Below are 103811 nucleotides of genomic sequence, written 5' to 3'. Positions count from 1 at the left end.
CTGTCCTTAGTACGAGAGGACCGGGATGGACACACCGCTGGTGTACCAGTTGTTCCGCCAGGAGCACAGCTGGGTAGCTACGTGTGGCAAGGATAAGTGCTGAAAGCATCTAAGCATGAAGCCCCCCTCAAGATGAAACTTCCCATCACGTTAAGTGAGTAAGATCCCTCAGAGACGATGAGGTTGATAGGTCCGAGGTGGAAGCGTGGCGACACGTGGAGCTGACGGATACTAATCGATCGAGGACTTAACTAACCCACAACCACGTTGAATGTCGACTAACGCTCTTATTTAGTTTTCAGGGTGCAAACTCTAAAAAATTCACAAGGAAGTTCGGTTAAAATCGTTCACATCCTGTGAACAACACCGAACGACCTAAGTTGTGCAAGTCTGGTAGCGATAGCGGAGAGGTCACACCTGTTCCCATGCCGAACACAGTAGTTAAGCTCTCCAGCGCCGATGGTAGTTGGGGTCTGACCCCTGCAAGAGTAGGACGCCGCCAGGCATTTTACTATATTTTTTGCTTTTAAGCTTAATAACAGCACGTCTATCTGAATCAAGAAGGCTTGCAACACGCTGATGATAACTGGTATAGTGATAATACCTTACATATTTTAACCTATTCCACAGTAGCTCAGTGGTAGAGCGGTCGGCTGTTAACCGATTAGTCGCAGGTTCGAATCCTGCCTGTGGAGCCATTTTTATGCTTCCATAGCTCAGTCGGTAGAGCGCTTCCATGGTAAGGAAGAGGTCGCCGGTTCGAGTCCGGCTGGAAGCTCTTCTCGCAAAAGGCTTTTGCCAAATTTAGGGCAAGAGCTTTTTTAAATTCTTCTAAACAAACTTCTAACATGCGTTTACACGCACACCAAGACGCTTAACTTGTCTGCTTTTTCATTCGTTGTCGGCGTTTTTCTTCCTTTATAATAGGTCGCCCAATCGGCTCAAAACCCGTTTCTCAATACTTCCTGTAATTCCTTATCCATTCATAAAAGTTATCTCGATTACGAATACCGATATGTTCATTTGAGGTATGACAATAAAACTCAAGACATAAATAGATTACGATCATAATAAACGTATGAAGAAAAAATTAACTGGCAAAAGTCCGGTCCAATACCGTAACCTCACCAGTCAATTAGCTGCATAATATATACTCTAACTTTTGTAGCACCTCGGACTCCAAGGGGGACAGTCCCCCGACCGGGGACTGTCCCCCCAAACCATTAATCTTCACTCTCTGTTTCTTCGTCCTTTTCTAGATGATTTTCCGGTATGTCGTCTTCCATATGCATATCCTCATCGAGTTCCTTACCAAAGTCATCATTCATTTCATTTTCAGTGGGTTCAATGTCTATACCGTTATACTCTTCCTGATTTATTGGTGTTTCATTCTCGACCGGGGTTTGTTCTTCGGCTGTACCGCCACAAGCCGTAACAAGTGATAATGCTAAAATAGGGGCACCTAATTTGGATAGAATTTTCGTCGTCATCTACAATCCTCCTCGTCTTGTCATAGCTAACTTCTTCAAGATAGCCTAACCATTTTTTATGAAGTCATACGAAAAGAATCGCTTTTAAGATGTTTTTTCACTTATGTATTGGTAAAATAATCTATACGTAAGCATTTTTCTTTTAAAAAGAAAAAGCGCTCTACCACGCACTTTTCGAACCAAAAGCACATTCCTCTTTGAAAGGTCAATGTGCTTTTATTGGATGGTCATAAAAAGGCTAAAGCCGAACAAGACAGCTCCCTAATTCTGCTCTCTCATACAAGCGATCCGCCATTTTTACTGTAGTCGATGATTCCTTCTGATGCTCGATAAGCAAGTGCTCCTAACGTTTCAGTCGCATTGTAACCACTTTGATGGGGGTATGCTGAGCCACCGACGACAAACACATTATCCGCTTCCCACATTTGTAGATAAGAATTGACAGCTGACGTTTCAGGATCTGCTCCCATGATGACACCGCCTGTATTATGTGTCGCTTTGTATTCTGTTATGTCATAATGTTCCATTGATTCATTCTCAGAGACATGCGTTGCTCCCATTTCCTGCATGATTTTCTTCGTTTGTTCATTCAGGAAGTGACCTCGTTTTCGATCAGAATCCGAATAATCGAACGTCATCCGAATAAGTGGATAACCGTGTATATCTTTGTATGTCGGATCTAAATCCAAATAATTATTCACATGCGGCAAACATGCGCCATACGTATAAACATTGATTGACCGGTTAAAGTATTTAATCGACTGTTCTTTAAATTCTTTTCCCCATTTTGGTGTGCCAGGTGGAACTTGATTGTTAGCAATTGGTCTTTTTGCATATTGTCCCATGAGTATGTTACCACCGTGCAGGAAGTCAAGATCTGTATGATCAAAGTTATCTGCATTAAAATTATCTATTGTCGCAGCCAGCCCGCCCGAGCCCATGGCAAGGTTAAACTTCTTATCATCGAAAAACCCGTCCGTACCTACGATCACTTGGTAACAGTAATTCTTTCCGACCGTCCCCCGTTGTGTTTCGGGATTATATGGCGTGCCAAGTTCTGAAGCGAGCAACAAGCGTGTATTATTAAACGTATAACTTGTTAGTGCAACAACTTCTGCCGGTTGTTCAAATCGCTCACCTGTACGCCTGTCCACATACAGAACGCCTGTTGCTTTTTCCCCGTCATGCAACACTTCGATTACTTCAGAATTAGGGCGAAGTTCAAAGTTCCCGGTAGCTTCCGCGGTTGGAATAACCGTTACGTTTGGACTCGCTTTTGCCCCGTACTCACAGCCGAACCGTTCGCAAAACCCATTATATTGACAAGCGGCTAACTGCTGGCCATCTGGATTTTCATAAGGCTGAGAGTTATTAGCTGCAGGCATGACAAACGGATCCAGTCCCATATTTGACGTTGTTTCTATAAATAGATCCATCGCTGGCGTGCTTTTCATTGCCGGATTTGGAAAGGGCTCCGAGCGTTCTCCACGAAGCGGGGTCTCGTCAGCCGAAATACCAGCCATCTTCTCAAATTTTACATAGTATGGCTCGATTTCGTCATAGGTGATTCCCCAATCCTGGATAGTTAATCCATCAGGTATTTTGTTCTCCCCGTATTTTTCAATTGTGTTTGATCTGATTTCAAAATCATAGGGTGAATAGCGATCTGTCAGCCCATTCCAATGCGTGCCGGCACCCCCAACACCCTCACCTAACAGAAAAGACCCGAATTGACGCATTGGTAGCGCCCGTTGATTGCGATTATTTCTGAATGTTAGTGTTTGTCTGGATAAATCCTGCCCATTTTCATATCGCAGTGCATAACGGAGCTCATCATGTTTCATCGAAAAATCTTCAGTTCTGCGATTTCTGCCACGCTCTAATCCGACAACTTTTAATCCTGCTTTACTGCACTCAGCAGCTATAATACCACCTGTCCAACCTACACCTACTGTTACAACATCTGTTTTAGGAAGTTTCGTAACCATAACCATTATACACTCCTTTTTCAACTATTCACGTCTTGCAGCCCCGATGGCACGGTCCTATTTATTCCGCAGTTCAAACACGTCCGTTTAATTATGTGTTAAATGTATCATGCAAGCTTGCTGGTTCAATCTCAATAAAGTCTTCGGATTTAATTTGATCTGTATAACTCAACTGCACACCTGGATATTCTTTCATTCGCCAGCCTTGCATATCTTTATTTCCACCATAAAGCGGATCTGCATAAGCTCCCTCAAAAGTCAACGTACGTAAAAGCTCAAAGAAGAGGCTGGAGGAAATAACAGACATATTCACTTCATTATCATCAAAAGCCATTAGCACCTCATCTTGCTGTTCGGCTTCTAATTCTGTAAATCTTTGATTAAAGGTCGATTGACTATACTTTTCCAGTGCTTCAATTCCTAAATCGAAAACTTCATGATACTTTAATTGCGATTGATAACCTTGATTCGGCTCCCCTTTATAGAAAGGTCCTTGCCTGTACTCTCTCGCGTTGATTCCCCACAATCCTGCCAGTTGATGGTCAATATAGTAAGGCACGCCTAACCCAATCGCACCCGGTCCATTCTCATCTTCGGGAAAAATTCGCTCCGTTGCTTGCGACAATATATCGAAATTCGCTCGATTCTTGAAGTATTGTAATGCCTGATCATGCTGTTGTGTTCCCTCGGTTGCAACGTCAGAATCCGTTTCTTTGTTCCAAAGTTCACTCCCGATGACGCCGCCTAAAACACTGCCACCAATCAAACCACCCGTTACATAACCGGATTTTTTAAGAAAATCCCTCCGCGTAGTTGCTTTATTTTTTTCCTTTTTTTCAGCCATCTTTTAACCCTCCTGTAAAGTAAAATAGTTATCGTAACGAAAATGAATATTACCATCGTTAACCATTTAAAAAAAATTAAACATCACTTGTCGAATTATGTTGAGCAGGCGACACACGACTAGGTCTACATTTATAGTCTGACAGGGATGCTTCGAAATTGAGTGAATACAATCGAGCGCTGTGGGGGAGACTAATATACCAGAATGACACTTTCGGGTTGAAAAATCAGCGATTGGCAGGCAGGTTAAAAGATTAACAAGAAAAGGACACATAACTTTCGGAATCGGAGGTGGGAGCATGGGGCTTTCAACAATTGGTATTCCCGGTTTAATTCTAATTCTCCTATTAGCACTAATCATTTTCGGGCCAAGAAAGTTACCCGAGATTGGCAGTGCATTTGGACAGACCCTTCGCGAATTTAAAAAATCAACAAACGCCATCATGGACGACGAAGAAGTACCAACAGAAACCAGGGACAAAGGGACAGATTCCTCATACCGGAAAAAGTAGTTAAAGGGACGGCAGAGAGGACGGTAAACGCTTGATCCAATTAGGGTGGAGCGTTTTTTGTGTTGAAATACTATATTTCGGTTTTCCTAACCAAATAAAAACAGAGACATAAGTATGCTTATGTCCCTGTCATACCTTTCTATTAAGTCCGGTTCCAGAAACGTTGCTGAGCAATGGCTTTTACGAAATCATCGGCAAAGTTTTGGTTATTGGCGGCAAAGATAACGCCTGCCAGATTATTCGCATTTGAGGATTGAATGTATTCGCTGCCGGTTGTTGCTACGCCGATGGGTTTATAGCGTTTATAAGCATCATTGACGAAATCGAGCATGTTTTGAGTGAATTTAGCTTTATTCTCAGCTCTTCCGCCTACCACATACAATGAGTCATACAGAACAGGATAGGTTGTTTTAAATGTTTCATTCACTTCAATTTTCATGCCGTCTGATCCGGTAATGGTTCCGAGTTTTTCGCTGACAATTTCCATAAATACTCCGCAATGATGCAGGTGATCGAGCGTTCGTTTGACTTCTTCACTGTTGAAACCGTCATCGATGAGCACGCCGACCTTCTGAGTCGCGGCATAATGCGGTGTGTTTGCCTGGCTGATCGATGGTGAGCTCTTTGTCACATCTACATTTGTGCCTTTTGGCGGTTCGACGCCGATATTATCGGCAATGGTGCACGCCATTTCACGATCGACGTTTGCCCACATCTCCACATTTTGCTGTCGGACGGACTTACTTTTGACATAACCGAGATGAAAAATGAATGTATCAGTCAGGTCCTGCTTTTCGACTTGGGATAAGCTGTTCCAGAAAAGCCGGGCTTGTGTGAAGAAATCAAAGAATGACGCGCCAGGTCGGTCCCGTGTAATATGCCCTTCGACGTCACCGGGATAGGCCGTGTAGCCGCCTTCTTCAGGCGAGGCTTCTGCCGGTGTGTTGCCTGCTAAAGAATTTTCATGGTAATGGACCGAATCAACATCAATCCGGTGTCTCAGATAGCTTTGCCGCAGATTATAGTTTTTCTCGACAATTGGCTTGTTAACCGGAAGATTTTCAAAGTTGGCCGAGTGGTGGCGGTGCAGTTCAGTGTCCCGGTATGCCATGGCCCTTGGCTGCAAAACAGGATCATTGGTGAAATCGATGCCGGGGACGACGTTTGCTGGGTCAAAAGCTGACTGTTCCTCTTCGGCAAAAAAGTTGTCAACGAGCCGATTCAACGTCATTTTACCAATCACTTGAACAGGGACTTCTTCCTCGGGCCATAATTTTGTATCATCGAGCACATCAATGTGAAACTTATGTTCATCTTCCTCGCTGACCATCTGTACGCCCAGTTCATATTCCGGATAAAAGCCTTTCTCAATCGCTTCAATAATATCCCGCCGGTGGAAATCCGGATCGACACCCCCGATAATATTTGCTTCATCAAGCAGCAGTGAATGCACACCAAGTTTAGGAATCCATTTAAACCGTACAAACGTTGATTTGCCGTTTTCATTTATAAAACGGAATGTATTGATTGGCCAGCCTGCCATCATGCGCCAGCTTCTCGGACGTCCCCGCATGGACATCAGCCACATCACCATATGCGCCGACTCCTGATTATTGGCAACATAGTCCCAGAAATTATCATGCGCAACGGTCGCTTGCGGCACATGGGTGACCGGGTTTGGTTTGGCAGCATGGGTGACGTCCATAAATTTCATGCCGTCTGCGAGGATAAACACAGGAAATTGAAGCGCCAGCATATCGTAGTTCCCTTCCTGCGTGTAAAACTTAACGGCGAATCCGCGAATATCAACCGCCGTATCCTTCGACCCCCGATTGCCGATGAAGTTGGAAAACCGGCAAAATACCGGCGTTTTGCGACCGGGCTCCTGCAAAAAATGCATGCGCGTCACGTGCCGCATTGACTTGTAAGCTTCAAAATCACCATACACACCAAACCCTCGGGCATGCACAACTTTTTCCGGAATGCGCTCCCGGTTGAAATGCGTCTGTTTTTTATAAAAGTGGAAATCCTGCAACAAACCGGGCCCGCGCCTTCCAGCCCTTAAACTCCACCGATCGTTGGAAACTCTCGTGCCTGCATCCGTCGTCATTTTCTTGCCCGGACCGGTATTTTGTTCACGGTATTGATCAAGCTGCTCCTGTTTAGGATTGTGGCCGCGTTCATTTTGCTCGTTTGCGGATTTATTCTCATCTTTGTGTTCGTTCTCGTCCATGGAATCACCCATCCTTATCGATAGAAATTTTGCTCCACTGCTATCTATATTTTCGAGAGGGCAAAATTATTCAATATTTTCAAGCGGGCGAAGAAAATCTTTGCGAAAAAACTTAAACAATCGATGAAGCTGCCGATATAAAGGTTAAGATCATCATGGAAGATGATCATACACTAGCATTTCACAAGGACAGGTCTTGCTAGTAAAACAAAAAACACGGAGGTAGATCGATTATGCAAATTAATCACAACATTGCGGCGCTGAATACGCAAAATCAGCTGGCGCAGAACAACAAGGCGACACAAGGAAACCTGGAAAAGCTTTCCTCAGGGCTTCGCATCAACAAAGCAGGCGACGACGCAGCAGGCCTGGCAATTTCCGAAAAAATGCGCGGACAGATTCGCGGGTTGGAAATGGCCGAGAAGAACGCGCAGGACGCCATCTCAATGACCCAGACGGCAGAAGGGGCTTTGAATGAATCACACGCTATCCTGCAGCGTATGAATGAACTGGCCGTTCAAAGCGCGAACGATTCAAATACGCAGCAAGAACGCGACGCACTACAAAATGAAATTGACCAATTAACTGAGGAGTTAAGTCGCATATCTGAAGAGACACAGTTTAACGGAAAAAACTTGATAAATGGCGATTTAAGTGGCGAAGGTGAATTAACTTTTCATATTGGTGCTAATGAAGGGCAAAATATATCAGTTGGAATTGATGATATGAGTGCCGAGGCACTGGGCGTGAGTGGCTTAACAGAACTTGAATCTGCTCAAGAAGATATCGAAATTGATGGTGAGTCTTTTACTGAAGAAACTGTCTATAAAAATGGTGACGATATAGTGGCCGTGGAGGTTGACGATGGTGGTAACACTGCCGTATATAACATAAATGATGTTACAGCTCAAAGTAATGGTGACACTCCTGAAACTTTCACTATCAAAGCTAAAGAGGGCGCTGAAGCTTTGGAAGCAAAAGAAGATGGTACCTATGAGGTTGGAATCAACATTTCCACTCAAGAAACAGCTGACTCAGCAATTGAAACAATCCAAACAGCAATTGATAATGTTTCTGCCCAGCGCTCAGAAATCGGCGCGGTCCAAAATCGTCTTGATCACACAATTAACAACCTTAGCACATCTGCAGAAAACTTAACTGCTGCAGAATCACGTATCCGTGACGTTGACATGGCGTCAGAAATGATGGAGTTCACAAAGAACAATATCCTTTCACAAGCGGCACAAAGCATGTTGGCTCAAGCCCAGCAAAGACCTCAAGGAGTTTTACAGCTTCTTCAGTAATTTGATGGGAAAGGGCGTCTGATCTGGTAACAGATTAGAGCATAACTGGGTGAATTGCTGGAACTTCCTAAAGTGTTTTGTACCACAACGCAGCTGGAAACAGCAGACGTGACGGTCCAAAAAACAAAACAATGAAGACAATGGATAATCAGCAGCCAAGCGCCTGTGGTGAAAACCTGGCGAAGGTTCAACGACTAGAATGCACTGCCTAACAGTTAAACTTAAGGCAATGAGATTCGTAGGGTGGCAATAGCCATTCGAAGTGCCCAGCCCCTTTTGGAAGTGCCTGTCACTTCCCGGTTTTTGTCGAATGACAAACCGAAAACAAAGGGTGAAGATATAGTCTATTCTATGATCGAAAGACATAGCGGCGAAGCAAGCCAACCAACAACCACAAGGCGTATTGCAGTTGTTGCAATAGTTATAACGTAAAAAGACCCAATCTTACTTTGGGTCTTTTTACGTTAATTTTAAATTTAAAATTGGCAGTGACACATAGTAAGGTAGAAAGCAAAGTAATTGAGAGAAATCTAAAGAAATTCGCTATTACTTAGCAGGGGTTGCCCTCATCTCAGAGAGAAGGTTTCCACAGTCTCTTTCCCGCTATGCCTGGCTCTATGACTTATTAGACAAAGTAGTTTATTATAGAGGCAGAATAAAAACAGTTAGAGGTGATGATATGCCAAATAATTTTGATATTCACATAATAAAGGATGCAAACATTTTCGAACTAGAAATTTTTAGCCATAATAAGCCTTTAGATTTTCCTTCAGTTAATACTGGATATACTTCTGTAGTAGAAATTAATAAAAAAATAAGAGATTATTTTAGTTCATCCAGTTGTGGAGAGCTGTGTTATAATTTACGTATTAATGGTTATAGGGAATTATTTTTTGAAATTAAAAATTTAATGGATAGAGTAAGTAATTTTTTCTCATGCTAGGGAGTTTTTTGTAAGCAAAATATAAAAGAATGAAAAACTGGAAAATGGGGAGTAGCCTTGGGTAAATTGAAACTTATGTATAACGGAATTAACGTTTTAACAATAAAAATGAAGCAACCTTCTGTGCGTTATCAAGATGCAAATGGAGAATTAGATATTATGATCGATGCAGCAAAGAATAGTCTATTTGATGACGTATATTTGCAAACAGAATGTGGAAAAATGCCATTTCCCTTAAAAATGAACGCAGTATCTTGGCATGGTTTTTATTTTAGAAAAAATGGAGAAATTAAAGCACCTTTACTCAACTTCAAAAGGGAAGGAATTGGTAAACAAAAAAGGATTGCTATACCAGTACGTCATAACGGTACTATTAATCAAAATGATCTATTTGCTTTCCCTATTCTAAGCCTTTATATTCCAAACAATCTTGGTTATAGAATTAACAAAGATCTATCATTTAACAACAATGAAGATGAAATGATAAAAATCGACAAAGGACTCAGAAATGCTAGAGTCGATTTATTTGTATTGCCAAAAGGTATAACTGCAGAGGATTTTATGTCAAAATATGTTATCTCGTTAAATTATCTATTGTTTGATATTACGATGTTTGACCGTTCTAAAAATGGAGAATTCATACCCCTTCAGGCTAAGCCAAAAATACTTTTTGCCTCGTTGGAGGATCATCAAGTGTTAATTAGAATAATATACAATGATTATTTTCGGGAATATGAATTAAATAATAAGTATGGGTTATTAATACACGATCCAAATAATACTATTGATATGTTGTTAAATAGATTATTTGGTTATGAGGAAAACGAAAAAATTAAGATGGAACTATTTAGGGAAATGCATAATAATAACGTTGAAGAAGTCAGAAAGAAACAGTTGAAATGAGGTTCCTTACAGCCTTCTGCTAGACTAAAAACGAAGATAAAAGGTGGGGATATACATGACCCATAAAAAATATCCCGATAAAGCCAAAGAGCCACCAATGACTTATGATCAGTATGCCGATCTTCCGGATGATGGTATGCGTTATGAGCTGGCTGACGGTGTGTTGCAGGCTATATCTCCTTCTCCGCATCCGGTGCATCAATTGCTGAGTCAGTATTTATCTAAGCTGCTGATTCAAAGCTGCCAAAACGATTATATAACATTGATTGCGCCGATTGATGTGATACTGTCTGAGCATGAAGTCAGGCAGCCTGATCTCGTTATGATTCATAAAACAAGGCTTAAGATTGTAACTGGTAAAGGGGTTGAAGGCAGCCCTGATTTAGCCGTCGAGGTACTGTCGCCATCGTCTGTTAAGCGTGACCGCATGGAAAAAATGGAAACGTATGCTAAATATGGTATAGCTGAATATTGGCTGGTCGACCCGGTGCAGAAGGCGCTTGAGCAGTATACATTAAATGGGAAGCACTATGACTTAAAAGAAATTTACCAGGAAGATGAAACAGTCACATCTCCTCGCGTTCAATGCGTTTCCTTTTCAATGAACGATATATTGTCTGACATTCCCGATTTGCCAAATGCCTGAGTAACCTGTGAAACTAAACAAAGAGAAAGGTCTAATAACGGAAACAAGTCTGTAACGAGAGGAAGAATCGACATTGCAAGCTTTCTCAATCCTTATCATACTCGCCATTGTTGTTACGATTATGGAAGTGTTTGTGGCGATATTTCTAGTCAAAAAACATGGCATGAGCGTATGGCGCACACTTTACACTTCGTTACCGGTGGTTGTGATCGTCTGGGTAGTCGCTTTTATATACACTTAGCGCTTAGGTGATTTGCGCGTGAAAAAACGATAGGCCAAGAATTGCACCGCAAAGACGACAAATGCAAGCACACATAAATTGATATAATACCAGACGCCGCTACCGAGCAGGTCAAGCGGTGTATTCGCCGTTGGTGTATGCGCTAAATATAAATAGTTGGATCCCAACAGCGGGTTAACCAGAAAGCCGATAACCGCAGCATAAACTAACAACAAACCATATGTTTTCAGGAACGATTTAAATGAGATCGTTACGCCGCTTGTAACGACTAAAAATAGACTCGTCCACGAAATCACAGTATGATGAATGAAAAATTTTATATAACGGTAGTGCGGCAGGTCATATGGCAACTCAGGGGTGAGCAATGCCAGAAACGCGGGGACAAGCCCGATGAAAAACGTTATCTGGATCAGCATTTTATTATGCGTGATGAGAGCAATAGCGCCGGTTATTCCGGCTATGCCGCAAAGGTGGAGAAAGATATGATCTGCCAAACTCCAGATGCCGTTAAGTGCGGTATAGGTCTGATAACTAACTTCGGATAATATCAGCAGGCTAAACAAACTCCAGCGGATGATGCTGTAAGCCAACGTGTTACCTGTGATCTTTTTGGAAAATATGAGAAACACGACTATTCCGGCAAAATAAATGAATAACGCAGCTAAATGACTTGCACCGAACGCCGTAAACGGTTCGCCATGCTCTTCAAGGAAAATACGCTCCATTGTTTTATCCCCCCGTTGATTGAAGGTTAACTTCAGTATAAAATGAAAAAACGAAATTGGGAATAAAAATTTTCCTTTACCTCTTTACAAAGAGGGGTAAGCTGTATATAATAAAATTTGTCGGTTTTCGCTATGTTTTTTCGAAACATGGTACACGCCCTTTATGGCCCGTTGGTCAAGCGGTTAAGACACCGCCCTTTCACGGCGGTAACACGGGTTCGAGTCCCGTACGGGTCACCATTGGAGGATTAGCTCAGTTGGGAGAGCACCTGCCTTACAAGCAGGGGGTCGCTGGTTCGAGCCCAGCATCCTCCACCATTTCAACGGAATAACTTCCACACATCGAAAATGAACATGCCACTAAAACAATAATTTATATTTTTGCCGGTCTAGCTCAATTGGTAGAGCAACTGACTTGTAATCAGTAGGTTGGGGGTTCAAGTCCTCTGGCCGGCACCATTTATTTTCCATGTATAAAACAAATCATTAATACGAACACTATTTACGGAGGGGTAGCGAAGTGGCTAAACGCGGCGGACTGTAAATCCGCTCCCTCAGGGTTCGGGAGTTCGAATCTCTCCCCCTCCACCATACTTTCTATTGGGCTATAGCCAAGCGGTAAGGCATCGGGTTTTGATCCCGTGATTCGCTGGTTCGAATCCAGCTAGCCCAGCTTTTTTTATTTCCGGCAGTTTTTTTAAATAAAAATATTTTATCAATAATATACGTGAGCCATTAGCTCAGCTGGCAGAGCATCTGACTTTTAATCAGAGGGTCGGAGGTTCGAATCCTCCATGGCTCATCTGACTAAAAAACGTTAGCAAATTACATAACCGACGATTAGGCAAATAAACAAGGTTGTTATGATGTTAACAGCCTTGTTTATTTGCATTTTATGCTGTTTTTTTACATAATAGAAACAGTAATTTGTTTCAAAAACTTTGGCATTCACATATAATACGGTGGTTATAAAAAAGGATGAATTGGTATGGAAACGTCCAGAATTCCCGGCTTTTATAATATGACAGTTGAAGAACGCCGAAAATTGCTTGCTTCAATGGATATGTTTACCGAAGAGGATGCGGCTTATTTATTTTCCAAAGAGCCGCTGCCGATCGATACAGCCAATAACATGATCGAAAATGTAATTGGCACGTTTCCGCTTCCATTGGGGATGGGATTGAATTTCCTTATAAACGGGAAAGAATATTGTATCCCAATGGCAATAGAGGAGCCATCAGTTGTGGCATCAGCAAGCCATATTGCGAAAATTGTCAGGAATAATGGTGGGTTTACCGCCGAAGCAACCGATCGCGTCATGACCGGTCAGATTCAAGTTGTCGGCTGTGCTGATTTTAATGAAGCAAAAGCGGCCATACTAAACGAAAAAGCCATGCTGCTTGAAGCTGCCAACAATGCGTACCCAAGCCTGCAGGAACGCGGCGGGGGTGCCGAGGATCTGGAAGTTCGTCTGATAAATGAAGAATCCGATTCACAATACGGCAAGATGCTTGTCCTTCATCTTTACGTCAACACATGCGATGCGATGGGAGCCAACATGATTAATACGATGGCTGAGTCGCTTGCGCCGGTTGTTGAGGAATTGACCGGGGGAAAGGTTTACTTGCGAATTTTGTCTAATTATCCTGAACGTTGTCTGGCAAGCGCCCGATGTGTTATACCGCCGGAGTTGCTTGAAACCGGTGATTTTTCCGGGGAAGAAGTGCGTGATGGGGTGATTCATGCGTATGAATTTGCCGCGTCTGATCCGTATCGGGCTGTCACCCATAACAAAGGTATTATGAACGGGATAGACCCGGTTGTTATTGCGACCGGCAATGACTGGCGGGCGGTTGAAGCAGGTGCGCATGCGCATGCTGCACGCGACGGCATGTATACATCGATGACAACGTGGTATAAAGATGAACAGGGAAATTTAGTCGGTGAATTGGAATTGCCGATGTCGGTTGGGACTGTCGGCGGCTCAATTCGAGTGCACCCGATTGCCAAACTTGCCCATAAACTGTTGAATGTTGATTCAGCCCGCGAACTTTCGCAAGTCATTGTGGCTGTAGGACTTGCCCAAAATCTGGGAGCGCTGAAAGCATTGGCGACAGATGGCATCCAGAAGGGGCATATGGCACTACATTCTCGCTCTGTTGCCATTGCAGCAGGAGCCACAGGGGAGATGATAGATATGATCTCACAACGGTTAATTGATGAGAAAGAAATCCGTGTCGGAAAAGCTAAAGAATTGGTGGAAGAATATAAAAAATGAGCATCGAAAAAGCGACAACTTCAGTACAAACAGCTATTGGTGTAGCTCATAGCAAGTTGATTTTAATTGGTGAACATGCAGTTGTGCACGGACAACCTGCCATTTCCCTTCCATTTCCGCACGTCGGCGTTGAATCGATTGTTGATTATGTGCCTGGTTCAGTGAAAATTGACAGCACATTTTATCATGGTCCAATTGATTCAGCTCCTGATGCGCTGAACGGTTTGACCGCGTGTATCAGAGAAACGCTGGATTATCTTGAGATACCTTGTGAAAACCTGCTTATCCGGATAAAATCCTCAATACCGCCTGGAAAGGGGCTTGGTTCAAGCGCCTCGGTATCGGTTGCAGTTATCCGCTCACTTTTTGCCTACGCGGAGCAAGGTTATGAAATGGCGGATATTCTGCGTCTCGCTGATATTTCAGAACGGCATGCGCACGGGGAGCCGAGCGGGATTGATACGCTGACGATCACCTCTGAGATGCCTGTCTGGTATGAAAAAGATGAGCCGTTTGACATGATTGAGCCGCAGGGCGACTTCCATTTCATTGTTGCCGATTCCGGCAGAATGGGGGATACGCGTCTTGCGGTGGAATCGGTCACGAATTTGCTGAAATCAGCACCACGACGGATTCACCGAAAGCTCGAGCGGCTGGGAGAACTGACGCATCGTGCCCGAACAGCGCTCGAGACGGCGAGCAAACATGTTCTCGGCAATATGCTGAATGAAGCGCAAAAAGAACTGGAAGCATTGGGTGTGAGCGATGCAGGATTGAACCGTCTGATCTATATCGCACGCCAGGAAGGTGCTCTGGGTGCTAAATTAACAGGCGGCGGCAATGGCGGCTGTGTCATTGCACTCGCTAAAAATGAAGTGCACTCAAAACAGCTGTGTGAAAAACTGAAAAAATTTGGTGCACATGCTGTATGGTCCTTCTCATTAGGCAGCAAACAAGCAGATTAAAAATTACCTGTTCAACTTAAAGGTAAAATGACCGTGAAGCGACTTAAGTCATTTTACCTCGTTTTTTGAACAGGCCCACGAATACTAAAGGGGTTATATCATGAAAGCAACAGCAAAAGCCCATACAAATATTGCCCTTATCAAATATTGGGGAAAACGTGACGAGTCACTGATTTTGCCAATGAATAACAGCCTGTCACTGACATTGGATGGTTTCTATACGACGACAACCGTTGATTTTCAGGATAGTTTAACGGCTGATCAGTTTTATTTAAATGACCGACTGGTTGAAGGTGCAGAACACCACCGGGTAAGCGCATTTCTCGACCGGATACGCAAAGCAGCGGGCCGACCTGATGCGTTTGCTTATGTGCATTCAACCAACCATGTACCGACTGCAGCGGGATTTGCTTCATCTGCTTCAGGTTTCGCAGCGCTGGCTGCTGCCGCTTCACGGGCAATTGGCTTGCCTGATAATGCGCAGGCGCTCTCCATTTTGACACGGCAAGGATCCGGTTCCGCCTGCCGCTCGGTCTATGGCGGTTTTGTTGAGTGGGAAAAAGGTGCGGAGGCTGACGGATCGGATTCATATGCGATCCAAATCGCACCAGCTGACCATTGGGACCTCAGGGTTGCTGCTGTGGTGCTCTCCTCGGATGAAAAGAAAGTTTTGAGCAGGGAAGGGATGAAGCGAACGGTTGAAACGTCCACGTTCTATTCTGCCTGGGTGGAGAGCATTCCGGATGATCTTGAAGCGATTAAAGCAGGTATTGCTGAAAAGGACTTTGAAAAAGTGGGCGAAATAGCTGAAGCGAATTGTCTGCGGATGCACGCGACCACTTTGGCCGCCAATCCGCCGTTTTCGTACTGGCAAAGCACCACGTTGGCCATTATGGAGACTGTTCGCAAGCTACGTTCAGAAGGTGTTCCGGCATTTTTCACAATTGATGCGGGACCGAATGTTAAAGTGCTTTATACACCGGAACACGAAGAGACCATCCGAAACACACTTCAAGACGTGCCTGGCGTTCATGACATTAAAGTAAGCAGACCCGGTCAGGGCGTATCCTACGTATAGGGGTTGAACATGTTGCCTGAGTCACCTTTAACAATTAAAGTCCCCGGAAAGTTGATGGTTGCCGGGGAATTTGCCGTGCTGGAAAAGTATCAAAAATTAGTTGTAACAGCAGTCGATCGCTTTGTATACGCGACATTAAAGGATACGAGCGAAAACCGGCTGACGCTTGAGTCGTTTGATTTAGATGCCATGCCCTGGGTCTACGAATCCGGTGCTGTCCAGGTCAAAACAGATGACAGGCGTGTTCGATTTGTCGAAGAAGCAATGAATATCGTCTATACATATTTAAGCGAGAATAACGTTGAACTGGCGCCATTTCATCTTTTCGTCCGCAGCGAGCTCGATGATGCATCAGGAAGAAAATATGGTCTCGGTTCGAGTGCGGCCGTTGTCACCTCTGTGGTGGCAGCGATTTTAAAGCGATTTTGGCCCGAAAAACCATCCAAAAAGCTGATTTTTAAATTAGCGGCCATTTCGCATGTGAAAACACAAGGGAGCGGCTCAGGGGCAGACGTTGCGGCATCATCTTTCGGCGGTGTTCTGCAGTATGCTTCGTTTCAGGCAGACTGGCTGCGCGAGGCGTACAATGCGTCGTCCAGTGTAACGGAACTCGTTAATAAGGACTGGCCGTATTTCCGTGTTAACCCGATACAATTGCCCGATAACATCCATATGTGTATCGGATGGACTGGCTCGCCTGCATCGACACATCAATTGGTCCAGGGTATTTTGCAGCTTAAGACGGACAACCGGAAGTTGTATGAGCAATTCATGGCAGACAGCAGAACGGCGGTCAGCACGTTTTTAGACGGCATGGCAGCGAATGAGCCCAGTGCGATTATTGACGGAACAAAACAAAACCGGCGTGCGCTTGCTGCCGTTGGAAGAGATGCGAATGTTGATATCGAAACACCATTGTTAAAAACATTGTGCGATCTCGCCGAAGACTTTGGCGGTGCCGGTAAGCCTTCAGGTGCCGGTGGCGGAGATTGCGGCATTGCTTTTATGCCAACGCGTGAAAAAGCAGAGGAACTCATGAGCGCATGGAAAGCAGCAGGCATCAAACCGCTCGATATCACAGTTTCCACAAATGGTGCTGTTAAAATATAACAAGCAGGATTGGCTTAAGAAAGCCAATTCTGCTTTTTTAGTTTGGTGAATGTATATATATGCATTTTCTTGCCGGGTTGAGTCATTGTTCTTTTTTTGGCTAAAATAGACGGCAGAGGAGGGTGCGTTATGCAAACGAATATGTCGATTATTGGTGTGCCGATGGATCTGGGGCAAAGCCGGCGCGGAGTTGATATGGGACCAAGTGCCATCCGCTACGCAGGTGTCATCGAAACGCTTGAAAACTTAAACTATAATATAGCGGATTTGGGGGATGTAGCCGTCTCGCGTCCTGACAGCAAAGAACAGATCCAGGAAGGCAATTTGCGAAATCTCCAGCAAGTACACGAATGCAACAAAAAGCTTGCAGAAATGGTCGATGAAGAAATTGGCAAGAACCGTTTTCCGCTGGTGCTGGGAGGCGATCACAGCATAGCGATCGGCAGTTTGGCAGGAACCGCTAAACATTACGATAATCTAGGTGTTATCTGGTATGACGCCCATGGCGATTTAAATTCAGGTGAAACGTCACCGTCCGGCAATATCCATGGGATGCCACTCGCAGTAAGCCTCGGCATCGGCCATGAAAAACTGACGAATATCCATGAGTATGCACCAAAAGTCAAGCCTGAGAATATCGTTATCGTCGGCGCACGATCCCTCGACCCGGGCGAAAAAGAATTGATCCGTGAAAAAGGGATAACCGTCTATTCGATGCATGAAGTCGATCGGATGGGCATGCCGCAAGTAATGGCTGAAACAATCGATTACTTGAAAGCGCGGACTGACGGCGTGCATTTGAGCCTCGATTTGGATGGACTTGATCCTGAGGAAGCACCAGGTGTCGGCACCCCGGTGATAGGCGGTCTTTCCTACCGCGAAAGCCATTTGGCCATGGAGATGTTATCAGAAGCAGACATCCTCACATCAGCTGAATTTGTTGAAGTGAACCCGATTCTTGATGATAAAAATAAAACCGCCGCAATGGCAGTTGGTCTGATGGGTTCATTATTCGGAGAGAAACTTAAATAGAAAAATCTGTTTGCACGAAAGACATCCTGAAGCGGGTGTCTTTTCATTTGATACCAATCTATTTTGGACTATTTTTTTCGGTTTAATCCTATACCTTAAGTGTCCATTTACTTATGCATTCTCGTATTGGTTCAACAAATCATCCAGCCGCTTGCTTGATTGAACAACGGGCGTGGACGTTAAGCCATATTGTTTGCTCAGTTCCAACATTTCAAGGCGGCATTTCTCTATTTTTTCTAACAATATTGACTGATGAGCCACAAAAACGCCTCCTAATTTAGTATAATTAGTAATAGATTACCCGGAAAAAAGACCCACTAAACTATCTTTTAAGTTTTTAACTGATAATTTATTGTCGTTATGATGGCTTGGGTCAAAAAAAAATAAATAGCACACAAAAATTTTGAAACCTTTTTCGGTATTAGGCCGTACATATAATACCGCATGGTGCGCGGAGGTACAAAAGATGGAGCGGAAGATTAAGGAAAAAATAAAACAGGTGAAACGGGGCGATCAATCGGCATACGAAGAGATTGTTTCCTTTTACCAGCATAAGATTTTTCAGCATTGTTATCGTATGCTCGGCAACAGGCACGAAGCAGAAGATATAGGTCAGGAGACGTTCATTCGTGCATACGTCAATATCCACTCGTTTGATGACAATCGTAAATTCTCAACATGGCTTTATCGGATTGCTACCAATTTGACGATCGACCGAATACGAAAACGGAAACCGGACTATTACCTGGATGCTGATATTAAAGGTACAGAAGGGCTGAATATGTATTCGCAGCTTGCTGCCGATAACCGGCTTCCGGAAGAGGAAGTTCAGGGCAGGGAGCTTCAGGATTATATCACCCGGGAGATTTACGGGCTTCCACCAAAATATCGGAGCGTCATTGTATTGAGATATTTGGAAGAACTGTCATTGCAGGAAATTAGTGATATTCTCGACCTTCCGCTTGGCACGGTAAAAACCCGGATTCATCGAGGACGCGAAGCTCTACGGAAAAAGCTTCGTCATGTGTAAAGGAGTGTGATCGCATGAGCTGCAGCCAGGAATATATTAAGCTGATGCATCATTATTTGGATGGCGGCTTAGCAAAACAGGAAGAAGATACATTACGCGCTCATCTGGAAGATTGTGAATCCTGCCAAAAACACTTCCATGAACTGAAACGCACGATTACACTCGTTAAAAGTGCCGGGCAACATACAGCGCCGGATAATTTTACTGAAAATGTTATGCAAAAGCTCCCTCGTGAAAAGAAGCGAGTTAAGTATACGCGCTGGTTCAAAATGCATCCTGTTTTGACGTCAGCTGCTATTTTCTTTATTTTTATGTTTACCGGCATTTTATCAAGCTGGAATACGGATAATGAACTGGTTGTTTCCAAGCAGGAGAACCTGGAAATTGTCGGGGATACAGTCATTGTGCCCGAGGATGTAACGGTTTCGGGTGATTTAGTGGTTAAAAATGGCGATTTGCGAGTTGATGGGACGGTGGATGGTGACGTTCATTTAGTTAATGGAAACTTGATTGAAGAGGACCCAACGGAAGGATCGGAGCTGATGGCTTCAACCGGTGAGATAAACGGCGAACTGCACCATGTTGATCAAATGTTTGAATGGCTCTGGTTCCGATTCAAAGATTTGACGGAAAGTATCTTTTCGCTGGGGCAAATCAGTCACCTATACGGGGTCTGTCCCCTACCACTTTAATGCTTTAAAGCGGCGGGGGACAGACCCTCTTTTTTTTAGGTGATACCATGCAGAATATGCTATAATAGGAGAGGTATTATTTTCGATAGGGAAGCACACCAAGGACGGAAGGAAGTGTAAACATGCTTGATGGGGGATTCGACCTTCTTGTATTACTGCGAATCGGCGTAGACATTGCTCTCGTCTGGTATGTTTTATATAAAATTATCATGCTGATCAGAGGCACCAAGGCAATACAGCTCTTAAAGGGCATTGTGGTTGTCCTGCTCGTCTGGGGTATCAGCATTCTATTCGAGTTACATACGATTCAATATCTGACAAACCAGGTCATTAACTGGGGTTTTGTTGTCATTATCATATTATTCCAGCCTGAACTTAGGAGGGCACTCGAGCAGCTTGGGCGTGGCAATTTGTTTACGAGAGGGTCGCGGTCCGAAGAGGAAATACTGGAGCAAAAAATTAATGCACTCGTTCAATCATGTCAATATATGGCCAAGCGTCGTATTGGTGCGCTCATTACCATTGAAAGGGAGACCGGGATGGGCGACTATGCCGAGACAGGGATTCCAATTCACGGAACGCTGACACATCAGTTGCTGACAAACATATTTACACCAAACACGCCATTGCATGATGGGGCGGTCATAATAAAGGATGAAGAGATTTTTGCAGCAGCCTGCTATCTTCCATTATCAGAAAGCCCGTTTATTTCAAAAGAGCTCGGGACAAGGCACCGGGCGGCAATGGGCGTCAGTGAAGTCACTGATTCGATCACGATTGTCGTTTCTGAGGAAACAGGCAATATCTCGGTAACGAAAAATGGCGAATTGAAGCGTGACCTCGATCAGGATGGACTGCGAACTTATTTGCGTGAGGCGCTTGCGCCATCCTTGAGAGCCTCTGAACCCAAGTCACGACATCAGAGGGGGAATAATGATGGATAATTGGTTTAAGAGTCGATGGTTTGTCCGTGCTATTTCCTTAGCTTTTGCTGTGGCGTTATATGTTTTCGTTCAAGTTGAGATTGATCAGTATCAGAATGACTCGCGTGTTTTTCCAAGTTCCGGCTCTGATGTACAGACTGTCGATAACGTTCCTGTGAATATCCGTATCGACGAAGAAAATTATGTTGTAAGTGGTGTACCTGAAGTTGCGAGTGTAACACTCGAAGGCACTACGGGATCAGTGACGCCTGCAGCCCGCCAGCAGAACTTTGACATATTTGTAGACCTGGAAGATCTTGAAGCGGGAACGCATACTGTTACATTGGAACACACCGGTGTCTCCGATGAACTGAATGTCTATATCGAGCCGAAAACAATTGAAGTCACGATTGAAGAGCGGTCATCTGAGGATTTTGATATTGCTGTGGATTATATTAATATGGATCAAATGCCTGATGGTTACGAGGTTGGAAATACAGAGACAAGTCCCGGACAAGTTACGATTACGAGTTCAAAGGACGTGATTGACCAAATTGCAATTGTTAAAGTATTTGTTGACATGGCTGGAATTACCGAACCAATCGATAATCGCGAAGTCCCTGTAAAGGTTTATGATGCCGGCGGTAACGAGCTGAATGTGCGCATTGAACCGGAAACGGTGGATGCTTCGGTCGATATCGATAACCCGAGTAAATCAGTCCCTGTAAGCGTAGCAACAACAGGCGAGCTGGCGGAAGCGTATTCGTTGTCTTCCATGGAGCCCGGGACTGAAGAAGCCGAAATCTTTGCCACAAATGACGTTCTGCAAGGTATTGAAGAAGTATCGACTGAAGAAATTGATTTATCGGATGTGACCGAATCAGGTGCTGTAGAAGCCGGGCTGAATTTGCCGGAGGGTGTCAGTATTGCGGACCCTGAATCGGTGGAAGTGATGATTGAATTGGAACAAACACGAACATTCGAGAGCGTTCCAATCGAAGTGGAAAACCTTGGTGACGGGCAGGAAATATCATTTGTCGAGCCTGAAAATGAAGAAATGGCGATCACCGTAACAGGCAATCAGGAAGATGTCAGCTCACTTTCGGCGGAGGATTTCCGGGCTGTCATTGACGCAGAGGGGTTATCAGAAGGACAGCATGATATTCCGCTTACAATCGAGTCCCCGGATAGCGTTGAGGCTGAAGGGGAATTTGAACAAGTGACAGCAGAGATTTCATCCGGGTAGAGTGGCGGTTTCACTGTCAGTTACATGAAATTAACGTACTCAATCATTTAAACTCTAAAGAATCGCACTAAATTTTTAACGACCTCCAGTTAAACGGTTGTAAAGGAGAGGTAAACCAAGATGGGAAAATATTTTGGAACAGACGGTGTCAGAGGCGTTGCAAACACAGAATTAACATCGGAGTTGGCATATAAATTAGGCCGGTTTGGCGGTTATGCATTAACAAAGGGCACTGAAAAACCCAAAATACTGGTTGGCAGAGATCCCAGGGTATCCGGGAATATGCTAGAAGGGGCTCTCGTTGCCGGTCTGCTTTCGATTGGCGCTGAAGTCATGCGGCTTGGTGTTATTTCCACACCTGGTGTGGCATTTCTCACGAAAGCTACAAAAGCTGAAGCAGGGGTGATGATTTCTGCCTCGCACAACCCCGTAGAGGATAATGGCATAAAGTTTTTCGGTCCGGATGGTTTTAAACTGACCGATGAAGAAGAAAACCAAATCGAAACGCTTATGGAGGGTGAAGATGACTTGCCGCGTCCCGTTGGGGGCGATGTTGGCATTATGAATGACTATTTTGAAGGGGGTCAAAAGTACCTTTCCTACCTTAAAGATACAATCGATAACGAATTTGAAGATATGCGAATTGCCCTTGATTGTGCACACGGTGCGACTTCCAGCCTTGCAACGCATTTGTTCGCTGATCTGGAAGCAGATATTGTTTCGATCGGCTCATCGCCGGACGGCTTGAATATTAACGACGGTGTCGGTTCAACACAGCCGGAAGCATTGCAGGCATTTGTAAAAGAAAAGGAAGCCGAATTAGGCCTTGCATTTGACGGCGATGGTGATCGCCTGATAGCGGTTGATGAAAAAGGTAACATTGTCGATGGAGACCAGATTATGTATATATGCGGCAAATATATGAACCAGAAAGGGCTTCTGCGCCATAACACTGTCGTCTCAACCGTTATGAGTAATCTCGGGTTTTATAAAGCGCTGGAAGAAAATGGAATGCGCAGTGATAAAACATCGGTTGGCGACCGCTATGTGATGGAAGAAATGCGCAAGGGCGGTTATAACCTTGGCGGTGAACAATCGGGACATATTATTTTTCTTGATTACAATACAACCGGTGATGGTATGCTGACCGCTCTGCAGCTTGTCAATGTCATCAAAGAAACAGGCAAACCGCTTTCCGAGCTTGCAAACGAAATGGAAATTTATCCGCAAGTGCTTAAAAACGTCAGAGTCGTTGATAAGCATGATGCCATCACTAATCCGAAGATCCAGGAAGAAATTGAGCGTGTCGAACGTGAACTCGATGGCGAAGGCCGTGTGCTTGTCCGTCCGTCAGGCACCGAACCGCTTGTCAGAGTGATGGTGGAAGCACCAACCAAAGAGGATTGTGAAAAATATGCCGATCAGGTCGCCAATGTGATCGATGAACTGCTTGGCATGAAAGAATAATACATTGGATTAAAGCTGCTCTCCCTGGACGGAGGGCAGTTTTTTTGTGGATAATTATAGATATTGCTTGGTGATACACCATCTTAGGGTATTTATTGTCATGGAATTAAGTTATAATTATTTTGGTAACTTATCTTGCAATTCTATATTTAGGGGGAAGACGATGATTGAATTTCCGAAGCCGACGGTCGAGCAATTTTTTCGTACGTACGCAATTAATACATTTGATGTCAGTGCAGATGAAGAGCGGCTTGTTTTCAGTACGAATCTGGACGGCAAGATGAATCTATGGGCAATGGACTTACCGGATACATATCCATATTTGTTCGCCCATCAGAATGAATCGTGCAGCTTTATAAAATTTGACCCGAAAGGCCGTTATGTCCTGGCCGGATTTGATAAAGACGGCGATGAAAACCATCATATTTATGCCATTCCTTATGCGGGCGGCATCCCGCAAAAGGTCATAACCGGCGAGGAAGAGGACAAATTTTTCTTCACGGATTTGAGCGATGATGGGGAACGCATTTATTACATTACATCAGCAGATAACCCGTCATTTATGAACACCCGCTTGCGCAATTTAAAAAATGACACCGATACGCTGCTTAACATAGGTGAAGAGTCGGCGACCGAACTGGCGGCTGTGTCGAAAAGTGAGGATGCCTTTGTTTATATCAGGTCGTTCGCAAATACATATGTCATCGGGTTTCTCAAAACGGGAGATAAGGTCTATAATCTGACACCAGACCCGGAGACAGTGCATGTGACATCTGAACCGGTTTTTATTGATGATAAAACAGTCTATTTCCTCACAAACTTTAACAGCGAATACAGTTATATTGCAAAATTTGATATCGAGGAGCAGGCGTTTTCCGAAGTGCTTTCAGTTGAGAATGAAAGTATTGAACAACTGAAATTTAATAAACAACAAAACGCATTGTATTTCATCACAAAAAACGGCGTAAGCGAAGGGCTTTATCGCTATGACTTAAAAGGTGAAAACCTTGAGAAACTTCCGGCCCCGGTGGATATTATATTTCAGCTTAAGGTTACGCAAGCCGGCAATCTCTATGTGCTTGGTACGAGTGATAAACTGCCGGGGAACATATTTCAATCTGAAGACGGTTTGAATTGGAAGCAACTGACGAATAATCGTGTGCTCGGGGTGGCCAGTGATGATATGGTTGAGCCGGACGTCGTGTCCTATCAATCATTCGATGGTATGGAAATTGAAGCTCTGCTGTATAAAGCTAAACCGGAGAATGATAACGGTTATACGATTTTCTGGCCGCACGGGGGACCGCAAGCTGCTCAGCGAAAAGCGTTTTTTTCTATGTTTCAATGTTTTCTGAACCGCGGCTATACGATCTTTGCCCCGAATTTCAGAGGAAGCACAGGGTATGGCGCTTCGTTTGCCAGAATGGTCGAGCAAGATTGGGGAGAAGGGCCGCGCCTGGATTGTACGGCGGGGATTGAATGGCTGTTTGAAAATGGCATAACCGACCGTGATAAATTGTTCCTCGTCGGCGGCAGTTACGGTGGTTACATGGCTTTGCTTCTGCATGGGCGTCATTCGGATTATTTCAAGGCCTGTGTCGACATATTCGGGCCATCCGATCTGTTTACATTTGTCAATTCGGTTCCTGATCATTGGAAGCCAATTATGGAACGCTGGCTTGGCAACCCGGATCGTGACAGGGAGCGGTTTATTAAGGACTCACCGGTTACTTACCTCGATGGCATGACTAAGCCGATGCTGGTTATCCAGGGAGCGCATGATCCGCGTGTTGTTAAAGAAGAATCCGATAATATCGTTGCCAAGCTTCAGGAAAAAGGCCGGGATGTCGAGTATCTTGTTCTGGAAGATGAAGGCCACGGCTTTTCGAAAAAGGAAAACGAAATAAAGGTTTACAAACGCATGCTGGACTTTCTGGAAAAACATCAGTGAACTGGCGATTGAACGTACTATCAAAAAAGGCGTTTCGGGGACTCCCCGTAACGCCTTTTTGATGGTTATTTGTTCAGCTTTTTCTCACATGTTTCAATCGCCGTTTCAGTCGATTCGATCAGTTCCTTGTTGCGGTTGCCTTGCTGGAGCTCAAGCGCTTTACGGAAATAGTGCAGTGCTTCTTCATACTTTTCCTGATCAAATAAGTTTTTGCCCTGATGCTGGTAGACAAAATCTTTAAACTCGCTGTAATCGCCGTCGTTTTCAGCAGTTTCGATTAATTCAGCGAACATTCTATTGGATGTGTCAAAGTCGTTGTGCCATTGGTATGTATTGGCGAGCCGCATCTGGTTGATGAACACACTCTGCTTTCGATCGAGGGAGCGGAAGATATCAATTGCCTGATTTAACTGCCGTTTGCTTTCATTCAATTCTCCAACGATGCGGAGATATGTTCCGAGCATGCCGTGCAGTTTTCCTTTCTCGGCTTCCTCGAGTGATTCATCATTAAGCTGTTTTTGAAGATACATCATGCCATAAAGCATGTCCATTTTATTCATCGGCACTTCCCGCAGGTTCGGTCCGAATTTAAACCGCATATCGTGCGGAATGTCTGCTGCGTTCATAATAAGACTCCTTACTTTTTGAGTTCAGTATACTAGATAAGATCCTTACGCGGCACACATTATGCTTCATTCAGGCATATTTATAAACCATACACCGTAAAAAAGCTCTTTTCGTAAATTTTGTTGCGCTTTAACCTGTAGAGTTGATGTAAACTGCGAACCAGTGAAAATTCTTCCCTTCTTAATTACGGTAAGCATTAAAAGTCGCTCGGGCAATATACTTCGCTTTCCATGGGCACGGCCTCAGCCTCCTCAGAAAGCAAAGGCCGCTTTCTTGCGGGGTCTTCGGACACGTGCTGTTCCCATAGGAGTCTCCGTACATTGCCTGCGCTAAAAAGTGCTTACTGTAGTTTTGTCTGTTTAATGAGTAGCGCAACGTTATTTCAACACTCACGTAAGCAGCTGGAATATGCGAGACTCCTGTGGGACAGCGAGCCTAAGAGACCCCGCAGTGAGCGGTTTTTGCTCACGAGGAGGCTCGTGGGGAGCCCACGGAAAGCGAGTATATTCCAGCTGCGTCTCTAGAAAGTTATCCCAAACTATCCAACTAAACTTTACGTCGCAGTTTATGGATATGGTGTCAAAATTACCATTTGGATAACGGTCTTTTTAAAAAATAATTGACCTGCAAGTTCTCTCTCGGGTAGAATGTAGAAAGCCTCAGTTGCTTATGAGGTGTTGATTCAAAAATAGAAAGGAGCGTAGACGGAAAACGAAAGAATATAGCGCCTGAACTATTTTCTGACCGGTCATGAAAATAGTTGACGAGGAGGAGGTTATCGAGCGCAATCGGCGGGTGCCTCCCGGCTGCACATCTCAGTCGTAATGCTTTTTCCAAAAACAGTGAGGCGACTTACTGCACAAAGGATAAAGCCAGATGAACGGACGACAATCACGAGAAGGGGCAACAAAACGCCCCGGAATTGAAAATAAAGGTCGTTTGTTGCCCCTTGATTTCAAGGAGGAAACAACGATGTGCGGAATTGTAGGTTATATCGGCTATAACGATACGAAAGATATTTTATTAAATGGACTTGAAAAATTGGAATATCGCGGCTATGACTCAGCTGGAATTGCAATGCTTGATAACGATGAGATAGATCTGTTTAAGGTGAAAGGAAGAATTGCTGCATTGCGCCAGCGTGTTGATGATTCGGCTCAAGCGACGATAGGAATCGGTCATACGCGCTGGGCGACGCATGGAGGCCCGAGTGCTGAAAATGCGCACCCGCATCAAAGCGCTTCCGGTCGTTTTGCGCTCGTTCATAATGGTGTCATTGAAAATTATCAGGAACTGAAAAGAGCGTACCTTGACGAGGTTGATTTCGGCAGTGAAACGGATACGGAAATTATTGTGCAGCTTGTCGAAAAATATGCTGAAAAATATCAGGACACAGCTGAAGCGTTCCGTCAGACGGTCAGTGTCTTAAAAGGATCTTATGCGCTCGCGTTAATTGATAAAGCGGATAACGAAGCGATTTATGTCGCTAAAAACAAAAGCCCGCTGCTGGTGGGCCTCGGCGATGAATTTAACGTTGTAGCCAGTGATGCCATGGCTACATTGAAAGAGACTGACCAGTATCTTGAGTTGGATGATCAGGAAATTGTCATTGTGAAGCGGCATTCAGTGGACGTGCAACAGCTCGACGGGACTCCCGTGACGCGTGAACCTTTCACTGCAGAAATTGATGCGAGCGAAATCGAAAAGGGGACATATCCGCATTTTATGCTTAAAGAAATTGATGAGCAGCCGTTGGTTTTGCGCCGTATTATCCAAGAATATCAGGACAAAAACGGTAACCTGAAGTTGGATAAAAATGTCCGTGCGGCAATGAAAACGTGCGATCGTATTTATATTATTGCAGCGGGAACCAGCTATCATGCGGGTCTTGTCGGAAAACAATTCGTTGAGAACATGGCCGGCATCCCCACAGAAGTGCATGTGGCAAGTGAATTTTCCTATAATATGCCGCTTTTATCCGACAAACCGTTGTTTGTGTTCATTTCACAAAGCGGCGAAACAGCTGACAGCCGTTCGGTATTAGTTAAAATTAAAGAAATGGGACACCCGGCGCTGACGATTACGAATGTCGCCGGATCCACCCTTTCTCGTGAAGCAGACTATACGATGCATCTGCATGCAGGCCCGGAAATCGCCGTTGCTTCGACAAAAGCATATACGGCGCAAGTTGCCGTTCTGGCAATTCTCGCCGTCGATTCAGCCCAGGCAAAAGGGCTTAATCTCGATTTTGATCCCATGCAGGAACTCAGCATCACAGCCAACGCGATGGAAGTGTTGACTGATCAGAAAAAAACGATTGAAGAGCTTGTCCGGGATAACCTTGGCACGACCCGCAATGCGTTTTTTATTGGGCGGTCGACAGATTATTTCGTCTGCTTGGAAGGCGCCCTGAAGCTGAAAGAAATCTCTTATATTCAGGCAGAAGGTTTTGCCGGTGGTGAGCTGAAACACGGCACCATCGCCCTGATTGAAGAAGGCACACCGGTTATCGCGCTGGCAACACAGGAAGCAGTCAATTATGCCATCCGCAGCAATGTCCACGAAGTTGTTGCGCGCGGTGCTAATGACATGATCTTCAGCATGAAAGGTCTTGAGCAGGATACCGACGCTTTTGTCCTCCCGCAAGTGCATGAACTATTGACACCGCTTGTCAGTGTCGTGCCAATGCAGCTGCTCGCTTATTACGCAGCCTTGCACCGCGATTGTGATGTTGATAAACCAAGGAATTTAGCAAAATCAGTTACAGTCGAGTAAAGGAAATTTATAACGGTGAACAAAAAATGCCCCTTTAGATTATTATTTTGTCTAAAGGGGTGTTTTGTGTCAGTTATATTTAGATTCAAACCAACCTAAAAATTGAACATAAATCGTTTAAAAGCCGCAGCTTCTATACTTTGGCTTTTTGAAATATTTGTTAAAGCTATCCTGATACATAAGTAGTCCGTTCATTTCTGGTTTTCGGCTTTGTCGATCGGTACCAGTGCCAACAAAGAATGATAACAATCACAACGTCAACTGCATCTCCACCGTAATACATTAGCATCCCGCCGGTTTCTGCTTCATCTCTCGGAACACCTGCCGGCGGATAGGCATACAAGTATTTTGACAGAATACCATGAGCGGCAAGGGCTGCAATTAGAATAATACTGCGGTACACATAGCTTCTGCGGTGGGGGATCGGGTCGATATAGATCATGGAGACCGTAAAAAGATAGCCGGCAAGGAATATATGCAGATGGATAAGTATGTGCAAAAGCATGCTTTCGTGCATCAGCCGAAATAAGTCAGTTGTATAAAGAACCCAAAGTCCTCCGAGGTTGAGTCCGGCCGTGACAGCCGGGTTACTGAGAACAGCAAGTGTTCCACTGCGTAGAATTCCCGTGAGCGTTTTTGCCTTGGCTGCCGGCAAGGCGCGCAGCAGCAGTTTAACCGGGGCTCCCAGCACCATTAAAAGCGGCCCCAACATACCTAATAAAAGATGGCCGGTCATGTGATACCGGAAATCCATGTGGGCGAGTTGTGCCAATGGTCCGGCTACAGGAATAAGACACAGCAGAATACCGGCAGACCAGAATAAGGTACGATAGACCGGCCAGTCCCTGTCTTTTTTCATTGAGACAGCGAGGGCAGTTATATAAATAATAAATGCCGCCATAAAAGGAAAAGCAAGCAGCAATTCAGTGGCCAAAGGTATAGGTTGATGCGTCATGTCACAAGCTGCTTTCTATCAATCGTTTTCGCGTCTGATGAACAATCCAAATACCTGCAAGCAAAAACACGACGGCGATCACATTCCATGCGATATCGTACATCAGCAGGTTATTCGTATCATAGCGGATTTGGTGAATGCGCATTAATTTATGTTGGACAAGACCATCATAAAGATTAAAGAACCCGAGCCCAATCAGTACAGCGCCGGTCCATCTTTTTTTCCACCAGGCATCTCTTCGCCGGAGATCGGCGACCATAAAGAGCGAACCTACCGTGGCGAACCAGCTGAAGGCATGGAAAAGACCGTCCGATAACAGTCCAATTTCTGTAGTCGATTTATCGTAAAAATGATGCCAGCCCAAAAGCTGATGAAAAACCATTTCGTCAAGGAAGGCTACAAGACCCAGACCAAAAAGAATGCCTGACCAGAAATTGCGCCGGGCATATGTGAACTGCTGTTTTGAGTTAATGGGAGTCACTTTAGGTCACCTCATACATTGCTGTTTGTCATTAGTGTACCCTTGTACATCAGCCCATAAACGAGACCTTCCCGTTTCCTCCTTCCAAAGAACCGTGTTTTACTGCCCGTCATATGGCACGCGTCCAAACCATTTATAACGGCGGGTTGACACGAAACGGTATGCCGGGTCTCCAACATAATCTACAAACGGCATGTAAAGAAAACGCCCGATAAGTTTGGTTGCCGGAAGCACGGAAAGAATCTTGCGCACCGTATAAAACCCGGTCAGGACTTCCTTGTTTTTGGTATACATATAAATCTCGTCATACATATTCTTATAGATGTTTATTTCCAGCTGATGGTCTTCTCTTACTTTCTGGACCGGATGCCAAAGAATAGCATCGTTCTTGTCCAGCTTCATCAGTACTGCTTTTACTGTCCGGCATAACGGGCACTCAGCATCATAAAAAACAATATGTTTAGTCATGGGACTTTACTCCTTTCTTTGTTACAAAATAACTGGTTTAAAATTCATTATAACGGGAATTAATAATTCCGTGTTAAATTAATGTAAATTAGGTCTTAACAAAATGACGTTCTAGGTGTAAAATATATCTTCAGCCCGTAATTTTAAAAAGCTTTTTTAGCTTCTGGTTACCGGCATGATAGTACAACTGAACTTAACTTTAAAGTCAGTTTGAAAAATATGGAGTGAAAAAATATGAAAAAGTTAGCAAGTTTAAAATCAACTAAAATGGGATTTTTTCTGCTGGCGTTAGTCTTGTTTTGGATGAAAACGTATATTATATATATTTCAGAGTTTAATTTAGGTGTCAATAACCTGCTGCAGCATTTTCTGCTGTTTATAAACCCTTTGAGTACGGGGCTTATTTTGCTTGGTCTGGCGCTATTCTTTAAAGGCAAACGATTCGGTATTGCTTTGTTAATTATAGATTCATTGCTCACATTATTTATGTACGCCAACATTGTGTTCTATCGCGAGTTTAATAACTTTATCACAGTACAAACGCTTATGCAGACGGACAATGCCGGCAGTATCGGCAAAAGTTTTTTCGGGTTGGCAGAATGGCATGATTTGTTGTATGCACTCGACCTGATTATTCTGGCTGTTCTGTTTGTTAAACGGAAATCTGTTTGGTCCCCGGCACGCTTCAGTTTCAGGAAGCCTTTCGCCGTGCTGGCTTCGGGAGTCCTTGTATTTGCTGCCAATCTGGGTCTGGCGGAGATAGACCGTCCACAGCTTTTGGAGCGGGTGTTTGATAATAATTATATTGTAAAATATCTTGGTGCCCCTAACTTTGCCGTATTCAACACCGTTCAATCGGTTAAAGCGAATGCTAAACGGCAGATGGCCTCAAGTGAGGACTTAAATGAGGTGGAAAATTACACCGATAAGAAATATGCAGAACCGAACGCGGAATATTTCGGAAAAGCAGAAGGAAAGAATATTATTAAGATTCACCTTGAGTCATTTCAGTCATTCTTGATTGATTATGAGTTGCACGGGGAAGAAGTAACACCATTTCTTAACTCGCTTGTTCATGATGAAAGCAAGAATTTCACGTACTTTGATAACTTCTTCCACCAGACTGAACAGGGTAAAACCGCAGATGCGGAACTATTATTGGATACGTCATTATATGGTACACCGCAAGGTTCTGCATTTGTGACAAAAGGCTCGAACACGTACCAGGCACTGCCGGCGATTCTTGATCAGAAACAAAATTATACAAGTGCTGTATTCCATGGTGACGAGGGGTCATTCTGGAACCGGGATAAAGTATATAAACAGCTCGGCATTGATAAGTTTTATGAAGAGAGTTATTACAACATGAGCGAGGAAAAAGTCATTAATTATGGCTTGAAAGATAAGCCATTCTTCAAGCAATCCATGCCATTATTGGAAGAACTTAATCAAAAAGACGGACCATTTTATGCCCATATGATGACATTGACTCACCATTACCCATTTATCCTGGATGAGGGTGAAGAATCGATTGAACCGGCTGAAACCGGTGATGGCACAGTGGACCGTTATTTCCAGACAGCACGTTACCTGGATGAAGCACTGAAACAGTTCTTCGATGACCTGAAGGAGAAAGGGTTGTATGAAGACTCTGTCATTATGATTTATGGCGACCATAACGGTATTTCGGAAAACCACGACAAGGCCATGAGTGAAATAACAGGTGAAGAAATCACACCGTTGAAAAATGCCGACTTGCAGCGTGTGCCTTATATGATTCGTGTCCCGGGCATGGAAGGACAGGGAACGAACCATGAATATTCAGGCATGACGGATGTTGTACCGACAATGTTGCATTTATTGGGTATCGACTCAAAAGACTATATTCAGTTTGGGACTGACATGTTCTCAGACGAGCATAAAGACTTTGTTCCGTTCCGCAATGGAAGTTTTATGACGGAAGACTACAGTTACGTGCAAGAGGTCTTTTATGATAATGACACCGGTGAACCGATAGAGGAACCGACTGAAGAAATGAAAGAAAAACGTGATCAGGTTCATTACGAATTGAGCTTGAACGATGAAGTGTTGAATGGTGATCTGCTGCGATTCTATGAACCTAGTGAAGACTGGGAGCCTGTTGATCCGAGCGAATACCAGTACGGTAAAGCTAATGAGGAAAGCTCAGGAGAGGAAAATACCGAGAAAGATAATACCGATGAGGAAAAAGAGGCAGAGGACGCAGAAGACACTGAAAATAACGATGAGAATAATTCATAAGAAAAACCCCCGCATTTTGATTTGAAATGCGGGGGTTTTATATGGGTAATATCAGCGGGTGAATGTCACAATTACTTCACCAATTCCTGTATACACAGCCTTATAGGTTCCTTCTTTAGCACGTATTGGTGGAATAAAGGTGCCGGATGCGATGATCGCCCCTTTTTTCAGTGTCTTTCCGTGACCGGCCATCTTCTTAGAAAGCCAGGCAACCGCTGAAGCAGGGTTTTCAAGGACATTTGAAGAGTCGCCTTCACCAACTTTCTCCTCATCATGGAACAATTCCATACTAATACTGCCAAGCTGCTCAAAGGATGGTGTTTTAACAGTACCCGAAATGACCGCAAGTCCGGCAGCACCATTGTCACTGAGGAGGTCTTCCAATGTGAAATTCGGAAACCAGGCTTTATAACGGGAATCGGGGATTTCAAGTCCGGCTGCAAGATTGCTCTTTGAGATAATTTCTGATTCGGATGCTCCGGCAGTTAAATCGTCCGTAAGCACAAATATAAGCTCCGGCTCAATAAGCGGCTCAAACAAAGAAGTCAGTGAGACGGACGCGCCTGACTGAATAAGGTTGCTTTCAGTGAATGTGCCATATGCCGGCTCGTCAGTGTTAGCGTATGCCTGTGTGTCGGGGCTTGTCATGCTGATTTTATAACCTGCAATTTTCTCGCCTGTTCGTTTGCATTTTTCCTTCACAAATTGATCTTGGATTCGGTAAGCTTCGGGTTCATCCAATTGATATTGCTCGCGGATAAAGTCAATTGGCTCTCGCGTTTCGTGCGCTGTCTTTAGTTTTTGAACGATCTCATTGTTTTTATCAGTCATTGTATGTACAGCCCCCAGTACGATTTTATAAATATATTATAATCCTTTATTAGAGCAATTGTTAAGTGGATGCTTATGTTTTTAAATAATTCATATCAAAATTAGATTAAACCAATCGAAAGTATATATTGTTTCGATTCGTTGGAGAACTTATAATTAGTAATATAAATTAAAGACGGAATTGAATGCCAATTTTTATATGTAATCGATACAGCTTACTTTAGACTGGACGTGAAAAAAACAAATAATTAGATGGAAGCAGGTGGTTTATTAGAGAATTTATTAAAACTAAAGGAGATGATTTTAATGAAGTATGAAGTATTCCCAAGACGGTGGGGCAAAGGCCATATTGTAACAACCCCGGTTAAAGGAAATGTGGAAAGCGTCGAAATTAAATCAGGCGGGAAGATTCAGGAGAAGCAAGTGCTCGTTATGATTCGCCCGGATCAAGGAAAAGTGAAGCAAATTTTGAGCGGTTCAGGAGGAACGGTTGAGATGTTAAAGGTAAAAGCCGGCGACAAAGTCGTGCATGGCGATGTGTTGTTTTTTATAAAGGAAGATTTATAAGCTATGATGCCATTTGACACAGTACCGTATTATAACATTAGATAAATAACCACTTATCCGCTTTCCGGGCATAAGTGGTTATTTTTTAATGGTTACATCGATTTGTTTGTTAAGCAAATAATCTCAAGATATTTCTTGGTTTCCTGCTAACACTTTTACAAAAAAAGAACTGGCAGCTGACATATTAGAATGATGTCGTACCAGTTCCTCTTAGGATAGCTTATTGAAAATCTTCTTCCTGTAAAATGGAAATTTTTTATTTCGGTGCAACTTCCGCTTTTGGACAAGATCCTCGAATTGCTTGTCCCGCTTGGCATTATCCTTATAATCTTCACCGGTTGCATACGTCATTAAATCATTACCGGTCAAATCTTTTCCGCTCTTTTTTTCACCTTCTTCGGGAACAAAACCGGCATTTTTCAGAATCTTGTAGGCCTGGTTCAATTCCGGTGACAGACCCGGCAGCTCATCACGCACATTAAGCTTTTTTCCTTTTCCCGGCAGGTTGTCAAAGTCTCCATTTTCGATTGACTCTTTGATTTTATCTTCTACAATGATGTACATTTGTACACCTCCTAAAATACCTGTCTTCATTATATCAAATAGTTGCAAGGTGTGTCGTGAGTGTTCCTTCATATTATTACCCTTGTATTACGATGTACCTCGTAATACAATAGCAAAAGAGGTGAAGTTTAAGTGGATCGTGAAATTATGAAAGGCAGTATTGATATTTTATTGCTTAATTTGCTAAACGGAACTGATATGTACGGCTATGAGATGGTAAAAGTGCTGAAGGAAAAAAGCGAGCAGCTTTATAACATGGGTGAGGGGACACTTTACCCGGCATTAAAACGCATGGAGAAAAAGCAGTGGCTGAGCTCATATTGGTATGAAACACCTCATGGGCGGCGAAAGTATTACCGGATAACTGATGACGGCAAAATAGAGTTGGAGCGGAAATTGGACGAATGGAACAGTGTCCATAGCCTGATAACAAAAACATCGGGAGATCCGTCATGACAAACATTGAAAAGCACGTCGAGAAGATTCTGGAGCACATGCAAAGCCCACATGATGAACGAGAGGACATACGGGAAGAGCTTATCAGTCATTTGGAGGAAGCGAAACAGCGATATATGAGCGGGGGATTTGATGAAAAACAGGCCGAAAAGCAAGCGTTGTCTGACTTTGGGGAATCGGATATGATTGGGCATCAGCTGCAGGAGTCGATGTATCCATATCAGCGCGGCTTTTTCCATTTGATAGGAATCGGAACCATTTTATTTGGGGTTATTTTTTATGTGAATTTGGTATTTTTTCTTAACGAACCGATTCCTGTCTGGTGGCTTGCTGTACAGCTTTTGTCTGGAAGTGCGGTGACGTTGGCTGCAATCAATATTTCATATGTCGGCAAGTACTTTTATATTACTAATTTGCTGCTGCTCGTTAATATCATTTGGAACGGGATAAATTTCGCAGTGGCGTGGAGCATGTCAACTTGGCAGGCGATTTTTTTCGGGATTTATCTTGTAACATTGATTCTCTTGGGGGCTGTTGCAGTCATACGGAATTCTTATTATTCAAGTGAACCGACTGAAAACCTGCAACAAAAACGCGGACTTGTGCTGTTCAGTTATGTGGTGAATTTATTGTTTGGAGCGGCGGTTGCCGGTATTAGTCTTTTCTTTTTATGGGCGTTCCTTGCTTTTTCCGGCCTTGGCGTATATGCCTTTATAACAGTTGCGCCTATTATTCTTTGGATTATTGCTTATAAATACCAGATGGGTGCTATCGCCAAAAAACCGCTCGTTTCTCTTCTGACCGGCCTTGGCTTTTCCTTGCTGGCAATTGCATTTCCTTTTGCCGTTTTTCTTATGTTTTCCGGGAGGTTTTAGCGCATGACGCTTAAAATGAAAAATATCAGCTTTATAACGGGAATGGTCTTTCTGTTTTTAATTCTGTGGGGCGCTGGTTCTTTAGCTGCGGGTCCGGATGGTTTTTCCGGTTTCGGTCAATCAACAGATATCTCTCCGGATGACAGTGAACTCGTTTTTTCCTATTTTCATGGTGATGACGCGGCATTGTATGCTGTTCCTGTCAGCGGAGGGAAAGCTGAACTTTTGGCAAAACCGGAAGAAGGGAAGTCGTATCATAATCCAAAGTTCTCTCCCGATGGCGAAAGTATTGCTTTCATCGAGCAATGGGAAAGCGAAGAGCGGCAATACAGCCAGCTGCGTATTTTTGACCGAAACAGTCAAACGGTAAAACAACGGATAAACACAAGCGGTTATGTAACGGAGGGAGCTTTTTCACCTGATGGGAAGTCCTTATATTTCCTGAAAGCTGATGTTTATAAAAATTATTCGCCGATTGCTTCTGAGCGGCCTCATGATTTTGATATTTTCCGAATGGATCTTGAATCTGGAAAAACGGAGCGGATAACTGACCAAAAGGCCTACGATATGTCATCGCTTGAGGTGACATCCAGCGGTGATAAGCTTATGTATAAAACTTATCAGAGCAATGATCAGCTGGTGTTCCTTTCTCTTAAGGATAACAGCAAAGAAAGAATGGTTCCTGTTGGTGATTTTGCTTCCGGGACACCTGTTATTTCATCACCGACATTATCCCCGGATGGAAAATCAATTGTTTTTTCGGATGTTGCGGCGAAAGATGAGAATGGTACTTTCGTGTATGAAGCTTTCCGGATGGATTTGGAAACGAAACAGGCCGAACAGCTGACAAACTTCCATGAACACGTGACAAGCCCGGTCTACTTTCATAACGCGGATAAACTAATTGTTACCATTAATAAAAATTTTGCAGGCGCTGACCCGGAATACAGTTATTGGGCAATCAGTGCTGATGGGGAAAGGCAAGACCGCTTGGAGATTAAGATGCCGGAAGCAGACAGGTCTTAGTTTATCCCTTTATATTCAAACACAAGTAAAAACCGCATTTCCGATAACGGGAATGCGGTCTATTAATTAAAATTACAAAACCCTTCAGTTCAATTTGCTGTATTAAGATGGCTTTTTGTGTAAAATAGCACTAAAGAGAATTGCAAATTTGATGGTGCTGCTTGCTTGTGGCAGTTTTGAGGAGGCGTTATGTTGAAAGTTATTGGGATAGCCGGTTCTGTTGTCGGATCGAAAACGCGAATTGCCGTCGAACAGATTTTAAATAATATTGAAAAACAGCATGCAGATATAGAAACGGAATTGATTAATCTTGGCGAGTTTGATCTTGTTTTCAGTGATGGCCGTGATTACCGTGATTACAGCGGCGATACGAAGGCGGTACTGGAGAAAATTATGACGGCAGACGCTTATGTGATCGGAACACCAATTTTTCAGGCTTCGATTCCTGGGGCATTGAAAAACTTGTTTGATTTACTTCCAAATGAAGCTTTCAGAGAAAAAGTTGTGGGCGTTGTTGCGACAGCGGGTTCCGCCAAACATTATTTGGTGCCGGAACATCAGCTGAAACCAATTCTTTCGTATATGAAGGCAGTTATTATACCCAAATATGTATTTGTGGAAGAAAAGAGCTATTATCAGAAAGAGATTGTAGACGATGATGCCATATTCAGGCTGAACCGGCTGGCAGATGATCTTGTGCATGGTGCTAACGTCTTCAGCGAGATACAAAAAGAAAAAGATTCAGCATTTCCGTTTTAATAACACGGTTGGTGCCATTTAATATGCGGGCAGCCCCTGCATATTATTTTTGTTACTTTTAATAACCTCATGATAAAACATAAGCAAAAAGATTGAAAGTCAATTTGAATGGTGATAGGATACACATGTTAACAAAATAATGAATTCATTTAACCTGAATTCAAAAAAATGCAGGGAATGCGGGAGGAAACAATATGTTAAACATAGGCATTATTTTAGGCAGCGTCCGGGAAGGGCGTAATGCAGAAGCTGTAACAAACTGGATTCATGATTTTGCGGTTAAGCGTGGAGATGCTTCGTATGAAATCGTGGATCTTGCTGACTACCAGCTGCCATTGCTTGGCGCATCAGTACCTGAAGCACAAAAATCTGAAGCTGAAGCGACGATCAACGCTTGGTCAGAGAAAATGGCTTCATTTGATGGCTACATCATCGTGGCGCCGGAATACAATCATTCCGTGGGAGGCGCGCTTAAAAACGCGTTGGATTACCTGAAGCCGGAAGTTGCTGATAAAGCAGCAGGACTCGTCGGTTATGGGAGCCTCGGCGGAACACGTGCCCACGAAAACCTGCGTTTGATCTTTGGCGAACTGCAGATTGCAGACGTTCAGACAGCCGTAACATTCTCGCTGATGACCGACTTTGAAAACTTCAGCATCTTTAAACCGGCTGATTATCACGCAGACAATGCCAACAAAATGCTGGATCAGCTGCTGGCATGGAGCGGTGCATTGAAGCAAGTCCGTGAAAATAAAGAAGCGGTAACAAACTAGTATAGGTACTGCAAGGAGATGTGCTAATCGTGCATCTCTTTTTTTATCCCGCGTGGCACAAGGTGTCAGACCTCTTGCCCGATCACTGAGAAAACTGCGGTGGATATGTTATGCTGTAATTATCATCAGTGAAGGAGATGTGGAGCGGGTGGGCTTTTCAATTTTATATGAAGATAATCATGTGCTTGTGGTTGAGAAACCGGTCAATATACCAGTGCAGGAAGACAAAACGAAGGACGACGATTTACTGTCAATGCTAAAAAATGATATCAAAGTCCGCCACCAGAAGCCCGGCAATGTTTATTTGGCACTCGTCCACCGGCTCGATCGGCCTGTCGGCGGAGTGATGGTGTTTGCCAAAACGTCAAAAGCCGCTTCACGCTTGTCGGACGCGATACGCAGAGGGGCGTTTGAGAAGCAATACTTGGCGGTCGTCCGGGGAAACCCGCCACGGACGCAGGACACACTTGAGCATTTTTTACTGAAAGACCATAAGGAAAATAAAGTGAAGGTTGTTTCAGCAAATACGAACAAGGCCAAAAAAGCGCTACTGGATTACAAAATCGTTGGAAAGCACAACGGTTTAAGCTTGCTAAGCGTTAATCTCCACACCGGCCGGCCGCATCAAATACGCGTCCAATTGGCAAATATCGGCTGTCCGATTTACGGCGACCAGAAATACGGTCAAAATGTAAATAAGCCGGGGCAGCAGATTGCTTTATGGTCGCACAAATTGGCTTTTGAGCATCCGACAAAGAAAGATATGCGGGAAAATGAATCGCTGCCACCTGAGGATTATCCGTGGCATCTTTGGCCGGAATTTTGCAAAAGGAGCTGATAGCGATGGCAAAAACGTTGCATACATTTAAAATCTCAACCAATGAAAAGCAGTCATTCATCAATTTGGATAGCTATTTGGATGAAGTTTTATCCGAGAGCGGTGTGCGTGACGGAATTATGGTCGTTTATTGTCCGCATACAACCGGAGCAATTACCATCAATGAAAATGCTGATCCCGATGTGAAGACCGATTTAAAATTAGGATTGGATGAGACATTTCCGAATAAGCCGGAATATGTGCATATGGAAGGCAACTCTGATGGTCATATGAAATCATCTGTGGTCGGGGCGAGTGAAACATTGATCATTTCAGACGGCCAATTAATCCTGGGGACGTGGCAGAGTGTCTATTTTACGGAGTTTGATGGCCCGAGAACACGGAAGGTCCATGTGAAAATTATTGAAGGCTAAATTTAAGGAGGAATACCAATGGCAGAACTGCAAAATTTGGAATCAACAGAGGATTTAAAAAAGGCTTGGGACCGTTCGAAAGACAAGCCGGTTCTATTGTTTAAGCATAGTACAACGTGCCCGATCAGCGCCGGAGCGTTTGAACAGTATCAGAGATATTTGGAAGAAGCCGGGGACGAGATTGATGCTTATATGGTGAAAGTTATTGAAGACCGGGCCGTTTCTAATCAGATTGCAGAAGAGACCGGTGTGAAACATGAATCACCGCAAATTTTTCTCATTCAGGATAAAAAAGTAACCTGGCACACATCGCATTCCAAGATCACAGCAGATTCAATAAGTGACGCCATAAAGCAATCATAATGGAGCGACTGCTGCAAAGTTAAATTTGCAGCAGTTTTTTATGGAGCAATGCGGGACAGGGATTAGAATATGTTCCGGAGGCGGTAAATATGTTCCGGAGAGGGCAAATATGTTCCGGAGACGGTGAATATGTGCCGGAAAGGGCAAATATGTTCCGGAAAGGCAAAATATGTTCCGGAAACCGCCAATGGGACGCACCATGATCAGAGAAAGCACCCGACCAAGGCATTACAATCGAATACCCTGCAAGCTACACCACTGAATGTATAAAGCCATCTTTTCCTGCCACACTATAAGTGCTACGAAAACAGGAAAGGGTGGCTTTATCATGATTCATTTGAAAGCATTGGGAATTAAAGCGATCGCAATTGGCATAACGGTTTTTTCGCTATTTGGTATTTTTTATGATGCGAATTTGACGAATTTGTTTTGGGTCAGTTTGCTGACGACAGGTCTCTCGTTTCTCATTGGCGATTTATTTCTTCTTCGCAGATTGGGAAATTTGACCGCTTCCATTATTGACTTCCCACTCGCTTTTGTGACGCTATGGGTTTTGTGCGGAATGTTCATTGAAGCAAGTTTTCCCATTATATCAGTATCGTTGATCGCTGCATTCTTTATAACATGCTGTGAGCCGTTTATTCATACGTATTTGAATGAAAACCTTGAAGCTGAGCGATTTGAAGAACGAAAAAGAGGATCGGGAACCGGACGTCTGCAGACAGAGTTCTCTGAGGAGTTGGACGCAGGGAAAGATGAAACGGAAGGCCGAAATAAATAAATTGAAACCTCCCCTCTTAATTAATCGTATGATTAAATAACTATCATTTTCTTTTCAGACGTGAGTCGTGTATGATTGTAAGTGACAACATACGTGGAATAACGTTGATTTGATAGTCTGTTATTTTTTCGATGGATTGAGGGGGAGGTTTTAAATTGGACGTTTTTGACGGAGGTTCAAATGGTTCCAAACGGCCTAACATAACGTGGAATAAAAAGTTTAATTGGATTGGCTATATTGTGCTTGGGATCATTTTGGCAGTGATTATAGGCTTGTTTGCGCTCCAGCTTATCACTGATTACATATGGATGGATACATTGAACTTCGGAAATGTATTTACGACAATCCTGACAAGCAAAGTACTGCTTGGAGTGGCAGGCTTTATTTTGTTTGCCGTGACGACATTCTTTACGGTTTTCTGGATTCGCCGCTCGTATTTAAAGCATTTCACATCGAGTCAGTTACCGCCATTACTTGAAAAGCGGAAAACGATGTTTGGGATTATGCTTGCGATTTCCGCCGTTGTAGGACTGTTCGGAAGCAGTATCATCCAGGGAGTCGGCTGGGAGAGCGCGCTTAAACTGCTTAACCATGCTTCCTTTGGACAGACCGATCCGTATTTTAACATGGACATTTCGTTTTATGTTTATGTGCTGCCGATGCTTAATTTGGTTGTATCTGTTCTCATGGGGCTTGCTATCTTTTTCCTGCTGGTGGAAATAGGTGCTTATTCAGTATTTCATATGTATCGCATGAGCCGGTCAGCCCAGCTGCATCTTGGCTTAACACTAGGGTTTATTGGTCTGATGATAGCAAGTTATCATCTGCTGCAGCCTTTTGGGACATTGGCTTCAAACCAGGTCAGTATATTCCAGGAAAGTGTCGTCGAAGGACTTAGTTACACGGATGATGTTGTTAACATTCCAAAAGCTTATATACTGGCAGCTGTAGCGTTACTGATGACAATCTGGATGATTATAAAACTCATCAGAGGCAATATTCAAACGATGCTGACACCTATCGTTGTTTATATAGGACTTCTTGTAGTCGGTCAAGGTGTCTCAGTAGCGGTTCAAAACTTTGTAGTTTCCCCAAATGAATTTGCTGTGGAAGAACCTTATCTTGAGGAAAATTTGAATTACACAAGAGCCGCCTATGATCTTGATAACATTAACGAACAGCAGCACCCGGCTGATGGGGAATTGAGTGCGGAAATGGTTGAACGAAATCAAGGAACAATTGATAATGTCCGGATGAATGATGTGCGGCCATTGCTTGATGTTTATAATCAGGTGCAGACGTTCCGTACTTATTATGAATTTAACGATGTTGATATCGACCGTTATCAGGTCGATGGCGAATATGAACAAGTCTTTTTGGGTGCAAGAGAACTTGATACCTCGAGTCTGCCGGATCAGGCTCAAACATGGGTTAACCAAAACTTGCGGTATACCCATGGTTACGGTGCAGCGATGAGCCACGTCAACGAAGTAACGGCACAGGGCCAGCCGGAGTATATGCTTCAGGATGTGCCGCCTGAAGGTGTTATGGACGTTGAGAGGCCTCAAATTTACTTTGGTGAAAATGATGCACCTAATGTTATCACAAACAGTGAAGTCGACGAATTTGACTACCCTGATGGTGATACGAATGCCAGTAACAGGTACCAGGCTGAAACCGGTATTCCGCTTACAGGCATTAACCGGTTATTATTTACAATTGATGAAGGAAACTTCCGAATGCTTCTGTCCGATCAGCTGAATGAGGATAGTCAACTCTTGGCAACACGGAACATCATGGATCGTATTAACCGGATTGCACCATTTTTCCAGTATGATCAGGATCCTTATTTAGTAGTACGGGACGATGGCAGTCTTGTTTGGATGATCGATGCTTATTTGACAGCAGAAAATTATCCATATTCTGAAGCATTTCAGGGTGACACAAATTATATCCGGAACTCAATCAAAGTCATGGTTGATGCGTACACTGGTGAAGTGAACTTCTATGCAGCCGATCTTGAAGAGCCATTGTTGCAGACATTCCAGAATATATTCCCTGATTTAATCACCGAAGAAGTGCCTGAGGATATCCGTGCACACTTCCGGTATCCGACAGATTTGTTTTCGATTCAGGCTTCAATGTATGGCACGTACCATATGTCAAATCTCGAAGTCTTCTATAACCGTGAAGATGCTTGGCAGTCCCCGACTGAACGCTACTTCGATGAAGATATCGAAATGGAGCCATACTATATCACGATGAAGCTGCCAGGTGAAGACGAAGAGGAATTTATTCAGATGCTCCCGTATACGCCGAAAAACAGGCAGAATATGATTGCATGGATCGGTGTCAGAAATGACGGCGAGAATTACGGTGAGATGCTCGTCTATGAATTTCCTAAACAGCGGAACATTTATGGACCGCAGCAAATTGAAAACCGGATTAACCAGGACAGTGAAATTTCACAGGAATTGAACTTATGGGCACAGGGTGGATCAGATGTTATCCGCGGCAACCTTCTGGCGATACCGATTGAAGATACGGTGATTTATGTTGAACCGATCTATATTGAATCGAACAACGAGACATCGTTGCCTGAAGTGAAACGTGTTGTCGTTGCCTATGAAGATGAAATCGTGATGGAAGCTGATTTTGACACTGCTCTGCAGGAAATGCTGAGTATCGTTGATTCAGACAGCCAGGATGCTGAGCAGGAAGGTGAGGAAGGACAGGAGCCTGAGCAGGAAGAACCGCAACCGCCTGAAGATGATCCAATGCTGGGAGCTGAAGATCAATTGCAGGAATTCTCTGATCTGTTCGAGTCCTATCAGCAGGAATTATCTGAAGGCAATTGGGAAGAGGCTGCATCAATCATGAGCGAACTTGAAAGTTTGCTTGATGAGATGGAGTCATCAGATGGACCTGAGGCAGAGAATGGTGCGGCAAATTCTGACGAGGCCCAGGGCAACAACTCTGAGCCGCCCGAAAATAACACCGACACACCGGATAATCCGGAAGAATAGTTATAAAAAAATCGGGACGCTTATAATCGAGCGCTCCCGATTTTTTTATGCGCTTAGTACATAAAATACCGAAAAGAAAAGATAGCCAACAACAATTGTTATTGACGGAATCATATATGTGAAGGTGTTCCGGGTATCATCACGCTTGATAATTAAAAGCACGAGCGATGTCAGTATGAAACCAGCTGCCGCAGTTGCGATATGCTGGTTGGAAGCTTCTGCCCAAATGCTTCCACCCCGGTAAAAAGCATCAGCAACTGGCACCACAAAAATGTTGAAAATGTTGCTTCCAAGTATTGTGCCGATAGCCAAATTAATGTTAGCAGCCCGCAACGCGACCCAAACACTTACGGCATCAGGCAAAGAGCTCGTTGCAGCGATTAGCAGGCTCCCGACTGCACTCGCACTGATAGCACTGTTTTGTGCAATGAGATCACCTGTTACTGAAAGGGCACTTCCTGATATAAAAATAACGATAACAAGAAGCATAAACTTTATAATCACTTTACGAATAGAGTGTCGCTCGGTATTATCCTCGGCGGTGTACTGCTGTTCTTGATGATCCTGCTGATGTTTAGCTGAGATTAACGATAAACCACCGATATAAACAGCGATCATCAGCATGCTTGTGACACTGAATTTCATGACGTGCCAATCTGCATCAACATAAAGGGAAAATGCAGCAATGACACATAATAGCATACCAAGCAATCCGGTAAGAATATGATTATCTGACACATTTAGGAATAATCGTTTTCTGCGGAAATACATATCGAATAAAAATAATACGAAAAAGTTGAAAGTAATACTCCCCAGCCCGTTCCCGACAGCGATATCAGGACTGTTGATGACTGCCGCTGATATGGTAGAAGTTAATTCAGGCAGGGAGGTGCCTGTCGCTAAAAGAGCGGTTCCGACCACCAGGCCGCCTGCTTTGGTTTCCTTGCTGATGATATCTGCATAGGAAGCGAGCTTAATGGCTATGAATACAGATACCACAGCAGCAGCCACAAATGAAATACTATAAAATAGAAGCAACTGAGGTCTCCTTTCTTATTGCATTCCAGATAATACCCCTAAGTTTCTCAATTTAATCATGGTTAATTTTTCTAATATTTTTTCATACTATTGACCATAATGGTCTAAATGAATTATAATTAAGTCGACCAATATGGTCTAAAAGATGCTGATTATACTTTAAATGGGGTGAGAGACAATTACAGAAAAGTTTCAGAGCCTTGATGAAAGAAAGCAGCAGCGGATCATTGATGCTGCTCTTCAGGAATTTGCCCAAAATAGCTACGAGCGGGCATCCACCAATCAAATTGTTAAAAATGCCGGGATTGGTAAAGGCATGCTATTTTACTATTTTCAAAGCAAAAAAGATTTGTATCACTATCTTGTCGATTACGCTTTGGACATCGTTCGTGAACAATATATCAGTTTAATTGATATGCGCAATAGGGATTTCATCGAACGGATGAGACAGGCAACTCAAATCAAAATGCGTTGTTTTGCAGAAAATCCCAGTGTGTTTAATTTTCTTGGCACATTCTTTTTGGAGACCAAACCAGACCTTCCGTCATACCTTTCAGAGCAATATGAACAGCTGTTGGCGGAGGGGCAAGCGATTATGTACGACAATATTGACACCTCTCTTTTCAGGAGGGATGTCGATGTTGATAAAGTGTTTAAATTGATTCAATGGGCGATGGATGGATATCAGAATGAAATTATCAGCAGTTTGAAAGATAAACAATTGTCAGAGGTTGACTTTCAGCCCTATTGGCAGGAATTTTACGAGTATCTGACTATCTTGAAGAAAAGCTTTTATCACGCATAAACAGGGGGTTGTACAAATGGCGCTTCTTAAAACGGAAAATCTTACGAAGAAGTTCGGAAGTTTTAAAGCCGTGAATAACATTAACATCGACGTTCAAAAGGGCGAAGTGTATGGCTTTATCGGCCCGAATGGGGCTGGTAAATCTACCACGATCCGAGTTCTGCTCGGCATGCTGAAGGCTACAAGCGGTACAGCTTCCATTTTTGGGAAGGATGTTTGGAAAAATGCTGTGGAAATCCATAAGCATATTGCTTACGTTCCTGGAGATGTGAACTTGTGGCCGAATTTGACCGGAGGCGAAGTTATCGATTTGTTTATGAAACTCCGCGGCAGAGACGTAAATAAAAACCGCCGTGAAGAATTGATCGAGAGGTTTAAATTCGATCCTTCAAAAAAATGCAGAACCTATTCGAAAGGGAACCGGCAAAAGGTTTCGCTTATTGCGGCTTTTGCGTCCGATGCCGATCTGTATATTCTTGATGAGCCGACTTCAGGACTGGATCCCCTGATGGAACGGACATTTCAGGAATGTGTAATGGAAGCAAGAGATCAAGGGAAAAGTATCTTGCTGTCCAGCCACATTTTGTCAGAAGTGGAACGGCTTTGTGACCGGGTGGGCATTATCCGTGAGGGCCGGATTATTGAATCGGGTTCCTTGGATGAATTACGCCATTTAACACGGACGCATATGATCGTTGAAACGAAACAACAGGTAACTGGTCTGGAGGACTTACAAGGGGTTCACGATATTGATATAAAAGGTGAATCGATCTCGTTGCAAGTTAATACAGAAGAATTGGATAAAGTTGTACGGCATATCAGCCAGTTTGGTGTCGTAAAACTGGAAAGTGCGCCGCCGACGTTGGAAGATTTATTTATGCGCCATTACGAAGGGAATTCGGGAGGTGAAGCTTGATGCCCCGTCAGTCGTTAGCTAAGACCGGTGAATTGATGAAAATTTTGCTGCGGCTGGATCGATTCCGAATTGTTATTTGGCTTGTGGCACTAATCTTTTTTACTTTAGTGGTACCGCTTGCTTTTAGTGAGTTGTATCCCGATCAGGAAGACCGCAACGCCATGGCCCAAACGATGGAAAATCCTGCGATGACTGCAATGGTTGGTCCGGGTGATCTGGAGCATTACACAATAGGCGCGATGACAGCGCACCAGATGCTGCTTTTAACGGCAGTCGTTGTCGGCTTAATGAATATTCTGCTGATGAATCGGCATACACGCGTGGTTGAAGAGGACGGCCGAATGGAGCTGGTCAGTGCTTTTCCGGTTGGAAAACTTGCCAATTTGAATGCATCGTTTATGATGCTTATAGTCATAAATGGTTTGCTTGCGCTGATTTCAGGGATTGGTTTGTATGTTTTAGGAATTGAGAGCATGGGACTGTCAGGATCATTATTGTATGGTTTGATTTTAGGTGCGACTGGCATATTTTTCGCAGGATTGACCGGATTGATGGCTCAACTTACCGAAAATGCAAGAACAGCGTTTGGCCTATCATTGACGCTGTTGTTAATGGTTTACTTTGTGCGTGCAATAGGCGACGTCAGCAACGAATCGCTATCGTGGATTTCACCGCTGGGATGGGTTACGGAAGCTGACGTTTACGGCTCGAATAACTGGTGGGTGTTGCTTTTGCTGACAGGCGGGGCGTTTGTTCTAATGGCAATTGCAATATATTTGAACGCTATTCGTGATTTAGATGCTGGTTTCTTGCCATCCAGGGCAGGCAGAAAACATGCATCACAGAAGCTGCTAAGCCCAATCGGTTTGGCTCTCAGGCTGCAGCGCACGGGGGTTATCTCGTGGGCGGTTGGCATGATATTTATCGGTCTTTCTTATGGGTCGATCATGGGTGATTTGGAGTCTTTTTTTGAAAGCAATGAAGCCTTAAGACAAGTATTGGCCGGTGAACAAGAAACGTCGTTTACGATGCAATTTGTTTCGGTATTAATGTTTGTGATGGCTCTGATTGCAACGCTGCCGGCTGTGATGGCAGTTATGAAGTTGAATGGAGAAGAAAAGAAGAACCGAATCGAGCATCTCCTGGGAAGAGCGGTCTCGCGTACCCGTCTTATCTCAGCGTATATAACAATCGCTGTTGTGAATGGTGTAATGATGCTTTTCTTGTCCGTAACAGGACTTTGGGTAGCGGGTGCCAGTGTAACCGAAGAGCCGTTTGACTTTGGAAAAATAATTGGTGCCGGACTCGCTTATTACCCGGCATTGCTTGTCATGATCGGGCTGGCTGTCTTTTTGATCGGGTTTGCACCAAAATTAAGCAGCGTTGTCTGGCTATATCTATTTTACTCGTTTGTCGTTTTGTATTTTGGAAATATGTTTCAATTTCCAGATTGGGTCAGCAATTTATCGCCATTCGGCTATATACCGGAAATGCCAATTGAAGAGATGGCATGGATGCCTGTTATCATTTTGACTGTTATTGCCCTGGTACTTGCTGTTGCCGGTATGCTTGGCTATCGTAAACGGGATATACAGGGGCAATAATCTAAAAACGGATGAAGCAACTGGATGTGAAGTGAGAACCAGTGAAAGTTTCATAAGCCTCTCTAGTGACGCAGCTGGAATATACTCGCTTTCCGTGGGCTCCCCACGAGCCTCCTCGTGAGCAAAAGCCGCTCACTGCGGGGTCTCTTAGGCTCGCTGTCCCACAGGAGTCTCGCATATTCCAGCTGCTTACGTGAGTGTGTAAACCATGTTACGCATTCATCGAACGAACTCCAGTTAGCAATTTTCAGCGCAGGAAATACGCGCCGACTCCTGCGGGAGCAAAGGCATAGGTGAGACACCGAAGCGCTTCAGCGCGAGGGGGCTCACCAGCCGCCCGCGGAAAGCGGCGTGTATTTCCGGAGCGGTAGCCGATGCACCAACTCAAATTTAAAGGCAGTTCACAGTTTATGGAAACTGCGATGGTTAAAAAGTAACAAATTTTACGAAAAGAACCAAAGTAAAGACGGACTATTATTTTTAAGAAAAGCGATATCCCGCCTAGGAATTATACTCCGCTTACTCTTTTTATAGTCCGTCTTCTACATTTAAAAAAGCCCAACCTTTTGCATCATCAATATGGTTCGCTGTCTCTACCTTTCCTTTCTGCCTTCTCGGGTGCTTTTTCCGCATCTTTGTTGCCGAGCGGATTTTTGCTTGAACTGCCGTTATCCTTCATCATTTTAGCAGCTTCTTCGAGACCTTCACGCAAGCGCCTTCCGTATTCTTCATCCGCCTCTTCAGCCAAGGCGATCATCTTATCCTGAATTTCCGGGACGCATTCTGAAAGATCGCCGACAAGGTTTGAAATCAATTCGTCTTTTTCCCAGTCATCAAACCAGCGAAACGTCTCGCCGGCCTGCTTGGTATTGTCGTTTCGGTCGATGGATTCGCGTACCAAATTGCCTTGTACTTTTGGTGAGTGTTCTTTACCGACCTGTTCAGCCTCTTTGTAATTTCCCAATGATGAGGGTTCATAATTAATGTGCGGGTTCTTTTTTGCTGAACGTTCAGGCTCATACCGCATCATTCCGCCTTCCTGATTTGTTGCCACGCGTTTTTGAGCCGCGTTAATAGGGACTTGCAAGTAGTTGGCCCCTACCCGGTAACGCTGGGTATCCGAATAAGAAAACGTCCGGCCCTGCAGCATTTTGTCATCAGAAAAATCGAGTCCGTCAACAAGCACACCCGTCCCGAATGCAGATTGTTCAACCTCTGTAAAATAGTCTTCCGGATTTTTGTCCAACACCATCCGGCCGACCGGCAGCCATGGAAATTGATCCTCCGGCCAGATTTTTGTATCATCCAGCGGATCAAAATCGAGCTCGGGATGCTCATCATCACTCATGATCTGAACAAATAACTCCCATTCGGGGTACTCCCCGCGTTCAATGGCGTCGTACAAATCCTGGGTGGCATGGTTGAAATTGTCGCTCTGAATTTCATTTGCTTCTTTGACTGTCAGATTTTTAACGCCTTGTTTCGGTTCCCAATGGTATTTGACAAGCACGGCTTCACCGTCATTGTTTACCCACTTATATGTGTTCACACCCGAGCCCTGCATCATACGATAATTGGCGGGGATGCCCCACGGCGAGTATATAAACGTTACCATATGGAACGACTCGGGCGAATTGGAGCAAAAGTCAAAGAAACGCTGACTGTCCTGGATGTTCGTTACGGGATCAGGCCTGAAAGCATGGATCATATCCGGAAATTTCATTGCATCTCGAATAAAAAAGATCTTAATATTGTTTCCGACTAAATCCCAATTTCCGTCTTCTGTATAAAATTTAACCGCGAACCCCCGCGGATCTCTGAGTGTCTCAGGTGAATGCGTTCCATGGACAACGGTTGAAAACCTGACAAACACCGGTGTTTGCTTTCCTTTTTCCTGAAAAACTTTTGCCCGTGTATACTTGCTGACAGGCTCATTTCCTGCAGTCCCATAGGCTTCAAAATAACCGTGTGCGCCGGCGCCGCGGGCATGAACAATTCGCTCAGGCACTTTTTCCCGGTCGAAGTGGCTGATTTTTTCAATGAAATCATAGTTCTCAAGTGTAGCAGGACCACGGTTTCCGACTGTCCGGATGTTTTGGTTGTTTGTGACAGGATGCCCCTGTCTGTTTGTCAGTGTATCGTTGTTTTCAATATTTGTCTGGTGCTCTTTATTTTCCTTTCCGGCCATCTTTATCAACCTCCATCTAGTTTATTTTCCACCTTATTTATTTTGTCCAAATGAAGGGAGATTCATCCGTTTTGTGAGCAGGGAGCAGGAAAGAAGTGAAAGGTCTCGAAGTAAGTTATAATAAAGATAGTGAATAATTTAATTAAGAGGGAGGATGAAAGCGTGAGTGCTGAAAGCTTGAAGAACAATGAAAAAGCCAAAAAACTGTGTGTCTCGTTAGTCCCGATTTTTAACCATCTTGATTATGACGAACAGCTGGAAGTGGCCCGCACTAGCCGAAGCAAGACGTACGGCAAAAAAGACGTCATTTTTCAAGCGGGGGACCCCTCAGAATACTTGTATATTGTGCACACAGGCAAGGTTAAAATTTATAACTTATCAGAATCAGGAAAAGAACAGCTGATCCGGATTCTTGAGCCCGGGGAGTTTATGGGGGAATTGGCCGTGTTTACAGATGAGTGGCTCACAAGTTTTGCTGAAGCAGTTGAGCCAACCGAAATATGTGCTATCCATAAATCGGATTTACAGGAATTTTTGAAAGAAAAACCGGCTATATCTTTTAAACTCCTTGCTGAAAGCAGTAAGCGGCTGAAAGATGCGGAAAAGACGATTGAGCGTTTGAGCTCGCAGGATGTTGAGAAGAGGCTCTCGTCCTATTTGCTTGAGCAATTAGAAAAAACGGACTCCTCAAAGATTAAACTGCCGATGAGCAAAAAGGATTTAGCTTCTTATCTGGGCACAACACAAGAGACCTTGAGCCGGCGTCTGGCAAGTTTTGAGGAAAAAAGTTTGCTTGCGCAGACAGGCCAGCGGAAAATCGACATTTTGGACGCTGAAGGGTTAGAAGCTATAGCCGAATGAGGTAAGAATATAGATTACACGCCGGTTCCATGGTGTAAGGAAGCATACAAGTTTATCAGAGCAATCGAAAAGAGACTGATTCGTATTCAGCCTGCTGATAGCTTTGAATAAGGCCGTGTGCAGCAACCGCACGTTTCGGGACTGTTTTTTGCTGTATGGTGAGATCCACAGAGCTGCTGAATGGAAAGACACCCATTTCGATTGCTTGGTTATCTTTCCAATGAATATCAATTTTCTTTGTATGGAAAAAAGTAAGCGATTCTGAAACAGGGAGGCCATCTTTGAAAAATGGATGCTCATCTTCCTTTGAAGCACCTGGCTCGTTAAGACAAAGATATAATGAAAGGCTGTCAAACAACTGCAGCAGGCCGCTGTGAACATTAAAGATATGCTCATCATAACGATCGATATACTGAATCAGCCGCTCTTGCCTCTGTCGTTCTTCTTCCACAAATAATTGGGATTCCTCTTCCGCCTCATTTATCAGGAAGCGTGCATAATGGCTGCTGCACAATAATGCTGCATACCAGTCATGTTTTTCCACTTCATCAACGCCATGTTTATAGAAAACGGTTTTCGGCGGGACGGGGAAGTCGGTGAATGAATAAGGCTTACCTTTCTTATCATTCCAAAAAGGCTGTTTATCAATCATCTTCCATGCATAATCATGATTGGCGATGGCATACAGAACACTGTGCTTTAATGCTTCGTCCAAAAAGTATGTGTCTTTCAGGTTTGCTGCCAATTGCCCGGAGATTTGGGCGTGGTGGTCCTGTTCGATCATAACGTATGAATCTTCTCGTTCCCGTACAATCATTTAAATCATCCTTTCTGAATTTTAGATAAGTTCAGTATAGTGAACTACATCGCCATTAAAATGGCGAGCTTCTCGTTTCACAGAGACGGCAACCCACCTCTCCACGAAGGCCTGTTCCGTGCCTATATGTTATAAGATTAGGAAGCCGTTTCCAGTTTCCCTTTTGCCCTGCTTAAAATGTTTCGAGCCGCATTGACATCCCGGTCCACCGTGTAACCGCAGTCCGGACAACAATGCGTGCGTTCACCGAGGGATTTTCGGACAATAAGGTGGCAGTTGGAACATTCCTGGCTTGTATTTTGTGGATTCACTTGAATGACACACTTACCAGCCTCTTCCGCTTTGTAAGTCGTATACACAACAAGTGAACGCCACGAAGCATCCAGTATCCATTTTGATAGCGTCTTGTGTTTAACCATGTCTTGAATGTTGAGATCTTCAAAAGCGATGAGGTCGTATTGATCTGCCAGTTGGCGGCTCACTTTGTGCGCTCGGTCACGACGACGATTTGCCAACTGTTCATAAGCTTTTGTCAGTTGTTGCTTTGCCTTGTGCCATCGACGCGAACCTTTCTTTCGTCGTGACAGGATTTTGTTCCAATAATGAATTTTCTTCTCGGATTGTTTTAAAAAACGGTGGTTTTCGTATAAATCACCGTTCGAGGCGGTTGCCAGATTCAGAATACCCAGGTCAATGCCAATTTCCTCGCCTGTTGCTGGTGCCGGTTCCACGTCAATCTCACAGGAAAAACACGCATACCATTTGTTGTTTTGACGGCGAATGGTACATGTTTTAATCGTTCCCTCGATTTGTCGATGACACTTAATGCGAACATTGCCGATTTTGGACAGCTTGAGACATTTCCCGCTTAGAGCGAAGCCACTTTGAGGGTAGGTAAAACTATGATAGCGATTGTCACCCTGGAATCTCGGAAATCCTGCTTTCTGTTTAGCCTTCAGTCGTCGAAAAAAGGCTTGGAATGCTTTGTCCAGGCGCTCGGCAACATCCTGTAACACTTGAGATTGTATCTGCTTGTACTCAGGGACCTCCTGCTTTAATAGGGGAAGTTCCTTTTTTTGACCATAATAATGAATGCCGACACCACGTGTTTTATAAGCAAAGATTCGCTGCTCAAGCATGGCGTTATATAACTGACGGCACATCATTAATACCCAATTCATGTTGGCTTCTTGTTCCTGGTTCGGTTCCAGTTTAAACTTATACGTTTTTTTCATTATCATCTCTACCCTCTTTTGGATTGATTCGCAATATATTTTTGGATAGCATCTTCCGAAATAGAGCCAACCGTTTCAATATAAAAGCTACTGTTCCAAAGCCGTCCTTTCCACAGATACTGCTTTATATGAGGAAATTCCAAAAGTAGTTTGCGGGCAGAAATCCCTTTTAGCATTTTCACCATATAGGAAGGAGCCACTTTTGGGTGAGCGGACACAAAAGCATGAATATGATCAAGTTTACCCACTTCGATCATATGGACGATAAAACCTTTTTCTTCCGCTATATCCCGGAAAATTTCTTTTAGTCTTTTTTCGATAGTCTCGTTTAGAACTTTGCGACGATATTTCACTGACCAAACAAGGTGATAATTCATATGATAGACACATGTTCTTGCGTGGATAAGATTATTTTTCTTCATACATATAGTTTAGCATTTATAAGCATTAACTTCTATTATAAGAGTTATTATTGAGTAACATATGGTTTTAGATTATGCAAAGATGGCGGCGATTCATCTCCCCATTCGAAATGGGGAGATGAATCGCCGGTTATACTAAAATATTGCTTCAGTTTAAAATACAATCTTGCCAGAGCAATGTAAAGCATGTATAATAGGTTACATAAAGTAAGTTAGTGTAATATAATAATTTAATAGGCTGATAGGAAGGACTGACCTGGATGGAAAAACAATTTTTCGAAAAACCCGCCACATATGTAGGTGAGGTTAATATAAACGTTACAAATTTGGATAAAGCATTGTCATTTTATCAGGAAGTTATCGGGTTTGAAGTTTTGGAGCAATCAGATCAAAAAGCCGTATTGACTGCAGACGGCAGAACACCGTTGCTGACGCTGGTGCAGCCGGCAGATGCCATGCCAAAGGAAGGACGGACGACAGGGCTGTTTCACTTCGCAATCCTGCTTCCGTCAAGAGCCGACCTCTCAAGCTTTATTAAACATGCTGCACGAGCAGGGGCACGCCTCGGCGCGTCGGATCATTTAGTCAGTGAAGCCTTATATTTAAACGACCCTGATGGCAACGGAATTGAAGTTTACCGTGACCGTCCGTCAAATGAATGGGAATGGTCAGACGGTCAAGTGGCCATGTCGACTGAACCGCTGGATGCTGACAGTTTGGTTGCTGAAAGTGATAAAGAATGGAACGGTCTTCCGGCCGGTACGGTGATGGGCCATATTCACCTTCATGTGGCGAACCTGCAAAATACAAAGACCTTCTATATAGATGGGCTTGGCTTCGAGGTTGTAACCAATTATCCTGGTGCACTTTTTACGTCGACGGCTGATTACCACCATCACATAGGCTTAAATATTTGGAACGGTGAAAATGTGCCGGCACCATCTGAGAACAGTGCTGGTCTTAATTGGTATTCACTTGTGTTTCCTGATGAGCAAACAAGGGAAGAAAAAGTCAAAAACCTTGAGAATCAGGGTGTAACGGTTCAAAAGGAAACAAATGATTATATCGTTAAAGACCCTTCCGGCAATAAAATTCATATGCAGCTCGCTGACTGATTATAAAAATCGTTCGGATCTAGTCCGAACGATTTTTTGGTTGGCATTTACAGGTTTTTATACCACTCGGCAGCTGCTTTCACTTCGCCCATGGATAATTGATGGCCCATGTTTTCCCAATGGAGTTCGACGCGTGCACCTGCATTTTCGAGCAGTGATTTAAGATCTTCTGATTCTTCAGCTGAACATATCGGATCATTGGTTCCGGCGCCGATAAAGACTTTCTTGCCGGAAAGATCCGGGAGTTCTACACCGCGTCTCGGTACCATGGGATGATGCAAGATGGCTGATTTCAGAGCATTGTCGTAATGGAACAGCAGGCTGGCGGCAATATTGGCACCGTTCGAATAACCGACCGCTACAATATTATCTCGGTCAAAACTGTGTTCCTCGGCTGCTTCATCAAGAAATTCATAAAGCTCTTCAGTACGGGCAATCAAATCCTCTTCGTCGAAGACCCCTTCCGCCAATCGTTTAAAGAAGCGTGGCATACCGTTTTCTGATACGTTTCCGCGCACGCTCAGCACGTTGGCATCGGGATCAATTTCGCGTGCGAGCGGCAATAAATCCTGTTCCGTGCCTCCTGTGCCGTGGAGCAGCAGCAGTGTTGGTTTAGTCTGGTCATTACCTTTTTGAAAAATATGTTTCATGATTAGTCTCCTTTTCTGTTTGCCAAAATTACGCTTGTCCGACCCGTTTAAGAACATCGATGAGTGTTCGTTTTTCATCATCCGTTACATCCTGAAAGATTTCTTCAATTGCTTTCTGATGATGCGGGAAAATATTGTCCATCAGCTGTTTGCCTTCTTCAGTAATATGAATGTAGACAACCCGCCGGTCATCAGAGCAGGGGTGCCGTTCGATTAAATTTTTCGACTCGAGCTTATCAATCACATATGTCATTGAACCGCTATTAATCAAAACGGCTTCGGAAATTTGCTTTACAGTCAGTCTGCCTTTATGATATAACGCCTCAAGTACAGCGAAGTCGGATGTTTTCATATCATAGCGATTAATATCTTGCTTGACGTGATCTGTGACTGTTTTGGATGCCTTCATCAAGACGACAAATGCTCTTAATGATAAATTTCCTTCCATAAAAATCGCGCCTTTACTTTGAATTTGTTTAATTTGAATTCAAATTAATTGTAATATGCATCCATCCGCGTGTCAACTGAACAGATTTGTCACCTGCAGTAAATGTCAATCGTTCAAAAATTCGCTATTGCCATACTTTCATATTCATGTTTAAATGTATAAAATATAATTAAATAGAAGGGGTGATCATATGAAAGATAGTGTATCTGTCGGTTTACTTGGAGTAGGAGTTGTCGGCTCAGGTGTTATAAGCCTTATTGAGAAACATCAGGCTAAACTGGCGCATCAGCTGGGATGCAATGTGCATGTGAAAAGTGCGCTTGTCCGTAATCCGGAAAAAGCACGTGAAGTTGATGCGGGTGTCAATGGTACGGAGCTTACAACGAATTCTGAAGACGTTTTAAATGATCCTGAGATTGATGTTGTGATTGAAGTCATGGGCGGCATTGAAGAAGCACGTGAAGCGATTTTAAAAGCCTTTGAAGCGAAAAAGCACGTGGTGACAGCCAATAAGGATTTAGTCGCACTGCATGGCGCTGAACTGCATGAATCGGCAACGAAAAATAAATGTGACTTCTATTATGAAGCGAGTGTTGCCGGCGGAATTCCTATATTGCGCGGTATAACAGATGGGTTTGCTTCCGACCATATTGAACAGGTGATGGGAATTGTAAATGGCACGACGAACTACATAATGACAAAAATGAGTAATGAAGGCGTCAGCTATGAAGATGCTCTGAAACAGGCGCAGCAGCTTGGGTTTGCCGAGGCTGACCCTGCAGCTGATGTTGAGGGGCTTGACGCGGCCAGGAAGATGGCCATTCTCGGAAGGCTCGCTTTTTCCACTTATATTGACTTGGACGATGTAGAAGTAACGGGCATTAAGGATATAGAACTGACTGATTTGCAATACGGTGATCAGCTGGGGTTGACGATGAAGCTGATCGGATTTGCAAAATTTGACGGCAAAGAAGTTGAAGTGAATGTCCAGCCGGCTCTGATTTCCAAAGAGCACCCGCTGGCTGATGTCAAAAATGAATACAACGCTGTCTATGTTTACGGTGAGGCAGTCGGTGAAGCCATGTTTTATGGCGCCGGGGCAGGCAGTATGCCAACTGCTGCAGCCGTCATTTCTGACGTTGTGACAGTCATTAAAAACATGCACCGAGGTGTTACAGGCAGTCAGTTTGTTGAGCCGCGCTTTAAAAAAGAATTAAAATCTGAAAGTCAGCGTTTCAGCCAATATTATGTCCGGTTTCATGCAAAAGATGAAGCAGGTGTCTTCTCAAGGATTTCGTCATTGTTCAATAAGTTGGATATCAGCTTTAAACAGATTCTGCAGAACCCGTCAAAAAATCCTGACACAGCGGAAATCGTTGTTATCACACACACGGCATCACTTCAAAACATGAATGAAGCATTGGAAGAGCTCGAAAAGCTGGATGAAGTCGTCGAAATAAATAGCTTTTATAAAGTAGAAGGAGATGCTGACGCATGACGTGGAGAGGTTTGATTGACCATTACCGGGACTATTTGCCGGTTACAGACAAAACACCCGAGATTTCGCTGCATGAGGGCAACACACCGCTCATTCCTTTTTCAACGGTGTCTGAACAGCTCGGAATTGAATTGTATGGAAAGGTGGAAGGCATTAATCCGACCGGCTCGTTTAAAGACAGAGGAATGGCTTTAGCAGTTGCCAAGGCTGTTGAGGAAGGCAGTAATGCAGTAATTTGCGCTTCTACGGGAAATACCTCTGCTTCAGCAGCGGCTTATGCTGCCAGGGCAGGCATTCGGGTGATTATTGTCATCCCTAAAGGTAAAATTGCGCTTGGAAAGCTTGCACAAGCCGTGATGTATGGTGCCGATATTGTGGAAATCGACGGCAATTTTGATGACGCATTGAAAATCGTACGGAAAATCAGTGAAACGGCGCCGGTGACACTCGTTAATTCAGTGAACCCGTATCGTCTTGAAGGCCAAAAAACAGCAGCATTTGAAGTGTGTGATGTGCTTGGCTCAGCGCCTGATTATCTGACAATCCCTGTTGGCAATGCCGGTAACATCAGTGCTTACTGGAAAGGCTTTAAGGAGTATCATGAGAAACGTACAACAGGTCTGCCAAAGATGTTCGGTTTCGAAGCGGAAGGAGCAGCAGCTATCGTCCGGAATGAAGTGGTATCAGACCCGGAAACTATTGCAACAGCAATTCGGATCGGCAATCCGGCAAGCTGGGAGCTGGCGGTAAAGGCGCGTGATGAATCGAAAGGCTTTATCGGATCAGTTACCGATTCCGAAATAGCTGACGCCCAGAAGCTTTTGGCAAGAAAGGAAGGTGTTTTTGCCGAGCCGGGATCATGTGCTTCTTTAGCAGGTCTTATTCAGAAGTGCGAGAATGGGAAGATACCTGAAGGATCAAAGGTTGTAACGGTTTTGACGGGGAATGGATTGAAGGACCCTCAGACAGCAATCGATCAGATCGATGAAGATCCAGTGGTCTTGCCGAATGATGAAGCAGCCGTGACTGACTACATCGGGAAGCTGGTGAAGGTATGACACCGTTTGAAATACGTGTCCCGGCAAGCTCGGCAAATATCGGGCCGGGCTTTGATTCGATGGGACTTGCGCTCGATTTATACTTAACAGTGGCGGTATACCCTTCAGATAAATGGCAAGTCTTTCAGAATTCACCGCATCTTCCGAACCAAACAGATGATGAAGATCATTACATTCTCCAAATGGCCCGCAGCGTGGCGGCTCGCTGGAATCAGGAACTTCCGGCATGCAGACTGAGAATTGAAAGTGAGATTCCGCTGGCTCGCGGTCTGGGAAGCAGTGCTTCGGCGATTGTTGCAGGAATTGAGCTGGCCGATCAGGTATGTGTTCTGAACCTGACTCAAGAGCAGAAGCTGGAAATAGGGACTGAAATAGAAGGACATCCGGATAATATTGCCCCCGCGTTAATGGGCGGCTTTATCATTTCAACTGTGGTGGACGGGCATGTTGACTGGATATCATTGCCCGATCCTGACCTGGAGATGGTCCTCTATATTCCGGGGAGTGATTTGAAGACGGAAGAAGCCCGAAACGCTTTACCGGCAACTTATACACGGGAACTTGCCGCCTCAGCCAGCGCAATCAGCAACGTGCTGATTGCATCACTTGCGGCCGGCGATTATTTGCTGGCAGGCAGAATGATGGAGCATGACCTGTTCCATGAACCCTATAGAGCTTCACTGATTCCAAACTATGAGAGCATCCGGGATGAGGCTAAACAGCAGGGTGCATATGGAACCGTCATCAGTGGTGCGGGGCCGACGATGATGTCGTTCATTCCCAAAGAAAAAGGACAAACGATCGCCACCCACTTTCAACGTTTTCTTCCTGATTATCAGGTTGTGTTGCTCCTGGCAAATCATACAGGGTCATCGATAACACATATGACGTAACCACACAGCATTCGTTTCAGCTGTGTGGTTTTTATATAGGTTTGAAGCGCTTATTCCTTTTCAGTAAGTTCAAGTTTGAAATCACCAACTGCGCCTTCTTCATATAAATTTGTAATCGATGTGGCGTAGTTGCTGATAACGGCATGGAACGTGAGGTTCTCTTCAGGGACTTTTACCGTAAAGTCGTTTTCATAAAGAAGCACCGTTACATCATGATATGTTTCATGCGTGACTTTGAAATCGAAACTTATCCTGATTAATTCACGATCATTTTTGGCAATGGAATTTATTACGACATTAGAAGCTTTAAATGTCATATCATTTATAATAATTGTGCGGTCCATTTTTTCACCTTCTATCCTTCCATTTCTGTAATCTGCAAGGTCGCAGTCGAAACATCTTTCTTTAAATCGTAACAGGTTTTGCATTTGTCCGCTATGTTTGGGTCCTTTATGAGCCGGCAATAGCTTTAAAAGAGCATAATTCGCTAACGTAGAGGGAAAACAAAGAATTAGTTGATGAAATCAGGAAGGGAGAAACGATCGATGGCTATTCCGCACGAAAAAGGTTTGGATAACACTTATCAATTATTAAAAGAAGGTTTTCGCTATATACCGGAAAGGCGCCGTAAGTTCCAGTCGGATATTTTCCAGACGCGATTGCTTGGAAAAAAAGTTATATGCATCGGCGGTGAAGAAGCGTCTGAAATTTTTTATGATGAGGAAAAGTTTAAGCGAAAAGGTGTCGCCCCCAATCGTGTTAAGGAAACACTGTTTGGCAAGAAGGGTGTTCAGGGACTTGATGATGCGGCGCATAAACACCGCAAACAGTTGTTTATGTCGCTTATGACACCGGAGCGTCTGAAGGATCTGAGAGAAATCACGCGCAAGCAATGGCAAGTGGCACATAATAACTGGCAGAAAAGACATACGATGTCACTTTTTCATGAAACTGAAAAAGTCATGCTTCGCGTTGCCTGTGAATGGGCCGGTGTGCCTTTGTTTTCGCGTGAACTGGAGCAGCGCACCCGCGATCTTGCAGCCATGATTGATGCGTTTGGAGCCATTGGTCCGCGTCATTGGAAGGGTAGAACAGCGCGTAATCGATCCGAAAAGTGGGCAAAGAATCTTATTCAGCAAGCCCGCGATGGAAAGCGCCAGCCATCTGAAAATACAGCATTCTACGCAATGGCGTGGCATCGTGATTTAAACGGAAAGCTTCTGAGTTTGCATACGGCCGCAGTGGAATTACTGAACATTTTGCGCCCGATTACAGCTATTGGAAGATATGTTATGTTCGGGGCATTGGCGATGCATGACTTTCCGGAAACGCGAAAAAAGCTTCAGTCGGGTGACGCCATATACAGCCGGATGTTTGTTCAGGAAGTACGCCGCTACTACCCATTCGGGCCATTTTTAGGTGCAAAAGTCCGTCAGAAATTCGCGTGGGGCGGCCACCAATTTAATAAAGGTACGCTCGTTCTGCTTGATGTGTATGGAACGAATCATCACCCGGATCTTTGGAAGAACCCTGATGAATTCAGTCCCGAACGCTTTAAGGAATGGAGCGGGAGCCCGTTTGATTTTATACCGCAGGGCGGCGGTGACTACAATATGGGTCACCGCTGTGCAGGTGAATGGGTCACAGTGGAAATAATGCAAGTCAGCCTTGAATACTTGGCAAATCACATGAACTATAAAGTGCCGGAACAAAATTTGAATTATAGTATGGTACGCATGCCAACACTGCCAAAAAGCCGGTTTGCAATTAGCGATGTAACAACCCGCTAAGATTAAAGCAGCAAAATTTGACCTCTTTCCTCTAATAATTAACTGAGACAACCACCCATTGAATAGGATGGTATGTAGAGTTTGTATATAGGGGGAGAGGAGCCTATGCGGATACATGTCGTGCAAAGTGGTGAGACGCTTTGGCAAATAGCACAAAATTACGGGACAGCGATTAGTCAGATTGTTTTGTTGAATGAACTGGAAAACCCCGACTTGCTCGTGGTCGGGCAGACATTGGTTATTCCTGAACCTGGTAGTGAATATGTTATCCAGCCAGGTGATACGTTATGGCAAATAGCGCAAATGTTTGGCGTGTCGGTTCAGGAATTGGCAGCGGCCAATAATATTGCCGATCCGTCACTGATCTATGCCGGACAATTACTTCAAAATCCTTATTTCACGCATACCGTCAGCGCTGGTGAGTATATTTGGCTGATTGCTCAGTGGTACGGGGTCAGTCCGGAACAGATTATAGCAGCCAATAATATCGAACCGCCGGGGCTCATTTTTCCCGGACAGCAGTTAAGGATTCCCGCCCCGGTAAAACCTTTAACCGAGGTGAATGGCTACATTACAAGGGTGGATGCACAAGGTGTTCCTGAAGTGATGCGCCTCGGGAAGTATCTGACATATCTGTCGCCGTTTATGTACAGCATAACGGAAGATGGATCGCTCACAACACTTCCGGAGCAGCCTGTTCTTGAAGCAGCCAGAGCTAATAATATCGCCCCTTTATTGGTCGTGACGAATTTTACCCAAAATGAGTTTAACTCAGATTTAGCGGCTTCTGTACTCCGCAGCACTGAAGCGCAGGAACAGCTTATAAATGACCTTCTTGAAATTATGCGTGCAAAAGGCTATGCAGGGGTGAATTTTGATTTTGAATATGTTTATCCTGAGGACCGCGAGAACTACAATCAATTCCTGCGGCTTGTCGTAGCACGACTCCGCCCGGAAGGTTTCCTCGTTTCCACGGCTTTGGCACCAAAAGAAACGGCGGACCAGGTGGGTTTGTTGTATGAAGCACATGACTATGCGGCACATGGGGAGATTGTTGATTTTGTTGTGTTAATGACATATGAATGGGGCTGGGCAGGCGGCGAGCCATGGGCGATTGCACCGATAAACAAGGTAAGAGATGTACTCGATTACGCGGTAACCGTCATACCGCGTGATAAAATCCTTATGGGTGTGCCGCTGTACGGCCGTGATTGGGAGATCCCTTGGGTAGAAGGGACCTTTGCCAGTACAGTAAGTCCGAAAGAAGCGGTCCAGCTGGCAGCAGCGAATGGTGTGTCCATCCAGTATAACGAAACGTACCAGTCGCCATTTTTCCGCTATAGCGATGAAAGCGGTCAGGAACATGAAGTATGGTTTGAAGATGCGCGCAGCATGCAGGCAAAATACGACACCGTGAAGGAATATGGCTTAAGAGGTGTCAGCTATTGGGCGCTGGGTACACCATTCCCGCAAAATTGGCCGGTGCTCCAGGATAATTTTACAATCAGAAAATATTAGCCACTTCCCTTTGAAGCGGTTTCACCGTTTCAAGGGGCTTTACTGGTTGTGTTGTTTGTTCAGCTGCAAGCAGTTGCAATTAACTTCTGTGTATGGAATAGACTAGCGTGCGTCCTCAAGTGTTTTCCGGAACAGATCGCGAAATTTCATTTCATCCTCATGGCTGAACGCTTTCGGCCCTCTTGTCCGCTTCCCGCTTTTGCGCGCCATTGCATTCATGTAACGCGTCTGCAGCAGATGGTCGATATTCTGATTCGTGTATGTAAAACCTTTATGATGCAGCACAATGCATCTTTTGGAAAGGCCGAGTGAAGCAAGACCGTAATCCTGGGTTACGATGATATCCCCCGGGTCAGCAAGTTGCATGATCCGGTAATCCGCAGCTTCAGCGCCTGTATCAACATAAACTGTCTCCACGCCGGGCTGTTCATCGTCATGTGAAAAATGGGAGAAGCTCTTCACGAGCACGACCGGCACATTGAGTTCCCGTGCGACGGATATAATCGTTTTTTTAACCGGACAAGCATCGGCATCAACGTAAATTTTCATTTGAATTCCTCCGTTTTGTATCTACGGTCATTTTAGCAGAAGTCGGACAGTGAAACCACTTGGGGCGTTGAGGCGAAACAGGTTTTAGTATCGTAATGCTGACAGTTGAGGATTAATGTCGCTAAAAGCGGGGAATATATGCAAAACAGGGCAATCATTTTTTGTTGACGATTCCTTTCAACGAAACTATAATTACAAACTATGTTTAAAATAAAAACATGAGCAAGCTGGTGGTTTTTAGAGAGATAGAGCAGATAAATGGTTCGAGCAAAGGATAATCATTTTCCACCCAACGGTCAATCATAACAGCTAAGACACTTGCTCCAAAAAATGGAGGCAAATTTTGCAGGGAAAAGGAAAATTTAAAACGGACTGGACCGTTTTTGCCGTCAGTGGCGGTTTTTTAATCTTGTTTATCGTATTATCGTTTTTGAACAGTGAAGCAGTTGGTGAGTGGATCACGCGATTATTTGATTACTCCGCGGATTTGTTTGGAGCCTATTGGCAGGTATTGCTGTTTGGTAATTTTGCAATTGGTATTTATTTAGCTTTTTCACGATATGGCAGAGTACGATTGGGAAAAATGGATAAACCGAAGTATAGTTATTATCGCTGGGTGGCGATGATACTTGTGACACTTCTGGCCAGTGGCGGCGTCTTCTGGGCTGCCTCTGAACCGATGTATCACTACATGACATCACCTCCGCTGTTTGGCGGTGGTGAATTCGATAATATTTGGGCTGCTTTTGCGCAGTCGTTTATGCATTGGGGCTTTCTGGCGTGGGCAATTCTTGGGACCCTTGCTGTCATTGTCATGATGTATGTGCACTACAGCAAAGGCTATCCAATGCGGCCGCGGGCACTGCTGTACCCAATATTCGGGGAAAAAATCTTTCATAAAAGTGTACTCGGGTCCGCAGCTGATATCTTTTCCATTATTGCAACAGCGGCCGGAACCCTCGGACCGTTAGGCTTTCTCGGTCTGCAGATATCGTACGGCCTTAATCATTTGTTTAACATCCCGAATACGGTTACTGTCAGTATTCTGGTAGTAGTGGTGCTGGCTGTCATTGCTGCGATATCCGCTGCAACGGGGGTCGATCGCGGAATTCTGCTGTTGAGCCGGGTTAATGTCGGCATGACGTTTGTATTAGGCGGTATTATACTTCTGATTGGGCCGACGTTATTTCTCATTGATGCATTTGTTGGCGGAACCGGCACGTATTTACAAAATTTCTTTGCAATGAATTTTTACCGTGGTGATAATACGTGGCTTGGGGCCTGGACCATCTTTTTCTGGGGCTGGTTCATTGGCTACGGTCCGATGCTGATTATATTTATCAGCCGGATTTCGCGCGGCAGAACAATCCGTGAATTGATAATTGCCGTGTCGATTGTCGCCCCGCTCGTGACGAATTTCTGGTTTTCGGTTATCGGTGGAACCGGCGTGTTCTATGAAATGGAAAACCCTGGATCCATTTCAGGTGCGTTGAATGAAGCAGGGATGCCTGCAGCGGTCATGGCGATTATGGATCAGCTGCCCTTTGGTACGGTGATGGCAGTGGCTTTTCTTTTGATTTCAATTGTATTTGTGGCAACAACCACGGATACGATGTCGTATACCGTCTCTGTGACCTTGACAGGAAATGACCATCCTGCACGTTGGCTGCGCGTCTTTTGGGCGCTGATATTTGGCGGCACAACGATGGTGATTTTGACGATTGGAGAGGGCAGTATTTCTGCTATCCAAAATTCGATTGTCATAACGGCTGTTCCAGTTTCGTTACTGCTGCTGCCACCATTGTGGAATGCACCGCAGATTGCCAGGAAAATGGCGCTCGAACAGGGACTTATGTGGGAGCGGCCGAGAAGAGGAAGACCAATTAAAATTGATCATAAAAAGTAGATTAGGCTGGGACATAACTTATATATCAGATATAAAAGACGAACGATAATTAAGGTTAGCGGAGGAAACATGCGGAGACTCCTGCGGGAAGAGAGGCATAGGTGAGACAAGGAAGTGCCTTGGCACGAGTTGGCTCACCAGCCGCCCGCGGAAAGCGAAGCATATTTCCGGAGCGGTGTATCCCGCTTCCTTTCCTAATAATCGTTCGTCTTTTCCTTTACTTTTAAACCTTTTGTCCCAGCTTCCTTTTTGTTCGAATGTTGTCATATTATTTCGTGTGTATTTTTGTTATAATATAAATACGATTGAGGGAGGCGTCACCGTTGAGTGAAGCGAAAAAGCTGCAAAGAGATGCAAATAACATATTGAAACAGACAAGCCGCACGTTTTACATACCGATTACACTGCTGAAGTCTCCGCTGGATCAGACGGTGGGCTCGGCCTATCTATGCATGCGGGCAGTTGATGAAATAGAGGACCATGAAAAGTTGGATTCGGAAACAAAACAACATTTGCTCCGCTCTACAAGCGATTTATTGAAACAGGCCAGATTTGATAAGCGAGCATATTACGAATTAGTGCGACCTTATGAAGCGATTTTACCCGAAGTGTCACGACGGCTTGGTGATTGGGTTCGCCTTTGTCCTGATGGCATTGTTGATAAGGTAAAAGAGTCAACGGCTATTATGGCATCCGGAATGGCTGACTGGGCAGAAAAGGGATGGTATATCAGGGATGAAGCTGATCTGGATGATTATACCTATTATGTAGCCGGTCTTGTCGGGGTTATGCTTTCTGATATCTGGGAATGGTATGACGGTACAGAGACCGACCGGGAACTTGCGGTTGGTTATGGACGCGGACTTCAGGCTGTTAACGTTTTGCGGAACCAGGATGAAGACAAAGAGCGCGGTGTCAGTTTTGTACCGGATGGATGGACACAGGAAGATTTGTTTGGCTACACTGAAAAAAATCTGGCAATGGCCGATAAGTATATGGAAGACCTTCATACCCGGACGATAAAGCTGTTTTGCCGGATCCCGCTTGCATTGGCTAAGCGCACATTGAAGGCGTTAAAAGAAGGCCGCGAAAAGATTTCCAGAAATGAAGTTGAGACGATTGTTGAAGATATAAAAAATGACTGATAGAAGCCACCTTTCATACTTCGAATGGTGGCTTTTTTGTTATTGCTTAGTTTTGATAATGATGGGGAAGGGGCGGTAAGCTTTGCAGCAAGCACCTTAATAGCATTGGAAGGACTGTATATTATCCAAGTCGACACCGTAGTATACCCATCTGTTCCGCTGCCATCTGAACCCTGCAATCGAGCGTCTGCCGATAAAGATTGGAAAAAACCAGAACGAATCCCATCTTAGCCAAATATAGGTAAATCGAAATAAGCATCCTTGGATTGCTCCTGGGTCGACTGCAAATACGCCGAAGCCTCCTTGTGCTTGCTGGGTTTGTGGCTGTTGTGGTGTGAAAGAAGGCGGCGGGGATGAAGGTGCGCTTACTTGCTGCTGTCCTCCCGGAAAACCTGAGGGCGGTCCGCCACCAGGCTGTCCGAATGGCCCGCCAAATGGGGGGACTGACCCCGGTCCGCCGTCCTGAAACCACGGCAGGTTAAATATTCTCGCATCGCCATAGGGTGGCTGATTATGATTCATATGCTATTTCCTCCTTAATCATATTACGCTTTAGCATATGGCTATTCGTCTATAGTTGTATGGGCGTTTGATAGGGATAATGTTGTCCTTTTCTATCTTTAGGGTTAAATTTTTGCGATCCTATTGACTTTAACGTTACGTAATACTTTACAGTAACAATTAAGGGGGGTAGACGAATGAAAGTAAAAGAAGCGGCAGAATTAGCAGGTATCAGCGTACGCACGCTGCATCATTACGATGAGATTGGTCTGTTAAAACCCGAGACGACTCAATCAGGCTATCGGCTATATTCAAAAACCGATTTGGAAAAGTTACAGCAGATTCTGTTTTTTAAACAGCTGGGTTTCCCTTTGAAAAGGATAAAGGAGATTATCAATGATCCATCATTCAACAGAGAAGAAGCATTGCGGGTTCAGCGCAACATGTTGCAGGAAGAACGTTCCCGTCTCGACAATATGATTGCGACAATTGATAAAACGATCCGGCATACGAAAGGAGAGATTGAAATGAATGATAAGGAAAAATTTGAAGGGTTCGATCTCAGTCATAATCCATATGAACAGGAAGCGCGTGAACGGTGGGGTGATAAAGCCGTTGATAAATCTAATGCTAAAATTCAACAGAGGTCAAACGATGAACAAAAAGAAATGAGCGACGAATTTGATCGAATTTATCGAAGCCTTGCAGCCATACGGGATCAAGCACCTGACTCGGACGACGCACAAGCTGCCATTGAAGTCTGGTACGACTACCTGAACAAGATTGGTGATTACTCACTTGAGGCTTTTAAAGGGCTCGGGCAGTTGTATGTCGATGACGAGCGCTTTACGAAAAACATTGATAAGTACGGTGATGGACTGGCAGTGTTCATGCGTGATGCTATGGCAGAGTATGCAGAGCGGGATAAGGCTTAATCTCAAAAATGGTCAAACGGCCACCTGGGTGGCCGTTTAATTGGGCTGGATTAGGTGGAGCGTACAAAAGCGGTTTTTTAGCGGAAATCCCGAAGCCCATCGTAATTTTCCCGAAGTCCACCCTCAAAGTCCCGAAGTTCATATAATTTTTCCCGAAGTTCACACTCAAAACCCCGAAGTTCACAAATTCTGCAAAATCACCGCCTGCTAAAATCAAATTGTCGAGGCAAAATAAATTAGGAATGCCTAAGACAGACTTTTAACAGCTCTTTCGATGTTGTCCGTTTTTGTTATGGCCGAAATAACTGCAACCCCATCAGCGCCAGCCTTGATAACCGAAGCCGCATTTTTCTCAGTAATCCCGCCGATACCAACAATCGGGATGTCGGGATACTGCTGTCTCAAGCTTTTAATCCATTCAAGTCCAACCGCTTGTTCGGCATCGTCCTTGGATGAGGTGGCAAAGACCGATCCCGCTCCAAGGTAATCAGCCAAATGGACAGGACTGTTGTCAACCTCAGCCTGGTTTGATACCGATAAGCCGATTTTCTTATCAGGATAGATTTCCCGTGCTTTTTCAAGCGGCATGTCATCCTGCCCGATGTGAAGCCCGTCAGCTTCCAGTGGCTCCACTAGGTCAAGATCATCATTTACAAAAAACAGCACGTTATGACGGGCGCAAATATCACGCAGCCGCTGTCCCAATGCCAATTTTTCCTTTCCGGTTAAAGAACCTTCCCCTTTTTCCCGAAATTGAAATGCTGTAATTCCGGCTTTTGCTGCTTCTTCCAGGATATCCTCGGGCTTACGGTCACAATTCTGACTCCCCATGATAAAATACTTTCTCAGATTCATACATTAAGTCCTTTCCAGTTCGGCTGGCTCACGTGATAATGCATCGATAAAATGGGGAAGAAATGTGCCCGGACCGTTAACATCTGCCTTATTGGCAGCATGTTCAGCGGCCAGCCCGTAAAATTCAAGCGCAGTTGATGCCTGATCTCCGATAGTGTTGTTTGTTGTCAGGCACGCAGTTAATACCGAACCAAGCAGACAGCCGGCACCGGTAATTTTGCCTAAAAGCGGATGGCCGGTATCATTGTGTAAAATATCACCGTCAACACAAATGGCATCTGTTTTTCCTGTGACAATCGCAGACGTCTGATACGTTTCTGCCACTTTGGCGGCAATTGCATCAGCGTTACCGTCACCGAGTGAATCAACACCTTTCATTTCCCAGGGGATGTCAACAAGACGTGCAAGTTCGCCGGCATTTCCTTTTATCGCAGTAGGCCGTACGTTATTGAGGATTTGTTTAACAGCTTCAGTCCGGAATGGCGTTGCTGCTACACCCACAGGATCAATAACAACCGGAATCCCTTTTTCATTTGCTGCGACGCCTGCGCGGATCATCGCTGAAAGTTCATCAGATGTGAGTGTTCCGATATTAAGCAGAACACCATCGGCATTCGAAGCCATGTCACGTGCTTCTTCTTCCGCTTTCGCCATAACGGGGGCAGCACCGAAAGCTAACAGACCATTGGCTGAGAAGTTCATGACAACCTGATTGGTCAGGTGATGGATGAGTGGCATCGTTTTTCGTGCTTCTTGAATAATTGATTGATTCATTTACGTCACTCCTTTCATTCGATGTGCCCATTGATTGGTCGGACCGCTCCCTTGTCCGATGTCAAATGAGTAACGGATAGCTGAGGTGATAAAGTCTTTTGCCATACGGACGGCATCCGGCAGCGTGTAACCGTGACTCATATAAGCTGTGATGGCTGCTGAATAGGTACATCCCGTCCCGTGTGTGTTTGTCGTATCGATACGCTCGGTTGAGAACGTATGCAACGTCTTGCCATCGTATAAAAAGTCGACTGCTTCACCTTTCATATGACCGCCTTTCACAAGCGCGGCCCCTGCACCGAATTCATGCACAATTTGCTTAGCTGCTGCCTGCATGTCTTCGGGTGTTTTTAATGTTTGGCCGGTAATCACTTCTGCCTCCGGTATATTCGGCGTAACCAACGCTGTCATCGGCAAGAGGCTCTCACGCAGAAATGTGCGGGAATCTTCGGCGATTAACGTATGCCCGCTTGTGGTTACCATAACCGGGTCCATAATAAAAGGGATGTCCAATTTGGAAATTTTCTCGGCAACGGCATCCATAATCTCAATATTGGCCAGCATCCCTGTTTTGAATGCCTGAAAGGGAATATCGGAAATAACCGAATCCAATTGCTGCTTAATCATCGGAACGGACATATGCGTGAGATCCTGAACGCCAGTTGTATTCTGGGCAACCACAGATGTAATAACTGACATGCCGTACGTTTTTAATTCCTGAAACGTTTTAAGGTCAGCCTGAACCCCCGCGCCACCGCTTGGGTCGGTTCCGGCTATTGTTAATGCTGCAGGTACTTGCTCCATTGTAAAACCTCCTTATATGCGATTTTCCAGTAAATTGACCTGGTTGACTTTCGAGACGACAAACCAGCCGATTAATGCCCCAGATATACTGCTGACGAGAAATGACGGTATAAAGAAAAATGCACCGGCTGAACTGCCCAGCAGAATTCGTGCAAATGGGACTGCGAATAGGGCCCCTATAATACCAGTTCCGATTGCTTCCCCGAGCGCTGCGAGCCCCTTCCTATTTGTGAGCCGGTAAAGCCAGCCGGCAAGGAAAGCGCCGACCATGCCGCCGGGGAATGCAAGCAATGTTCCCAGACCAAGCATGTTACGCAACAGCCCAATCATAAAGGCAATGCCGACAGCGGGCCCGGGCCCCAAAGTGACAGCAGCCATGACATTGACGGCGTGCTGGACAGGATAGGCTCTGGCGACGCCTGCAGGGAACCATAAGAGTTGTGCGCCCAAGGTTCCGATGGCTACAAACACAGCCATCGTTGTAAGCAGACGTGTGCGGTTCATTTTTAAGCCTCCTTTCATTAGGGGCGAAAATGTCATCAAAAAAGCCAGACCCACATACTGGACCTGGCTTGAAAGCTCTGAAATCAATTCCGTCAGACTACTTCCCTACGCTGGTGTTAACCAGATCAGGTCCGTAAGAGTCGGAAAGTAAATAAAACGCCTTTCCTCTCAGCCCGCGACTTTTGGGCACCCCTAGTAGTGATACTATTATATTGTTCATTTATAATCAGTGTAACAGAGGATTACAAACTTGTCATGATTTTTATAAAATTCCAAATGGGTTAGAGGTAATGAAAATGGTCAGAAGGGGATGGTTACGTTTCCAGTTCGATGGCTTCACGTATAAGTGCTGAAAATTGCTCGGGTTGAATATCGTTTAATTGGTTTACACGGATATGGCGCATTTTTTTACCGCTGCCTTGAAGAAGATTATCCTTATCTTTCAGGTGGGCTCCAAAGTAGAATCCGAGATTGACATGCTGTTTGGCTGTCTGCAGATAACATACCAACCCATTTTCAATGTAACAGGGCTTTCCCCATTTCATTTCTTCTGTTATGTTTGGTGATGTTTCAAAAATCAACTTTCTCAGCTGTCTGATAATGTCTTGGATGTTTTCGGGAGAGTTAATTATGAATTGATCAACTTCCTTGTTGTGCATATAACGACACTCCTTTAAGGTCCTGAGGCTGGGCATATAAATAGTATATCAAACAATGTACGAATAGGGATACTGGATTATGCATCTTAAAAAAGAAAAATTGGACGGTTTTATGGTACAATTAGTAAAATACAGAGGCGTTGAATAATTCATTCGACACGTCGCATATAATCATGCAGATGCAAGTGAGGAGGAACTTAAATGAGCAGAACAGGGGAAATTGTATTAACAGTTATCGGTGCACTCGTTTATGCCTTTTTCGGGGCGATGGGCGCAATTATGGTCTGGTTTTTTAACAATGAAGCAATTTGGAATGAAGCAAGTCAGGAAATTCAGCAGCAACAGCCGGAATTGGCTCAAGGTGACATGGAAGCTGCGCTCGGCATTTTCCAGGGCGGCGGCTGGTTTTTGATCATTCTTTCTGTTATTGGTGTAATTTTGGGTATTCTTTCGATTGTATTTCTGAAAGGTAATAAAAAACCGAAAGCTGCTGGCATTATATTAATCGTAACAGCAGCTGTCAGTACGCTCGCTACACTCGGTGGCCTCATATTCGGAGGCGTATTCTACCTGATTGCCGGCATCATGTGTCTTGCACGAAAAACGCCGGCTGAACCAGTCACAACAGAATAATGTTAAGCGTTCGAGCGGCTTTTTTTAGCTGCTCTTTTTTTACATGGCTGCTTTCATAATAGTTATTTACTGCTTCGTAATGGATGTAAACTGCGAACCAGTGAAAATTCTTCAGTAAGTGCTATGCCACCGCTCCGGAAATACACTCCGCTTTTCGCGGGCGGCTGGTGAGCCCCTTCGTGCTGGCGCACTTCAGTGTCTCACCTATGCCTTTGCTTCGACGAACAGGATGTTCTAGTGTCGGCGTTGGTCACAGGACGTGACCGACTTTAGCCGACCCGCAGAAGTGTCCGTGTATTTCCTACGCTGGTGTTTGTGCTTCTCAATCGCAATTTTTGGTACTTAATTAAATCTCACGTGTGAATGTTGATTGGAGTGGAAGGCAGTCGACTCCAGCGGGAAAAGCAACAGCTGAAGACCCCGCAGGAAGCGGTTTTCTTCCGAGGAGGCTGAGGCGTTGCCCGCGGAAAGCGACTGCCTGGAACGGAAATCAACAAGCACTACGTCGCAGTTTATGGAAACTGTGAAGTTTTGAAAGCAACAAAGGTTACGAAAAGAGCCTTTCACATAAAAAATGATGATTAAATTTTTTAAATATTTATAATGTGTCGGATTATGTTATATTAAACAGAGAAAATGGTGGTTAAATATTAGATTGTGATGATTAACGTGCATGGAGATGATAGAATGCAGGGCGAAAATACGGAGAAAAATGATCCACGCTACAAAATAGCCAATCGTGAAGCACTGATTGGCGTTGGCCTGGTCATTTTTAACTTTGTATGGTGGTTTGCGTTTGCTTATGGACTTGGTGGAAAGGATCCATCAGAGTACACGTATATCTTTGGTCTGCCTGCCTGGTTTTTTTACAGCTGTGTGCTTGGATTTGTGGTCATGGCAGTACTCGTGATTGTTGCAGTAAAAAAGTGGTTTGTCGAAGTTTCATTTGATGAAGAGGGAGAAGAAAAATGAATTGGCAAGCATTAGTTCCGTTAATTGGTGTTATTTTAATTATATTCGGTACTGGAGTGTGGGCAGGTAAATACATAAAATCGTCCAACACGTTTATGCAGGATTATTTTCTTGGCGGGCGAAGTCTGGGCGGATTTGTCCTGGCTATGACAATGACAGCTACATACGGCAGTGCCAGCAGCTTCATAGGCGGCCCCGGAACTGCGTATACAGAGGGGATGGGCTGGGTGCTTCTGGCGATGACACAAGTGTCGACAGGTTATTTTGTATTAATGGTGCTTGGTAAAAAGTTTGCGATTGTGACGCGGAAATACAACGCTTTGACGATGGTAGATTTTTTAAAAGAGCGTTATCGATCAAAATGGGTCGTCCTTATTTCGGCATTCAGCATCATTATCTTTTTATTTTCCGCTATGGCCGCTCAGTGGATTGGCGGAGCACGTTTAATTGAGTCACTTATCGGCATACCTTACATAACGGCGCTGTTCATTTTTGCAATATTAGTGCTTATCTATGTTATTATTGGCGGTTTTCGGGCAGTGGCGCTAACAGATTCGATTCAGGGGACAATTATGTTTGTCGGGACACTCATATTACTGATTGCGACGATTGTTGCAGGCGGCGGTATTTCCAATATCATGTCAGATCTTTCTGCTGAGAACCCCAATTTGATTACACCATATGGTGCAGAGGGGACGCTGACACCGGCTTTTGTGTCATCTTTCTGGATTCTGGTCGGTGTGGGCGTTGTAGCTTTGCCGCAGATTACGGTAAGGGCAATGTCTTATAAAGATTCCCGCTCGATGCACCGTGCGATTATTATCGGCACCATCGTCGTTGGCGTCATCATGTTAAATATGCATTTGATCGGTGTGTTTGCCCGCCCGATTTTGCCGGATATTAAAGTCGGTGACAAAGTGATGCCGCTGATCGCCTTGGAAGTGCTGCCAAATTGGCTTGCTGGTATTGTATTGGCTGCCCCGATGGCGGCGATTATGTCGACGGTTGATTCATTGCTGCTATTGGTGAGTTCATCGATCGTAAAAGATGTTTATTTGAACTATGTGGAGCCCAACGCGTCACACCAGCGCGTGAAGCGTCTCAGTATAGGGGTGACCGCAATCCTTGGTGTCATTGTCTTTGTAATGGCGTTAAACCCGCCGGATTTAATTATTTGGCTGAATTTATTTGCTTTTGGTGGGCTAGAAGCAGCATTTATTTGGCCGATTGTCATGGGTTTATATTGGCAAAAGGGTAATAAATACGGGGCAATTGCTTCGATGATAACTGGTGTTGGTCTGTATATTCTATCGGATTCCTTTTTTCCTCAGCCATTTGGTCTTCACTCAGTCGTTATGCCGGTAGTCGTGTCGTTCTTTGCTTATTTGCTTGTGAGCTTAGCGACTCAGGAAAAAGTGATTGGAGAGAAGGCTTGACGGATGATTGATGCAGTTTTATCTCAGCAGAATAATTGGCAGGCATCCAAAAAGGAGCGATCAATGTTATGATAATATCTGAAATAAGTATTAATGGGGAGTGAATGTCTCTGATGAATAAACTGGGATTTGTCCGGCACGGTGTAACACAGTGGAATAAGGAAGGAAGAGCACAAGGGAGAACCGATATTCCACTTGATGAAGAAGGCCTTAATCAAGCCCGTCTTTTGGCAGAACGAATGGAACGGGGTGTATGGGATATTGTCTATGCCAGTGACTTAAAGCGCGCAGCTCAAACGGCAGAAATTATAAATGGAAAGCTGGAAACAGAACTGTGTTTGGATTCAAGGCTTCGTGAAGTGGACTGCGGCCTGATTGAAGGGACCACAGAACAGGAGCGCATTCGAGAATGGGGGCCGCGGTGGCGTGAGCTCGATATGCAATTTGAATCGCATGCCAGTATCATTTCCAGGGGTATGAATTTCATTGACGAGCTCAGTAAAAACCATTCAAATAAAAATATATTAATCGTCAGTCATGGCAGTTTCATTAAACATCTTCTCCAGGAACTCAGTCCTGAAGCAGGTTTGAATGATTCCCTTTTGAATACATCATTAACTTCACTTCTGAAATGTGAGAGCGGCTGGGAATGTGAATTGTATAATTGGACAGACCACCTGTTAAGCGATGGCTCACTTAAAACGTAAAGCGATACGTTTGAAATAACCAGTGAAAGTTGGGAATCAAATGCGGAAAGAGAAGCTAATCAGAAAATACGATAAGCACGTTAATATGTATAAAGGTGTCTGCAATAATCGGTTCTTTGATCGATGGAGGCGGCATTTATTGGCGAACGTATCGGGGAATGTTCTGGAGGTGGGAGTCGGCATCGGTGCGAACTTTCCTTATTACGACAAGGAAAAAGTTCATGTAACAGCTGTCGATTTCAGTCCGGAAATGATTAAGAGCGCCAGGGAACGTGCTGCAGACTGCCAAATTAATGCGGACTTTCTGCAAGAGGATGTTGAATCGCTCGATTTTGAAGCCAGCTCGTTTGACTATATTGTATCGACACTCACAATGTGCGGTTATCCAAACCCGACAGGTGTATTGAAACGTTTTAATGAGTGGTGTCATGAAGAGGGAACTATTTTATTAATGGAACACGGCCTCAGTTCAAACCCTGTGCTTTCTATTACGCAGAAAGCAGTTGATCCATTATTCAAAAAAGCTGCCGGCTGTCATTGTGACCGGGATATGCTGGAGATTGTGCGAAATTCCGGCTTGCAAGTTGACTATAAAAATAGTTATTGGACTGATATCATAAGTTTGTTTTGGACGAGGCCGTCAAAATGAACCGTTTTATGACTTGGATTGCCGTCTACCGCTTCGTTTCTGGACGGACGACTTTTGTTCCTGCTGCCCAGTCATACACATTTCGTCTGCTTTTATGAGTAAGTGGGGAAATGAGGTAGATTAGAATCGCCATATTGCTGGCGATCAGGGTGACAAAGACAGCAACATCAGGAAAGTCATTTGGCAGGATTAATCGCCAAATGGCAAAATGAGCCGCTTCCCAGGGAAGAAACTTGAAAGCTGTTCGGAAAACTGAGCGGCTGATTTCAATACGATCCCCCGCCTTATTGACAACCCGTATTCCCAATTTCACTTTCCCCCATGTGCCCTGCCATTTAGAGGATTCGCATAAAATAAAGTACAGTGAAACCGGCAATGTTATCATAACAAAACCTGTCACCTCCGCTATTGCTGGAGACCTGAAAAACAAAGGGGTTATATACGTTGGGAAGAGGAAAGAAATAGAACCCACAACAAAAATACCGTATGCAGCGATGATGAGATAGTCTAATAAAAAAGCAAAAATACGGGTTTTAAACGGGGCGTAGGGCATTTGAATGAACTCCCTCTGTGTTATTTTTTTATAACCTTTTGATCAGGATGTCACTCAAAAATCAAATATGGATGTGTAGTCTATCTATAAACTGGGAATAGACTACACTAGGGGTAAACAATTATTTAGCCTTGGTACTTAAGCGCTTTCAATTATTAAAAACATCCATGTTATGACGAGGTGAGTCTTGATGGAATTGAAACTGCAACATAAGAAGATCGGTTCATATGTTTTCCCTGTACTTATTACAGTACTTCTGCTGGTAAATTTTTATATGATTATAAACCACAAGTCCATCGTTACGACTACAGTGGCGGTAATCTCTGCTGTACTTTTGATCATTTTATTTTTCATGTCGATTTGGTCACTTTTTAAAAAACGAGAAAATAGTAGGTAATATCCGGTGTAAATAGAGGATGCCAGTAAAAGGCATCCTCTTTCACAGCGGTGAATTTACATTTTTTACATATTCACTTCTTCAGGACTTTGTTTTGGATTGGTCGTTTGCAAACCGGATAAAGTAGTTGAGTGAATCCTGATTGCTCAGCGAACCTTTGTTGACGACTTCCTCAACCGGTTTGCCCATCAATATCTTTTTAATTGGTATTTCCAGCTTTTTGCCGTTCAATGTTTTTGGAAGGGCCGGTGCTTCGTAAATCCCGCTTGGTACATGACGCGGCGAGCAATGTGTTTTGATTTCTTTTTTAATTGTCTGTTTGATCTCGTCAGTCAATTCTTCGCCTTCTTTCATTAAGACGAATAAAGGCGTATATGATTCGCCCTTGCCTTTTGGAACATCAACAATCAAGCTGTCACTGACTTCACTGACATGATCAACAGCGCGATAAATTTCACTTGTGCCGATCCTGATTCCGCCGCGATTGATGGTTGCATCAGAACGTCCGTAAATGACGCACGTATGCCGGTCAGTGATTTTCAGATAATCGCCGTGCCGCCAGATACCCGGAAACACATCGAAATAACTGTCATGAAGTCTGCTGCCGTCCGGATCATTCCAGAAATAAATCGGCATGGATGGGAATGGCTCCGTTAAAACAAGTTCGCCGACTTCTTCAATATGCGGTTTGGCATTGTCATCAAAGCTTTCTATTTTTGCACCGAGGCCGCGGCATTGGAGTTCGCCTGCGTGTACAGGCAAAATTGGAGCCCCTAATATAAATGCTGTGCAGACATCGGTACCGCCGCTTGCCGAGGCAATCCAAAGATCCTCTTTCACATTGTCGTAACACCATTGGAACCCTTCCGGCGGGAGCGGCGAACCGGTTGAACTGATGCTTTCGAGATTGCTCAAATCGAATTCCTCACCTGGTTTTAAATTTTCATCTTTCATGCACGCTGTAATATAGCTTGCACTCGTTCCAAATACGTTCATTTTTGTATCCTGCGCAAATTTCCATAGCATACGTTTGTCGGGATATGCCGGATTGCCATCATATAAAATAATGGTGCTGCCGGTTAATAACCCGCCGACAAGGAAGTTCCACATCATCCAGCCGGTCGTCGTGAACCAGAAAAAGCGGTCACCTTTACCCAAGTCTGCATGAAAGGTAAGCGTTTTAAGGTGTTCAAGCAAAATGCCGCCCTGACTTTGGACGATTGGCTTCGGTCGGCCGGTGGTACCTGATGAGAACAATACCCAAAGCGGATCGTTGAAGTTCACATATGTGTATGTCAGCGTTCCTGTCTCAGCAACCGCCTCTTCCCATAGTGTCGCATTTTTCATTCGGCTTGTATCCGGCTGGTCGTTTAAATAAGGTATGGCAATCGTCGCTTCGAGCGTTGGAAGCTCCGACTGAATATTTTCAACGACATCAATCCGATCAAAATCTTTTCCGCCGTAACGATAACCGTCAACGGTCACCATCACTTTCGGCTCAATCTGTTTAAACCGGTCAATAACACTTTGGGTGCCAAAATCCGGTGAGGCGCTCGACCAGATGGCTCCGAGACTTGCGGTTGCAAGAAATGACACGATCGTTTCATAAATATTGGCAACATAAGCTACGACTCGGTCGCCTTTTTCAACGCCAAGGTTTTGCAGCGTTTTTTGCATACCGGCAGTATCCTGATAAAGTTTCTCCCATGTGATTTCCTCAGTACCGCGTAATTCCGACGAATGGATAATGGCGGGCTTATCATTGTCCCTGTCCCTGAAAATATGTTCAGTATAGTTGATGGTGGCTTCCGGGAACCATTTCGCTCCGGGCATTTGGTGTGATGTCAGCACCGTTTCATAAGGCTCTTCCGCCTGAATATCGAAGTATTCCCAAATTGATGCCCAAAAGTCTTCCAGTTCATCGACAGACCATTTCCAAAGCGAATGGTAGTCGTTAAATTGCAGATTTTTATGTTCATTTAACCATTTCATATATTCATAGATTTTTGATTGTTCTTTTCGCTGTTCAGTCGGTTCCCATAATAGGGTTCCTTCCTTGATTTCTCCCATATTCTGCCCCTCCTTGTAGATTGCATGTATAACCTATTATATGAAACCGTTTTCGGTATGTAAAGAAAAGGAGGTGCTTTTTTGTTTTATGAATAGTGGATTAAGAATGGATGGTAGTAATATGTGTAAGGCTGTTTTGATATGGGACGTGGGGGAAAAGCTTTATAAATCCCTTAGCTTTGTTTCATGTTCAATTGAGCGCAAGGCAAGAGTTTCCATCGATTTATCCTGTCGTTGACTGATTTTTGATAGCTCCTGAAGCTTTTCTGAATTCGCTGCAATCTGGTTGAAATTACGATTAATCTGGCTGTAATTACGATCAATTTTAGCTGCATTGTTATCTATTTTTGCTGTATTATTATCTATTTTAGTTGCATTGTTATCTATTTTTATTGCATTATTATCTATTTTTTCTTCAAGGCGCTGGATGTCTTCTTTCGTCGCCATGTTAATTTTGATAGCCTTCATTTCATTTATTAATTGCTGCAGAATCGCTTCCAATTTTTTCACCTCCTCTAAGTACTGCTTAGTTTGGTTACACTATATCATGCTATATGGCAGGCGGCAACTGCGAATTAGTTGAGCTAAAACCAAAGAAAAATGCTATTTACCAGTGGAAATCGTCATCTTTAAAGGGACTGTCAACAAAGTTACTTCTTAAAGGGATGCAAAATCAAAAAATAAGTATTAATCAAGAATTTTTTAACATATCAATGTTATTGTTTACACGTATCATTTGCTGAACAGATATCAAAAATTTTCTATACAAAAACGCTTCGGTATGAAATGGCCGAAGCGCAAATATTGAGCTATTACATTGTTATTGGCGATTGCGGTCATGCTCGGCGAATTTCACAAACGTCAGCTCATCTTCCACCAGCCCGCATGAACCACATTGGATTTTAAATTCCGGACCTGAGTAGTTAATATGAAAAACTTCCGGCTGGCTATCGGTATAATCATTTAATAACGCCCCGGTCTGAGGGTCCAGTTTCACCGGTTTTGCAACTTGTTCGATAATATTGAACCGTGAACGATTCGTTTTGCAATTGGGGCAAAGATATTGCTGCGTCATAACAGACACCTCCAGCCCTTATTTTACGTGACTGAGAAAATCTTATTCGTGAAACAGCCTTGTCTATTGTTCACGCAGTTTTCATAACGGAAGAAATATATGTTGGCCCGAAAATGGCAACGGAGTGGAGCTCCTAACTAAGCCACCTTTTGATTTTGGAGAAAATCGAATCATCTTCAGGCTGTTTTTCCTCCACCTGATCGTCTTCAATAAATATTTCCTCTTTTTCAATTGCATAGTCATATGCGAGGACGGCGCCTATATCAGTATCAGCTTCCTCGTTGGTGACTTCTGTATAAGGAATATTATATTTGTCGGCAAGTTCTTTTTCCTCTTTTAAAAATTTATGTGAAACATCGCCGTTCATCAGCAATTTTGCGTCTTTATTTTCTTTCATTGCTTGTTCGAGGTGTGCCAGTCCTTTGTCTGACATGACTTGCCCCTTGGTTAGCGCAATCACAATGCGCTCTCGGATGGTGCCAAGAAATTGTTTTCGTTCAGATCGTTTTGTTTGTCGGGAACCGTATATCCCTTCTGTCAAATAGTCATCTACATTCTTTTTTGTCATGCTGCCACCTTCTTTTTGGGAAATTGATATGTTTATTTTATATCACTAAAATACTTGAGGCAAAAAGAAAAGTGCCCCAGGGGGTCGGGGGCACTCGGTTTAGACCTTCTTATTTTTAACACGCTTTTCAGCTGCGCGTCTTCTCACTTGAGCAATTTTATCATGGTGGTCACCAAATTCTTCGGAAAACTCAACTGCTTTGCTGTCCGTTTTCGCATATTTCGGTGTTTGTGCCAGACGGGCTCTGCCGCGTCGACTTGTACGATGTTCATCTCTTCCCATACAATCCACCCACCTTAATTAAAATGGCTTCGCGGGTAGTATGTGCAGTCATACCGAAGTTATCCCTCATGTAAAGATGTGCGCACGATCCAAAATTTAGCGCCGGTCACCACCAAAGAGGTTGTATAATCCGCCGGCAACGCTTCCTTCACCTTTGTCTCTTCCGCCTTCCTGAGGTGCTGATGCGAACACGCGGCTTGCCAGACGGCTGAATGGAAGTGATTGGACCCAAACGGATCCGGGCCCGCGCAATGTTGCAAAAAACAGCCCTTCACCACCGAATAAAGCTGTTTTGACACCGCCGACGAATGAAACATCGTAATTGATATCCTGTGTCATCGCGACGAGACATCCGGTATCAACCCGCAGTGTTTCGCCTGGTGCGAGTTCTTTTTTATGCATCGTTCCGCCGGCGTGAATAAATGCCATGCCGTCACCTTCAAGCTTTTGCATGATAAACCCTTCACCGCCGAAGAAACCTGCTCCTACTTTTTTCTGAAATTCAACGCCCACCGAAACGCCTTTGGCAGCAGCAAGGAAAGCGTCTTTTTGACAAATGATTTTTCCATCAAGTTCGCTTAAATCCATCGGCATGATTTTGCCCGGGTAAGGGGATGCGAATGAGACGTGTTTTTTGCCGGTACCGGAATTTGTGAATGTCGTCATAAAAAGGCTTTCACCGGTAATAACACGTTTTCCCGCTCCAATAAGTTTCCCCATCAGGCCGCTTCCCTGATTGGACGACCCGTCACCGAAAATGGTTTCCATCTGGATTTCCTCATCCATCATCATTAAGCTGCCGGCCTCAGCAATAACCGTTTCCTGCGGGTCGAGTTCAACTTCTACAAATTGCATGTCATCTCCGTGGAGTTCAAAATCGATTTCATGATTATTCATTCAGCCCATCCCCTTTTTACAGTGTTAATAACTAATACGTGAAGGAACCTTAAAAGATTCACCGTATGTATGCTAATAATTATACGGTTTTTTCATATACTAGGAAAGTATACTTGTGTATAAATATCAAATGGAAACGGATTTGACAGGAGGATTTTAAATGGCGCTGAATATCACCCAGAAATTGATAAAGGACCATCTTGTTACCGGTGAAATGACGCCGGGGGAAGAGGTCGGACTCAAAATTGATCAAACATTGACTCAGGATGCGACCGGCACACTGGTCATGCTTGAGCTTGAGGCAATGGAGCTTGACAGAGCGAAGACCGAAGCATCAGCACAATATGTCGATCACAACTTGATTCAGGAAGACAGCAAGAACCCTGATGACCATTTGTTTCTGGAAAGTGCAACACGTCGCTTTGGACTGCATTACTCAAGGCCGGGCAACGGTGTGAGCCATCCCGTACATATGCAGCGGCTGGCTAAGCCGGGAAAAACACTGCTTGGATCTGACAGTCATACGTGTGCCAATGGCTGTATGGGTATGCTTGCCATGGGTGCAGGCGGGATAGATGTCGCAATGGCGATTGCGGGAGAGCCGTTTTATGTCAAGATGCCGAAAGTGTGGGGCATTAAATTAACGGGGGAGCTGCCAGACTGGGTCAGTGCCAAGGATGTCATTCTTGAATTGCTGCGCCGGCATGATGTTAAAGGCGGTGTTGGGTTTGTGATGGAGTATTTTGGCCCGGGGGTTGAGAATCTAAGCGCAATGGACCGTCACGTCATCGCGAATATGGGTGCCGAGCTGGGGGCAACAGGTACTGTTTTTCCATCCGATAAAGAAGTGAAGCGATTTTTGAAAGTACAGGACCGTGAAGATGACTGGATTGAACTGAAAGCAGATAAAGACGCAACCTATGACGTTTTAGAAGAAGTTGACTTATCCGAATTGGAACCGCTGATTGCCAAGCCATCGAGTCCGGGTAATGTTGTGCCTGTCAGAGAATTGGCGGGTAAACCGATCTACCAGTCTTATATTGGTTCGTCTGCTAACCCGGGCTATCGTGACTTTGCCATTGCAGCAGAAATGGTTGGCGGGCAGCGGGTCGCTGATGGCGTGTCATTTGATATTAACCCGACATCGCGTCAAATGCTGACTGACTTAGTAAAAGAAAGCCATGTTGCAAGCCTCCTTCAAGCCGGCGGGCGGATGCACCAGGCGGGGTGCAATGGCTGTATTGGCATGGGCCAGGCACCGGCGACAGGGCGAAACAGCTTGCGGACGACACCGCGGAATTTTCCAGGGCGTTCCGGGACGCGGGAAGACAGTGTCTTTTTGTGCAGTCCGGAAACGGCTGCAGCTTCTGCTTTAACTGGTGTCATAACCGATCCGCGTACAATAGAAGCCGATTACCCAAAGATTAAAGAGCCGAAACGCACAACAAATATGGATCTGCTGGATGAGCCATTGTCATATGAACAGGCAAAAGAGGTTAAGTTGAATAAGGGTCCAAATATTGCCTCCATTCCTAAAATGGACGAAATGCCCGATAAAATGGAACTTCCGATACTGTTAAAAATGTCCGATAACATCTCGACTGATGAGATTCTGGCTGGCGGTGCCCGTGTACTGCCATACCGGAGTAATTTGCCGGAGATCAGCAAGTTTACGTTTGAGATTATTGACGAGACGTATTATAAGCGCGGAAAGGCAACCGTTGAAGACGGCGGTCATGCAATTGTCGGCGGATTTAACTACGGCCAGGGTTCCAGCCGTGAGCATGCGGCACTTGCGCCAAGATATTTAGGTCTACGGGCAGCGCTGGTAAAAGATTTTGCCCGGATTCATTGGCAAAACCTTGTGAACTTCGGTGTACTGCCACTGACATTTGTGAACGAAGAAGACTATGATTTGCTCGCTTCTGGTGATGTTCTGCAGCTGACTGACTTACGAAATAAAATTCAGGCGGGGAATGAATTTTTAATTGATGTGAAAGATAAAAATGAACAAATTAAAGTCAGACACAGTCTTTCCGATCGACAAATTGAAATCATGCTCAAAGGCGGCATCATTAATTGGGCAAAAGATCGACAGCAGTTAGGAGGGTGAAACATGGTCCGCGATGATATGTGCAGAGCCTGTGAAGGCACAGGCCTGCTTTCCGATGATGAAGGATGGCAGTATCAATGCAGTGTCTGCCACGGCGACGGCACTCGCGATATAGAAGATATCTCCCGCTCAGCCCGCGTCATGACAGTCGACGAAAACAACCGCCTGCTCGACTAATAGGAACAGAGTATTGGGTGGAGGGATAAAGTGCAGGCATCCTGTCCCATATTAAAAGAAGAAGGAATCGGCTGTTTCGCCGATTCCTTCTTCTTTTGATCTTTGCCCTGAGTTAATGCGGCATTGTGCCCTGGCTTGGTGCATAGCTTTGCTGGAATGCCTGCATGTCCTGCTGCTGCAGTTGAGGCACTTGATAATATTGGTTTTTGTTTTGATATAGGAATACTTCATAGGCCATTTCAATTAAGTTCGGAACACTGTCTGCCAGCACACGGCGCATAACTGGGTTGGTCATTTCCAGTGAAGCACTTGTAAATGCTGTTGCAGCTGACTTCAGAGAGTCCATCATGAAACCGGAAATCTTTTCATCATTGATTTCACTGGCCGTTTGAATTGGTGTTGACGGCTGAGCTCCAGGCTGCATACCATAGGTGACAGTATTGTTCTGATCCATCTTATAGGATTGGGTGTCAACAGCCGGGTCCTGTCCCGATTGATACGTATCAACGATGGTATTGTAAAGTTGATTGCAGAAAGCCCGGTGCTTTTGTGACATTGTCTGCAATTCCGGGTCCTGAATATGCTGCTCGTGAAGAACACATTTATCCATAGCGCCTGTCAGTGCCGATAGCACCTCATGGCCATCAAACATGTCATGTCCGCCATAATGCTGCTGCGGGGGCAGTTGGGTCGTGTCCGTGAAATTTTGCTGCTGGTTTTGCATTAACATAACCTCCTTAAAGTATTCACTGTTATTTTGGAGTAAAAAAGGCGTATTATGTATCGGATTGCCGGTTTGTTTATTGCCATTTTTTTATGGCGAATTTCTTGGATGGTTTGCACCGAGCTGATGAGAAGGTGCAAAACATCAAAACGAGCGAGAGCCCATCCAAAACGAGCGAGGCGTCCTCACCTAAGTTACGGCACATTTTTTTCGTTGTGAAACCTTCTACTTCCTGTTTTCGTAGTACCGGCAGATGCTGGAGGGGGATTTCTGTGAGAAAATCATCATGGTTATTAGGTTTGTTTATTATCACAGCACTCATCACTTCCGGCTGCAATGATGCAGTGAATGAAGAAAAGGAGGGCCCGCCATTGAATGGCAAGTGGACAGGTACAATTAACGTACCGGGTCAGGCACTTGATATTATTGTGACGTTAAATCGTGAAAATGAGTGGTCCGGGACCATCAGCATTCCAATTCAGGGTGTAAACGATTATCCCTTGTCTTCGGTCACGATTGATGGAAAAAATGTTGCGTTTTTCATGGAAATCCAGGCACAGCAGCTCTCATTTGACGGTGAATATAACGATGACGTAATCGAGGGAAGCTTCAGTCAGCAGGGACAGACATTTCCATTCAAGCTGACGAAAGGCGGGCCTGTCGATGAAAATGATGACGATTTTTTGAGTGCTGAAACAGATGAGGGAACACTCTATGGGGAGTTGGAAAAGCCCGATGGCAATGGTCCTTTTCCCGTTATGCTGATTATCCCGGGGTCAGGCCCCACTGATCGAAATGGGAATTCAGCCGGTATTCAGGGAGCGAATAACGGTTTGAAAATGCTGGCAGAAAGACTCGCTGAAAACGGCATTGCCAGTGTGCGTTACGACAAGCGCGGTGTTGGAAAGAATCTGGAAGCTTCCATTCCGGAAGATGAACTTAAATTTGAACAATTTGTCACTGATGCAGCGGCATGGGCAGATTTGCTTGCCCGTAAAGAGCTTTTTTCAGAAATAGGGATTATCGGACACAGTCAGGGCTCACTTGTCGGCATGCTTGCGGCACAGAAAGGTAATACAGATGTTTTTATCTCGCTTGCCGGGGCAGGGCGACCGATTGATCAGGTTTTAAATGAACAGTTGGAAAACCAATTGTCAGGGGAATCGCTCACAGAAGCTGAGGCGATCCTTGAGAAACTAAAAGCGGGCGACCAGGTGAAAGAGATCAGCCAGGAGCTGCAAAGCATCTTCAGACCATCTGTTCAGGGTTTTATTGCCTCATGGATGCAATATGATCCGATTGAAGAGATCTCTGAACTTGACATACCAGCACTGTTAGTTGGCGGCGGGCGTGACTTGCAAGTGCCGGCTCATGAGGCGGAATTACTTCATGAAGCTAACCCGGATGCTGAATTAATGCTGATTGATAAAATGAATCACGTTTTAAAAGAGGCACCGGAAGCGGAGCAGGGAAATATAGAAACGTACAGCAATCCCGATCTTCTGCTTGCAGAAGGATTGATGGAAGGAATTATGGATTTTTTAAGCGAAAAGGGATTTAAATAAGTCAAATGAATTTCGTTTCTGGCGTGAAAGTGATGTATAATACAGGCATGTACAAGATGAATGGGGGAGTTGAAATGGAGGATAAAAAGCCGATTCTGCTGGATGAGCGTATCTACTTGATTGATGGTTTTGATTTGGACACTGCTGCGCGTACGGGTACATATGTCATTAATGAAAGCAACCTGACGCTGATTGAAACAGGTCCAAGCCCGTCGGTAAAATATATCAAAAAAGGACTCGAGGATCTTGGCCACAGCTTGAAAGATGTGCGATATATCGTTGTGACACATGTACATCTTGATCACGCCGGCGGGGCCGGATTGCTGCTTCAGGATTGCCCGAATGCCACAGTGGTGGTCCATCCGAAAGGGGCGAGGCATCTGGTGGATCCTGCAAAACTTGTGGCAGGCGCCAGAGGGGTATATGGCGACAGTTTCAACGAGTTATTTGATCCAGTCCTTCCTGTGCCCGAAGATCGTTTGATTGTTAAAGCGGATGGCGAGACACTCACAATTGGCGATAACTGTATGTTGGAATTTCTTGATACACCGGGACATGCCCGACACCATTTCAGTATTTATGACCCGATAAGTAACGGCTATTTCACCGGGGATACCGTGGGGATCCGCTATCAGCAGCTCATCGATGAGGGAATTGATTTCTTTTTGCCATCCACTTCACCGAACCATTTTGATCCCAATGCCATGCGGGCGTCGATTGACCGTATCCGTGATTTGAAACCGGACAGGATCTATTATGGGCATTTCGGTATGACGGAAAATGTTGATCAAGCGTTTGATCAAGTTTCCGAATGGCTCGATATTTTTGTTGGGATTGGTGAAGAAGTGGTATCTGAAAGTAAAGGCTATGATGTGCTGGCTTCGCGCATGCTGGAACAGGTTAAAGGCGAGCTGTCGATCAAAGGCCTCCGGACCGACCATGACGTCTACGTCTTGCTGAATTTGGATATGCAAGTCTGTGCGCTTGGTATTATTGATTACTTTAACAAGTTGAAACAATAACGAAAAGCCTGTCACACGCGGCAGGCTTTTCGTTATGTTCACTGATTTCGCTCAAAGTTACCGTGATTCCGCTCAAACCTGCCCTGATTTGGCTCAAGTTGGCACAAAATCCGCTCAAGTTCACAATATTTTCGCTTAAGTTCACAATTAACCTTCATTCTCCGCCTTCATAAACGTCAGTGCCGCAAAAAGCGCAAAGCTCACGAGCAAAATGGAGCCGCCGACGATAAAAAAGACTGTCACGAATCCATCTGCGAGATCAAACGGCCGAACGTAATAAAGCCACATGCCTGAAGTCAGCCCGATTGAACCGATGATAGCTGACCAGACATGAAGCGTGGCGATAATCGTTTTAGCCGGGGTGAAGATTTTATAATAAACAGCCCAGGCAAACAGTGTCAGCCAGCCAACCACCAGAATGTGAGCATGTACGGTTTTAAAGGCGAGACTGCCTGCACCCGCCATATGGGAACCGAGAAAAGCCCCCAGCAGCGCAAACAGGGCGGAAAATCTGAGAAGTATCTTACTGTAATGGGTCACATTTTTCGCTCCTTTCTATCCTGACCAATTAAGATAACGGCGCCTTTTCCGGATACATTCTTGACAATTCATGTTTAATTTGAGAAAGAGCATCCGCTGTATCGGAAACTTTAAATATTTTCGTTTTATCTTCAGGATAGTTATTAAACATATGGGTGTATCTGGGATCATAGTAATATTCAAGCAGCAGCCGAACCGCCTGATGATAATTTTCGGTCGTTAAGTCATGATCAATTTGCTTGGCTACTGGTGTATGAATGCGTTTTTTAATGCGGTCAAACGCCTCAGCGAAATCGTCCGGCTGATTCCAGGGCTGATAGTCGTCTAAAATGTTCCGCACACGCTGTTCCATCGGCAGGGTGATAAACAGCTGCGTGCTTTCCTCTTTTTGATCAAACAAAAATTCGGGGATGGTCACTTTGCCGATCCGCTTGCTTTCCCCTTCCATTAAAACAAAGGGCACATCGCGAAACTTGCGCATCGCCTGCACAAGCTGGGATTCGAATTCTTTTTGTATACTGGGTTCTGCTCCGATATGCCCGAAAATAGATCCTCTGTGCCCGGCCATGCCTTCAAGGTCAATCACCGGATAACCTTGTTCAGCCAATTGATGGAGAATTTTAGTTTTCCCTGTCCCGGTATTGCCGTTTAAAACAACAATATCAGGCGGGAAGTAAGCTTTTTCCAGTTCCTTAATAACCCATTGGCGGTAAGCCCGGATGCCACCCTGGAGCCGATTCACCTCAATTCCCATTAAATCAGTCACCGTGGCGGCTGTTTTGCTGCGCATGCCGCCACGCCAGCAGAATACCGTCTTGGGTGTGTCAATCTCCTGAAATTTGGCAATGAATTCGGGAAGTTTGGCAGACATGATTTCCAGACCGCGTTCCTTGGCCGCTTCTTTGCCGACTTGCTTATAAAGTGTACCGACTTCAGCACGTTCCTCATCCGAAAATACCGGGATGTTGATGCTGCCCGGTATGGTTGACTCATGAAATTCTTTAGGTGACCGGACATCAATAATCGTGTGTTTTTCGTTATGTTGTTTTTTGAGCAATTCGTCCAATGTTATATCATGAAACATCTTATCATCACTTTCCATTAATTGACTGTGATATGACCATTAATGCCATCTGAAATGTCACCGATAATTTGTGCCTCAACGCCTTTTTGCTGCAGTTCATCCAGCAGGTATTCAGCATCATTGCTGTCGGCGGAAATGAGCAGACCGCCTGAAGTGACCGCATCACACAGAATATATTTATCGATCTGATTCATGCCTTCAGGAAATGTCACACTGTCTTTTATGTGTGTAAAATTATTCTTTGTACCGCCCGGGATAACACCATCCTCAGCAAGTTCTTTTGCACGCGGCAGGACAGGCACTGATTTTGAATCAATCCGCACTTCGACATTGCTTCCGGCCGCAATTTCTGACGCATGACCAAGCAATCCGAACCCGGTGACATCGGTGCTGGCATGAACGTTGTACTTGTTCATCGTTTCAGAAGCGGTTTTGTTTAGTGTAGCCATAACTTGTGTGACCCGATCAATTTCTTCCGCTTTCAGCAAATCCCTTTTCAGCGAACTGCTCAGAATGCCAACGCCGATGGGTTTTGTCAAAATCAGCTTGTCTCCCGGCTTGGCGTCGGTATTAGTTTTAACGTTGTCAGGATGAACGGTTCCTGTAACAGCGAGGCCGAACTTTGGTTCCTCATCTTCAATCGAATGACCGCCTGCCAGTGACACGCCCGCTTCTTTCAGTTTATCACCTGCACCACGCAAAATGTCGGCAAGAATGCTCTCATCCAATGTTGAGATGGGGAATGCGACAATATTCAACGCTGTAATCGGGGTGCCGCCCATGGCATAGACATCACTGATGGCGTTGGCAGCCGCTACCTGACCGAACGCATACGGGTCATCAACAATCGGAGTGAAAAAATCAACGGTCTGCACAAGCGCAAGGTCATCGGTTAATTTGTAAACTCCCGCGTCATCGCTTGTATCAAGCCCGACAAGTAAGTTCGGGTTTGGTACAGTTTGCGGCAGTGAGTGGAGAACATTTTCAAGTTCCGCAGGGCCAATTTTGCACCCGCAGCCGCCTTTGGAGGAGAGCGAAGTTAATTTAACGGCATTTGCCATTTCAATCATCCTTTCGGGAATCAATGCATCTCATCTATTTTATCATACACGCTGGTGTTTTTCTTTTTTACGAAGCCTATTGACTTTAAGTTGTATTAACCATATAATACAGTTTATAGGTTGTATTAAGCACCTAATACACATTTTTTTGACCTTGGTGTATTAATCGATTAATACGCATGTTTATCTGACGAAATGGGAGCTGTGAGTATGAATGTAACATTTAATAAGCGGGACCCGGTTTATGTGCAGGTTATCCGGCATTTTAAGGAGCAGATTGCAACCGGCGCATTTGAGCCTGGTCAGGAAATCCCGTCACGGCGTGAGCTGGCCGGCCGGCTGAAAATAAATCCGAATACCGCACAGCGGGCATATAAAGAAATGGAGGAAGCAGGCTTGATAAGAACGGAGCGGAACTTGCCGAGTAAAATCACACGCGATGAGGATGTGCTCAAGCGGGTGCGAAAAGAACTAATCATGGATGCGGTCGATGATTTCGTCCATTCGGTCCGGTCAATTAATGTTCCGGTTGATGAAGTGCTCGACCTTATTAAAGAAAAATATGAGGATGAAAGTGGAGGTAAGGGGGCTAAGCATGATTGAAGTAAACGATATTAAGAAAAAATTCGGCCGGAAAAAAGTGCTCAAAGGTGTGTCATTTACCGCTGAAAAGGGTGAAATCACCTGTGTTATCGGTATAAATGGTGTCGGCAAAACAACGATACTGAATGCGATTATGAATCTGACACCAATCAATGCCGGGCAGATACTTATTAATGGCGAAACGATCAACAAACACAGTTATGAAAAAATCACATTCATTCCCGACGCGATTATTATGCAGCCGGGTATGACGATTAAAGCGTCGATGCAGTTCATGGCTGATTTTTACACAAGCTGGAACCAGGCACGTGCAACCGAGTTACTCGGTTTCTTTAAATTGGATGAAAATGAAAAAATAAATAATTTATCGAAAGGGAACCGTGCGAAAGTCAACTTATTGCTCGGGCTGGCATTGGATGTTGATTACTTGCTGATGGATGAACCGTTTTCCGGGATTGATATTTTCAGCCGGGAGCAGATTGCAGAGGTTTTTACAAGCCACCTGGTGGAAGACCGGGGTGTTATTATTACGACGCATGAGATTAATGATATTGAACATTTAATTGATAAAGCAGTTCTTCTTGATGGCGGGAAAGTGTTAAAGCAATTCAACAGTGAAGAAGTAAGAGAAGAAGAAGGTAAATCAGTTGTCGATGTGATGCGGGAGGTGTATCAGCCATGAATCGATTTATAAAACTCGTGAATTTTGAATTGAGCCGGTTTATGAAAATATATATTGCACTGATCGTATTAACAGGCCTTATACAACTAACGGGGGTCTTCGTTACAGCCAATTCATTTATGGCAGAAGCGGATCGCATGATTTATGAGCAAGGTATGTCGCAGGCGCAGTTTATTGAACAATACGGTGCGATGACATTTCTGAACTTTGCAAAGAGTTTATGGTTCGTTGGTCCAATCGCAATTTGTGCTGCCGCATTGCTGTTTTACGTTTTCATGATTTGGTATCGTGATTGGTTCGGGAAAAATACGTTCATCTATCGGCTGCTGATGCTGCCGACCGCACGGCTGAATGTTTTTTTGGCCAAGGCCGCATCAATCATGCTGATGGTGCTCGGTCTTGTATCGATTCAGCTTATTTTATTGACGTTGGAAAACGCGGTCTTTAAATGGATTGTCCCGGTTGATTTACGGGTGGATATGACGCTAGGTCAGATTGTTAAATGGGATTATTTATCAATCATTATCCCGCAAACGTTTACGGAATTTATCTTGTATTACGGCGCCGGGTTTATGTTCGTGTCGGTCATGTTTACAGCGCTTTTAATTGAGCGCAGTTTCGGGTGGAAAGGACTATTGCTGGGAGCCGGATATACGGCCATAGCAGCTTTGGTTATGCTTTCACCGCTTCTGATGATTGCTTTTACGGGTCAATACGACTTGTATCCGCTGGAAACGCTTGGGCTGGAAATCGGATTGGGAATTGTGATAACCGCCGTTTCGGTTTGGATGGGGCATTATTTACTGACGAAAAAAATAACGGTGTGAGAGGGGTTATGGAATGGGACGCTATTGGCGATTAATAGCAGTTGTTGTAGTTGTCGTACTGACGATTGGCATGTTTTATATTCAATCAGCTGTTGCAGCAAATGAACTTCCAAATATAACAGTGGAAAAAGTGAGTGGAAATGAAAAAGAATTGGAACCGGTCACGATAAGCGGCAGTTATTCAGTAGGGAATTCGAGTGGTAAGAAGTTCATTCACGGTGTTAGTGAATCCTTCATCGTGGATGCAGAAGGTACAACGTACAGCAGTGAACAGTCGTTTTTTGAACGAATCGAAAATAATTTTTATCCGCAACGAATAAATCAGCTTCAGGAGGAATACCGCGGTTTCATGCGAGGTAAAAGCGGACGAATTCCTTCGTTTCTGGAAACAGAAAAGCGGATCGCTTATGCAAATATCATTAATCAAACGGTACCCGGCAAGGGCAATATAGAATTCGATATTGCAGTCCTTAATAAAGAAAATGAGGAGACCACATCGTTTACGGTTCCTGTACCGAATCGAGCGATGTATCATCAGGTATACGTTGAAGATGTACAAATAACGGATAACAAGGAACTGCAAGTCATTACGCGAAATTCTCCAAGGAATGGCATGGAGGAACTGCATCTTTATCGTTTTGATATAGAAAATGAGGACATAATTGGTGAGGATACGGTTGTAAAGCCTGAAAACCAGAATGAAAATATGAATGCACGAATCAGTAGTGCAGAATCGAATTCTGATTTAACAGCCTCATTCGACGACGTTATTTTTAAAAAAACGATCGAGCCGATTGTGAAAAGGTCTAAACAGGGGAGGGTAACCGAATCCGCTGCAGGTGAGCAGGAATATAGCATCTATAACCTGGAAACCGGCGAGAAAAGACCTTTAGAACTCCCGAAAGAATTATCGGATCAAGAAATCTTGGACCGGGATAACAGATCGCTTTACTTCAACACCGGGCAACAAATTGTCCAGTACGATCTGGAAAGCGAACAAGTCACTAATCAGATCGAACTGCCGTCATATGAGGAGGAAGGAAAATTTGAAGCCATGACACATATTGCGGATTCTAAAGTTTATATGCTGACAAGGGATCAGCAATCGCCTCAACGGCTGATTGTCCTCGGTTTGGAAACCGGAGATATCCTCTTTGAGGGGGAAATAAAACTTGGAGAAGCGGTGGAAAAGGGCGAAACCATCAACCTTTACGATTTGGCAGTTCAGTAAAGATGAGTTTTGGTAATAAGTGGAAACAGCTGAGCTTGCATACTGTGCTGCAAGCTTGGCGTTTATGATCTGCTCGTATCCGAAAGGCCGAACAGAATCCGCCATTCTTGGCTGTTACATAGAATAACAAACACCTGCTTCTGATTGGGAAGCAGGTGTTTGTTTCGTTTTCAGGTTAGGAGGTGTATAGCGACCTTGCAAGCATGATAGAACTTTCATTTTATGGTTCAAGTTTTTTTACGAATTAAATACGTTGTTACAGGTCATTATTTTAAGTTGTGGAGAGCCGGTGATCAGGCGGCTTTCCAAGGGTAAAATTCATGGGTTGGGCTCTCAACAAGACTTGTATCGATTACTATAGGGTATGTATGCTATATTAAGATGCATCGGCATTTCTACTAAGAGATTGGCACAGATTATAACCTTTCTGGATCAATGCATATTGTTTAAATACATATGTACTTGCCCCAAGTCATATCATGTACAGGAAGTTATACATATTCCTGCTAAGTTTCAGGGTGATTGGAGGGGCCAAGTTGAAGGATATATCCGCCATCCTAATTCATTATTCTGATCAGGCAGCACTTTCAAAAGCATTGGCATCGTTAGAACCGGTTTGTTCCAGGCTAAATGCAGTTATCGTTTTTCAGCAAAGTGAGATTGCATCTAAGCAAGTGCCCGATGTTGGTTGGTCTGACTGGATTCTATCTGTCCCGATTGAAAATCAGGACGAAGGGGAGATAGTGCGGGAGACGATCAACATGATTGATACGGCTTATGTATTATTGCTAAGCGGGACAGACTATCTGTCGGCAAGTATTACGCCTCATTCCCTTCAGTTGACTGGAGATAAAGTCATCTTAGAAACGTTTGCATATAACTGGGGCAACCCCATTCGAAAACCTTTGCTCGTTCGCACGCCATTTTTAAAACAGCATCCCTTGCTGCTATCTTCCGAGCTGCCATTTAAGGATGCGCTTTTGCCTGCCTGGCTTTCCACGGTCCAATCATACCGTAAAGTCTCTCAGGAGAATTTAGTGAAGCAGACTAGGAAAACAAGCTCAAAGAATACGATCAAAAGGCAAAAATTTATCAAAAAATACCAGTTGGAAAAAGCGGATACCGATCATCCCAGCCTTTCTATTATCATGGCCGCTTACAATATGGAAAAATATGTGGAAACGGCAGTTACGTCATGTTTGATGCAAAATGAACAAGCAGAACAATTACTGATTATGGATGATGGGTCAACGGATAATACGCGGCAGCGGTTAAAGCGGTACAGTGATAACCCCCGGGTGCAAGTGTTCAGCAAAAAAAATGGAGGGAAAGCAAGGGCTTTAAACGCAGTATTGCCACACGTAACGTCAGGTTTTGTATTGGAACTTGATGCTGATGATTGGCTTGATCCCGATGCTGTTTCTGTTATCAAAAAACAGCTGGCTGATCTTTCGGCTGACGGCTCGGTATTGTACGGCAATTTAAGAAAATGGAAACAATTAAAGGATGATGTGCAGTATAAAGGTTTGGCTAAAGGAACGTCGATTGCAGGAAGAAAAGACCTTTTGTCCTATCGTTTTCCATTGGGGCCACGGGTCTATCGCACTTCTTCCTTAAAAAAGGAAGGCGGCTTTCCGGTGATCGATTTTGCAGATGGCCGGCTTTATGAAGATGTCAGTGTTTTGAACCGATTATTAAAAAAGGGGGCATTTCAATATTGGGATTTCACTGTGTACAATGTACGGGAACATAAGGAAAGCATTACCAAACAAAACCTTGCCAGCTGGCATGACTTTTTAAAATCACTTGAATAAAGGAAGGAACAATGGCCATTTCCTAACCATTGTCCTCCAAAAAATCATTTATCGTTTTAATAATATAATCCTGCTTCTGGAACGATAGCATCGGATGGATTGGAATGCCCAAGATTCGTTCGGCGGTTCTTTCGGCAATTGGGAAGTCACCTTTTTTTAGGCCCAGATAATCAAAAGCCGGTTGCAAATGCAATGGAACGGGATAATAAATAGCTGAATCAATCCCATGATGATCTAAGGCGGAAGCAAGTTCGTTCCGTTTATCAAGTTCGATGCAATATTGATGAAAGGTGTGCTTCCGGTTTTGGGCAATCGGCGGTGTTTTCAGGAGAGGGTGCAGGTTCTCGGTATACCTGTTGGCGGCTTCCTTCCGCTTATGCAGGAAAATGTCCAAGTAATATAATTTAACAAGTAGAAACGCTGCCTGTATTTCATCAAGCCTGCTGTTCATACCGATTGCTGCATGATGGTATTTTTCCAAGCTGCCATGATTGCGCAGATGCATGATTTTTTCATAAATCCCCTCTTGATTAGTTGTCACCAGGCCGGCATCCCCGAATGCACCAAGGTTTTTGGACGGGAAGAAGGAGAAGCAGCCAATATCTCCAATCGCGCCGACCCGTTTACCATCGTATTCTGCTCCAATAGCTTGACAGGCATCTTCTATCACAAATAAATCATTGTCCTCAGCAATCCGCATAATCTCCCTCATATTAGCAGATCTTCCATACAAATGAACGACGATAATAGCCTTGGTTTTTCGTGTTATGGCTTTTTCAACATGGGTTGGATCAATGTTGTACGTATTTTCCTCTATATCGGCGAAAACCGGTCTGGCACCAACTTGCGCAATTGCTTCTGCCGTGGCAAAGAAGGTGAAAGGCGTTGTGATGACTTCATCCCCCGGTCCAATGTCCAAAGATTTCAGAGACAGTGCTAAAGCGTCTGTACCGCTTGCTGCGCCAATCCCATAGGAAGCTCCAACATATTGGGCTGCTAATTTTTCAAATTGATTTCCTTTTTCCCCCAAAATATAGTCACCGCTGTCTAATACTTCGGTCATTATTTCCAGCAGGGGGGTTCTGATTAACCTTAACTCTTCTTTTAAGTCAACCATTGGTATTCGATTCCATTCGGGATGTGTCAAAATGTCAAGCCTCCTTCATTACCGATTCCTTCATAAGTAATGCCAAGGCGATTGATTTCCTTTTGATTTAGTTTATTCCTTCCGTCCAAAATGAGCTGACACTTGGTGAAATGGCTGAAGTCAATAGCGTTGTATGCGTCGTGAAAAGCCTGCAGAATAACACCATCTATTTCGGAACAGTACTGATTATTTAACGCTAGTGGAGTGACGCCATACTGGCTGATTTCACGGTCAGAAAATGACGGATCATTGACAAATGTATTTGCTCCCTTTTTCTGAAGCTGATCAATCAGCCTTAATGCAGTTGATTTGGTTGGTTCCTTGACATTTCCGCGATATGATAAACCTAAAATGAGAATATTTTTACCGCTTAACGACCCAATCCGTTCTTCAATTTTGGTGATAGCGTAATCAGGCATGCTGTCATTGATTTTTCGCGATAAAGGGGTGAGTCCTTCGCTTAATCCTTTATTGATGAAAAAATACGGATAGATTGGAATGCAATGCCCACCGACTCCAATGCCGGGCGAGTGGATATTGGAATATGGCTGGCTGTTGCTGGCACTTATCACTTCAGCCATATTGATATCTTTTTCCTCTGCAAACATGGACAATTCGTTGGCCAGCGCAATGTTGACATCGCGATAAACACACTCGGCTACTTTTGCAAATTCAGCTGTTCCCAGCGAACTCACTTCGATTAATTCGCAGCCAAGTGCTTTTTTATAGAAGTTTGCAGCACGTTCAAGACTTTTTTCATTTATGCCGCCGACGATTTTCGGGTAATGCTGTAAATCGTGAACAATTTGATTGGAATAGACCCGTTCAGGACTGTAGGCAAGATTAAAGTCTTGACCCGGACGCAGACCTGAAATTTCTTTTATCATTTTTCCGAAGCGATTTTCGGTGTCCCCTGGCGGGAGTGTTGTTTCAAAAATAACCAACGCATCTTCTTTAATGCCCATCGCGATATCTTCAACAGCACGGTCAATCATTCGATAATCAATCTGGTTCTGTTCATCTGTTAATACAGGTACAATTACAATGATTGTATCTGCTTGACTGACGGCTTCCGCGGTGGCTGTTGTAGCTGACAATGTATTATTATGATGGGCAGTCCATACCAACTCATCCAAGCCCGGCTCATTTTGAATATGAGATGTACCTTGGTTTACCGATGCTACGACATCGGGATTGATATCTGCACCGAAAACGTTATAACGATGATTGGCAAAAACAGCGGCTAATGTTAATCCTATCTTGCCGAGACCGACGACTGCTACATTTGGCAGTGATTCACTATAATCTGTCATGATGATGTCAAACCCCATTTCTGTCGTCATAAGATTAAGATGTTTATTGTATAGTTTATGGAAGTGAAAACAGCAACGATTGGACTGACTAATGAGATTCCAGAAAAAAGCAGTCCAATCCTTAGTTCGCTGGACTGCTTATAACGTCTTATAAATGTCAATATAGTGGTCCGCCACTATTGGAGCGTGGTGATTTTTTGCAATATATTGTCTCCCTTTCACACCTAGCTCTTTCCACTTTTGTGGGTTTTGCAGAAGGTTTTTTAAAACAGCGGTTATGGTATCAGGATTCGCATTGACGACAGGCAGTCCCGATGGGTACTTTGCTACAAGGTCGTGTCTTATATAACATATGACTGGCTTTCCGTATGCCATGGCTTCTGAACTGATATAACCATTGGCACCAATAAGCAATTGATCGATAACGATATCTGCCTTGGCTATAAGATTTTTGGCTTCCTCATTCGAAACGCCTTCAATTAATTGAAATTGGAATGATAAGCCTGAACGCTTCAATTCGTTCACTGCATCAATAATAAATTCCGTCCCTTTCATATGCCTCGATGACGGAGCGTGTACAATAAGGGGAGATGCATTTTTAGGGGATGGATAACGTGGTGTATACTGATTGGCATCAATGGTGTGTGGAATAACGTGGACATGTTTATAGGCAGTTTTAATATATGATTCCAATTCATAATCTTGAACAATCGCATGATCGATATAATTTGCCAGCATACTGTTATTTCGATTGATCTTTTCTTCAGTCCATTCGGGTTTTATCCGGACGTAAGGGTTATTTGTTTGGGCAATCGATTTAAGTCTGATTTCCGAACCGTGATGATGAACAACCATCTTTTTTCCGGCACGTTCCAGCATTTTCAGGTCGCTTTTGTCAGCAAAAAAAGTTTCACCGAAATGAAAATGAAAAATGTCATAATGAAGCATCGATTCTTTTAAAAATTGCTTCAGTTTTTTTGTTTGTTCCTGATTCGACAACGTATTCAGCTGCAGACAAATATCAGGCTTGAATTCAAACGGGTGTTTATTGAAATGGCATGATGTCGACTGAATGCCTTTTGACCGCAGTGCATTGGACAATTCAATCATAGGCGAGCCATAAGGCAAATGCAATACCCGCATCTTGACCATCCTTTCCTAGTCTTATGATAATTGGCGATAAACAGTGAACAATCGCTTCTCCATGTGTTCCCAGCTGTACATGGTCTCCATGATGTTGCGTGCAGACGAACCCATCTCCCGAATTTTGTTTCTGTCTGATGCCGCATGGATCAGCGTTCGCACATAATCCCCGGCGGTAGCTTGCTGTTTTTTAACAGTGTAGCCGCAATTATATGCTTTAATAAAATTTTCCATATCAGTGCATTGATTGACGATAACCGGCACACCGTTATTCAAATAACTGAAGAACTTGTTTGGCATCGCAAAGCGGTTATTCAAGGAATTGGCAGCATCTAAGTCGATCCATCCGATATCAACTTCTTTCATGGCTTCAGGAATTGCTTCATAGTTTACCCAGCCAGTATACGCAATTTTCTCTTTGACGTGTGGGACCAGTTGCTGAAGGTAATCTCTTTCGAAATGCTTGCCTCCTCCAATGATTTTGACTTTCAATGGAAAATGCTGCTGACACTTCTTCAAAATGTGAATGAGTTTCCGGAAATTGCCCCTTTTGCGATTCAGAGTCCCTTCATATCCAAGGACAATTTCTCGGGTGGCAGCCTTGGAGGGGTTATATTCAGCTGCTAAAGGGGGAGAATTATAAATTACGTCGATGGGCACATGAGGATGTATGGTGCGGTGCCATGTCTTAATGGATTCCGATACGGTTATCACATGATCCAGTTCGCTTAGCATAAGTTTCAGCATTTTCATTTTAATATTATGCGTATTGCGGGATTCATTAACCAAAGGATCGGGCTCTAATTCGTGGCTGTCATAAATCAATTTGCATTGCCTTCCGTTTGCCGTTAAAGCCCGTTTTATTCCAATTCCAGCATATAATGACATAAACTCGTGAGCATGATAAATATCAGCTTTTTGATCAATGCCAATCTTTGTCAGGGGATGATTGAAACGGGAATGACCCCCGGAACGAAGGTGATGGTACAGTGCTTTTATGTGTTTCTCCAGTTCCAACTGTTCATATGTCACAACATTGATGCCTTCATGGCTAAACGTCTGACTTAAAAATGTCTCCTTTAAAACACTTCCATCTACAGCAAACAGGTATCCTTTTCTTCTGGGTACAATCATTGTTACCGTATAACCTTGTTTCAGCAGGCTTTTTGCTTGTTTTTTGAAAATCCTCGCATCCAAAAATGAGTGTTCAGATACTAAGAAACAGACTCTTTTCACCATGATTCCCTCCTGAAGTTGGCTAAAGCACTACTGCTAACGTATTAACAATTTTCAAGATTTATTCATACAATTAGGAAAGTAAGGTAAAGCACTGATTACGGGGAGGGGAGAAGATGGAGTTGAATCTAAAAGGGAAGAAAGTGCTGGTAACCGGAGGAGCAAGGGGGATTGGGAAAGCAATTGCCCAGGCATTTCTTGCTGAAGGCGCACAGGTTGGCATTGCATCGAGGTCTTACACCGAGCTTTTGCAGACAAAAAAAGAAATGGGTATTCAAAAAATTTATCAAAAAGATCTGTTAAAACCCGAACATAGAGAACAGTTGGTTTTTGAATTTATCGATGATTTTAATACCATTGACATACTTGTTAACAATGCTGCGGCCAATCATGGCAACCAAGTTCTAAATACGCCGCCAAATGTGTTTGAAGACGCAATGGCATTAAACTTCATATCGGCAATCCATTTAAGTCAGTTAGCGGTCCAGAGCATGATAGAAAATGAAGAGGGAGTCATCATCAATATTTCGTCCATATACGGGAAAGAATCCGGTGGCTCGCCTTCCTATAATGCTTCCAAGGCTGCATTAATCAGTTTTACCAAAGCATTCAGTTCAGAGGTCATTAAAGATAATGTTCGGGTCGTCGGCATCGCCCCCGGTGCAGTTTATCATCCCAATAAGGAATGGGAACGGAGGCTTGAACATGACCCGGCTTATTTAAAAAAATATGCCAGGGATAAAATTCCGGCAGGACGGCTGGGAAAACCTGAAGAGATCGGTGATACGGCTGTGTTTTTAGCGTCTGATAAAGCGTCCTGGATAGTGGGGACGACGATTTCGGTTGATGGCGGACAGTCACGGTTGAATTTTTAACGAATTGAAAGGAATGAAAGAATTGGGACGACAGTCAATTGTAAATAGCAATGTATTGGTTGTAGGCGGAGCCGGCTTTATCGGAAGTCATTTGGCAGATCGGTTGGCAGATGAAGGGGCTAATCAGGTTGTCATTGTAGATAGCCTTTTTATAGGGAAAAAGGCCAATATTAAGAAGGCTTTAAACAATGGGGCAACGTTTTATGTAGATGATGCTGAGAATCAGGAAGCGCTGGGTTATATTATCGAAAGGCACGCGATTGATATCGTTTTCAACTGTGCTACAAAGCCATTGAACTATTCATTTATCAATCCTTCCAATACGTTTTTGACAAATGTGCAAGTCGTAAAAAATTTGCTGGAGTTTCAGCGGCAGAAAAAATTTCAGACATTATGCCATTTCTCCTCATCGGAGGCATATGGTTCCTCTCAGTACGAGCCCATGGATGAAGAGCACCCCCTTGACCCTGAAACACCTTATGCAGCCGGAAAAGCTGCGGCGGATTTAATGCTTCGGACCTATGTGAAAATGTTTGGCCTGGACGCCTTTATTGTCAGGCCATTCAATAATTATGGTCCGCGGCAGAATTTTGCAGGACCTATGGCTGGTGTTATCCCAATTACTATTAAAAAAATCCTGGAAAATTATTACCCTGAGATTCATGGAGACGGCAAGCAGACAAGAGATTATGTTTACGTTGAAGATACCGCTGATATGGCAATAAAAGTCTTCCCATTTATGTCTCGCGGTGACTCCGTTAATATCTCCACCGACCAAAAATTATCAATTAAGTATGTTGTGGAAACAATTGAAAGCGTTATGAACTATCAGGGGAAAACTTTAAGAAAGCCCCAGCGGACAGCAGATGTTCAAAGCCATAGGGCATCAGTCAATAAATTATACAAGATGATCGGCCAATATAATAAAACCCCTTTTAAAGACGGGGTCAGCAATACGGTCAATTGGGTAAGAGCTGCGAAAGAAGAGAAGGACTTATGAAAACATTAACGGTTGTTGGAGCCAGACCACAATTTATCAAGGCGTGCATGCTGTCAAAAATTTTGAAGTCATGTACTGAAGTGAAGGAAATCATTGTTCATACGGGGCAGCATTATGATACCAGTATGTCCGATATCTTTTTTAAACAGTTGAACATTCCTGAACCGGACTATTATTTGGGTATTGGGTCCGGGGCGCATGGGGAGCAAACAGGAAAAATGCTATCAGAACTGGAACACGTTATGACTTCCATTAACCCTGACATTGTCGTTGTATATGGCGATACGAATTCCACACTTGCTGGAAGTCTGGCAGCATCAAAGTTGCATATCCCGATTGCCCATATAGAGTCCGGATTGCGCAGTTTTAACCGGAAAATGCCTGAAGAGATTAATCGGGTGGTGACAGATCATCTCTCTGACTGGCTGTTCTGTCCTTCTCAGGTGGCAGCTGAAAACCTGAAACGGGAAGGGATTAATCAATCTGTATATGTTACCGGTGATATTATGTATGATGCCATTCGCCACTTTAAATCATATGCTGTGCAGCAATCCACCATTCTGCAAGATTTATCGTTATCCGAAAATAATTATTACCTGGCCACGATTCATCGGGCGGAAAACACAGATGACCCAAGGCGCCTCAAATCCATTCTTGAAGCATTCCACCAATTTGCGAAGACGACTGTCCTGCCATTGCATCCCAGAACGAAAAGCAAAATTAACGCATTCCAATTAAATGATTTAGTCGAGGGCTCTCATATTAAAGTGGTGGACCCATTAAACTATTTTGATATGTTGACCGCTGTTTCTAAAGCGAATATTGTTCTGACTGATTCCGGAGGGCTGCAGAAGGAAGCGTATATGCTTCAGGTTCCTTGTGTCACACTGAGGGATGAAACAGAATGGACAGAAACTGTTGAAACGGGCTGGAACCGGCTGGCAGGGGCGAATCAAGAGGCAATAGCGGATAAAGTTATGAAACTTCATAGACCCGAAGAATCGCCGCCAATTTTCGGGGACGGTCACGCCGCACACCAAATTGCAAAGACTTTGGCAAAGAACTGGCATGAAAAAAGCTGAGTCGGAGGTGAAGAACGACTTAGCTTTTTTCTGTTCTTATTCAAATTGTTTTTCCTTTTAAATACCCTTTCCACCTTTGGAGGGCTTCGTTCATTTTCAGGTCTTTTTCAATCGAATTTAGAGTAGCCAGCAAATGAATATGCCCAATATGATACCCCCAGGTGGCAACATTCGGGTAGCCGCCATCAGTTGTATAATGTGTCAGATCATATGCTGTCCGGTGTCCTAAATCGTAGAGCGGAAGCATTCTTTTCAAAGTGGCAATCCCTCTGTCATACAGCCATTTTACCTCGTTAATGTGTGTTGCTTTAAATAAGTCATATAATCCGATTAATGAAAACATGAACCCATTTAAAATATAACTTGGCGGATATGTCGGACATTCTT

Annotated in this window: 103 protein-coding genes, 8 tRNA genes, 2 rRNA genes and 1 riboswitch (1 of these 114 cut by a window edge); of the genes, 70 read left to right on the top strand and 43 right to left on the bottom strand. The window is 44.1% G+C overall.

Annotation, left to right across the window (positions count from 1 at the left end; genetic code table 11):
* The 4 genes from BMZ22_RS12985 to BMZ22_RS12970 form a co-directional block, all read left to right on the top strand.
* A 23S ribosomal RNA gene (locus BMZ22_RS12985) occupies positions 1-255 on the top strand; the annotation flags it as partial.
* 134 nt (positions 256-389) lie between these two features.
* Positions 390-505: ribosomal RNA gene (rrf, locus tag BMZ22_RS12980) — 5S ribosomal RNA — on the top strand.
* Positions 506-623: 118 nt separating this feature from the next.
* Positions 624-698: transfer RNA gene (locus BMZ22_RS12975), tRNA-Asn, on the top strand.
* 7 nt (positions 699-705) lie between these two features.
* Positions 706-778, top strand: a tRNA-Thr gene (locus BMZ22_RS12970).
* A gap of 445 nt (positions 779-1223) precedes the next feature.
* Here the strand turns inward: BMZ22_RS12970 and BMZ22_RS12965 are convergent.
* From BMZ22_RS12965 to BMZ22_RS12955, 3 genes are all read right to left on the bottom strand, one after another.
* Positions 1224-1490 (bottom strand): hypothetical protein, encoded by a 267-nt coding sequence (locus tag BMZ22_RS12965; protein ID WP_090086264.1) that lies wholly within the window; start codon positions 1488-1490, stop codon positions 1224-1226.
* Positions 1491-1765: 275 nt separating this feature from the next.
* Positions 1766-3478 (bottom strand): GMC family oxidoreductase, encoded by a 1713-nt coding sequence (locus tag BMZ22_RS12960; protein ID WP_090086296.1) that lies wholly within the window; start codon positions 3476-3478, stop codon positions 1766-1768.
* A 91-nt stretch (positions 3479-3569) separates the two neighbouring features.
* The gene (locus BMZ22_RS12955; RefSeq protein WP_090086262.1) at positions 3570-4322 is read right to left on the bottom strand and encodes a gluconate 2-dehydrogenase subunit 3 family protein; all 753 of its coding nucleotides are present in this window, start codon (positions 4320-4322) and stop codon (positions 3570-3572) included.
* A gap of 298 nt (positions 4323-4620) precedes the next feature.
* Here BMZ22_RS12955 and tatA point away from each other — a divergent pair, with 298 nt between their 5' ends.
* Positions 4621-4833 (top strand): twin-arginine translocase TatA/TatE family subunit, encoded by a 213-nt coding sequence (gene tatA, locus BMZ22_RS12950; RefSeq protein WP_090086260.1) that lies wholly within the window; start codon positions 4621-4623, stop codon positions 4831-4833.
* A gap of 142 nt (positions 4834-4975) precedes the next feature.
* Here the strand turns inward: tatA and BMZ22_RS12945 are convergent, their stop codons facing one another.
* Entirely contained in the window at positions 4976-7066 is a 2091-nt protein-coding gene (locus tag BMZ22_RS12945) for a catalase (RefSeq protein ID WP_090086258.1), read from the bottom strand.
* A 233-nt stretch (positions 7067-7299) separates the two neighbouring features.
* Between BMZ22_RS12945 and BMZ22_RS12940 the strand changes: the two genes are divergently transcribed.
* From BMZ22_RS12940 to BMZ22_RS17145, 5 genes are all read left to right on the top strand, one after another.
* Positions 7300-8370, top strand: coding sequence for a flagellin N-terminal helical domain-containing protein (locus BMZ22_RS12940; RefSeq protein WP_090086256.1), 1071 nt, complete (start codon positions 7300-7302; stop codon positions 8368-8370).
* 679 nt (positions 8371-9049) lie between these two features.
* Complete coding sequence (locus BMZ22_RS12935) at positions 9050-9313, top strand: hypothetical protein (protein ID WP_090086254.1); 264 nt, start codon at positions 9050-9052, stop codon at positions 9311-9313.
* A 57-nt stretch (positions 9314-9370) separates the two neighbouring features.
* Positions 9371-10216 carry a hypothetical protein gene (locus BMZ22_RS12930; RefSeq protein WP_090086252.1) on the top strand — a complete coding sequence of 282 codons (846 nt, stop codon included), beginning with the start codon at positions 9371-9373 and terminating at the stop codon, positions 10214-10216.
* Between the two features lie 55 nt (positions 10217-10271).
* On the top strand, positions 10272-10862 hold the full coding sequence (locus BMZ22_RS12925; RefSeq protein ID WP_090086250.1) for a Uma2 family endonuclease: 591 nt from the start codon (positions 10272-10274) through the stop codon (positions 10860-10862).
* 73 nt (positions 10863-10935) lie between these two features.
* A complete protein-coding gene (locus tag BMZ22_RS17145; protein WP_218144058.1) occupies positions 10936-11103 on the top strand; it encodes a hypothetical protein in 168 nt (55 codons plus the stop codon).
* Here the strand turns inward: BMZ22_RS17145 and BMZ22_RS12920 are convergent.
* Positions 11100-11828, bottom strand: coding sequence for a YwaF family protein (locus BMZ22_RS12920; RefSeq protein WP_090086248.1), 729 nt, complete (start codon positions 11826-11828; stop codon positions 11100-11102). The two genes, BMZ22_RS17145 and BMZ22_RS12920, sit on opposite strands and share 4 nt — an antisense overlap.
* 165 nt (positions 11829-11993) lie before the next feature.
* On the opposite strand from BMZ22_RS12920, the gene BMZ22_RS12915 reads away from it, so the two are divergent.
* The 11 genes from BMZ22_RS12915 to rocF all read left to right on the top strand — a co-directional run bounded on the left by BMZ22_RS12915 (position 11994) and on the right by rocF (position 18291).
* A tRNA-Glu gene (locus tag BMZ22_RS12915) sits at positions 11994-12068 on the top strand.
* Positions 12069-12070: 2 nt separating this feature from the next.
* Positions 12071-12146 (top strand) — tRNA-Val (locus BMZ22_RS12910).
* A gap of 65 nt (positions 12147-12211) precedes the next feature.
* A tRNA-Thr gene (locus tag BMZ22_RS12905) sits at positions 12212-12287 on the top strand.
* A gap of 47 nt (positions 12288-12334) precedes the next feature.
* Positions 12335-12419: transfer RNA gene (locus BMZ22_RS12900), tRNA-Tyr, on the top strand.
* Between the two features lie 10 nt (positions 12420-12429).
* Positions 12430-12501, top strand: a tRNA-Gln gene (locus BMZ22_RS12895).
* Positions 12502-12557: 56 nt separating this feature from the next.
* Positions 12558-12630 (top strand) — tRNA-Lys (locus BMZ22_RS12890).
* A gap of 186 nt (positions 12631-12816) precedes the next feature.
* Positions 12817-14106 carry a hydroxymethylglutaryl-CoA reductase, degradative gene (locus tag BMZ22_RS12885; RefSeq protein ID WP_090086245.1) on the top strand — a complete coding sequence of 430 codons (1290 nt, stop codon included), beginning with the start codon at positions 12817-12819 and terminating at the stop codon, positions 14104-14106.
* Positions 14103-15071: a mevalonate kinase gene (gene mvk, locus BMZ22_RS12880; RefSeq protein WP_090086243.1), complete on the top strand. Its 969-nt coding sequence runs from the start codon at positions 14103-14105 to the stop codon at positions 15069-15071. The genes BMZ22_RS12885 and mvk overlap by 4 nt, the downstream gene beginning before the upstream one ends.
* A gap of 100 nt (positions 15072-15171) precedes the next feature.
* A complete protein-coding gene (mvaD, locus tag BMZ22_RS12875; protein WP_090086241.1) occupies positions 15172-16149 on the top strand; it encodes a diphosphomevalonate decarboxylase in 978 nt (325 codons plus the stop codon).
* A gap of 9 nt (positions 16150-16158) precedes the next feature.
* Complete coding sequence (locus tag BMZ22_RS12870; RefSeq protein WP_245745417.1) at positions 16159-17259, top strand: phosphomevalonate kinase; 1101 nt, start codon at positions 16159-16161, stop codon at positions 17257-17259.
* Positions 17260-17388: 129 nt separating this feature from the next.
* The gene (rocF, locus tag BMZ22_RS12865) at positions 17389-18291 is read left to right on the top strand and encodes an arginase (RefSeq protein WP_090086239.1); all 903 of its coding nucleotides are present in this window, start codon (positions 17389-17391) and stop codon (positions 18289-18291) included.
* Positions 18292-18402: 111 nt separating this feature from the next.
* On the opposite strand, the gene BMZ22_RS12860 is transcribed toward rocF, so the two are convergent.
* The gene (locus BMZ22_RS12860) at positions 18403-18552 is read right to left on the bottom strand and encodes an aspartyl-phosphate phosphatase Spo0E family protein (protein ID WP_245745415.1); all 150 of its coding nucleotides are present in this window, start codon (positions 18550-18552) and stop codon (positions 18403-18405) included.
* 205 nt (positions 18553-18757) lie between these two features.
* On the opposite strand from BMZ22_RS12860, the gene sigW reads away from it, so the two are divergent.
* The 6 genes from sigW to BMZ22_RS12830 all read left to right on the top strand — a co-directional run bounded on the left by sigW (position 18758) and on the right by BMZ22_RS12830 (position 25600).
* Positions 18758-19321, top strand: coding sequence for an RNA polymerase sigma factor SigW (gene sigW / locus BMZ22_RS12855; RefSeq protein ID WP_090086237.1), 564 nt, complete (start codon positions 18758-18760; stop codon positions 19319-19321).
* A 14-nt stretch (positions 19322-19335) separates the two neighbouring features.
* Entirely contained in the window at positions 19336-20013 is a 678-nt protein-coding gene (locus tag BMZ22_RS12850; protein WP_090086235.1) for a zf-HC2 domain-containing protein, read from the top strand.
* Positions 20014-20135: 122 nt separating this feature from the next.
* Positions 20136-20957: a diadenylate cyclase CdaA gene (gene cdaA / locus BMZ22_RS12845; RefSeq protein ID WP_090086233.1), complete on the top strand. Its 822-nt coding sequence runs from the start codon at positions 20136-20138 to the stop codon at positions 20955-20957.
* A complete protein-coding gene (locus BMZ22_RS12840) occupies positions 20950-22182 on the top strand; it encodes a CdaR family protein (RefSeq protein ID WP_090086230.1) in 1233 nt (410 codons plus the stop codon). Before cdaA ends, BMZ22_RS12840 begins: the two co-directional genes overlap by 8 nt.
* 120 nt (positions 22183-22302) lie before the next feature.
* Positions 22303-23649, top strand: coding sequence for a phosphoglucosamine mutase (gene glmM / locus BMZ22_RS12835; protein WP_090086228.1), 1347 nt, complete (start codon positions 22303-22305; stop codon positions 23647-23649).
* 163 nt (positions 23650-23812) lie between these two features.
* On the top strand, positions 23813-25600 hold the full coding sequence (locus BMZ22_RS12830) for a S9 family peptidase (protein WP_090086226.1): 1788 nt from the start codon (positions 23813-23815) through the stop codon (positions 25598-25600).
* A gap of 65 nt (positions 25601-25665) precedes the next feature.
* Here BMZ22_RS12830 and BMZ22_RS12825 read toward each other — a convergent pair whose 3' ends face one another.
* Positions 25666-26226: a tetratricopeptide repeat protein gene (locus tag BMZ22_RS12825; RefSeq protein ID WP_090086224.1), complete on the bottom strand. Its 561-nt coding sequence runs from the start codon at positions 26224-26226 to the stop codon at positions 25666-25668.
* Positions 26227-27199: 973 nt separating this feature from the next.
* Between BMZ22_RS12825 and glmS the strand changes: the two genes are divergently transcribed.
* Positions 27200-29002 (top strand): glutamine--fructose-6-phosphate transaminase (isomerizing), encoded by a 1803-nt coding sequence (glmS, locus tag BMZ22_RS12820; RefSeq protein ID WP_090086290.1) that lies wholly within the window; start codon positions 27200-27202, stop codon positions 29000-29002.
* Positions 29003-29168: 166 nt separating this feature from the next.
* On the opposite strand, the gene BMZ22_RS12815 is transcribed toward glmS, so the two are convergent.
* From BMZ22_RS12815 to BMZ22_RS12805, 3 genes are all read right to left on the bottom strand, one after another.
* Complete coding sequence (locus BMZ22_RS12815) at positions 29169-29957, bottom strand: cytochrome c oxidase assembly protein (protein ID WP_090086222.1); 789 nt, start codon at positions 29955-29957, stop codon at positions 29169-29171.
* 1 nt (position 29958) lies between these two features.
* A complete protein-coding gene (locus BMZ22_RS12810; protein ID WP_090086221.1) occupies positions 29959-30438 on the bottom strand; it encodes a DUF2243 domain-containing protein in 480 nt (159 codons plus the stop codon).
* Between the two features lie 99 nt (positions 30439-30537).
* Positions 30538-30906 (bottom strand): thiol-disulfide oxidoreductase DCC family protein, encoded by a 369-nt coding sequence (locus BMZ22_RS12805; RefSeq protein WP_090086219.1) that lies wholly within the window; start codon positions 30904-30906, stop codon positions 30538-30540.
* A 234-nt stretch (positions 30907-31140) separates the two neighbouring features.
* Here BMZ22_RS12805 and ltaS point away from each other — a divergent pair, with 234 nt between their 5' ends.
* Positions 31141-33186 carry a lipoteichoic acid synthase gene (ltaS, locus tag BMZ22_RS12800; protein WP_090086217.1) on the top strand — a complete coding sequence of 682 codons (2046 nt, stop codon included), beginning with the start codon at positions 31141-31143 and terminating at the stop codon, positions 33184-33186.
* 51 nt (positions 33187-33237) lie between these two features.
* Here the strand turns inward: ltaS and BMZ22_RS12795 are convergent, their stop codons facing one another.
* A complete protein-coding gene (locus BMZ22_RS12795) occupies positions 33238-34017 on the bottom strand; it encodes a 2-keto-4-pentenoate hydratase (RefSeq protein WP_090086214.1) in 780 nt (259 codons plus the stop codon).
* Between the two features lie 306 nt (positions 34018-34323).
* Between BMZ22_RS12795 and BMZ22_RS12790 the strand changes: the two genes are divergently transcribed.
* Entirely contained in the window at positions 34324-34584 is a 261-nt protein-coding gene (locus tag BMZ22_RS12790) for a biotin/lipoyl-containing protein (protein ID WP_177183440.1), read from the top strand.
* A 210-nt stretch (positions 34585-34794) separates the two neighbouring features.
* On the opposite strand, the gene BMZ22_RS12785 is transcribed toward BMZ22_RS12790, so the two are convergent.
* A complete protein-coding gene (locus tag BMZ22_RS12785; protein WP_090086209.1) occupies positions 34795-35148 on the bottom strand; it encodes a DnaJ family domain-containing protein in 354 nt (117 codons plus the stop codon).
* A gap of 132 nt (positions 35149-35280) precedes the next feature.
* Here BMZ22_RS12785 and BMZ22_RS12780 point away from each other — a divergent pair, with 132 nt between their 5' ends.
* The 10 genes from BMZ22_RS12780 to BMZ22_RS12735 all read left to right on the top strand — a co-directional run bounded on the left by BMZ22_RS12780 (position 35281) and on the right by BMZ22_RS12735 (position 44458).
* Entirely contained in the window at positions 35281-35604 is a 324-nt protein-coding gene (locus BMZ22_RS12780) for a PadR family transcriptional regulator (RefSeq protein ID WP_090086207.1), read from the top strand.
* Positions 35601-36479: a permease prefix domain 1-containing protein gene (locus BMZ22_RS12775; RefSeq protein ID WP_090086204.1), complete on the top strand. Its 879-nt coding sequence runs from the start codon at positions 35601-35603 to the stop codon at positions 36477-36479. The genes BMZ22_RS12780 and BMZ22_RS12775 overlap by 4 nt, the downstream gene beginning before the upstream one ends.
* Before the next feature lie 3 nt (positions 36480-36482).
* Positions 36483-37505 carry a PD40 domain-containing protein gene (locus BMZ22_RS12770; protein WP_090086202.1) on the top strand — a complete coding sequence of 341 codons (1023 nt, stop codon included), beginning with the start codon at positions 36483-36485 and terminating at the stop codon, positions 37503-37505.
* 192 nt (positions 37506-37697) lie between these two features.
* The gene (locus tag BMZ22_RS12765; RefSeq protein ID WP_090086288.1) at positions 37698-38264 is read left to right on the top strand and encodes an NADPH-dependent FMN reductase; all 567 of its coding nucleotides are present in this window, start codon (positions 37698-37700) and stop codon (positions 38262-38264) included.
* 194 nt (positions 38265-38458) lie between these two features.
* Positions 38459-39037, top strand: a complete 579-nt coding sequence (locus BMZ22_RS12760) for an NADPH-dependent FMN reductase (RefSeq protein WP_090086201.1) — start codon at positions 38459-38461, stop codon at positions 39035-39037.
* Positions 39038-39185: 148 nt separating this feature from the next.
* The gene (locus tag BMZ22_RS12755) at positions 39186-39875 is read left to right on the top strand and encodes an RluA family pseudouridine synthase (protein WP_090086284.1); all 690 of its coding nucleotides are present in this window, start codon (positions 39186-39188) and stop codon (positions 39873-39875) included.
* A gap of 5 nt (positions 39876-39880) precedes the next feature.
* Positions 39881-40288, top strand: a complete 408-nt coding sequence (locus BMZ22_RS12750) for a secondary thiamine-phosphate synthase enzyme YjbQ (RefSeq protein ID WP_090086199.1) — start codon at positions 39881-39883, stop codon at positions 40286-40288.
* 18 nt (positions 40289-40306) lie between these two features.
* Positions 40307-40651: a bacillithiol system redox-active protein YtxJ gene (gene ytxJ / locus BMZ22_RS12745; protein ID WP_090086196.1), complete on the top strand. Its 345-nt coding sequence runs from the start codon at positions 40307-40309 to the stop codon at positions 40649-40651.
* A gap of 328 nt (positions 40652-40979) precedes the next feature.
* On the top strand, positions 40980-41432 hold the full coding sequence (locus BMZ22_RS12740; RefSeq protein ID WP_177183439.1) for a YndM family protein: 453 nt from the start codon (positions 40980-40982) through the stop codon (positions 41430-41432).
* 155 nt (positions 41433-41587) lie between these two features.
* Entirely contained in the window at positions 41588-44458 is a 2871-nt protein-coding gene (locus BMZ22_RS12735; RefSeq protein ID WP_090086190.1) for a UPF0182 family membrane protein, read from the top strand.
* A gap of 45 nt (positions 44459-44503) precedes the next feature.
* Here the strand turns inward: BMZ22_RS12735 and BMZ22_RS12730 are convergent, their stop codons facing one another.
* The gene (locus BMZ22_RS12730; protein WP_090086188.1) at positions 44504-45496 is read right to left on the bottom strand and encodes a sodium:calcium antiporter; all 993 of its coding nucleotides are present in this window, start codon (positions 45494-45496) and stop codon (positions 44504-44506) included.
* A gap of 178 nt (positions 45497-45674) precedes the next feature.
* On the opposite strand from BMZ22_RS12730, the gene BMZ22_RS12725 reads away from it, so the two are divergent.
* From BMZ22_RS12725 to BMZ22_RS12715, 3 genes are read left to right on the top strand one after another with little or no spacing between them, the layout of a single operon-like run.
* On the top strand, positions 45675-46301 hold the full coding sequence (locus BMZ22_RS12725) for a TetR/AcrR family transcriptional regulator (RefSeq protein ID WP_090086186.1): 627 nt from the start codon (positions 45675-45677) through the stop codon (positions 46299-46301).
* A gap of 16 nt (positions 46302-46317) precedes the next feature.
* Positions 46318-47217: an ABC transporter ATP-binding protein gene (locus tag BMZ22_RS12720; RefSeq protein WP_090086184.1), complete on the top strand. Its 900-nt coding sequence runs from the start codon at positions 46318-46320 to the stop codon at positions 47215-47217.
* The gene (locus BMZ22_RS12715; RefSeq protein ID WP_090086181.1) at positions 47217-48821 is read left to right on the top strand and encodes an ABC transporter permease; all 1605 of its coding nucleotides are present in this window, start codon (positions 47217-47219) and stop codon (positions 48819-48821) included. The genes BMZ22_RS12720 and BMZ22_RS12715 overlap by 1 nt, the downstream gene beginning before the upstream one ends.
* A gap of 574 nt (positions 48822-49395) precedes the next feature.
* On the opposite strand, the gene BMZ22_RS12710 is transcribed toward BMZ22_RS12715, so the two are convergent.
* Complete coding sequence (locus BMZ22_RS12710) at positions 49396-51009, bottom strand: catalase (RefSeq protein ID WP_090086179.1); 1614 nt, start codon at positions 51007-51009, stop codon at positions 49396-49398.
* Between the two features lie 162 nt (positions 51010-51171).
* On the opposite strand from BMZ22_RS12710, the gene BMZ22_RS12705 reads away from it, so the two are divergent.
* Positions 51172-51870: a Crp/Fnr family transcriptional regulator gene (locus tag BMZ22_RS12705; protein ID WP_090086177.1), complete on the top strand. Its 699-nt coding sequence runs from the start codon at positions 51172-51174 to the stop codon at positions 51868-51870.
* Positions 51871-51925: 55 nt separating this feature from the next.
* On the opposite strand, the gene BMZ22_RS12700 is transcribed toward BMZ22_RS12705, so the two are convergent.
* The 3 genes from BMZ22_RS12700 to tnpA form a co-directional block, all read right to left on the bottom strand.
* The gene (locus BMZ22_RS12700) at positions 51926-52687 is read right to left on the bottom strand and encodes a DUF3891 family protein (RefSeq protein ID WP_090086175.1); all 762 of its coding nucleotides are present in this window, start codon (positions 52685-52687) and stop codon (positions 51926-51928) included.
* Positions 52688-52824: 137 nt separating this feature from the next.
* Positions 52825-53928: an RNA-guided endonuclease InsQ/TnpB family protein gene (locus tag BMZ22_RS12695; protein WP_090086173.1), complete on the bottom strand. Its 1104-nt coding sequence runs from the start codon at positions 53926-53928 to the stop codon at positions 52825-52827.
* Positions 53929-53930: 2 nt separating this feature from the next.
* The gene (gene tnpA / locus BMZ22_RS12690; RefSeq protein ID WP_143069985.1) at positions 53931-54344 is read right to left on the bottom strand and encodes an IS200/IS605 family transposase; all 414 of its coding nucleotides are present in this window, start codon (positions 54342-54344) and stop codon (positions 53931-53933) included.
* A gap of 260 nt (positions 54345-54604) precedes the next feature.
* On the opposite strand from tnpA, the gene BMZ22_RS12685 reads away from it, so the two are divergent.
* Positions 54605-55459: a VOC family protein gene (locus BMZ22_RS12685; protein ID WP_090086169.1), complete on the top strand. Its 855-nt coding sequence runs from the start codon at positions 54605-54607 to the stop codon at positions 55457-55459.
* A 47-nt stretch (positions 55460-55506) separates the two neighbouring features.
* Here the strand turns inward: BMZ22_RS12685 and BMZ22_RS12680 are convergent, their stop codons facing one another.
* Both BMZ22_RS12680 and BMZ22_RS12675 read right to left on the bottom strand, forming a co-directional pair.
* Positions 55507-56112 carry an alpha/beta hydrolase gene (locus tag BMZ22_RS12680; protein ID WP_090086282.1) on the bottom strand — a complete coding sequence of 202 codons (606 nt, stop codon included), beginning with the start codon at positions 56110-56112 and terminating at the stop codon, positions 55507-55509.
* Positions 56113-56137: 25 nt separating this feature from the next.
* The gene (locus tag BMZ22_RS12675) at positions 56138-56557 is read right to left on the bottom strand and encodes a MarR family winged helix-turn-helix transcriptional regulator (RefSeq protein WP_090086167.1); all 420 of its coding nucleotides are present in this window, start codon (positions 56555-56557) and stop codon (positions 56138-56140) included.
* A 190-nt stretch (positions 56558-56747) separates the two neighbouring features.
* Here BMZ22_RS12675 and BMZ22_RS12670 point away from each other — a divergent pair, with 190 nt between their 5' ends.
* The 3 genes from BMZ22_RS12670 to thrB are packed head-to-tail and all read left to right on the top strand — an operon-like array spanning position 56748 to position 60006.
* Complete coding sequence (locus BMZ22_RS12670) at positions 56748-58055, top strand: homoserine dehydrogenase (RefSeq protein ID WP_090086165.1); 1308 nt, start codon at positions 56748-56750, stop codon at positions 58053-58055.
* Positions 58052-59113, top strand: coding sequence for a threonine synthase (gene thrC / locus BMZ22_RS12665; RefSeq protein ID WP_090086163.1), 1062 nt, complete (start codon positions 58052-58054; stop codon positions 59111-59113). The genes BMZ22_RS12670 and thrC overlap by 4 nt, the downstream gene beginning before the upstream one ends.
* Positions 59110-60006: a homoserine kinase gene (gene thrB, locus BMZ22_RS12660; RefSeq protein ID WP_090086161.1), complete on the top strand. Its 897-nt coding sequence runs from the start codon at positions 59110-59112 to the stop codon at positions 60004-60006. Before thrC ends, thrB begins: the two co-directional genes overlap by 4 nt.
* Before the next feature lie 50 nt (positions 60007-60056).
* Here the strand turns inward: thrB and BMZ22_RS12655 are convergent, their stop codons facing one another.
* Positions 60057-60350 (bottom strand): DUF3219 family protein, encoded by a 294-nt coding sequence (locus tag BMZ22_RS12655; RefSeq protein ID WP_090086159.1) that lies wholly within the window; start codon positions 60348-60350, stop codon positions 60057-60059.
* 174 nt (positions 60351-60524) lie between these two features.
* On the opposite strand from BMZ22_RS12655, the gene cypC reads away from it, so the two are divergent.
* A complete protein-coding gene (gene cypC, locus BMZ22_RS12650) occupies positions 60525-61796 on the top strand; it encodes a CYP152 family fatty-acid peroxygenase CypC (RefSeq protein WP_245745412.1) in 1272 nt (423 codons plus the stop codon).
* A gap of 105 nt (positions 61797-61901) precedes the next feature.
* The gene (locus BMZ22_RS12645; RefSeq protein WP_090086154.1) at positions 61902-63314 is read left to right on the top strand and encodes a LysM peptidoglycan-binding domain-containing protein; all 1413 of its coding nucleotides are present in this window, start codon (positions 61902-61904) and stop codon (positions 63312-63314) included.
* Positions 63315-63416: 102 nt separating this feature from the next.
* Here BMZ22_RS12645 and BMZ22_RS12640 read toward each other — a convergent pair whose 3' ends face one another.
* Positions 63417-63863 carry a YaiI/YqxD family protein gene (locus BMZ22_RS12640; protein ID WP_090086152.1) on the bottom strand — a complete coding sequence of 149 codons (447 nt, stop codon included), beginning with the start codon at positions 63861-63863 and terminating at the stop codon, positions 63417-63419.
* 343 nt (positions 63864-64206) lie between these two features.
* Here BMZ22_RS12640 and BMZ22_RS12635 point away from each other — a divergent pair, with 343 nt between their 5' ends.
* Both BMZ22_RS12635 and BMZ22_RS12630 read left to right on the top strand, forming a co-directional pair.
* On the top strand, positions 64207-65769 hold the full coding sequence (locus tag BMZ22_RS12635; RefSeq protein ID WP_090086151.1) for a BCCT family transporter: 1563 nt from the start codon (positions 64207-64209) through the stop codon (positions 65767-65769).
* Positions 65770-66092: 323 nt separating this feature from the next.
* Complete coding sequence (locus BMZ22_RS12630; protein ID WP_090086149.1) at positions 66093-66914, top strand: squalene/phytoene synthase family protein; 822 nt, start codon at positions 66093-66095, stop codon at positions 66912-66914.
* Between the two features lie 96 nt (positions 66915-67010).
* On the opposite strand, the gene BMZ22_RS12625 is transcribed toward BMZ22_RS12630, so the two are convergent.
* Entirely contained in the window at positions 67011-67436 is a 426-nt protein-coding gene (locus BMZ22_RS12625) for a hypothetical protein (protein WP_090086146.1), read from the bottom strand.
* A 176-nt stretch (positions 67437-67612) separates the two neighbouring features.
* Here BMZ22_RS12625 and BMZ22_RS12620 point away from each other — a divergent pair, with 176 nt between their 5' ends.
* Positions 67613-68350 (top strand): MerR family transcriptional regulator, encoded by a 738-nt coding sequence (locus tag BMZ22_RS12620; RefSeq protein ID WP_090086143.1) that lies wholly within the window; start codon positions 67613-67615, stop codon positions 68348-68350.
* A gap of 246 nt (positions 68351-68596) precedes the next feature.
* Here BMZ22_RS12620 and thiE read toward each other — a convergent pair whose 3' ends face one another.
* The 5 genes from thiE to BMZ22_RS12595 all read right to left on the bottom strand — a co-directional run bounded on the left by thiE (position 68597) and on the right by BMZ22_RS12595 (position 71946).
* On the bottom strand, positions 68597-69205 hold the full coding sequence (gene thiE, locus BMZ22_RS12615; RefSeq protein WP_090086141.1) for a thiamine phosphate synthase: 609 nt from the start codon (positions 69203-69205) through the stop codon (positions 68597-68599).
* A 3-nt stretch (positions 69206-69208) separates the two neighbouring features.
* On the bottom strand, positions 69209-69979 hold the full coding sequence (gene thiM / locus BMZ22_RS12610) for a hydroxyethylthiazole kinase (protein ID WP_090086139.1): 771 nt from the start codon (positions 69977-69979) through the stop codon (positions 69209-69211).
* Positions 69980-70783, bottom strand: coding sequence for a bifunctional hydroxymethylpyrimidine kinase/phosphomethylpyrimidine kinase (gene thiD, locus BMZ22_RS12605; RefSeq protein WP_090086137.1), 804 nt, complete (start codon positions 70781-70783; stop codon positions 69980-69982).
* A 12-nt stretch (positions 70784-70795) separates the two neighbouring features.
* Positions 70796-71287 carry an energy coupling factor transporter S component ThiW gene (gene thiW / locus BMZ22_RS12600; RefSeq protein ID WP_090086135.1) on the bottom strand — a complete coding sequence of 164 codons (492 nt, stop codon included), beginning with the start codon at positions 71285-71287 and terminating at the stop codon, positions 70796-70798.
* Positions 71288-71372: 85 nt separating this feature from the next.
* Positions 71373-71491, bottom strand: a riboswitch (TPP riboswitch).
* A 110-nt stretch (positions 71492-71601) separates the two neighbouring features.
* Positions 71602-71946 carry a DUF1801 domain-containing protein gene (locus BMZ22_RS12595; RefSeq protein ID WP_090086133.1) on the bottom strand — a complete coding sequence of 115 codons (345 nt, stop codon included), beginning with the start codon at positions 71944-71946 and terminating at the stop codon, positions 71602-71604.
* Between the two features lie 201 nt (positions 71947-72147).
* Here BMZ22_RS12595 and BMZ22_RS12590 point away from each other — a divergent pair, with 201 nt between their 5' ends.
* From BMZ22_RS12590 to BMZ22_RS12570, 5 genes are all read left to right on the top strand, one after another.
* Entirely contained in the window at positions 72148-72579 is a 432-nt protein-coding gene (locus tag BMZ22_RS12590) for a DUF4064 domain-containing protein (protein WP_090086130.1), read from the top strand.
* 687 nt (positions 72580-73266) lie between these two features.
* Positions 73267-73551 carry a YhdT family protein gene (locus tag BMZ22_RS12585; RefSeq protein ID WP_090086128.1) on the top strand — a complete coding sequence of 95 codons (285 nt, stop codon included), beginning with the start codon at positions 73267-73269 and terminating at the stop codon, positions 73549-73551.
* The gene (gene panF, locus BMZ22_RS12580) at positions 73548-74987 is read left to right on the top strand and encodes a sodium/pantothenate symporter (RefSeq protein ID WP_090086126.1); all 1440 of its coding nucleotides are present in this window, start codon (positions 73548-73550) and stop codon (positions 74985-74987) included. The genes BMZ22_RS12585 and panF overlap by 4 nt, the downstream gene beginning before the upstream one ends.
* A gap of 113 nt (positions 74988-75100) precedes the next feature.
* Positions 75101-75694 carry a histidine phosphatase family protein gene (locus BMZ22_RS12575; protein WP_090086125.1) on the top strand — a complete coding sequence of 198 codons (594 nt, stop codon included), beginning with the start codon at positions 75101-75103 and terminating at the stop codon, positions 75692-75694.
* Between the two features lie 40 nt (positions 75695-75734).
* Entirely contained in the window at positions 75735-76343 is a 609-nt protein-coding gene (locus BMZ22_RS12570) for a class I SAM-dependent methyltransferase (protein ID WP_090086121.1), read from the top strand.
* 25 nt (positions 76344-76368) lie between these two features.
* On the opposite strand, the gene BMZ22_RS12565 is transcribed toward BMZ22_RS12570, so the two are convergent.
* The 7 genes from BMZ22_RS12565 to BMZ22_RS12530 all read right to left on the bottom strand — a co-directional run bounded on the left by BMZ22_RS12565 (position 76369) and on the right by BMZ22_RS12530 (position 82185).
* Complete coding sequence (locus tag BMZ22_RS12565) at positions 76369-76896, bottom strand: RDD family protein (RefSeq protein WP_090086118.1); 528 nt, start codon at positions 76894-76896, stop codon at positions 76369-76371.
* A 478-nt stretch (positions 76897-77374) separates the two neighbouring features.
* A complete protein-coding gene (locus BMZ22_RS12555) occupies positions 77375-79363 on the bottom strand; it encodes an acetoacetate--CoA ligase (protein WP_090086114.1) in 1989 nt (662 codons plus the stop codon).
* 162 nt (positions 79364-79525) lie between these two features.
* Positions 79526-79864: a hypothetical protein gene (locus BMZ22_RS12550; RefSeq protein ID WP_090086112.1), complete on the bottom strand. Its 339-nt coding sequence runs from the start codon at positions 79862-79864 to the stop codon at positions 79526-79528.
* A 319-nt stretch (positions 79865-80183) separates the two neighbouring features.
* On the bottom strand, positions 80184-80438 hold the full coding sequence (locus BMZ22_RS12545; RefSeq protein WP_090086110.1) for a DNA alkylation repair protein: 255 nt from the start codon (positions 80436-80438) through the stop codon (positions 80184-80186).
* A 133-nt stretch (positions 80439-80571) separates the two neighbouring features.
* On the bottom strand, positions 80572-81006 hold the full coding sequence (locus BMZ22_RS12540; RefSeq protein ID WP_090086107.1) for a YueI family protein: 435 nt from the start codon (positions 81004-81006) through the stop codon (positions 80572-80574).
* A 99-nt stretch (positions 81007-81105) separates the two neighbouring features.
* Positions 81106-81288 carry a YfhD family protein gene (locus tag BMZ22_RS12535; RefSeq protein ID WP_090086104.1) on the bottom strand — a complete coding sequence of 61 codons (183 nt, stop codon included), beginning with the start codon at positions 81286-81288 and terminating at the stop codon, positions 81106-81108.
* 96 nt (positions 81289-81384) lie between these two features.
* Positions 81385-82185 (bottom strand): TIGR00266 family protein, encoded by an 801-nt coding sequence (locus BMZ22_RS12530; RefSeq protein ID WP_090086102.1) that lies wholly within the window; start codon positions 82183-82185, stop codon positions 81385-81387.
* A gap of 160 nt (positions 82186-82345) precedes the next feature.
* On the opposite strand from BMZ22_RS12530, the gene BMZ22_RS12525 reads away from it, so the two are divergent.
* Positions 82346-84298 carry an aconitate hydratase gene (locus tag BMZ22_RS12525; RefSeq protein WP_090086099.1) on the top strand — a complete coding sequence of 651 codons (1953 nt, stop codon included), beginning with the start codon at positions 82346-82348 and terminating at the stop codon, positions 84296-84298.
* 18 nt (positions 84299-84316) lie between these two features.
* Positions 84317-84475 (top strand): hypothetical protein, encoded by a 159-nt coding sequence (locus tag BMZ22_RS16980; RefSeq protein ID WP_218144059.1) that lies wholly within the window; start codon positions 84317-84319, stop codon positions 84473-84475.
* A 112-nt stretch (positions 84476-84587) separates the two neighbouring features.
* Here BMZ22_RS16980 and BMZ22_RS12520 read toward each other — a convergent pair whose 3' ends face one another.
* On the bottom strand, positions 84588-85199 hold the full coding sequence (locus tag BMZ22_RS12520) for a spore coat protein (RefSeq protein ID WP_090086096.1): 612 nt from the start codon (positions 85197-85199) through the stop codon (positions 84588-84590).
* Positions 85200-85471: 272 nt separating this feature from the next.
* On the opposite strand from BMZ22_RS12520, the gene BMZ22_RS12515 reads away from it, so the two are divergent.
* Both BMZ22_RS12515 and BMZ22_RS12510 read left to right on the top strand, forming a co-directional pair.
* Positions 85472-86764 carry an alpha/beta hydrolase family protein gene (locus BMZ22_RS12515; RefSeq protein WP_090086094.1) on the top strand — a complete coding sequence of 431 codons (1293 nt, stop codon included), beginning with the start codon at positions 85472-85474 and terminating at the stop codon, positions 86762-86764.
* A gap of 74 nt (positions 86765-86838) precedes the next feature.
* Positions 86839-87786: an MBL fold metallo-hydrolase gene (locus BMZ22_RS12510; protein WP_090086091.1), complete on the top strand. Its 948-nt coding sequence runs from the start codon at positions 86839-86841 to the stop codon at positions 87784-87786.
* Between the two features lie 147 nt (positions 87787-87933).
* Here the strand turns inward: BMZ22_RS12510 and BMZ22_RS12505 are convergent, their stop codons facing one another.
* Genes BMZ22_RS12505 through selD form a run of 3 tightly spaced genes read right to left on the bottom strand, consistent with a single transcriptional unit; the run spans position 87934 to position 90471 of the window.
* Positions 87934-88326, bottom strand: coding sequence for a hypothetical protein (locus BMZ22_RS12505; RefSeq protein WP_090086089.1), 393 nt, complete (start codon positions 88324-88326; stop codon positions 87934-87936).
* Between the two features lie 28 nt (positions 88327-88354).
* Positions 88355-89410 (bottom strand): tRNA 2-selenouridine(34) synthase MnmH, encoded by a 1056-nt coding sequence (gene mnmH / locus BMZ22_RS12500; RefSeq protein WP_090086280.1) that lies wholly within the window; start codon positions 89408-89410, stop codon positions 88355-88357.
* 17 nt (positions 89411-89427) lie between these two features.
* Positions 89428-90471 (bottom strand): selenide, water dikinase SelD, encoded by a 1044-nt coding sequence (selD, locus tag BMZ22_RS12495; RefSeq protein WP_090086087.1) that lies wholly within the window; start codon positions 90469-90471, stop codon positions 89428-89430.
* A gap of 210 nt (positions 90472-90681) precedes the next feature.
* Between selD and BMZ22_RS12490 the strand changes: the two genes are divergently transcribed.
* From BMZ22_RS12490 to BMZ22_RS12470, 5 genes are all read left to right on the top strand, one after another.
* Positions 90682-91074 carry a GntR family transcriptional regulator gene (locus BMZ22_RS12490; RefSeq protein WP_090086085.1) on the top strand — a complete coding sequence of 131 codons (393 nt, stop codon included), beginning with the start codon at positions 90682-90684 and terminating at the stop codon, positions 91072-91074.
* Complete coding sequence (locus BMZ22_RS12485) at positions 91067-91756, top strand: ABC transporter ATP-binding protein (protein ID WP_090086083.1); 690 nt, start codon at positions 91067-91069, stop codon at positions 91754-91756. Before BMZ22_RS12490 ends, BMZ22_RS12485 begins: the two co-directional genes overlap by 8 nt.
* Complete coding sequence (locus BMZ22_RS12480; RefSeq protein WP_090086081.1) at positions 91753-92583, top strand: hypothetical protein; 831 nt, start codon at positions 91753-91755, stop codon at positions 92581-92583. Before BMZ22_RS12485 ends, BMZ22_RS12480 begins: the two co-directional genes overlap by 4 nt.
* A 13-nt stretch (positions 92584-92596) precedes the next feature.
* On the top strand, positions 92597-93814 hold the full coding sequence (locus tag BMZ22_RS12475; protein ID WP_090086078.1) for a hypothetical protein: 1218 nt from the start codon (positions 92597-92599) through the stop codon (positions 93812-93814).
* Between the two features lie 536 nt (positions 93815-94350).
* Positions 94351-95628, top strand: coding sequence for a glycosyltransferase family 2 protein (locus tag BMZ22_RS12470; RefSeq protein WP_090086076.1), 1278 nt, complete (start codon positions 94351-94353; stop codon positions 95626-95628).
* A gap of 22 nt (positions 95629-95650) precedes the next feature.
* Here BMZ22_RS12470 and BMZ22_RS12465 read toward each other — a convergent pair whose 3' ends face one another.
* The 4 genes from BMZ22_RS12465 to BMZ22_RS12450 all read right to left on the bottom strand — a co-directional run bounded on the left by BMZ22_RS12465 (position 95651) and on the right by BMZ22_RS12450 (position 100467).
* Complete coding sequence (locus BMZ22_RS12465) at positions 95651-96775, bottom strand: DegT/DnrJ/EryC1/StrS family aminotransferase (RefSeq protein WP_245745408.1); 1125 nt, start codon at positions 96773-96775, stop codon at positions 95651-95653.
* Positions 96772-98118: a nucleotide sugar dehydrogenase gene (locus BMZ22_RS12460; RefSeq protein WP_245745403.1), complete on the bottom strand. Its 1347-nt coding sequence runs from the start codon at positions 98116-98118 to the stop codon at positions 96772-96774. The genes BMZ22_RS12465 and BMZ22_RS12460 overlap by 4 nt, the downstream gene beginning before the upstream one ends.
* A 108-nt stretch (positions 98119-98226) precedes the next feature.
* Complete coding sequence (locus BMZ22_RS12455) at positions 98227-99231, bottom strand: glycosyltransferase family 4 protein (RefSeq protein WP_090086075.1); 1005 nt, start codon at positions 99229-99231, stop codon at positions 98227-98229.
* A 21-nt stretch (positions 99232-99252) separates the two neighbouring features.
* Complete coding sequence (locus BMZ22_RS12450) at positions 99253-100467, bottom strand: glycosyltransferase (RefSeq protein WP_218144057.1); 1215 nt, start codon at positions 100465-100467, stop codon at positions 99253-99255.
* Between the two features lie 116 nt (positions 100468-100583).
* Between BMZ22_RS12450 and BMZ22_RS12445 the strand changes: the two genes are divergently transcribed.
* From BMZ22_RS12445 to wecB, 3 genes are read left to right on the top strand one after another with little or no spacing between them, the layout of a single operon-like run.
* Positions 100584-101342 (top strand): SDR family NAD(P)-dependent oxidoreductase, encoded by a 759-nt coding sequence (locus tag BMZ22_RS12445; RefSeq protein ID WP_090086070.1) that lies wholly within the window; start codon positions 100584-100586, stop codon positions 101340-101342.
* Positions 101343-101364: 22 nt separating this feature from the next.
* Positions 101365-102342, top strand: a complete 978-nt coding sequence (locus BMZ22_RS12440) for a dTDP-glucose 4,6-dehydratase (protein WP_218144056.1) — start codon at positions 101365-101367, stop codon at positions 102340-102342.
* Positions 102339-103424: a non-hydrolyzing UDP-N-acetylglucosamine 2-epimerase gene (wecB, locus tag BMZ22_RS12435; RefSeq protein WP_090086067.1), complete on the top strand. Its 1086-nt coding sequence runs from the start codon at positions 102339-102341 to the stop codon at positions 103422-103424. Before BMZ22_RS12440 ends, wecB begins: the two co-directional genes overlap by 4 nt.
* 40 nt (positions 103425-103464) lie before the next feature.
* Here wecB and BMZ22_RS12430 read toward each other — a convergent pair whose 3' ends face one another.
* A protein-coding gene (locus BMZ22_RS12430) for a D-glucuronyl C5-epimerase family protein (protein WP_177183437.1) crosses the window boundary here: on the bottom strand, positions 103465-103811 show its 3' portion. Its footprint extends 676 nt past the window's final position; the window shows 347 of its 1023 coding nt (coding positions 677-1023); its start codon lies beyond the right edge, outside the window — the gene reads right to left on this strand; it ends in the stop codon at positions 103465-103467.

Source organism: Lentibacillus persicus, from assembly GCF_900112705.1.
Lineage (GTDB): Bacteria > Bacillota > Bacilli > Bacillales > Amphibacillaceae > Lentibacillus > Lentibacillus persicus.
This window is presented reverse-complemented; position numbering and strand designations above follow the sequence as displayed.

What these genes read in the sequence shown, in the direction of transcription:
- BMZ22_RS12965 (WP_090086264.1), bottom strand. Translation starts at nt 1,490, where the DNA reads ATGACGACGAAAATTCTATCCAAATTAGGTGCCCCTATTTTAGCATTA.
- BMZ22_RS12960 (WP_090086296.1), bottom strand. Translation starts at nt 3,478, where the DNA reads ATGGTTACGAAACTTCCTAAAACAGATGTTGTAACAGTAGGTGTAGGT.
- BMZ22_RS12955 (WP_090086262.1), bottom strand. Translation starts at nt 4,322, where the DNA reads ATGGCTGAAAAAAAGGAAAAAAATAAAGCAACTACGCGGAGGGATTTT.
- tatA (WP_090086260.1), top strand. Translation starts at nt 4,621, where the DNA reads ATGGGGCTTTCAACAATTGGTATTCCCGGTTTAATTCTAATTCTCCTA.
- BMZ22_RS12945 (WP_090086258.1), bottom strand. Translation starts at nt 7,066, where the DNA reads ATGGACGAGAACGAACACAAAGATGAGAATAAATCCGCAAACGAGCAA.
- BMZ22_RS12940 (WP_090086256.1), top strand. Translation starts at nt 7,300, where the DNA reads ATGCAAATTAATCACAACATTGCGGCGCTGAATACGCAAAATCAGCTG.
- BMZ22_RS12935 (WP_090086254.1), top strand. Translation starts at nt 9,050, where the DNA reads ATGCCAAATAATTTTGATATTCACATAATAAAGGATGCAAACATTTTC.
- BMZ22_RS12925 (WP_090086250.1), top strand. Translation starts at nt 10,272, where the DNA reads ATGACCCATAAAAAATATCCCGATAAAGCCAAAGAGCCACCAATGACT.
- BMZ22_RS12920 (WP_090086248.1), bottom strand. Translation starts at nt 11,828, where the DNA reads ATGGAGCGTATTTTCCTTGAAGAGCATGGCGAACCGTTTACGGCGTTC.
- BMZ22_RS12885 (WP_090086245.1), top strand. Translation starts at nt 12,817, where the DNA reads ATGGAAACGTCCAGAATTCCCGGCTTTTATAATATGACAGTTGAAGAA.
- mvk (WP_090086243.1), top strand. Translation starts at nt 14,103, where the DNA reads ATGAGCATCGAAAAAGCGACAACTTCAGTACAAACAGCTATTGGTGTA.
- mvaD (WP_090086241.1), top strand. Translation starts at nt 15,172, where the DNA reads ATGAAAGCAACAGCAAAAGCCCATACAAATATTGCCCTTATCAAATAT.
- BMZ22_RS12870 (WP_245745417.1), top strand. Translation starts at nt 16,159, where the DNA reads ATGTTGCCTGAGTCACCTTTAACAATTAAAGTCCCCGGAAAGTTGATG.
- rocF (WP_090086239.1), top strand. Translation starts at nt 17,389, where the DNA reads ATGCAAACGAATATGTCGATTATTGGTGTGCCGATGGATCTGGGGCAA.
- sigW (WP_090086237.1), top strand. Translation starts at nt 18,758, where the DNA reads ATGGAGCGGAAGATTAAGGAAAAAATAAAACAGGTGAAACGGGGCGAT.
- BMZ22_RS12850 (WP_090086235.1), top strand. Translation starts at nt 19,336, where the DNA reads ATGAGCTGCAGCCAGGAATATATTAAGCTGATGCATCATTATTTGGAT.
- cdaA (WP_090086233.1), top strand. Translation starts at nt 20,136, where the DNA reads ATGCTTGATGGGGGATTCGACCTTCTTGTATTACTGCGAATCGGCGTA.
- BMZ22_RS12840 (WP_090086230.1), top strand. Translation starts at nt 20,950, where the DNA reads ATGGATAATTGGTTTAAGAGTCGATGGTTTGTCCGTGCTATTTCCTTA.
- glmM (WP_090086228.1), top strand. Translation starts at nt 22,303, where the DNA reads ATGGGAAAATATTTTGGAACAGACGGTGTCAGAGGCGTTGCAAACACA.
- BMZ22_RS12830 (WP_090086226.1), top strand. Translation starts at nt 23,813, where the DNA reads ATGATTGAATTTCCGAAGCCGACGGTCGAGCAATTTTTTCGTACGTAC.
- BMZ22_RS12825 (WP_090086224.1), bottom strand. Translation starts at nt 26,226, where the DNA reads ATGAACGCAGCAGACATTCCGCACGATATGCGGTTTAAATTCGGACCG.
- glmS (WP_090086290.1), top strand. Translation starts at nt 27,200, where the DNA reads ATGTGCGGAATTGTAGGTTATATCGGCTATAACGATACGAAAGATATT.
- BMZ22_RS12815 (WP_090086222.1), bottom strand. Translation starts at nt 29,957, where the DNA reads ATGACGCATCAACCTATACCTTTGGCCACTGAATTGCTGCTTGCTTTT.
- BMZ22_RS12805 (WP_090086219.1), bottom strand. Translation starts at nt 30,906, where the DNA reads ATGACTAAACATATTGTTTTTTATGATGCTGAGTGCCCGTTATGCCGG.
- ltaS (WP_090086217.1), top strand. Translation starts at nt 31,141, where the DNA reads ATGAAAAAGTTAGCAAGTTTAAAATCAACTAAAATGGGATTTTTTCTG.
- BMZ22_RS12795 (WP_090086214.1), bottom strand. Translation starts at nt 34,017, where the DNA reads ATGACTGATAAAAACAATGAGATCGTTCAAAAACTAAAGACAGCGCAC.
- BMZ22_RS12790 (WP_177183440.1), top strand. Translation starts at nt 34,324, where the DNA reads ATGAAGTATGAAGTATTCCCAAGACGGTGGGGCAAAGGCCATATTGTA.
- BMZ22_RS12785 (WP_090086209.1), bottom strand. Translation starts at nt 35,148, where the DNA reads ATGTACATCATTGTAGAAGATAAAATCAAAGAGTCAATCGAAAATGGA.
- BMZ22_RS12775 (WP_090086204.1), top strand. Translation starts at nt 35,601, where the DNA reads ATGACAAACATTGAAAAGCACGTCGAGAAGATTCTGGAGCACATGCAA.
- BMZ22_RS12770 (WP_090086202.1), top strand. Translation starts at nt 36,483, where the DNA reads ATGACGCTTAAAATGAAAAATATCAGCTTTATAACGGGAATGGTCTTT.
- BMZ22_RS12760 (WP_090086201.1), top strand. Translation starts at nt 38,459, where the DNA reads ATGTTAAACATAGGCATTATTTTAGGCAGCGTCCGGGAAGGGCGTAAT.
- BMZ22_RS12750 (WP_090086199.1), top strand. Translation starts at nt 39,881, where the DNA reads ATGGCAAAAACGTTGCATACATTTAAAATCTCAACCAATGAAAAGCAG.
- ytxJ (WP_090086196.1), top strand. Translation starts at nt 40,307, where the DNA reads ATGGCAGAACTGCAAAATTTGGAATCAACAGAGGATTTAAAAAAGGCT.
- BMZ22_RS12740 (WP_177183439.1), top strand. Translation starts at nt 40,980, where the DNA reads ATGATTCATTTGAAAGCATTGGGAATTAAAGCGATCGCAATTGGCATA.
- BMZ22_RS12720 (WP_090086184.1), top strand. Translation starts at nt 46,318, where the DNA reads ATGGCGCTTCTTAAAACGGAAAATCTTACGAAGAAGTTCGGAAGTTTT.
- BMZ22_RS12715 (WP_090086181.1), top strand. Translation starts at nt 47,217, where the DNA reads ATGCCCCGTCAGTCGTTAGCTAAGACCGGTGAATTGATGAAAATTTTG.
- BMZ22_RS12710 (WP_090086179.1), bottom strand. Translation starts at nt 51,009, where the DNA reads ATGGCCGGAAAGGAAAATAAAGAGCACCAGACAAATATTGAAAACAAC.
- BMZ22_RS12700 (WP_090086175.1), bottom strand. Translation starts at nt 52,687, where the DNA reads ATGATTGTACGGGAACGAGAAGATTCATACGTTATGATCGAACAGGAC.
- BMZ22_RS12695 (WP_090086173.1), bottom strand. Translation starts at nt 53,928, where the DNA reads ATGATAATGAAAAAAACGTATAAGTTTAAACTGGAACCGAACCAGGAA.
- tnpA (WP_143069985.1), bottom strand. Translation starts at nt 54,344, where the DNA reads ATGAAGAAAAATAATCTTATCCACGCAAGAACATGTGTCTATCATATG.
- BMZ22_RS12685 (WP_090086169.1), top strand. Translation starts at nt 54,605, where the DNA reads ATGGAAAAACAATTTTTCGAAAAACCCGCCACATATGTAGGTGAGGTT.
- BMZ22_RS12675 (WP_090086167.1), bottom strand. Translation starts at nt 56,557, where the DNA reads ATGGAAGGAAATTTATCATTAAGAGCATTTGTCGTCTTGATGAAGGCA.
- BMZ22_RS12670 (WP_090086165.1), top strand. Translation starts at nt 56,748, where the DNA reads ATGAAAGATAGTGTATCTGTCGGTTTACTTGGAGTAGGAGTTGTCGGC.
- thrC (WP_090086163.1), top strand. Translation starts at nt 58,052, where the DNA reads ATGACGTGGAGAGGTTTGATTGACCATTACCGGGACTATTTGCCGGTT.
- thrB (WP_090086161.1), top strand. Translation starts at nt 59,110, where the DNA reads ATGACACCGTTTGAAATACGTGTCCCGGCAAGCTCGGCAAATATCGGG.
- BMZ22_RS12655 (WP_090086159.1), bottom strand. Translation starts at nt 60,350, where the DNA reads ATGGACCGCACAATTATTATAAATGATATGACATTTAAAGCTTCTAAT.
- cypC (WP_245745412.1), top strand. Translation starts at nt 60,525, where the DNA reads ATGAAATCAGGAAGGGAGAAACGATCGATGGCTATTCCGCACGAAAAA.
- BMZ22_RS12645 (WP_090086154.1), top strand. Translation starts at nt 61,902, where the DNA reads ATGCGGATACATGTCGTGCAAAGTGGTGAGACGCTTTGGCAAATAGCA.
- BMZ22_RS12640 (WP_090086152.1), bottom strand. Translation starts at nt 63,863, where the DNA reads ATGAAAATTTACGTTGATGCCGATGCTTGTCCGGTTAAAAAAACGATT.
- BMZ22_RS12625 (WP_090086146.1), bottom strand. Translation starts at nt 67,436, where the DNA reads ATGAATCATAATCAGCCACCCTATGGCGATGCGAGAATATTTAACCTG.
- BMZ22_RS12620 (WP_090086143.1), top strand. Translation starts at nt 67,613, where the DNA reads ATGAAAGTAAAAGAAGCGGCAGAATTAGCAGGTATCAGCGTACGCACG.
- thiE (WP_090086141.1), bottom strand. Translation starts at nt 69,205, where the DNA reads ATGAATCTGAGAAAGTATTTTATCATGGGGAGTCAGAATTGTGACCGT.
- thiM (WP_090086139.1), bottom strand. Translation starts at nt 69,979, where the DNA reads ATGAATCAATCAATTATTCAAGAAGCACGAAAAACGATGCCACTCATC.
- thiD (WP_090086137.1), bottom strand. Translation starts at nt 70,783, where the DNA reads ATGGAGCAAGTACCTGCAGCATTAACAATAGCCGGAACCGACCCAAGC.
- thiW (WP_090086135.1), bottom strand. Translation starts at nt 71,287, where the DNA reads ATGAACCGCACACGTCTGCTTACAACGATGGCTGTGTTTGTAGCCATC.
- BMZ22_RS12595 (WP_090086133.1), bottom strand. Translation starts at nt 71,946, where the DNA reads ATGCACAACAAGGAAGTTGATCAATTCATAATTAACTCTCCCGAAAAC.
- BMZ22_RS12590 (WP_090086130.1), top strand. Translation starts at nt 72,148, where the DNA reads ATGAGCAGAACAGGGGAAATTGTATTAACAGTTATCGGTGCACTCGTT.
- BMZ22_RS12585 (WP_090086128.1), top strand. Translation starts at nt 73,267, where the DNA reads ATGCAGGGCGAAAATACGGAGAAAAATGATCCACGCTACAAAATAGCC.
- panF (WP_090086126.1), top strand. Translation starts at nt 73,548, where the DNA reads ATGAATTGGCAAGCATTAGTTCCGTTAATTGGTGTTATTTTAATTATA.
- BMZ22_RS12575 (WP_090086125.1), top strand. Translation starts at nt 75,101, where the DNA reads ATGAATAAACTGGGATTTGTCCGGCACGGTGTAACACAGTGGAATAAG.
- BMZ22_RS12570 (WP_090086121.1), top strand. Translation starts at nt 75,735, where the DNA reads ATGCGGAAAGAGAAGCTAATCAGAAAATACGATAAGCACGTTAATATG.
- BMZ22_RS12565 (WP_090086118.1), bottom strand. Translation starts at nt 76,896, where the DNA reads ATGCCCTACGCCCCGTTTAAAACCCGTATTTTTGCTTTTTTATTAGAC.
- BMZ22_RS12555 (WP_090086114.1), bottom strand. Translation starts at nt 79,363, where the DNA reads ATGGGAGAAATCAAGGAAGGAACCCTATTATGGGAACCGACTGAACAG.
- BMZ22_RS12545 (WP_090086110.1), bottom strand. Translation starts at nt 80,438, where the DNA reads ATGACGCAGCAATATCTTTGCCCCAATTGCAAAACGAATCGTTCACGG.
- BMZ22_RS12540 (WP_090086107.1), bottom strand. Translation starts at nt 81,006, where the DNA reads ATGACAAAAAAGAATGTAGATGACTATTTGACAGAAGGGATATACGGT.
- BMZ22_RS12535 (WP_090086104.1), bottom strand. Translation starts at nt 81,288, where the DNA reads ATGGGAAGAGATGAACATCGTACAAGTCGACGCGGCAGAGCCCGTCTG.
- BMZ22_RS12530 (WP_090086102.1), bottom strand. Translation starts at nt 82,185, where the DNA reads ATGAATAATCATGAAATCGATTTTGAACTCCACGGAGATGACATGCAA.
- BMZ22_RS12525 (WP_090086099.1), top strand. Translation starts at nt 82,346, where the DNA reads ATGGCGCTGAATATCACCCAGAAATTGATAAAGGACCATCTTGTTACC.
- BMZ22_RS16980 (WP_218144059.1), top strand. Translation starts at nt 84,317, where the DNA reads ATGTGCAGAGCCTGTGAAGGCACAGGCCTGCTTTCCGATGATGAAGGA.
- BMZ22_RS12520 (WP_090086096.1), bottom strand. Translation starts at nt 85,199, where the DNA reads ATGCAAAACCAGCAGCAAAATTTCACGGACACGACCCAACTGCCCCCG.
- BMZ22_RS12510 (WP_090086091.1), top strand. Translation starts at nt 86,839, where the DNA reads ATGGAGGATAAAAAGCCGATTCTGCTGGATGAGCGTATCTACTTGATT.
- mnmH (WP_090086280.1), bottom strand. Translation starts at nt 89,410, where the DNA reads ATGTTTCATGATATAACATTGGACGAATTGCTCAAAAAACAACATAAC.
- selD (WP_090086087.1), bottom strand. Translation starts at nt 90,471, where the DNA reads ATGGCAAATGCCGTTAAATTAACTTCGCTCTCCTCCAAAGGCGGCTGC.
- BMZ22_RS12490 (WP_090086085.1), top strand. Translation starts at nt 90,682, where the DNA reads ATGAATGTAACATTTAATAAGCGGGACCCGGTTTATGTGCAGGTTATC.
- BMZ22_RS12485 (WP_090086083.1), top strand. Translation starts at nt 91,067, where the DNA reads ATGATTGAAGTAAACGATATTAAGAAAAAATTCGGCCGGAAAAAAGTG.
- BMZ22_RS12480 (WP_090086081.1), top strand. Translation starts at nt 91,753, where the DNA reads ATGAATCGATTTATAAAACTCGTGAATTTTGAATTGAGCCGGTTTATG.
- BMZ22_RS12475 (WP_090086078.1), top strand. Translation starts at nt 92,597, where the DNA reads ATGGGACGCTATTGGCGATTAATAGCAGTTGTTGTAGTTGTCGTACTG.
- BMZ22_RS12460 (WP_245745403.1), bottom strand. Translation starts at nt 98,118, where the DNA reads ATGACGACAGAAATGGGGTTTGACATCATCATGACAGATTATAGTGAA.
- BMZ22_RS12455 (WP_090086075.1), bottom strand. Translation starts at nt 99,231, where the DNA reads ATGCGGGTATTGCATTTGCCTTATGGCTCGCCTATGATTGAATTGTCC.
- BMZ22_RS12445 (WP_090086070.1), top strand. Translation starts at nt 100,584, where the DNA reads ATGGAGTTGAATCTAAAAGGGAAGAAAGTGCTGGTAACCGGAGGAGCA.
- wecB (WP_090086067.1), top strand. Translation starts at nt 102,339, where the DNA reads ATGAAAACATTAACGGTTGTTGGAGCCAGACCACAATTTATCAAGGCG.